At 61.6% G+C, this 109331-nt stretch carries 123 protein-coding genes and 1 pseudogene (1 of these 124 running past the window's edge); 46 read left to right on the forward strand and 78 right to left on the reverse strand.

The features are described from left to right. Positions 1-136 precede the first annotated feature (136 nt). A complete protein-coding gene (locus C5J26_RS14475) occupies positions 137-970 on the reverse strand; it encodes a tetratricopeptide repeat protein (protein ID WP_105402371.1) in 834 nt (277 codons plus the stop codon). Between the two features lie 139 nt (positions 971-1109). Here C5J26_RS14475 and C5J26_RS14480 point away from each other — a divergent pair, with 139 nt between their 5' ends. From C5J26_RS14480 to C5J26_RS14520, 9 genes are all read left to right on the forward strand, one after another. Further along, on the forward strand, positions 1110-2504 hold the full coding sequence (locus C5J26_RS14480) for a M17 family metallopeptidase (protein WP_105402372.1): 1395 nt from the start codon (positions 1110-1112) through the stop codon (positions 2502-2504). A gap of 86 nt (positions 2505-2590) precedes the next feature. Then, positions 2591-2932: a helix-turn-helix domain-containing protein gene (locus tag C5J26_RS14485; RefSeq protein WP_037079769.1), complete on the forward strand. Its 342-nt coding sequence runs from the start codon at positions 2591-2593 to the stop codon at positions 2930-2932. A 36-nt stretch (positions 2933-2968) separates the two neighbouring features. Beyond that, positions 2969-3829 carry an NlpC/P60 family protein gene (locus tag C5J26_RS14490; protein WP_105402373.1) on the forward strand — a complete coding sequence of 287 codons (861 nt, stop codon included), beginning with the start codon at positions 2969-2971 and terminating at the stop codon, positions 3827-3829. 92 nt (positions 3830-3921) lie between these two features. Further along, positions 3922-4284, forward strand: a complete 363-nt coding sequence (locus C5J26_RS14495) for a hypothetical protein (protein ID WP_105402374.1) — start codon at positions 3922-3924, stop codon at positions 4282-4284. Positions 4285-4441: 157 nt separating this feature from the next. Continuing rightward, positions 4442-5590 carry an isovaleryl-CoA dehydrogenase gene (locus C5J26_RS14500; RefSeq protein ID WP_305778803.1) on the forward strand — a complete coding sequence of 383 codons (1149 nt, stop codon included), beginning with the start codon at positions 4442-4444 and terminating at the stop codon, positions 5588-5590. After that, positions 5590-7197: a carboxyl transferase domain-containing protein gene (locus C5J26_RS14505; protein WP_105402376.1), complete on the forward strand. Its 1608-nt coding sequence runs from the start codon at positions 5590-5592 to the stop codon at positions 7195-7197. The genes C5J26_RS14500 and C5J26_RS14505 overlap by 1 nt, the downstream gene beginning before the upstream one ends. Positions 7198-7207: 10 nt before the next feature. Next, the gene (locus C5J26_RS14510) at positions 7208-9214 is read left to right on the forward strand and encodes an acetyl/propionyl/methylcrotonyl-CoA carboxylase subunit alpha (RefSeq protein WP_105402377.1); all 2007 of its coding nucleotides are present in this window, start codon (positions 7208-7210) and stop codon (positions 9212-9214) included. Further along, complete coding sequence (locus C5J26_RS14515; RefSeq protein WP_105402378.1) at positions 9207-10064, forward strand: hydroxymethylglutaryl-CoA lyase; 858 nt, start codon at positions 9207-9209, stop codon at positions 10062-10064. The genes C5J26_RS14510 and C5J26_RS14515 overlap by 8 nt, the downstream gene beginning before the upstream one ends. Next, on the forward strand, positions 10064-10870 hold the full coding sequence (locus tag C5J26_RS14520) for a crotonase/enoyl-CoA hydratase family protein (RefSeq protein WP_105402379.1): 807 nt from the start codon (positions 10064-10066) through the stop codon (positions 10868-10870). The genes C5J26_RS14515 and C5J26_RS14520 overlap by 1 nt, the downstream gene beginning before the upstream one ends. A 30-nt stretch (positions 10871-10900) precedes the next feature. Here the strand turns inward: C5J26_RS14520 and C5J26_RS14525 are convergent, their stop codons facing one another. The 4 genes from C5J26_RS14525 to C5J26_RS14540 all read right to left on the reverse strand — a co-directional run bounded on the left by C5J26_RS14525 (position 10901) and on the right by C5J26_RS14540 (position 15557). Further along, complete coding sequence (locus tag C5J26_RS14525) at positions 10901-11914, reverse strand: tripartite tricarboxylate transporter substrate binding protein (RefSeq protein ID WP_105402380.1); 1014 nt, start codon at positions 11912-11914, stop codon at positions 10901-10903. A 24-nt stretch (positions 11915-11938) separates the two neighbouring features. Next, positions 11939-12811: an amidohydrolase gene (locus tag C5J26_RS14530; RefSeq protein WP_206051188.1), complete on the reverse strand. Its 873-nt coding sequence runs from the start codon at positions 12809-12811 to the stop codon at positions 11939-11941. Beyond that, positions 12808-13485: a TetR/AcrR family transcriptional regulator gene (locus C5J26_RS14535; protein ID WP_105402381.1), complete on the reverse strand. Its 678-nt coding sequence runs from the start codon at positions 13483-13485 to the stop codon at positions 12808-12810. The genes C5J26_RS14530 and C5J26_RS14535 overlap by 4 nt, the downstream gene beginning before the upstream one ends. A 137-nt stretch (positions 13486-13622) precedes the next feature. Further along, complete coding sequence (locus C5J26_RS14540; protein ID WP_105402382.1) at positions 13623-15557, reverse strand: FAD-binding monooxygenase; 1935 nt, start codon at positions 15555-15557, stop codon at positions 13623-13625. Positions 15558-15680: 123 nt separating this feature from the next. On the opposite strand from C5J26_RS14540, the gene C5J26_RS14545 reads away from it, so the two are divergent. Together C5J26_RS14545 and C5J26_RS14550 are read left to right on the forward strand one after the other, a co-directional pair. Continuing rightward, positions 15681-16169: a MarR family winged helix-turn-helix transcriptional regulator gene (locus C5J26_RS14545; protein ID WP_105402491.1), complete on the forward strand. Its 489-nt coding sequence runs from the start codon at positions 15681-15683 to the stop codon at positions 16167-16169. Positions 16170-16321: 152 nt separating this feature from the next. Continuing rightward, entirely contained in the window at positions 16322-16573 is a 252-nt protein-coding gene (locus C5J26_RS14550; RefSeq protein WP_046667282.1) for a hypothetical protein, read from the forward strand. A 70-nt stretch (positions 16574-16643) separates the two neighbouring features. On the opposite strand, the gene C5J26_RS14555 is transcribed toward C5J26_RS14550, so the two are convergent. The 4 genes from C5J26_RS14555 to C5J26_RS14570 form a co-directional block, all read right to left on the reverse strand. Beyond that, on the reverse strand, positions 16644-17591 hold the full coding sequence (locus C5J26_RS14555) for a flagellin (protein ID WP_105402383.1): 948 nt from the start codon (positions 17589-17591) through the stop codon (positions 16644-16646). Positions 17592-17801: 210 nt separating this feature from the next. Next, a complete protein-coding gene (locus tag C5J26_RS14560) occupies positions 17802-18032 on the reverse strand; it encodes a type II toxin-antitoxin system CcdA family antitoxin (RefSeq protein WP_105402384.1) in 231 nt (76 codons plus the stop codon). A gap of 56 nt (positions 18033-18088) precedes the next feature. Further along, positions 18089-19915, reverse strand: coding sequence for a translation elongation factor 4 (lepA, locus tag C5J26_RS14565; RefSeq protein WP_046630233.1), 1827 nt, complete (start codon positions 19913-19915; stop codon positions 18089-18091). 81 nt (positions 19916-19996) lie between these two features. After that, positions 19997-21250: an MFS transporter gene (locus tag C5J26_RS14570; RefSeq protein ID WP_105402385.1), complete on the reverse strand. Its 1254-nt coding sequence runs from the start codon at positions 21248-21250 to the stop codon at positions 19997-19999. A 176-nt stretch (positions 21251-21426) separates the two neighbouring features. Here C5J26_RS14570 and C5J26_RS14575 point away from each other — a divergent pair, with 176 nt between their 5' ends. The 4 genes from C5J26_RS14575 (at position 21427) to C5J26_RS14590 (ending at position 23667) form a co-directional block, all read left to right on the forward strand. Then, positions 21427-22002 (forward strand): helix-turn-helix transcriptional regulator, encoded by a 576-nt coding sequence (locus tag C5J26_RS14575; RefSeq protein WP_206051189.1) that lies wholly within the window; start codon positions 21427-21429, stop codon positions 22000-22002. A gap of 51 nt (positions 22003-22053) precedes the next feature. Continuing rightward, complete coding sequence (locus tag C5J26_RS14580) at positions 22054-22575, forward strand: GNAT family N-acetyltransferase (protein ID WP_105402386.1); 522 nt, start codon at positions 22054-22056, stop codon at positions 22573-22575. A gap of 73 nt (positions 22576-22648) precedes the next feature. Continuing rightward, positions 22649-23170 carry a DUF1772 domain-containing protein gene (locus C5J26_RS14585; RefSeq protein WP_105402387.1) on the forward strand — a complete coding sequence of 174 codons (522 nt, stop codon included), beginning with the start codon at positions 22649-22651 and terminating at the stop codon, positions 23168-23170. A gap of 107 nt (positions 23171-23277) precedes the next feature. Then, entirely contained in the window at positions 23278-23667 is a 390-nt protein-coding gene (locus tag C5J26_RS14590; RefSeq protein ID WP_105402388.1) for a hypothetical protein, read from the forward strand. 48 nt (positions 23668-23715) lie between these two features. On the opposite strand, the gene C5J26_RS14595 is transcribed toward C5J26_RS14590, so the two are convergent. The 4 genes from C5J26_RS14595 to C5J26_RS14610 form a co-directional block, all read right to left on the reverse strand. Beyond that, positions 23716-24345: an HAD family hydrolase gene (locus C5J26_RS14595; protein WP_105402389.1), complete on the reverse strand. Its 630-nt coding sequence runs from the start codon at positions 24343-24345 to the stop codon at positions 23716-23718. A 137-nt stretch (positions 24346-24482) separates the two neighbouring features. Next, positions 24483-25556 carry a serine aminopeptidase domain-containing protein gene (locus C5J26_RS14600; protein ID WP_105402390.1) on the reverse strand — a complete coding sequence of 358 codons (1074 nt, stop codon included), beginning with the start codon at positions 25554-25556 and terminating at the stop codon, positions 24483-24485. Positions 25557-25665: 109 nt separating this feature from the next. Beyond that, positions 25666-26859 carry an MFS transporter gene (locus tag C5J26_RS14605; RefSeq protein ID WP_105402493.1) on the reverse strand — a complete coding sequence of 398 codons (1194 nt, stop codon included), beginning with the start codon at positions 26857-26859 and terminating at the stop codon, positions 25666-25668. A gap of 55 nt (positions 26860-26914) precedes the next feature. Further along, positions 26915-27523 (reverse strand): TetR/AcrR family transcriptional regulator, encoded by a 609-nt coding sequence (locus tag C5J26_RS14610; RefSeq protein ID WP_105402391.1) that lies wholly within the window; start codon positions 27521-27523, stop codon positions 26915-26917. Between the two features lie 185 nt (positions 27524-27708). Between C5J26_RS14610 and C5J26_RS32720 the strand changes: the two genes are divergently transcribed. Both C5J26_RS32720 and C5J26_RS14615 read left to right on the forward strand, forming a co-directional pair. Beyond that, entirely contained in the window at positions 27709-27879 is a 171-nt protein-coding gene (locus C5J26_RS32720) for a hypothetical protein (protein ID WP_172723891.1), read from the forward strand. Between the two features lie 200 nt (positions 27880-28079). Beyond that, complete coding sequence (locus tag C5J26_RS14615; protein WP_105402494.1) at positions 28080-29294, forward strand: MFS transporter; 1215 nt, start codon at positions 28080-28082, stop codon at positions 29292-29294. A gap of 61 nt (positions 29295-29355) precedes the next feature. Here C5J26_RS14615 and C5J26_RS14620 read toward each other — a convergent pair whose 3' ends face one another. The 6 genes from C5J26_RS14620 to C5J26_RS14645 form a co-directional block, all read right to left on the reverse strand. Next, on the reverse strand, positions 29356-29577 hold the full coding sequence (locus C5J26_RS14620) for a hypothetical protein (RefSeq protein WP_046603001.1): 222 nt from the start codon (positions 29575-29577) through the stop codon (positions 29356-29358). A 41-nt stretch (positions 29578-29618) separates the two neighbouring features. After that, positions 29619-29861 carry a 30S ribosomal protein S21 gene (gene rpsU / locus C5J26_RS14625; RefSeq protein WP_038548258.1) on the reverse strand — a complete coding sequence of 81 codons (243 nt, stop codon included), beginning with the start codon at positions 29859-29861 and terminating at the stop codon, positions 29619-29621. Positions 29862-29912: 51 nt separating this feature from the next. Beyond that, a complete protein-coding gene (locus C5J26_RS14630; RefSeq protein ID WP_046630247.1) occupies positions 29913-30200 on the reverse strand; it encodes a hypothetical protein in 288 nt (95 codons plus the stop codon). A 126-nt stretch (positions 30201-30326) separates the two neighbouring features. Then, complete coding sequence (locus C5J26_RS14635; RefSeq protein WP_007770461.1) at positions 30327-30536, reverse strand: cold-shock protein; 210 nt, start codon at positions 30534-30536, stop codon at positions 30327-30329. 358 nt (positions 30537-30894) lie between these two features. Beyond that, on the reverse strand, positions 30895-32001 hold the full coding sequence (locus C5J26_RS14640; RefSeq protein ID WP_105402392.1) for a TRAP transporter substrate-binding protein: 1107 nt from the start codon (positions 31999-32001) through the stop codon (positions 30895-30897). 155 nt (positions 32002-32156) lie between these two features. Beyond that, complete coding sequence (locus tag C5J26_RS14645; RefSeq protein WP_206051190.1) at positions 32157-32885, reverse strand: SDR family oxidoreductase; 729 nt, start codon at positions 32883-32885, stop codon at positions 32157-32159. A gap of 34 nt (positions 32886-32919) precedes the next feature. Between C5J26_RS14645 and C5J26_RS14650 the strand changes: the two are divergent. Continuing rightward, positions 32920-33147, forward strand: a pseudogene (locus C5J26_RS14650) (helix-turn-helix domain-containing protein); the annotation flags it as partial. 56 nt (positions 33148-33203) lie between these two features. Here the strand turns inward: C5J26_RS14650 and C5J26_RS14655 are convergent. After that, entirely contained in the window at positions 33204-34310 is a 1107-nt protein-coding gene (locus tag C5J26_RS14655; RefSeq protein WP_105402495.1) for a TRAP transporter substrate-binding protein, read from the reverse strand. A gap of 240 nt (positions 34311-34550) precedes the next feature. Between C5J26_RS14655 and mbfA the strand changes: the two genes are divergently transcribed. Next, positions 34551-35534, forward strand: coding sequence for an iron exporter MbfA (gene mbfA / locus C5J26_RS14660; protein ID WP_105402394.1), 984 nt, complete (start codon positions 34551-34553; stop codon positions 35532-35534). 143 nt (positions 35535-35677) lie between these two features. Here mbfA and C5J26_RS14665 read toward each other — a convergent pair whose 3' ends face one another. The 3 genes from C5J26_RS14665 to C5J26_RS14675 form a co-directional block, all read right to left on the reverse strand. Beyond that, positions 35678-37258: a sensor histidine kinase gene (locus C5J26_RS14665; protein ID WP_172745862.1), complete on the reverse strand. Its 1581-nt coding sequence runs from the start codon at positions 37256-37258 to the stop codon at positions 35678-35680. 139 nt (positions 37259-37397) lie between these two features. Continuing rightward, on the reverse strand, positions 37398-38012 hold the full coding sequence (locus C5J26_RS14670) for a transglutaminase-like cysteine peptidase (protein WP_046667300.1): 615 nt from the start codon (positions 38010-38012) through the stop codon (positions 37398-37400). Between the two features lie 130 nt (positions 38013-38142). Further along, on the reverse strand, positions 38143-38946 hold the full coding sequence (locus C5J26_RS14675) for a carboxylesterase (RefSeq protein WP_105402396.1): 804 nt from the start codon (positions 38944-38946) through the stop codon (positions 38143-38145). A gap of 182 nt (positions 38947-39128) precedes the next feature. Between C5J26_RS14675 and infC the strand changes: the two genes are divergently transcribed. The 6 genes from infC to C5J26_RS14705 all read left to right on the forward strand — a co-directional run bounded on the left by infC (position 39129) and on the right by C5J26_RS14705 (position 44882). Further along, the gene (gene infC, locus C5J26_RS14680; RefSeq protein ID WP_046603008.1) at positions 39129-39665 is read left to right on the forward strand and encodes a translation initiation factor IF-3; all 537 of its coding nucleotides are present in this window, start codon (positions 39129-39131) and stop codon (positions 39663-39665) included. Between the two features lie 196 nt (positions 39666-39861). Next, positions 39862-40065: a 50S ribosomal protein L35 gene (rpmI, locus tag C5J26_RS14685; RefSeq protein WP_007751830.1), complete on the forward strand. Its 204-nt coding sequence runs from the start codon at positions 39862-39864 to the stop codon at positions 40063-40065. Positions 40066-40104: 39 nt separating this feature from the next. Continuing rightward, entirely contained in the window at positions 40105-40509 is a 405-nt protein-coding gene (gene rplT / locus C5J26_RS14690) for a 50S ribosomal protein L20 (RefSeq protein ID WP_046627769.1), read from the forward strand. Between the two features lie 157 nt (positions 40510-40666). Continuing rightward, on the forward strand, positions 40667-41749 hold the full coding sequence (pheS, locus tag C5J26_RS14695) for a phenylalanine--tRNA ligase subunit alpha (RefSeq protein WP_105402397.1): 1083 nt from the start codon (positions 40667-40669) through the stop codon (positions 41747-41749). 13 nt (positions 41750-41762) lie between these two features. Beyond that, a complete protein-coding gene (gene pheT, locus C5J26_RS14700) occupies positions 41763-44186 on the forward strand; it encodes a phenylalanine--tRNA ligase subunit beta (protein WP_105402398.1) in 2424 nt (807 codons plus the stop codon). A gap of 78 nt (positions 44187-44264) precedes the next feature. After that, the gene (locus C5J26_RS14705) at positions 44265-44882 is read left to right on the forward strand and encodes a hypothetical protein (protein WP_105402399.1); all 618 of its coding nucleotides are present in this window, start codon (positions 44265-44267) and stop codon (positions 44880-44882) included. Positions 44883-44896: 14 nt separating this feature from the next. Here C5J26_RS14705 and C5J26_RS14710 read toward each other — a convergent pair whose 3' ends face one another. From C5J26_RS14710 to C5J26_RS14720, 3 genes are all read right to left on the reverse strand, one after another. Beyond that, entirely contained in the window at positions 44897-45256 is a 360-nt protein-coding gene (locus C5J26_RS14710; protein ID WP_046630269.1) for a nuclear transport factor 2 family protein, read from the reverse strand. A gap of 76 nt (positions 45257-45332) precedes the next feature. Then, positions 45333-46328 carry an aldo/keto reductase gene (locus tag C5J26_RS14715; RefSeq protein WP_105402400.1) on the reverse strand — a complete coding sequence of 332 codons (996 nt, stop codon included), beginning with the start codon at positions 46326-46328 and terminating at the stop codon, positions 45333-45335. Positions 46329-46388: 60 nt separating this feature from the next. Continuing rightward, on the reverse strand, positions 46389-47339 hold the full coding sequence (locus C5J26_RS14720) for an aldo/keto reductase (protein ID WP_105402401.1): 951 nt from the start codon (positions 47337-47339) through the stop codon (positions 46389-46391). Between the two features lie 192 nt (positions 47340-47531). Between C5J26_RS14720 and C5J26_RS14725 the strand changes: the two genes are divergently transcribed. After that, entirely contained in the window at positions 47532-48518 is a 987-nt protein-coding gene (locus C5J26_RS14725; RefSeq protein ID WP_105402402.1) for a Gfo/Idh/MocA family protein, read from the forward strand. Positions 48519-48524: 6 nt separating this feature from the next. On the opposite strand, the gene C5J26_RS14730 is transcribed toward C5J26_RS14725, so the two are convergent. Together C5J26_RS14730 and C5J26_RS14735 are read right to left on the reverse strand one after the other, a co-directional pair. Further along, positions 48525-48899 (reverse strand): GtrA family protein, encoded by a 375-nt coding sequence (locus tag C5J26_RS14730; RefSeq protein WP_105402403.1) that lies wholly within the window; start codon positions 48897-48899, stop codon positions 48525-48527. Beyond that, the gene (locus C5J26_RS14735) at positions 48896-49894 is read right to left on the reverse strand and encodes a glycosyltransferase (RefSeq protein WP_105402496.1); all 999 of its coding nucleotides are present in this window, start codon (positions 49892-49894) and stop codon (positions 48896-48898) included. The genes C5J26_RS14730 and C5J26_RS14735 overlap by 4 nt, the downstream gene beginning before the upstream one ends. Before the next feature lie 137 nt (positions 49895-50031). On the opposite strand from C5J26_RS14735, the gene C5J26_RS14740 reads away from it, so the two are divergent. Then, entirely contained in the window at positions 50032-51873 is a 1842-nt protein-coding gene (locus C5J26_RS14740; RefSeq protein ID WP_245441168.1) for a hypothetical protein, read from the forward strand. 19 nt (positions 51874-51892) lie between these two features. Here the strand turns inward: C5J26_RS14740 and C5J26_RS14745 are convergent, their stop codons facing one another. From C5J26_RS14745 to C5J26_RS14755, 3 genes are all read right to left on the reverse strand, one after another. Continuing rightward, a complete protein-coding gene (locus C5J26_RS14745; protein WP_105402405.1) occupies positions 51893-52123 on the reverse strand; it encodes a hypothetical protein in 231 nt (76 codons plus the stop codon). Between the two features lie 140 nt (positions 52124-52263). Beyond that, a complete protein-coding gene (locus C5J26_RS14750) occupies positions 52264-52536 on the reverse strand; it encodes a hypothetical protein (RefSeq protein ID WP_105402406.1) in 273 nt (90 codons plus the stop codon). Positions 52537-52554: 18 nt separating this feature from the next. After that, positions 52555-52818: a hypothetical protein gene (locus C5J26_RS14755; protein WP_046603024.1), complete on the reverse strand. Its 264-nt coding sequence runs from the start codon at positions 52816-52818 to the stop codon at positions 52555-52557. A gap of 301 nt (positions 52819-53119) precedes the next feature. On the opposite strand from C5J26_RS14755, the gene xseA reads away from it, so the two are divergent. Beyond that, positions 53120-54727: an exodeoxyribonuclease VII large subunit gene (gene xseA, locus C5J26_RS14760; protein ID WP_105402407.1), complete on the forward strand. Its 1608-nt coding sequence runs from the start codon at positions 53120-53122 to the stop codon at positions 54725-54727. Continuing rightward, positions 54727-55320 carry an NAD(P)H-dependent oxidoreductase gene (locus C5J26_RS14765; RefSeq protein ID WP_105402408.1) on the forward strand — a complete coding sequence of 198 codons (594 nt, stop codon included), beginning with the start codon at positions 54727-54729 and terminating at the stop codon, positions 55318-55320. Before xseA ends, C5J26_RS14765 begins: the two co-directional genes overlap by 1 nt. On the opposite strand, the gene C5J26_RS14770 is transcribed toward C5J26_RS14765, so the two are convergent. The 4 genes from C5J26_RS14770 to C5J26_RS14785 all read right to left on the reverse strand — a co-directional run bounded on the left by C5J26_RS14770 (position 55321) and on the right by C5J26_RS14785 (position 58260). Next, positions 55321-56262 carry a cyclase family protein gene (locus C5J26_RS14770; protein ID WP_172745863.1) on the reverse strand — a complete coding sequence of 314 codons (942 nt, stop codon included), beginning with the start codon at positions 56260-56262 and terminating at the stop codon, positions 55321-55323. 110 nt (positions 56263-56372) lie between these two features. Then, a complete protein-coding gene (locus C5J26_RS14775; RefSeq protein ID WP_105402410.1) occupies positions 56373-56660 on the reverse strand; it encodes an addiction module antidote protein in 288 nt (95 codons plus the stop codon). Continuing rightward, complete coding sequence (locus tag C5J26_RS14780) at positions 56660-56956, reverse strand: type II toxin-antitoxin system RelE/ParE family toxin (protein WP_105402497.1); 297 nt, start codon at positions 56954-56956, stop codon at positions 56660-56662. Before C5J26_RS14780 ends, C5J26_RS14775 begins: the two co-directional genes overlap by 1 nt. A 50-nt stretch (positions 56957-57006) precedes the next feature. Next, on the reverse strand, positions 57007-58260 hold the full coding sequence (locus tag C5J26_RS14785; RefSeq protein ID WP_105402411.1) for an aminopeptidase: 1254 nt from the start codon (positions 58258-58260) through the stop codon (positions 57007-57009). A 79-nt stretch (positions 58261-58339) separates the two neighbouring features. On the opposite strand from C5J26_RS14785, the gene C5J26_RS14790 reads away from it, so the two are divergent. After that, a complete protein-coding gene (locus tag C5J26_RS14790) occupies positions 58340-59149 on the forward strand; it encodes a hypothetical protein (protein WP_105402412.1) in 810 nt (269 codons plus the stop codon). A gap of 18 nt (positions 59150-59167) precedes the next feature. Here the strand turns inward: C5J26_RS14790 and C5J26_RS14795 are convergent, their stop codons facing one another. Genes C5J26_RS14795 through C5J26_RS14815 form a run of 5 tightly spaced genes read right to left on the reverse strand, consistent with a single transcriptional unit; the run spans position 59168 to position 61587 of the window. Further along, positions 59168-60055 carry an MBL fold metallo-hydrolase gene (locus C5J26_RS14795; RefSeq protein ID WP_105402498.1) on the reverse strand — a complete coding sequence of 296 codons (888 nt, stop codon included), beginning with the start codon at positions 60053-60055 and terminating at the stop codon, positions 59168-59170. An 8-nt stretch (positions 60056-60063) separates the two neighbouring features. Next, positions 60064-60537 (reverse strand): Cys-tRNA(Pro) deacylase, encoded by a 474-nt coding sequence (gene ybaK / locus C5J26_RS14800; protein ID WP_105402413.1) that lies wholly within the window; start codon positions 60535-60537, stop codon positions 60064-60066. Between the two features lie 6 nt (positions 60538-60543). Then, the gene (locus C5J26_RS14805; protein ID WP_105402414.1) at positions 60544-60774 is read right to left on the reverse strand and encodes a ribbon-helix-helix protein, CopG family; all 231 of its coding nucleotides are present in this window, start codon (positions 60772-60774) and stop codon (positions 60544-60546) included. Further along, positions 60771-61199: a putative toxin-antitoxin system toxin component, PIN family gene (locus tag C5J26_RS14810; protein ID WP_105402415.1), complete on the reverse strand. Its 429-nt coding sequence runs from the start codon at positions 61197-61199 to the stop codon at positions 60771-60773. The genes C5J26_RS14805 and C5J26_RS14810 overlap by 4 nt, the downstream gene beginning before the upstream one ends. 40 nt (positions 61200-61239) lie before the next feature. Further along, positions 61240-61587: an ArsC family reductase gene (locus tag C5J26_RS14815; protein ID WP_105402416.1), complete on the reverse strand. Its 348-nt coding sequence runs from the start codon at positions 61585-61587 to the stop codon at positions 61240-61242. Positions 61588-61761: 174 nt separating this feature from the next. Between C5J26_RS14815 and C5J26_RS32725 the strand changes: the two genes are divergently transcribed. After that, the gene (locus C5J26_RS32725) at positions 61762-61926 is read left to right on the forward strand and encodes a hypothetical protein (protein WP_167336294.1); all 165 of its coding nucleotides are present in this window, start codon (positions 61762-61764) and stop codon (positions 61924-61926) included. Between the two features lie 132 nt (positions 61927-62058). Next, complete coding sequence (locus C5J26_RS14820) at positions 62059-63501, forward strand: methyl-accepting chemotaxis protein (RefSeq protein ID WP_105402417.1); 1443 nt, start codon at positions 62059-62061, stop codon at positions 63499-63501. A gap of 18 nt (positions 63502-63519) precedes the next feature. Here the strand turns inward: C5J26_RS14820 and C5J26_RS14825 are convergent, their stop codons facing one another. From C5J26_RS14825 to C5J26_RS14850, 5 genes are all read right to left on the reverse strand, one after another. Continuing rightward, entirely contained in the window at positions 63520-64002 is a 483-nt protein-coding gene (locus C5J26_RS14825; protein WP_105402418.1) for a VOC family protein, read from the reverse strand. 76 nt (positions 64003-64078) lie between these two features. Beyond that, positions 64079-64738, reverse strand: a complete 660-nt coding sequence (locus C5J26_RS14830; protein ID WP_172745864.1) for a 2'-5' RNA ligase family protein — start codon at positions 64736-64738, stop codon at positions 64079-64081. Positions 64739-64838: 100 nt separating this feature from the next. Beyond that, the gene (locus C5J26_RS14835) at positions 64839-65333 is read right to left on the reverse strand and encodes a nuclear transport factor 2 family protein (RefSeq protein WP_245441170.1); all 495 of its coding nucleotides are present in this window, start codon (positions 65331-65333) and stop codon (positions 64839-64841) included. A 17-nt stretch (positions 65334-65350) separates the two neighbouring features. Further along, the gene (locus tag C5J26_RS14845) at positions 65351-66769 is read right to left on the reverse strand and encodes a nuclear transport factor 2 family protein (protein ID WP_245441171.1); all 1419 of its coding nucleotides are present in this window, start codon (positions 66767-66769) and stop codon (positions 65351-65353) included. Between the two features lie 95 nt (positions 66770-66864). Further along, positions 66865-67644: a helix-turn-helix domain-containing protein gene (locus tag C5J26_RS14850; RefSeq protein WP_245441172.1), complete on the reverse strand. Its 780-nt coding sequence runs from the start codon at positions 67642-67644 to the stop codon at positions 66865-66867. 136 nt (positions 67645-67780) lie between these two features. Here C5J26_RS14850 and C5J26_RS14855 point away from each other — a divergent pair, with 136 nt between their 5' ends. Continuing rightward, positions 67781-68338, forward strand: coding sequence for a methylated-DNA--[protein]-cysteine S-methyltransferase (locus C5J26_RS14855; protein WP_105402420.1), 558 nt, complete (start codon positions 67781-67783; stop codon positions 68336-68338). 53 nt (positions 68339-68391) lie between these two features. On the opposite strand, the gene C5J26_RS14860 is transcribed toward C5J26_RS14855, so the two are convergent. Continuing rightward, positions 68392-69003 (reverse strand): TetR/AcrR family transcriptional regulator, encoded by a 612-nt coding sequence (locus tag C5J26_RS14860; RefSeq protein WP_105402421.1) that lies wholly within the window; start codon positions 69001-69003, stop codon positions 68392-68394. Positions 69004-69099: 96 nt separating this feature from the next. Here C5J26_RS14860 and C5J26_RS14865 point away from each other — a divergent pair, with 96 nt between their 5' ends. Further along, on the forward strand, positions 69100-70527 hold the full coding sequence (locus tag C5J26_RS14865; protein ID WP_105402422.1) for a coniferyl aldehyde dehydrogenase: 1428 nt from the start codon (positions 69100-69102) through the stop codon (positions 70525-70527). 41 nt (positions 70528-70568) lie between these two features. Further along, entirely contained in the window at positions 70569-71030 is a 462-nt protein-coding gene (locus C5J26_RS14870) for a GFA family protein (RefSeq protein ID WP_105402423.1), read from the forward strand. Positions 71031-71055: 25 nt separating this feature from the next. Here C5J26_RS14870 and C5J26_RS14875 read toward each other — a convergent pair whose 3' ends face one another. After that, positions 71056-71952 (reverse strand): LysR family transcriptional regulator, encoded by an 897-nt coding sequence (locus C5J26_RS14875; protein WP_105402424.1) that lies wholly within the window; start codon positions 71950-71952, stop codon positions 71056-71058. A gap of 264 nt (positions 71953-72216) precedes the next feature. Between C5J26_RS14875 and C5J26_RS14880 the strand changes: the two genes are divergently transcribed. Together C5J26_RS14880 and C5J26_RS14885 are read left to right on the forward strand one after the other, a co-directional pair. Next, a complete protein-coding gene (locus C5J26_RS14880) occupies positions 72217-72951 on the forward strand; it encodes an SDR family NAD(P)-dependent oxidoreductase (protein WP_105402425.1) in 735 nt (244 codons plus the stop codon). Between the two features lie 118 nt (positions 72952-73069). Beyond that, on the forward strand, positions 73070-73672 hold the full coding sequence (locus C5J26_RS14885; protein WP_105402426.1) for an NADPH-dependent F420 reductase: 603 nt from the start codon (positions 73070-73072) through the stop codon (positions 73670-73672). A 191-nt stretch (positions 73673-73863) separates the two neighbouring features. Here C5J26_RS14885 and C5J26_RS14890 read toward each other — a convergent pair whose 3' ends face one another. The 11 genes from C5J26_RS14890 to C5J26_RS14935 form a co-directional block, all read right to left on the reverse strand. Next, entirely contained in the window at positions 73864-74499 is a 636-nt protein-coding gene (locus C5J26_RS14890) for an NrsF family protein (RefSeq protein ID WP_105402427.1), read from the reverse strand. A gap of 85 nt (positions 74500-74584) precedes the next feature. Beyond that, complete coding sequence (locus C5J26_RS14895; protein WP_245441173.1) at positions 74585-75142, reverse strand: chlorite dismutase family protein; 558 nt, start codon at positions 75140-75142, stop codon at positions 74585-74587. A gap of 6 nt (positions 75143-75148) precedes the next feature. Further along, entirely contained in the window at positions 75149-75784 is a 636-nt protein-coding gene (locus tag C5J26_RS14900; protein WP_105402429.1) for an NrsF family protein, read from the reverse strand. Beyond that, positions 75781-76335, reverse strand: coding sequence for a sigma-70 family RNA polymerase sigma factor (locus tag C5J26_RS14905; protein ID WP_105402430.1), 555 nt, complete (start codon positions 76333-76335; stop codon positions 75781-75783). The genes C5J26_RS14900 and C5J26_RS14905 overlap by 4 nt, the downstream gene beginning before the upstream one ends. Before the next feature lie 115 nt (positions 76336-76450). Beyond that, positions 76451-77059: a TetR/AcrR family transcriptional regulator gene (locus C5J26_RS14910; protein WP_105402431.1), complete on the reverse strand. Its 609-nt coding sequence runs from the start codon at positions 77057-77059 to the stop codon at positions 76451-76453. A gap of 118 nt (positions 77060-77177) precedes the next feature. Beyond that, a complete protein-coding gene (locus C5J26_RS14915) occupies positions 77178-77387 on the reverse strand; it encodes a hypothetical protein (protein ID WP_105402432.1) in 210 nt (69 codons plus the stop codon). Beyond that, positions 77384-78154 (reverse strand): hypothetical protein, encoded by a 771-nt coding sequence (locus tag C5J26_RS14920; RefSeq protein ID WP_105402433.1) that lies wholly within the window; start codon positions 78152-78154, stop codon positions 77384-77386. The genes C5J26_RS14915 and C5J26_RS14920 overlap by 4 nt, the downstream gene beginning before the upstream one ends. Next, complete coding sequence (locus tag C5J26_RS14925) at positions 78154-79251, reverse strand: Rieske 2Fe-2S domain-containing protein (RefSeq protein ID WP_105402434.1); 1098 nt, start codon at positions 79249-79251, stop codon at positions 78154-78156. Before C5J26_RS14925 ends, C5J26_RS14920 begins: the two co-directional genes overlap by 1 nt. Next, a complete protein-coding gene (locus tag C5J26_RS32730) occupies positions 79248-79412 on the reverse strand; it encodes a hypothetical protein (RefSeq protein ID WP_172745865.1) in 165 nt (54 codons plus the stop codon). The genes C5J26_RS14925 and C5J26_RS32730 overlap by 4 nt, the downstream gene beginning before the upstream one ends. Position 79413: 1 nt before the next feature. After that, entirely contained in the window at positions 79414-79629 is a 216-nt protein-coding gene (locus tag C5J26_RS14930; RefSeq protein WP_105402435.1) for a hypothetical protein, read from the reverse strand. 9 nt (positions 79630-79638) lie between these two features. Continuing rightward, positions 79639-80358 carry an SDR family NAD(P)-dependent oxidoreductase gene (locus C5J26_RS14935; RefSeq protein ID WP_172745866.1) on the reverse strand — a complete coding sequence of 240 codons (720 nt, stop codon included), beginning with the start codon at positions 80356-80358 and terminating at the stop codon, positions 79639-79641. A gap of 255 nt (positions 80359-80613) precedes the next feature. Here C5J26_RS14935 and C5J26_RS14940 point away from each other — a divergent pair, with 255 nt between their 5' ends. From C5J26_RS14940 to C5J26_RS14960, 5 genes are all read left to right on the forward strand, one after another. After that, the gene (locus tag C5J26_RS14940; protein ID WP_105402437.1) at positions 80614-81942 is read left to right on the forward strand and encodes a tetratricopeptide repeat protein; all 1329 of its coding nucleotides are present in this window, start codon (positions 80614-80616) and stop codon (positions 81940-81942) included. Between the two features lie 27 nt (positions 81943-81969). Continuing rightward, positions 81970-82452 carry a hypothetical protein gene (locus tag C5J26_RS14945; RefSeq protein WP_105402438.1) on the forward strand — a complete coding sequence of 161 codons (483 nt, stop codon included), beginning with the start codon at positions 81970-81972 and terminating at the stop codon, positions 82450-82452. Positions 82453-82574: 122 nt separating this feature from the next. Continuing rightward, entirely contained in the window at positions 82575-84206 is a 1632-nt protein-coding gene (locus C5J26_RS14950) for a thiamine pyrophosphate-binding protein (protein WP_105402439.1), read from the forward strand. Next, positions 84127-85335 (forward strand): OpgC family protein, encoded by a 1209-nt coding sequence (locus C5J26_RS14955; protein ID WP_256386081.1) that lies wholly within the window; start codon positions 84127-84129, stop codon positions 85333-85335. Before C5J26_RS14950 ends, C5J26_RS14955 begins: the two co-directional genes overlap by 80 nt. Before the next feature lie 9 nt (positions 85336-85344). Further along, positions 85345-86556, forward strand: coding sequence for a CaiB/BaiF CoA-transferase family protein (locus C5J26_RS14960; protein WP_105402441.1), 1212 nt, complete (start codon positions 85345-85347; stop codon positions 86554-86556). A gap of 157 nt (positions 86557-86713) precedes the next feature. On the opposite strand, the gene C5J26_RS14965 is transcribed toward C5J26_RS14960, so the two are convergent. The 5 genes from C5J26_RS14965 to C5J26_RS14985 form a co-directional block, all read right to left on the reverse strand. Continuing rightward, the gene (locus C5J26_RS14965) at positions 86714-87172 is read right to left on the reverse strand and encodes a YHS domain-containing (seleno)protein (RefSeq protein ID WP_105402442.1); all 459 of its coding nucleotides are present in this window, start codon (positions 87170-87172) and stop codon (positions 86714-86716) included. Positions 87173-87341: 169 nt separating this feature from the next. Further along, complete coding sequence (locus C5J26_RS14970; RefSeq protein WP_105402443.1) at positions 87342-87764, reverse strand: DoxX family protein; 423 nt, start codon at positions 87762-87764, stop codon at positions 87342-87344. A gap of 62 nt (positions 87765-87826) precedes the next feature. Continuing rightward, the gene (locus C5J26_RS14975; RefSeq protein ID WP_105402502.1) at positions 87827-88381 is read right to left on the reverse strand and encodes a hypothetical protein; all 555 of its coding nucleotides are present in this window, start codon (positions 88379-88381) and stop codon (positions 87827-87829) included. A 133-nt stretch (positions 88382-88514) separates the two neighbouring features. Beyond that, positions 88515-89324: a PHB depolymerase family esterase gene (locus C5J26_RS14980; protein ID WP_105402444.1), complete on the reverse strand. Its 810-nt coding sequence runs from the start codon at positions 89322-89324 to the stop codon at positions 88515-88517. A 526-nt stretch (positions 89325-89850) separates the two neighbouring features. After that, positions 89851-91083 carry a TetR/AcrR family transcriptional regulator gene (locus tag C5J26_RS14985; RefSeq protein WP_105402445.1) on the reverse strand — a complete coding sequence of 411 codons (1233 nt, stop codon included), beginning with the start codon at positions 91081-91083 and terminating at the stop codon, positions 89851-89853. A gap of 136 nt (positions 91084-91219) precedes the next feature. Here C5J26_RS14985 and C5J26_RS14990 point away from each other — a divergent pair, with 136 nt between their 5' ends. The 3 genes from C5J26_RS14990 (at position 91220) to C5J26_RS15000 (ending at position 93868) form a co-directional block, all read left to right on the forward strand. Beyond that, a complete protein-coding gene (locus C5J26_RS14990; protein WP_105402446.1) occupies positions 91220-92008 on the forward strand; it encodes an enoyl-CoA hydratase/isomerase family protein in 789 nt (262 codons plus the stop codon). A gap of 207 nt (positions 92009-92215) precedes the next feature. Then, a complete protein-coding gene (locus C5J26_RS14995; RefSeq protein ID WP_105402447.1) occupies positions 92216-93187 on the forward strand; it encodes an alpha/beta fold hydrolase in 972 nt (323 codons plus the stop codon). Positions 93188-93190: 3 nt separating this feature from the next. Then, positions 93191-93868, forward strand: coding sequence for an FMN-dependent NADH-azoreductase (locus tag C5J26_RS15000; protein WP_105402448.1), 678 nt, complete (start codon positions 93191-93193; stop codon positions 93866-93868). A 316-nt stretch (positions 93869-94184) separates the two neighbouring features. Here C5J26_RS15000 and guaA read toward each other — a convergent pair whose 3' ends face one another. The 13 genes from guaA to C5J26_RS15065 form a co-directional block, all read right to left on the reverse strand. Then, positions 94185-95762, reverse strand: coding sequence for a glutamine-hydrolyzing GMP synthase (gene guaA, locus C5J26_RS15005; RefSeq protein WP_105402449.1), 1578 nt, complete (start codon positions 95760-95762; stop codon positions 94185-94187). 61 nt (positions 95763-95823) lie between these two features. Continuing rightward, a complete protein-coding gene (locus C5J26_RS15010; protein WP_105402450.1) occupies positions 95824-96477 on the reverse strand; it encodes a 5'-methylthioadenosine/S-adenosylhomocysteine nucleosidase in 654 nt (217 codons plus the stop codon). Continuing rightward, positions 96474-96923: a PaaI family thioesterase gene (locus C5J26_RS15015; protein WP_105402451.1), complete on the reverse strand. Its 450-nt coding sequence runs from the start codon at positions 96921-96923 to the stop codon at positions 96474-96476. The genes C5J26_RS15010 and C5J26_RS15015 overlap by 4 nt, the downstream gene beginning before the upstream one ends. Positions 96924-96994: 71 nt before the next feature. Next, positions 96995-97447: a TspO/MBR family protein gene (locus tag C5J26_RS15020; protein ID WP_105402452.1), complete on the reverse strand. Its 453-nt coding sequence runs from the start codon at positions 97445-97447 to the stop codon at positions 96995-96997. 37 nt (positions 97448-97484) lie between these two features. Continuing rightward, on the reverse strand, positions 97485-98567 hold the full coding sequence (locus C5J26_RS15025) for a DUF1513 domain-containing protein (protein WP_105402453.1): 1083 nt from the start codon (positions 98565-98567) through the stop codon (positions 97485-97487). A gap of 4 nt (positions 98568-98571) precedes the next feature. Next, the gene (locus tag C5J26_RS15030) at positions 98572-99675 is read right to left on the reverse strand and encodes an imelysin family protein (protein WP_105402454.1); all 1104 of its coding nucleotides are present in this window, start codon (positions 99673-99675) and stop codon (positions 98572-98574) included. Then, positions 99675-101213: a di-heme oxidoredictase family protein gene (locus C5J26_RS15035; RefSeq protein WP_105402455.1), complete on the reverse strand. Its 1539-nt coding sequence runs from the start codon at positions 101211-101213 to the stop codon at positions 99675-99677. The genes C5J26_RS15030 and C5J26_RS15035 overlap by 1 nt, the downstream gene beginning before the upstream one ends. 52 nt (positions 101214-101265) lie before the next feature. After that, a complete protein-coding gene (locus tag C5J26_RS15040) occupies positions 101266-102543 on the reverse strand; it encodes an imelysin family protein (RefSeq protein WP_105402456.1) in 1278 nt (425 codons plus the stop codon). Between the two features lie 134 nt (positions 102544-102677). Further along, positions 102678-103967: an RsmB/NOP family class I SAM-dependent RNA methyltransferase gene (locus C5J26_RS15045; protein WP_105402457.1), complete on the reverse strand. Its 1290-nt coding sequence runs from the start codon at positions 103965-103967 to the stop codon at positions 102678-102680. Between the two features lie 97 nt (positions 103968-104064). Continuing rightward, complete coding sequence (locus C5J26_RS15050; RefSeq protein ID WP_046630324.1) at positions 104065-104475, reverse strand: septal ring lytic transglycosylase RlpA family protein; 411 nt, start codon at positions 104473-104475, stop codon at positions 104065-104067. Positions 104476-104857: 382 nt separating this feature from the next. Further along, positions 104858-105730 (reverse strand): SDR family oxidoreductase, encoded by an 873-nt coding sequence (locus C5J26_RS15055; RefSeq protein WP_105402503.1) that lies wholly within the window; start codon positions 105728-105730, stop codon positions 104858-104860. Continuing rightward, the gene (queG, locus tag C5J26_RS15060) at positions 105730-106905 is read right to left on the reverse strand and encodes a tRNA epoxyqueuosine(34) reductase QueG (RefSeq protein WP_105402458.1); all 1176 of its coding nucleotides are present in this window, start codon (positions 106903-106905) and stop codon (positions 105730-105732) included. The genes C5J26_RS15055 and queG overlap by 1 nt, the downstream gene beginning before the upstream one ends. Beyond that, positions 106886-107578 (reverse strand): glutathione S-transferase family protein, encoded by a 693-nt coding sequence (locus tag C5J26_RS15065; RefSeq protein ID WP_046667341.1) that lies wholly within the window; start codon positions 107576-107578, stop codon positions 106886-106888. The genes queG and C5J26_RS15065 overlap by 20 nt, the downstream gene beginning before the upstream one ends. 156 nt (positions 107579-107734) lie before the next feature. Here C5J26_RS15065 and C5J26_RS15070 point away from each other — a divergent pair, with 156 nt between their 5' ends. After that, a complete protein-coding gene (locus C5J26_RS15070; RefSeq protein ID WP_105402459.1) occupies positions 107735-108541 on the forward strand; it encodes an undecaprenyl-diphosphate phosphatase in 807 nt (268 codons plus the stop codon). Positions 108542-108581: 40 nt separating this feature from the next. Here C5J26_RS15070 and C5J26_RS15075 read toward each other — a convergent pair whose 3' ends face one another. Together C5J26_RS15075 and C5J26_RS15080 are read right to left on the reverse strand one after the other, a co-directional pair. Continuing rightward, a complete protein-coding gene (locus C5J26_RS15075) occupies positions 108582-108734 on the reverse strand; it encodes a hypothetical protein (protein ID WP_007763306.1) in 153 nt (50 codons plus the stop codon). Positions 108735-108994: 260 nt separating this feature from the next. Further along, a protein-coding gene (locus C5J26_RS15080) for a complex I NDUFA9 subunit family protein (RefSeq protein WP_105402460.1) crosses the window boundary here: on the reverse strand, positions 108995-109331 show its 3' portion. It continues 644 nt past the right edge of the window; only the last 337 of its 981 coding nucleotides appear in the window; its start codon lies beyond the right edge, outside the window — the gene reads right to left on this strand; it ends in the stop codon at positions 108995-108997.

The raw sequence follows: 109331 nt of genomic DNA on the forward strand, positions 1-109331 counted from the left end.
GCGTGAACCTCGTCCTGATCGGCGGAATCATCACGGTGATTTCGCGCCTCATCTGAAGGCGTACCGATGGAGGACCATCCTGAAAACAGGAAAACCGGCGCAAGGCCGGTTTTTTGTTGGGATGATGGTAGCCCGGTCAATTCGTATTGGGCTTGCTCTTGCCATCCTTGTCGGCGAGCTTTGCCCAGGCATTCTGCTGGGATAACATCGAACGCAGATAGGTGACGTTGGCGTCCGCCTGCTGCTGCGAGAGTTCCCGGCGGGCGATCTGTTCGGCTTCCGCGAAACGGCCCTGCAGGCCGACCACCAGCGCCAGGTTCTGGCGGACGCGGCTGTCGGCGGCGGGCTGGCCGGCGGCATTGCGCATGTAGGTTTCCGCCGTCTTCAGGTCGCCGGAAAGCACGTAGGACATTCCCAGATTGGACATCACGCTCGGCTCGTTCGGCTGGGCGTCGAGCGCCATGCGGTATTTCTGGCGAGCCTCCGCCGAGCGACCGAGCTGATCGAGCACGGCGCCTTCGGCCGAATAGAGCCGCCAGTCCGGATGATCGGGGGTCTGGGCGCGGTTGATAGTCGCGAGCGCCTGTTCGAGCTGGCCGGCACCAGCCTGCGCCTTGCCATAGGCCGCCAGCACGTCCCGATCGGCCGGGTGGGCGATAGCCACCTGCTGCATCACGGCAAGCGCCTGCGCATTCTTGCCGGTCATTCCGAGCACTGTCGCGTATTGCAGCCCGATCTGCTTGTTCTTGGGATCGCGGGCATAGCTCGCACCGACAGACTTCTCGGTGCTGGCAAGATCGTTCGCGTTCATGCCGTCCATGGAGGCGGCCGAGGCCCTAGGGATCGAGCCCGTCGTTTCAACATCCCGCTTCGTCGCGCAGCCGGTGACCGAGAGAACGGCGAGAATTGCGAGGGCGGCGGTCTGGGCGAGGCGGGTCTTGCGAAGCGTCACGGCTGCGGAAGCGGTCATGGGGTGCGGTCTCGTTCGGTCCGGTGCCACGTCTTCCGAATAGGGAGCGGGCATATGGCGCATTTCCACTACAGCAATAAACTGTTAACCCTAACAGATCGTTAAGACGAGCGATTCCAGCAGCTTCCGAAGGCTCCCCATGACTCCTTATCAGTATATCGAACGCCCCTCTCCCTTCAGCGCGAAAGGGGCGGCGACCAGGCCTGTCCACGCCGTGACGCCTTCTGACCTGGAGGCTGGGAAGCTCGATGCGGCGGCGCTCGCCTGGGCGAAGGCGGCGGGTTTCAAGGCGGAAGCAGGGGCAGTGCTTCTGTTGCCAACGGCCGGCGGTGAGGTGGGCAGCGCCCTGTTCGGCCTTGGCAGCGATCCCGCCGAGGCGCCGTTCATTACCGGAAAGCTCTCGAAGCTCCTGCCGGCGGGTGACTGGCATGTCGAGACCTCGACGCTTGGCGATGCACATCTTGCCCTCGGTTATGGCCTCGGCACCTACGGCTTCAGCCGCTACAGGTCCGACAAGCCGAAGGACGTGCGGCTTGCGATCCCGGCCACGGCCGATGCCGCCGATGTCGAGCGCCAGCTGGCCGGTGTGTTCCTGACCCGTGACCTCATCAATATTCCGACCAACGAGATGGGGCCGATCGAGCTGGAAGCTGCCTTCCGGGCGCTTGGCGAACATTACGGCGCAACCGTCACCTCCATTGTCGGTGAGGATCTGCTCGCTCGGAATTTCCCGCTCGTTCACACGGTCGGCCGCGCCAGCGTCTCACCTCCGCGCCTGCTCGAAATGCGTTGGGGGCAGAAGGGCCATCCGCGCATCACTCTGGTCGGCAAGGGCGTCTGCTTCGATACCGGCGGGCTCGACATCAAGGGCGCCGCCAACATGGCGCTGATGAAGAAGGACATGGGCGGTGCCGCGAACGTCATGGGACTTGCCCTGATGATTATGGATGCCGGCCTCAAGGTCGACCTGCAGGTTCTGGTGCCGGCGGTAGAGAACTCCATTTCCGGCAATGCCTTCCGCCCCGGCGATATCTACAGGAGCCGCAAGGGCATCACCGTGCAGATCGACAATACCGATGCGGAAGGTCGGCTGGTCCTTGCCGACGCGCTTGCCTATGCGGACGAAAACCCGCCGGACCTGATGGTCGACATGTCGACGCTGACCGGAGCCGCCCGCGTCGCGCTGGGCACCGAGCTTGCGCCCTATTTCACCGACGACGAAGCACTTGCCGGCAAGCTGATGGATGCGGGCCGTGCTGAAGCCGATCCGATGTGGCGCCTGCCGCTGTGGATGGGCTACGACAAGGATATCCGCTCCCGCGCCGCCGATATCACCAATTCGCCTTCGGGCGGCATGGCCGGCGCGATTACCGCAGCGCTTTTTCTCAAGCGCTTTGTCACCGCCACTAGGAGCTGGGTGCATTTCGACATTTACGGCTGGGTGGCCGCCGAAAAGCCGCAGGCACCGGTCGGCGGCGAGGCGTTTGCGATCCGCGCGCTCTACCGCACGATCCGCGACATGGCGGCGAAATAAACCGGCTCCGAAACAAACCGGTAAGAACTTCGGCCTAAAATCCGTCGGATTGTGACGCGAGGCCGGATTTTTGAACCGAGGTGGTGATGCCGGTTGAACTGACCGCCACGGAAGCGTTGGGCCTCTGGCACCGGGTATCGCTGGAGCAGGTGCGCCACGACGGCCGCGATCTGACATTGCGCCAGATGTCCATTCTGCTGCATATTTATCTCGTGCCGCCGCCGCACACGGTGCGCGGGCTGGCGGCGACGCTCGGCGTCACCAAGCCGGTCATCACCCGCGCGCTCGACACGATGGGCGAGATGGGCCTGGTGGACCGACAGCGCGACGAGCGGGATCGCCGCAACGTGGTGATCAAGCGCACGGTGGCGGGTGCGCTCTATCTGGAAAAGCTGGGCGACCTGATCATCCGGGAAGGCCGCCAGTGATGGGTTTGCCGCGAAGCGCCCGAAGGGAATTTTGAGATGACCAAGCTGCTCGACAGACGCCTGCATGCCTTCCGCCCCGACCTCGCGGACGAGACACTGAAGGGCAGCGTCGAGGCAGGCCAGTTCGTCCGCGGCGAACCGGCACGCATCGCCGTGCCGGTGGCCCAGCTCCGCCCGGCACCGGACCTTGCCCGCGGCATCGATACCGAACTTTTGTGGGGCGAAACCGTCCGCGTCTTCGACCGTGCCGATGGTTTTGCCTGGGTGAAGGCCGATCAGGACGGTTATGTCGGCTACCTGCCGGAGGCTATGCTCGGAAGCCCGGACGAACCCACCCACCGCATCGCCGTGCCCCGCACCTTCCTGTATCCGGAACCGGAGCTCCGCAAGCCGCCGGTCGGCGCCCTGTCCATGGGTAGCCGCGTCACCGTCGTCGGCGAGGCGGAAACCCGCGGCACCCGTTATTTCGTCCTGGCGAGCGGCGAGGCGGTGATCGCCCGCCATTGCCTCCCCATCGCCGAGACCTTGGGTGACGATTACGTCGCCGTCGCCGAAAAATTCATCGAGACGCCCTATCTCTGGGGTGGCCGTTCCGGTTTCGGTCTTGATTGCTCGTCGCTCGTGCAGCTTGCCCTGATGATGACCGGCCAATTTGCCCCGCGCGACTCCGATATGCAGGCCTCGATCGGCAAAGAGATCGGTCAAGGGGAACTTCGCCGCGGCGACCTCGTTTTATGGAAGGGTCATGTCGGCATCATGGAGAATGCCGAGACGCTTCTCCACGCCAACGGCCACACGATGAGCGTCGCCCGCGAGAATTTCGAGGCGGCCGTTCAGCGGATCGGCTGGCTTTACCAGCAGCCCAGCGGCTATCGCCGCCTGGATAACCGCCGATGATCACGCAAACGTGGTCCCCGGCCCATGGATTGGACCTCCTGCCGTCCATATCTGTGAATCATCCGCCGTTTACGTGGATGAGGAGTCGATTGATGCTCAAAGGTGCATGGATACTGCCGGTCGTGATGCTCGTGGCGCTGCTTGTCGCCGCGGTGGTTCCGGCTGAGGTATTCGCGGCCGAGCCCCGGGCCTTCCCGAAGGATGTGCAGACCTACTTCCGTAACCTGCCCGGCGTCGTGCCGGAGGAGGAACACGCGAAGAAACAGGCCTATGAATGCACTAGCGATATCGAGAACGTCTATCGTAGCCGTGGCAGTTTCGACATTCTCTATGGCGACGTGATGCCGACCCGGATCTATCGCTGCAAGACGCCGAGCGGCGTAACCTATACCGGCACGCGCATGCCCAACACCCAGTGGGTCCCCGGTCTCCATCCGCACCATCTTCCCGAGTAAGGCAATCTTTGTTCAAAGGCGGCATGGCGGAAGACCGTATGTTGCGATGTCGGGCATGGGCGCTCTTGGCCCATTGACGACCTGCCGCCGCTGCCCCACTACTTTCTGACATACTGAACTTGGTACACCGGGAGGATGCAGGGTGTTCCACGCAAGCATGAATTTTGCGCTCGGCGAGGAGGTCGACGCTGTTCGTGAAACGGTCCACCGTTTCGCGCAGGAAAAACTCAAACCTCGCGCCGACGAAATCGACCGCAGCAACGAATTTGCCCGCGACCTCTGGCCGGAACTCGGCGCGCTCGGCCTGCTCGGAATTACCGCCGACCCGGATTTCGGCGGCTCGGGGCTCGGTTATCTCGCCCACGTCGTGGCCGTCGAGGAACTGGCTCGTGCCTCGGCCTCCACGTCGCTCAGCTATGGCGCCCATTCCAATCTTTGCGTCAACCAGATCAACCGCAACGGCAATGCCGATCAGAAGGCGCGTTACCTGCCGAAACTCTGCTCGGGAGAGCATGTCGGCGCGCTCGCCATGTCGGAACCCGGCGCCGGCTCCGACGTCGTCTCGATGAAGCTCCGCGCCGAGAGGCAGGGCGATCGTTACGTCTTGAACGGAACCAAGATGTGGATCACCAACGGTCCGGACGCCGACGTGCTGGTGGTCTATGCCAAGACCGATCCGGCCGCCTCCTCCAAGGGCATCACCGCCTTCCTCGTCGAAAAAGGGTTCAAAGGGTTCACGACCGCGCAGAAGCTCGACAAGCTCGGCATGCGCGGCTCCAACACCTGCGAGCTGGTCTTCGAGGATTGCGAAGTGCCGGCCGAAAACGTCATGGGTTCCGAAGGCGGCGGCGTGCGTGTGTTGATGTCCGGGCTCGACTACGAGCGCGTCGTGCTTTCGGCGATCGGCATCGGCATCATGCATGCCTGCCTCGATGTGGTCATGCCCTATGTCCACGAGCGCAAGCAGTTCGGCCAGCCGATCGGCGAGTTCCAGTTGATCCAGGCCAAGGTCGCCGACATGTACACGGCGATGAATTCCGCCCGTGCCTATGTCTATGCCGTCGCCGCTGCCTGCGATCGCGGCGCCGTGACACGCCAGGATGCCGCCGCCTGCTGCCTCTATGCCTCCGAGCAGGCGACCCAGCAGGCCCTGCAGGCAATCCAGATCCTCGGCGGCAACGGTTATATCAACGACAATCCGACCGGCCGGCTGCTGCGCGACGCCAAGCTGATGGAGATCGGTGCCGGCACGTCCGAAATCCGCCGTATGCTGATCGGCCGCGAGCTCTTCAAGGAAACCGCCTGATGGCTGTCATCCGGTCTGCGGTCAACCTGAGGAGCGAAGCCGCCGAAGCGAACCGCGCTGCGATGCAGGCAAAGCTTGCCGAGGTCGAGGCGGCGGTAGCGCTCGCCGAAGCCGGCGGTGGCGAGGAAGCGCGGGCGCGGCATGTGAAGCGCGGCAAACTGCTTCCCCGCGAACGCATTGCGCGTCTGCTGGATCACGGTTCACCCTTTCTCGAAATCGGAGCGACCGCCGCGCAGGGGCTTTACGGCGGGGCGAGCCCATCGGCCGGCATCGTTACCGGCATCGGCCGCGTCGAGGGCTGCGAGGTGATGATCGTCGCCAATGACGCCACCGTGAAGGGCGGCACTTACTACCCGATGACCGTCAAGAAACACCTCCGTGCCCAGGAGATCGCCGAGGAGAACCGTCTCCCGTGCGTCTATCTGGTCGATTCCGGCGGCGCCAACCTGCCGAACCAGGACGAGGTATTTCCCGACCGTGATCACTTCGGCCGCATCTTCTTCAACCAGGCCCGAATGTCGGCGAAGGGCATCGCCCAGATCGCCGCCGTCATGGGTTCCTGCACCGCCGGCGGCGCTTATGTGCCGGCGATGTCCGACGAGGCGATCATCGTCAAGGACCAGGGCACGATCTTCCTCGCCGGCCCGCCGCTGGTAAAGGCTGCCACGGGCGAGGAAGTCTCGGCCGAAGATCTCGGCGGCGGCGATGTCCACACAAGGCTGTCCGGCGTCGCCGATCATCTCGCCCGTGACGACGCCCATGCGCTCGCGCTGGTCCGGCGCGCCGTCGCAGGGCTGAACACCCGCAAGCCGGATACCGTGGTGCTGGCGACGCCCGAGGAACCGCTTTACGATCCGGAGGAAATCGCCGCGATCGTTCCGTCGTCGCTCAGCACCCCCTACGACATCCGCGAAGTGATCGCGCGGGTGGTGGATGGCTCCCGTTTCGACGAGTTCAAGGCGCGTTTCGGCATAACGCTGGTCTGCGGCTTCGCGCATGTCTTCGGCATGCCCGTTGGAATCATCGCCAACAATGGCGTGCTGTTTTCCGAAAGCGCCCAGAAGGGCGCGCATTTCATCGAGCTCTGCTCGCAGCGAAAGATCCCGCTGGTCTTCCTGCAGAACATTACCGGCTTCATGGTCGGCCGCAGATACGAGGCGGAGGGCATCGCCAAGCACGGGGCCAAGCTGGTGACGGCGGTTGCGACCACGTCCGTGCCCAAGGTCACGATCCTGCTTGGCGGTTCCTTCGGCGCCGGCAACTACGGCATGGCCGGCCGAGCCTATTCGCCGCGTTTCCTCTGGACCTGGCCGAACAGCCGGATTTCTGTGATGGGCGGCCCGCAGGCAGCCGGCGTGCTGGCCACTGTCCGGCGCGAGGCGATCGAGCGCGGCGGCAAGACCTGGGGCGCGCAAGAGGAGGCGGCCTTCAAACAGCCGGTGCTCGACCAGTTCGAGGAACAGAGCCACCCGCTTTATGCCTCCGCGAGGCTTTGGGACGACGGCATCATCCATCCGGCCAAGACCCGCCAGGTCCTGGGCCTGAGCCTCTCCGCCGCCCTCAATGCTCCAATCGAGGATACACGCTTCGGCGTGTTCCGGATGTGAGGAGGGCGTCATGATCCGCAAGGTCCTCATAGCCAATCGCGGCGAGATCGCCTGCCGCATCATCCGCACCTGCCACAGGCTGGGTGTCGCGACCGTCGCCGTCTATTCCGATGCCGACCATGACGCGCTGCATGTGTCGCTTGCCGGTGAGGCTGTGCATATCGGCCCGTCCCCCGCCGCCGAAAGTTATCTGCGCGGCGAGACGATCATCCAGGCGGCGCTGCGCACCGGCGCCGATGCCATCCACCCCGGTTACGGCTTCCTCTCGGAGAACCCGGATTTCGCCGATGCGGTGACATCCGCCGGCATCCGGTTCATTGGCCCATCGTCCGATGCCATTCGCGCCATGGGCCTCAAGGACGCCGCCAAGGCGCTGATGGAAAAGGCGGGCGTGCCTGTCGTCCCGGGCTATCACGGCGCCGAACAGGATCCCGACTTCCTCTTCAGGGAAGCGGAGCGCATCGGCTTCCCGGTGCTGATCAAGGCGCGCGCCGGTGGTGGCGGCAAGGGCATGCGGCGGGTCGAAAGCGCGGACGGCTTTGGGGAAGCACTCGCCTCGGCGCAGCGGGAGGCTTTGGCCGCCTTCGGCGATCCCGCCTGCCTGATCGAGAAATACATCGCCCATCCACGCCATATCGAAATCCAGGTTTTTGGCGACGACCACGGCAATGTCGTACACCTCTTCGAACGCGACTGCTCGCTGCAGCGCCGCCACCAGAAAGTCATCGAGGAAGCACCGGCCCCCAGCATGCCGGAGGAGATGCGCCACGCCATGGGCGAGGCGGCTGTCAAGGCGGCGCTGGCGATCTCCTATTCCGGTGCCGGCACGATCGAGTTTATCGCCGACGCCTCCGACGGGCTGAAGGCCGACCGTTTCTGGTTCATGGAAATGAACACCCGGCTGCAGGTGGAGCATCCGGTGACCGAGGCGATCACCGGCGTCGATCTCGTCGAATGGCAGCTTCGCGTCGCGTCCAGCGAACCTCTTCCGCGCAGCCAAGACGAGCTTTTCATCAGCGGCTGGGCCTTCGAGGCGCGGCTTTATGCGGAAGATGCCGAGCGGAGTTTTCTGCCCGCCACCGGCAGGCTTGCCCATCTCGACCTGCCGGAGGAACTGGCGCGGGTGGACAGCGGCGTTCGCGCCGGCGACCGCATCTCGCCCTTTTACGACCCGATGATCGCGAAAATCATCACCCGAGGCCCGGATCGCCAGACCGCGCTCTCGCTGCTGTCGGCCGCCCTTGCCGAAGTTCGCGCCACCGGCGTGACCACCAATGCTGCGTTTCTTCGCCGGCTAACGATCCAGCCGGATTTCGTCGAGGGCTTGCCCGATACCGGCCTGATCGACAGGCATCTGGCGGAATTGACGATCGGTCAGTCCCCATCTCGCGAGGCCATGGCCTTGGCCGCCTTGAAACTTTCCGGTGCCCTCGAACCGAAGAACGGAAGCGATCCCTGGGACCGCTTATCCGGATTTCGGTTATGGGCCGAAGCCTCCGATTTCGTCGAGCTGGACTACCGCGGCCAGCACGTGCCGGTGTCGTTCGGGTCGATCGGAGAGGGCGTCTATGCGGCAACGGTCGATGGCAAGCCGGTCGATTTCCGCCTCTCTCGCCTAGACGCCGAGGCTTGTCTTCTGGAGGCCGCCGGCCGGAAACATCGCGTCCATCTGGTCTCCGGCGAACGTGACGTGACGATTTTCGGCGATGGCGAGAACTGGCATTTCGGCCTTATCGATCCCCTTACCGGCGAGGATGAGATTGCCGCCGGCAGCGATCGCATCGTCGCGCCCATGCCGGGTCTTGTCAAACTCCTTCGTGCCACGCCGGGAGCCTCGGTCACAAAGGGCGAGGCCCTTGTCGTGATGGAAGCGATGAAGATGGAATTGACGCTTGCCGCCCCCCGCGACGGGACGCTTGCCGATGTCCTGGTGTCGCAGGGCGAACAGGTGATCGAAGGCGCAGTGCTGCTGACCCTTGAGCCGGAGCCCGAAGCCGGGGAGCCGAAGGATGGCTGACTTCGTCCGTATCCACGAGATGGGGCCGCGCGACGGGCTTCAGAACGAGAAGGGGCTCATTTCCACCGCCGATAAGATCCGGCTGGTCGACCTGCTTTCGGCGTGCGGTTTTGAAAAAATCGAGGTGACGAGCTTCGTGCGCGCCGACTGGGTACCGCAGATGGCCGACGCCGCCGAGGTCATGGCCGGCATTACCCGCCGTCCGGGGACGCTGTACACCGTGCTGACGCCGAACGTGCGGGGATATGCGGCGGCCGTCTCGGCCAAAGCGGATGAAGTCGCCGTCTTCGCCTCGGCGTCCGAGGGCTTCAGCCACCGCAACATCAATTGCAGCATCGCCGAGAGTTTTCAGCGGTTCGCGCCGCTGATCGACAGTGCCCGCCGCGACGGCATCCCGGTCCGCGCCTATGTCTCCTGCGCCGTCGATTGCCCCTTCGACGGTCCGACGCCGCCGGCGCAGGTGGCGCGGGTGGCAACGGAGCTTCATGCGCTGGGCTGCGGTGAGGTGGCGCTGGCCGATACGATCGGCACAGGCACCCCGGATCGGGTCGCAGCCATGCTCGATGCGGTCTTGAAGCACCTGCCGGCGGCGCATCTCGCCGGGCATTTTCACGATACAAACGGCCGGGCGCTCGACAATATCACCGTCTCGCTCGAAAAAGGTCTGCGCGTTTTCGACGCCGCGGCAGGCGGCCTTGGCGGCTGCCCTTATGCGCCGGGAGCGGAGGGCAATGTCGCAACGGGCAAGACGGTCGATCATCTGCATGCGTTGGGGTTCGAAACTCGCATCGACCGCGACAGGCTGACCGAGGCAGAGGCTTTTGCCCGCAGCCTGAGGGGAGCACGCTGATGGGCGCTTACGACACGCTGACGCTGGAACGGGATCTCCGCGGGGTGGTGACACTGACGCTCGCCCGGCCCGAGAAGCACAATGCCATGAACGCACGGATGATCGCCGATCTGGCCGACGCGGCCGGCAAGCTCGCAGCCGACGATGCGGTGCGCGTCGTGGTTCTCGCATCCGCCGGCTCCACATTCTGCGCCGGAGGCGATCTGCAATGGATGCGCGACCAGGCGGCGAGGGATCGTGCCGGCAAGATCGAGGGGGCGACAGAACTTGCTCTCATGCTGAAGGCGCTCGACGACCTGCCGAAACCGCTGATCGGGCGGGTGCAGGGCAATGCCTTCGGTGGCGGTATCGGTCTGATGGCCGTCTGCGACATCGTGGTCGCGGCTGACAGCGCCTGGTTTGCGCTCACCGAAACGCGGCTCGGCCTGATCCCAGCCACCATCGGACCCTATGTCGTGCGCCGGATCGGTGAAGGCCATGCCCGCCGCCTGTTCCCCAACGCCCGCCGCTTCGATGCGGTGACGGCCCGTGAGATCGGTCTCGTTTCAATCGTTCGCACCGCCGACGAACTCGATACGGCAGTGGAAGAGGAGGTCTCGGCTTTCCTCGATTGCGCTCCCGGCGCTGTCGCCAGCGCCAAGAGCCTTGTGCAAAGTCTCGCCCGCCAGGCGATCGAAGATCCGGTCGGCTACAGCACCGGCTTGCTTGCCGACCGTTGGGAAAGCGCCGAAGGCCGCGCCGGCATCGACGCCTTCCTCAATCGTCGGCCGATGCCCTGGGTGGCTCCCAAGGCAGGCGGGGATTAGTCCCGGATCGGCTCCGGGACCAATCGAGCGTTATTGCTTGGGGATCCCGGCCTTCTGGATCACGTCCGACCATTTCTGGATGTCGGCCTTCAGGCGGTTGCCGATTTCCTCCGGCGTGCTGGATCGGGCTTCGACGCCGAGATCCGCGAACCGCTTCTTGAGGGCAGGGTCGGCCAGGACCTCAACCAGCGTGGCGTTCAGCTTCTTCACCGCTTCCGGCGGCGTGCCCTTCGGCGCAAAGATGGCGTTCCAGGAGGTCACGTCGAAGCCCTTGACGCCTTCTTCCGCGGCGGTCGGGACGTTCGGCGAGAGGCTGGAGCGCGACGGGCCGGATGAGGCGATAGCGGTCGCCTGGTTCTGCTGCAGGGCAGCCTTCAGCGCCGTCTGGCTGTCGACGATCACGTCGAGCTCGCCGCCGAGCAGGGCGACCTGAAGATCCGGCGTGGCCTTGTAGGGGACAATCGTGAAATCGATCCCGGATGTCGACTTGAAGAGCTCAGCCGCAAGATTCTGGCTGCTGCCGACGTTGATCGTCCCGACATTGAGCGCGCCCGGCTTAGCCTTCGCGGCTTCCAGCACATCCTTGAGGGTTTTGAACTTGCCGTCCGATTTGGTGACGAACACGAAATCGAAATAGGCAAGGCTCGATACCGGCACGAAATCGGTGACCGGATCGAATTGCAGGTTCTTGAAGAGCGGAACGCTGATCGCGGTGCCGTTCGAAAGCAGGGCGAGCGTGTAGCCGTCTGCCGGCGCGTTCAGCGCCGCCCGTGCCGCAACCGAGCCGCCCGCACCCGGCTGGTTCATGATGACGATCTGTTTGCCAAGTTTCTTGCCGAGCGACTCGGCAACAAGGCGTGCCGTAATGTCGGCAATCCCACCGGGGCCGAAGGGCAGAACCAGGGTGATGTCCCTCGACGGATAGGCGTCCTGCGCCATGGCGCCGGCCGGCAGCATCAGGGTCAGGGCGACAGCCAGAGGTTTCATCCATCGCGCTGGCTGTCGGAACCGGCCCGTCGATCTCCCCGTAATTTTGTAATCCATTCTCTCCTCCTCCTCTAAGGCCGCTCAGGCGGCGAAACCGTATAAACGTGCGGGATTGTCGACGAGCAGCCGCCGCTGGTCCTCTTCCGTCAGTGCGAACTTCGGCACGAGATCCACGAGGTCGGCCTCGTCGACGGGCTCCTTGAGGTTCGGATGCGGGAAGTCCGTGCCCCACAGGGTCCGGTCGGGGCTTGCCGCCATCAGCGCCTTCGCAAAAGGCACCGCCGTATCGAACGGAAAGCGGGAGATTCGCTCCGACCCGCAGACCTTGATCCAGCAGTTTTCCCGCCGCACCAGTTCCAGCAGCGTCTGAAACGCCGGCTGGTCGGTGCCGAGGCTGGTGTCGACGCGACCCATGTGGTCGATGACGAAGGGCACCGGCAGTCGGGCGATCATGTCCGAAAGCGGTACGATGTCGGCGGCGTCGAGATGCAGCACCACATGCCAGCCTCGGCCCTTGATACGGTCGATCGCCCGGTTGAAGACGTCCATATCCGGCGCACCGCCAAGGTGGCGGACGAAATTGAACCGCACGCCGCGCACGCCGCCATCGTCGAGCGTCTGGTAGGCGCGGTCGTCAAAGCTGTCGTCGACAATGGCGACGCCGCGGTAACGATCCGGCCGCCAGGCGATCGCGTCGAGCATGGCGCGGTTGTCGGTCCCGTGGCAGCTCGCCTGAACGATGACGGCGCGGTCGATGCCAAGCCGGTCGTGGAGCCTTGCCAGCGCCTCTTTCGGCGCATCCTCCGGCGTATAACTGCGGTTCGGCGCATAGGGAAAAACGGCGCTGGGGCCGAACACGTGGCAGTGGGCGTCGCAGCTGCCGTCGGGCAGCCTGAAATCCGGCTTGCGCCGGGCAATGTCGGCCCCGTGGCTCTCCTGCAGATTCCGGATCATTTTTCCCCCGTCGCGTATTTCAAGGCCGCCGCGGATTGTCCGGCTCCGGCCCCAAGACTTCTAAAGCTCGCATAGCTCGCCTCGACGATCTGGCTGACGGCGACTTCCCGGTCGTTTCCATCGACCGTTCCACCCGAAAGACGGGTGACGCGGTCGGGATTGATGAGGGCGTAATAGAGGGAGCCGAGCAGGAACTGGCTGCGCCAGACGAGCCCCTCCAATGGCGCGCCCGGCACGCAGTCGGCGAGAGCCTTGATGAAGGCGCGGCTGGTCTCGTCGAACGCGTCTGCGATGATCGTCTGCGCGTCGGGATTTCCTTCTGCCGACAGAACCGCCCGCATGCGGGTGAATTCGGCACCGCCGCCATCGCCCTCCGAGGAGGAAACGAAGGCCGGCAGGACATAGGCGCGCAGGATCGCCATCAGCCGCTGGTCCGCATCGCTGATCCGCAGGGCCTCGCCCAGCAGCTCGCGGCGGCGGGCGTTCATCGGCACCGTGTGGCGCTCGTAGACCTCACGCAGCAATTTTGCCTTCGAGCCGAAATGATAGGTCAGGCTGCCGACATTGGCTCCGGACGCCTTGGCGATGTCCCGCAGCGAGACGGCATTGTAGCCGCTGCGGGAAAACAGGGTGACGGCGTTTCTGAGCAAGGCTTCCCTCAGGTTCGGTCGCATCGAGCATCCATTATCAACTGTACGTCCAATTTGTACAGTTGTACAAATTGGACGTCAATCGAAATTGCGCGCCGAGACGGCCGAGACCATTTTGCGGCGGCGCCGGCTCCGGGACCCGAACCTTCCGAGGAAGCGAGCTAGCGTTGTGGAAGCATGAAGCCGTCGAAAAAGGCGGCGAGCTCCGTGTGGGCATCGAGCGGCAGGATATGCGCGACATACTGGTCCGGCCGCACCACCACCATGCAGCCCTGTTCCCGGTCGATGCCGCGCATGTCGAAAATGTCCTGGCCGCTCTTGAGGTCCGGGCAGAACATCTTTTCGTAGTCGCAAAGCCCGTAGCGGCCCTTCCGGGGCAGCAGGAAAGTCGGCATGGTTTCGACCGCAAGCGTGCGGTGGGCCTGCTGGAAGACGGCCCGGAAATCGATCTCCGAGTCGATGTCGGCACCGGAAGGTGTATGTCTCTTCACCGGCGAGGAGGGGGAATCCGCCAGGAAATCGCAAAGCGCCCGCAGGCGCGAGGAGGGTGCCGCACGATCCTCCGCTCCGGCGAAGGCATAGATGCGCCAGCAACCGTCCGCCTTCGCGACGTGACCAAGCTGCATCGGCTTGGCATCGACCAGCCGGATCACCGGCGCCGAATGAAACCGCGCGCCGATCGTCAGCCCCTTGGCGAGATGCTGATGGGTCGATTGGCCGGTCAGCAGCGACGGCGTGTAGCGGGTCGCCGTGCCTGCCGTATAGCGTCCCGATCGAACGAAATATTTTTGCACTTCCGCCGGCTCGACGCCCTCGCCATCCGGATCGTTTGGGGATTTCAGCGGCGCGCTCAGCATGGCTGACCATTCGCGGTCGAAATCGATCAGTTCCTTGGCGATGGTCTGGCGTTCGGCGGAATAGCTGTGCAGCAGTTCCGGCCTGCTCCGTCCCTGCAGCACGGCGGCCAGTTTCCAGCCGAGGTTGAACCCGTCCTGCATCGAGACGTTCATGCCCTGGCCGGCTTTCGGGCTATGTGTATGGCAGGCATCGCCGGCGATGAATACGTGAGGCAACCGGTCGCCACTCCCGTCCTCCGGCACGTCGTCGAACTTGTCGGTCAGCCGTTGCCCGATCTCGTACACCGACCACCAGGCAACCTCCTTCACCTCGAATGTGTAGGGATGCAGGATGCGCTGCACGGCCGCGATCAGCTTGTCGACGGTGATGTTCCGGCTCGCTACCCGCTCGTTTTTGTTGAGCTTGTCCAACTCGACATAGATGCGGACCATATAGCCGCCTTCGCGCGGGATCAGCACGATGCTGCCTTCGCCCGCGGATTGGATCAGCGCCTTCAGACGAATGTCGGGAAAATCGGTAACGGCCAGCACGTCCATGACGCCCCAGGCGTGATTGGCGGAATCGCCATGCAGCGCCCGCCCGATCGACTTGCGCACCGTGCTGCGCGCGCCGTCGCAGCCGACGACGTAGCGTGCCTTGACGGTTTCGATCTGACCTTCATGGGAGGGATCGAGACGCTCCAGCCTCGCGGTCACCGGATAGTCCGCAGCGGCCGGGTCTGTTTCGAGGTCGATCAGGCGCCGAGAATAATGCGGCTCGAGCCTGGAGGGCGATTTGCGCATGACGTCGAGGAAGAAATCCTGCACCCGCGCCTGGTTGAGGATCACATGCGGGAATTCGGAAAGCCCATCCTCGGTATCGTCGATCCTGCCGCTGCGGATGATGTTTTCGCGTTTTGCGTCGTCGGGCTTCCAGAACGAGGTCTCGTTGACCCAGTAGGATTCCTTCAGCACCCGCTCGGCAAAACCGAAGGCCTGGAACATTTCCATCGTGCGGCAGGCGATACCGTCCGCCTGGCCGCGCAGCAAGGGGCCGGATCTCTGGTCGACGATGCAGGTCCTGATATTGGGAAAGGCAGACAGTTGCGCCGCGAGTGTTAGGCCCGCCGGACCACAGCCGACGATCAGGACATCGACTTCGGCGGGAAGCGGTCCTTTGTCGGCTGGCGTGCTCTGTCGATCCTCCGGGTGAAAGATTTCCGGGTCGCCGGGCTCGAACCCATTCAGATGGAATTGCATGGAACCAGTTTCCTCCGCATGTTTCGCTGGGCGCCCGCGGAAACGGATTCGGCGGGTTTTATATTGATCAGTATGCTGATCATCAGTATACGTGTCAAGCTTGCGGCGATTTTGGAGAATCTGGTGAAAGACAATGATGACATGCCGGGCCATCTCGCCCGCCGGTTTCAGCAGATCGCGGTGGCGGTCTTCCATGCCGAGGTCGAGCAAGCCGGGTACGACCTGACACCCGTCCAGTACGCGGCGCTCGCGGCGATCAGCACCAATCCCGGGATCGATCAGGTGACGCTCGCCGGGCTGATCGCCTACGACCGCACGACCATTACCGGGGTCATCGACCGGCTGGTGCAGAAAGGCCTGCTGGTGCGCAATGCCAGCACCAGGGACAGGCGCGCCCGCGAATTGCAGATCACCGACGGGGGTCGCAAGACCTTGAGCCGCGTCGCGCCGGTGGTCGAGGCGGCGCAGGAACTCATGCTGCGCGGGCTGACGGCAGAGGAGGGCGACGAACTGCTGCGGCTTTTGCGCAAGGCGATTGCCGCCGGCAACGAGTTGAGCCGCGCACCGCTGCGCGAGGTTTCGGACGCCGCCAAGACCAAGCCGGCCACATGACCCGCTACAGACGCTGCTTCGAGCAAGGCGCTCCTCGGCTGCCGGGCAAGCCGCGTACTCGATCCTGCGCGGTTAACCTTTTGTTGACCATATTGGTCGAGCCTCCTCTGTCGGCACGCCAGCCGTAACTTGGATACAGCAGGGAGAAGAGCATGACGCTCGTGACATTGCCCAACAAGATCGTGCGAAACAGCCACCACACCGTTCTGGTGATGCGCGACGGCAGCACATGCCAGGCCGTCTGCGTCGTCAACGACGGCAGGATCGGCGACGTCTGCTCCAAGCTAGGCCTTATCGAAAGCATCGCCAGCAGCAAGCTCGATCATGGCGAAGTGGCGTTCGACGGCCGCGTCTGGATCACCCATTCCGACATGCCGCGTCCACTGCATGCGAGCCGCCACTAGGTCTTATCCCGTAGGCGAACGAAACATCCGGCCCCCGAGCATAACCCAAGGGCCGGATATCGGGGAGGTATCAGCGGAAGAGGTCGAGAATACGTTTCGACTGTTCGTTGACGATGCTGAGGCCGATCGTCTGGAGCTGCTGCTGCACCTTCGTGGCGGCAAGCTTGACGGCGCTCTCTTCCATGTTGGCGTCGACGAGGCGCCCGACGCCGCGGTCGATCGCATTCTGCAGCTTGGAGAGAAATTCCGTATTGGCGCTGATGCGGCTCGACGTGGAGCCGAGCTTGGCGCCGGCGGAGGTGAGGCTCGAAAGCATGCTATCGGTGGCCGAGATCATGCCGTCCAGTTCGTCTTCGGTCGTCGAATTCGAGATCTTGATTTCGCTGGCGGTTGCCGAGCCCTGCGATCCCGTATCGAGGAGGTAATATTCGTAGGCGGTGCCGTTATCTGTCGTGCCCGAATAGGCCTTGGTCAGAAGGCCGTCGGCAGCGTCGCCGCTGCTTGCCAGCGTCGTCGAGGCGGTATCGAAATCGATCGTGTTGAGGGCCGTGGTACCGTCCGGGTTGGTCGATGCGGACGCGAGCAGCGACTTGACGCCCGGCGTCCCGGCGGAACGCAGCCAGTTCTCGCCGTTGAAGGAGGACGATTCGGCGACCGTGCCCAGTTGCTCCTTGAGCTGGCTGATCTCCGCATTGATGGCGTCGCGATCCACGCCCGGCGAGCGTGCCAGGATGAGTTTCGCCTTGATTTCGGAAACGAGGCCGGTTGCGGCCTCCATGCCGAGCGATGCGGTATCGGTCAGCGCGGCGGCAAGGCCCGATGCGTCCTCGACCGCCGAGAGGGACATGCCCGTCGAACGCATCGACGTGGCAATCGACCAATAGGCGGCGTTGTCGGATGCCGTATTGACGTTGCGCCCGGTTGCCACCTGGATCGTGTTGCGCTCCAGCGCCTTGGCGGAACCGGTCAGCAATAACAGCGCAGAAGCCGCCGACTGATTGTAAGAAATGCTGCTCATGAAGCGTCTCGCAGGTGGGAAGGACACGTTACGGGCTCAGGCAGTGAAGATCGGCGTCATGCCCTTGAGCTGTCGCCGCGTCGGCGCACGAACCCATCACCTGCAATCACCTTGCACGAGCGAGATTTCAAAGCATTTGCAGGATTTATTAAGGTTTTAATGATTGGCGGGTTTTTTGAGATGCGGCCGCGATAGGATCAAACCGCGTCGTCAGAACTGGCGATACTTTGCCAGCGACAGGCCGTGCTTCTCGACATACTCATTGTGAAACCGGATTGCCTCGGCACTTTCCAGTCGCCAAAGGCGCTCCCGCTCGGCTTTGAGGGCCTTGGCGATGCCTTCCTCGGCGGCCTGCGAGAGGTCGATCTTCAGCGCGCGAGCCTCGGCAACAAGGTTGCCGTCTAACAAAAGCCTAGTCGATTTGCGGGCGGGCTGGGACATTCCAACCTCCAAGTTTATGCGCAAAAATATATGCGCGTGAACTCTGGATAGAAAGATCAGTCGTCCTTCATCTTCAACGCCGCAATGAAGGCTTCCTGCGGGATGTCGACCTTGCCGAACTGGCGCATGCGCTTCTTGCCTTCCTTCTGCTTGTCGAGCAGCTTGCGCTTGCGGGTGGCGTCACCGCCGTAGCATTTTGCGGTCACGTCCTTGCGCATCGCCGAGATCGTTTCGCGGGCGATCACGTTGCCGCCGATCGCCGCCTGGATCGGGATCTTGAACATGTGCCGCGGGATCAGGTCCTTGAGCTTCTCGCACATGTCGCGGCCGCGCTTTTCGGCAGCGGAGCGGTGAACCAGCATCGAGAGCGCATCGACCGGCTCGCCATTGACCATGATCGACATCTTCACGAGATTGCCCTCGCGATAGCCGTGCAGATGGTAGTCGAACGAGGCATAGCCCTTGGAGATCGACTTCAGGCGGTCGTAGAAATCGAACACCACTTCGTTGAGCGGCAGCTCGTAGGTGAGCATGGCGCGCTTGCCGACATAGGTGAGTTCGGTCTGGATGCCGCGGCGGTCCTGGCAGAGTTTCAGGATGCCGCCGAGATAGTCGTCGGGGGTGAGGATCGTCGCCTTGATCCAGGGCTCCTGGATTTCCGAAATCTTGACCACGTCCGGCATGTCGGCCGGATTGTGCAGCTCGCGCTCGGAACCATCGGTCATCGTCAGCTTGTAGACAACCGAGGGTGCGGTGGCGATGAGGTCGAGGTCGAACTCGCGCTCCAGGCGTTCCTGAATGATTTCCAGATGCAGCAGGCCGAGGAAACCGCAGCGGAAACCGAAGCCGAGCGCTGCCGAGCTTTCCATTTCGAAGGAGAACGAGGCGTCGTTGAGGCGCAGCTTGCCCATCGCGGCGCGCAGGTCCTCGAAATCGGCGGCATCGACCGGGAAGAGGCCGCAGAACACCACCGGCTGGGCCGGCTTGAAGCCCGGCAGCGCATGCGCCGTCGGCTTCTTGTCCTCGGTGATCGTATCGCCGACACGGGTATCGGCCACTTCCTTGATCGAGCCGGTAAAGAAACCGATCTCGCCCGGGCCGAGACTGTCGACGGCGAGCATCTTCGGGGTCAGAACGCCGACGCGCTCCACCTGGTATTTGGCGTCGGTGCCCATCATGCGGATGGTCTGGCCCTTGGTCAGCACGCCGTCGAGAATGCGCACCAGAACCATGACGCCGAGATAAGTGTCGTACCAGCTGTCGACCAGCAGCGCCTTCAGCGGGCCCTTTTCGCCGAGCTCGCTCTTCGGTGGCGGCAACTGGTGGACGATCGCCTCCAGCACGTCCGGAATGCCGAGGCCCGTCTTTGCCGAGATCAGCACGGCCTGCGACGCATCGATGCCGATCACTTCCTCGATCTGTTCGCGGATGCGGTCCGGTTCGGCCGCCGGCAGGTCGATCTTGTTGAGGACGGTGACGATCTCGTGGTTGTTGTCGATCGCCTGGTAGACGTTGGCGAGCGTCTGTGCCTCGACGCCCTGGGATGCGTCGACGACGAGAAGCGAACCTTCGCAGGCCGACAGCGAACGCGAGACTTCATAGGCGAAGTCGACGTGACCGGGCGTGTCGATCAGGTTCAGGATATAGGTCTCGCCGTTATTCGCCTTGTAATGCAGGCGCACGGTCTGGGCCTTGATGGTGATGCCGCGTTCGCGCTCGATATCCATCGAGTCCAGCACCTGTTCCGACATGTCGCGCTCGGCAAGGCCACCGGTCGTCTGGATCAGCCGGTCGGCCAGCGTCGACTTGCCGTGGTCGATATGCGCCACGATCGAGAAGTTGCGGATATGGTCAAGCGGGGTGCGGGCGGAATTGGTGCTCATGGTCGCGCATATAGCAGCGCGAATCCCTGCCGCAAAGCGGAAAGATAACCTTTCGTTGAGGATAAAGCCCGGCAGCGCGGGCTATTTGGCAGGCTTTTCGGTCTCCGGACCGGTCATGACGGAGGCGTTCGGAAGCTGGGCGCTTCTGAGCCCGACGTTCTCCCGCTCGTCGGCGGGCACGCCCACGCGTTCCTTGAGGCGCCAGATCACGTAAGTGCCGTAGGCGATAGCCACCAGGATCACGGCGTAGATGAAGGTGTGCTGGCCGAAAGCGGGGGTGAGTAGCGTCACCCCGAGCGGCACGATGGTCGCTGCCGTCGACCAGGCGACCAGCAGCGTCGAGGAGAGCGGCACGAAATCGCCGGGATCGGCGCGGTCGTTGGCATGCGCGTTGGCGACCGAATAGACGGTCTCGACCGCGCCGCCGAAGACGAGGAAGACGAGCATCAGGACGATCATCATTGAGAAGGAGACGAACAGCGCCGCAGTGCCCGCCGCGACGATCAGCGCGCAGGTGATCAAGAGCACAAAACGGCGGTCGATGCGGTCCGACAGCATGCCGAGCGGATATTGCACGAACAGCAGGCCGGTCTGCATCACCAGCATCAAAAGCGCGACATCGGTCTGCGCCACGTGGCTGGTGGTGGCGTAGATCGGCACGAAGCCCTGGATCACCATCGAGAGCCCGCCGGACGCGAGCACGCCGATCAGCCCGACCGGCGAGATGCGCCAGGCCATTTTGATGTCGACATTGACATTGGCCGGCGCCGGCGGGTTGGGCAGGCGGGTCAACCCGATCGGCAGGATGGCGAGCGCGGTGACGAAGACGACGGCGAGCGGCGCCAGATTGCCATCCGTCGGAATGCGGCCGAACAACCAGGCGCCGGCGCCGAGCCCTAGCACGAAGGCCATGTAGAAGAACGACATCGCCCGGCCGCGCCACTCGTTGGAGGCGGCGTGGTTGAGCCAGCTCTGGGCGATGATGAAATTGACGTTGGAGGCCGCCCCGTAAACGCCGCGTGCCAAAACCCAGTAGATCGGCGGCGGGTTGGTGGCGATCAGCACGGCGGCGATGATCACCATCGCCATCGAGCAGGAGAACAGCCGCGCATGGCCGACCCGGCGGATCAGCGGCCCGCCGACGAGGCAGCCGATCAGGCCGCCGAAGGCGAGCGTCGGGACGGCGGCACTGGCGGCCCAGGAGGAGCCTGTGTCCGTCAATACGAAAGGAACATAGGCGGACATGATGCCGCTGCCGATAGCGGCGATCGTCATCGAAACGACGATGCTGGCGATCGACAGAGGCGACGCCGTCTCGGATGTCTGGCCGTTCATTTCGTCCCCCCGCAAAGCGCCGGCCTTGGCGGTTTCCGCCGACTTGAAGCCCGATACTGCTCCATAGCCGATCGACCATGACAGGAGCTATCGCGGAAGCGCCATCGCTTGTAAAATTTGATGGTTCCACCATCTTCACGCTTGATTCCATCATAAGAGAATGCAATTCTCAAATCATGGAAGAGACGGATCATGACATAGAGACTGCCATCAGCGAGCGGCTAAAGAGCCTGCGCGCTCGCGCCGGATTGACGCTGGACGAACTGGCGAACCGCTCGGGCGTCAGCCGCGCGATGATTTCGCGGATCGAGCGGGCGGAGGCGAGCCCGACCGCGGCGCTGCTGGCAAGGCTGTCGGAGGCGCTTGGCCTCTCCCTCTCGGCCTTCTTCGCCGATGACGACCCACAGGGTTCGCCGCTCAGCCGCAGGGCGGAGCAGAAGCTCTGGCGCGATCCGCATACGGGCTATATGCGCCGCTCGGTCTCGCCATCGGGCACACCGTCGCGCGTCGATATCGTCGAGGTGGATTTTCCAGCCCATGCGCGGGTCAGCTTCCCGCCGCGGGAGGAAAGCCGGGTGATGACCCAGCACGTCTGGCTCTTCGAGGGCGTGCTGGAGATGATCATCGGCGCGACCGTCCATACGCTTCACCCCGGCGATTGCCTCTTCATGGATATCGGCGACGCCTTCGACTTCCACAATCCGTCCGACAAGCCGGCCCGCTACGCCGTCATCCTCGACCGCGGCCGCTAAACCTTTTTAAGACGTCAGGAGCCTTTTCAAGATGCCAGGAGCCTTCATAAGATGAACCTCACCATTCGCATCCTCAATGCCGGCGAAACCCGCGCCACAATAGCCGATCTCTCCGAGACCCTGTCCGACTGCGTCAACGGCGGGGCTTCGCTCGGCTTCATGCTGCCTTTCGAGCCGAAGGATGCGGTCGGCTATTGGCAGGAGATTGCCGATGCGGTCGAAAAAGGCGGCGTCATCCTTGCGGTGGCAGAAGTGGAGGGCAGGGTCGTCGGCACGGTGCAGGTGGGCCTTGCCTCGAAGCCGAACCAGCCGCATCGCGGCGACCTGATGAAGCTCCTCGTGCATCGCTCCGCCCGCGGGCTCGGCCTGTCGCGCAGGCTGATGGAGGCGGTGGAAGCGGAAGCCGCACGGCGCGGCCGCACGCTTCTGGTGCTCGACACCGCGACCGGCAGCGACGCGGAAAAGATCTATCCGCGCTTCGGCTGGGAGCGGGTCGGCGTCATCCCGGATTATGCCATGTGGCCGGAAGGCGGTTTCTGCGCCACCACGCTGTTTTACAAGCGGGTTGCTTGAAGTCATTGATCTTTCACTTGGATGGATCAGCATTTTATGCGAGCTATCGTCCAAATGTTGCGGGAGGTGTCGCATGCGGTCGCTCGTATATGTCCTAGCCGGCCTGTCGCTGCTCCTGAGCGGCGCGATCTTCGGTTTCTTTTATGCCTGGGTATGCTCGACTATGTGGGGGCTTGATGCGGCCGATCCGGTGGTCGCCATCGAGGCGATGAAGGCGATGAATTCATCGGTGCGCAACATGGTGTTCGCGCCGGCCTTTTTCGGCACCAGCCCGCTCCTGCTCATCACAGGTCTTCTGGCGTTCTTTTTGGGGTTGCGAGGCCCGGCTGCGGCTTTCGCGCTGGCGGCTGTTGTTTATTTGATAGGCGGTCAAGTGCTCACCATGACCATCAATGTACCGATGAACGAGGCGCTGGCGGCAATCGCGATCCCGGCCGATGCCGACGGCGCGCGGCGCGTGTGGCAGGACTACTCGCAACCCTGGCAGTATTGGAACGTCGTCCGCACCATCGCCAGCGGCGTCTGCCTCCTGCTTGCGGGGCTCGGGATTGCGTTACTTGGACGGGAAGAATCCAGGCGCCGCCGGTTTGGTTGAGTCCAAGAAAAACCGCCGAAACTCTTCTACCCCACCTCGCTTTCTTCTTGCAAATCACGTCATATGCACTGGCGCCGATTGATCCGGCGCTTCTGAAGAGGGGCTTTATGTTTATACTCAATTCTGTGTCGGCCGTGCGCCGTGCAGCCGTGCTGACGCTTGTCCTGGCCACTTGCTCGGGAGCCGGCCAGGCCGTGTCTGCCGACGTGAGCTTCGTGATGCGCAACGAGCATCCGAACGCCGTCGAGGTCGAGCTTTACAGCCAAGACCGCAAACATGTCTGGCCGGGCGGCAACCAAGTCTACTATCTGGATGATGGCGAATCCAAGCAGATCCATCTCTCCTGCAAGCAGGGCGAGAACATCTGCTACGGTGCCTGGGTCTCCGGCGACAAGCAGACCTATTGGGGCACCGGTCCGGGCAACAAGGAGAGCTGCGAAGACTGCTGCTATGTCTGCGAAGGCGGCGAGACCGAGGAAATCAACCTGGTCGAGTAGGCAAGGGCCGAAACATGATCGGCCGCGCTGTCGGCCGATCCATTCCTTTCAGCGGGATTTTTCAGTGACCGCAGCGGCTGCAAACGGGGCGATGGCGGTTTTCAGCGCCATTCCGGCTGTCCAGTGAACAGCATGCCAGCCGAACATGCGTGCAGCTTCCACATTTTCCAGCGTGTCGTCGAGGAAGACGATGTCCTCGGGCGGGGCGCCTGCTTTTTCGGTGGCGAGACGGAAGAAGTCCTGCGCCGGCTTGCGATGGCCGAATCGGGCGGAATAGAAAATCCCGTCGAAATAGCGGCGGAGGCCCAACTCCTCCATCAGATAAGCAGCGCGCCGATGTTCCTGATTGGTGGCGAGGTAAAGCGCGATGCCGGTTTTCCGAACCACGGCAAGCTCGTCGAGCAGTGTCTGATCCAGCCGGGAATCGTTTTCGAACCAGTAGCGGAGCAGCGTTTCCGCTTCGAGATGCGGGGCGATTTCCCGAAGCATTGCGGTCAGGCGAGGCTCGATCGGCTCCCGGCCGGTGACGATGTCGGGCCAATAAGGCTTGAAGAATTCCCGCTGCCACACGTCCAGCGGCAGGCCGAGATCACGTTCGAGATCGGTTGCAAATGGCATGCCGTCATCTGGCCGCCCATGGACGAGCACTCCGTCGACATCGACCATCAAAATTTTCATTGCTTATTTCCAGATCTGAAAACGGCATAGTTTTGGACGCCGCTTCCTACCGGTGGATGATATCCGGATGATGACGTTCAGCGGGTGGCATTGCCCGATCCGCTGAACAACGAAAACCCGAAGAGCACGCTTTTCGCTCAGCGGCGGGCTTTGAGGCTTCGCTCGAAAGCCGAAACGATGATGCCGGTCAGTTCCCGGTGAATATCGGCTCGCGTCCGGCTGGAGTTCTCATCGCAGATCGGATCGGGCTCTTCGACGGATTTCAGGAACTCGGCCGCACCCGGTTTGCAGACGGGCAGGAAGCTGAAATGGTTGGCGCCGTTCACCTGCGCATAGCGGGCATTCGGGGCCTGTTTCGCCAACGCGTCCGAAAGCACCGCGACCGGGATTTGTCCGGCGCTGCCGAGATTGATGAAGGTCACCGGAATATCGATGGCGTTCACGCTGCCGGCCGTGAAAGCCATTGCAAGACCGGGGTCGACCATGACGGCCGCAGTGATGCGCGTGTCGCGGTTCGATCGTTCGAAGCGTGTCCTGTCGATGCTTTCGAGATCCAATTTTTTGACCGTGACCTGTTCGCCATCGGCAAAACCGCGCTCGCCTCGGAACCAGATGCAATCCATCATCGCCGGGTAGTCATCGCAATACCGTTTGTAGGCATCGAGATCGGCATGTGCGCCGGCAAGCTCCATCGCCGTACTGCCGCCGAGCGAGAAGCCGAGAACGCCGATATGCTCCGTGTCGATTGCCGCCTTCCAGGGAGCTTCGCCAGTCAATGCGGTGATGATGTCGGAAAGGTCCTGAGTGCGTTCCCAGATCTTCGGCGTCGCGGCCGGCGTGGAATCGCCGCTCGTGGTGCCGGGATGGTTGGGACCGGCGACGATGAAGCCCGCCTCGGCGAGCCTGGTGGCAATCCAGGTCATGCCTTCGGCGCGGGAGCCGGAGCCATGGGACAGCAGCACGAGCGGAAAGCGACCGCTTTTAAGGGACGCGTTCTTCGATGCAGGCGATCCCTCGAAAATCCGGTTGTCGCCGATGGACGTCGTTTCGCCGTCGCCCTTTGACGGATACCAGACGGTTACCGCAAGTGCCCGGTCGTGTTCAGGCGAAACCACGCTGATCTTCCGGACGCCGACGGGATCGGCGGCAAGAGTGGGGGAACTGCTGATACCCGCCAGCAGAAGAGCAAAAAGGCGAAGGGTGGGTCGCATGGGAGCCTCGTTCGATCTGAGAAAGAAGGCTGACCTGGCAGGAGGATGGCATATTGACGACCTCGATCACGTTCGAGGTCGTCCTCGAACGTGATCCTGTCCTGTCGCCTCAAACCTTGGCACGCTTTTCCGTCAGGAAATAGAGGAAGGCGATGACCGGCAGGGCAAGTCCGAGCGAGGAGGCGAGCAGCCAGCCGCCTTCGGCAAAGGCCCAGGCGCCGACGGCAGAGCCGATCGCGCCGCCGCAGAAGAAGGTCGCCATGTAGAGGCCGTTGAGCCGGCTTCTCAGGTCCGCGCCGAGATTGTAGATCGAGCGCTGGCCGATCACGAGCGTCATCGTCACCCCGAAATCGAGCAGGATGGCGGCAAGCGTCAGGAGTGCGAGCGCTACGGTGGAGCCTTCCGGTGCGATATGGGTGATGAGGAATGCAACGGCGACGGCGGCGATACCGAATATCGTCGCAGGCTTCCCGAGATCCCGGTCGGCAAGGCGTCCGGCGATCGGCGAGGCGATGGCGCCTGCGACGCCAGCCAACGCAAAGAGTGCGATGCCGGCCTGGCTGAGGTGGAAGGCGGGGCCGGCGAGAACCAACGGCGTCACCGTCCAGAACAGACTGAAGGTGGCGAACTGGCAGGCCTGGTAGAATGCCCGGCGGCGCAGGACCGGCTGGGTTGCGTAGAGGCGGCCCATCGATGCGAGCAGGGCGAAATAGGAGAGTTTCGTCTGCGGCATCCGCTTCGGCAGGCGGGCGGCAAGCACGAAGCCGAGCCCGATCATGACAGCTGCCGACAGGAAGAACACGACGTGCCAGGACGAGAACTCGGCAATGAAGCTCGATACCGGCCGGGCCATCATGATGCCGATCATCAGCCCGCTCATGACATTGCCGACCACCCGGCCGCGATTGGCGTCGTTCGCCAGGCTGGCGGCGAACGGCACGATCATCTGTACGGCGGTCGAGCCGACGCCGATCGCCAGCGACGCGGCAAGGAACGGAATGGATGCGCTCGACAGGCCGGCGCCGAGCAATGCCACGGTGGCCACGCCGATCATGGTGAGGATCAGCCGGCGGTTTTCGAGAAGGTCGCCGAGCGGCACCACCAGCAGCAGGCCGAGGCCGTAGCCGATCTGCGTCAGCGTCACGATAAGGCCTGTCGCATGCGCCGGAAGGCCGATCGAGGCAGCGATCGGGCCCGCCAGCGGTTGGGAATAATAGAGATTGGCGGCGATGAGCCCGCAAGCCGCGGCCATCACGAAGGTCATCGCGGCGGATAGTCCCGATGCAGCCGCCGGAGTGGCCATCGTCGCGGAATTGGTGGTCATTATATGCTCCTTGGGAGGAAGGATCGGATAGCAATCAGTCGAGAAGTTTCATGGCCGTATCGACCACGGAAAAGGCGCGGTCGCGGTTCGGGCCAGTCTTGCCCAGCACCCTCAAGCCTTGGGTGACGGAGAGCAGAAGGCGGGCAGTGGCGGATGGATCGATCGCTGCCGGGATCGATCCATCTGCCTGGCCTTCGCGGATCAGGGTATCGAACAGGGCTTCGCTGCGGGCCATGGATCGGCCGACCCGTTCGGCGGCCTCGGTGTCGTAGACCGCAAGTTCGATCGCGGTTCCGACGACCAGGCAGCCGCGCCGCCCGCTTACGCCATGCGAGGCTTCGGCATAGAAGCGCAGCATGCGGGAAACCTTGTCGCGGCCGTTTGCGCCTTCGGCCAGCTCCTGATCGAGAAGCGCGTTGCGGACCTGCTTGTAGCGGTCGAAGCTCGCCAGAAAGATCGCCTTCTTGTCCTTGAACGCCTTGTAGAGACTGCCGGCGGCAAGCCCCATGGCGTCCTTCAGTTCCGAAATCGAGGCGGCGTGATAGCCTCTCGCGGAAAAGACGACGATTGCCTTGTCGAGCGCTTCTTCGATCTCGAATTCGCGGGGGCGACCCGGCGGGCGCGTCGCGGTGTTGATATCCATGATGTCGGTTTAATTAGGAAACGATCGTTCCCCAATAGGGCCACGTTTGCTCTTCGTCAAGAGCAAAGCCCTGTTCGTAGCGGGTCGCTGTCGGACTTTAGGAGCGGTCCGGCAAACTAAAAGGGGAACACCTGGCACACCGGACGGTTACCTTTCTGTCACCAACCCCAAAGCTGGAGGCAGACATGAGCAAGAGTGACGTGAAGGAGGCCGTAAAACGCGCCGAGCGCCAGGTGGAGAACACCAGTGCCGGTGGGCACCTCGGCGGCACCTATTACGGCCAGAATCCGGACGGCAAAACGGCATCGACGAATACCAATGTCGGCAAGAACCGTCCCAACACCGGCAGCAGCTAGGCCGTCACCACGATCAACAGATTTGGAAAGCCCCGCCGCGTGCGGGGCTTTTTGTTGTAGGCTCCAAAATCCGGTTGCGAAAAAAAATCGGTTGGGTCTGTCGGGGAGGAGGGGAGCCGAACGTCCTCGGTTCAAGGATGGACATCGCGATGCCGCGTAATCCGTCCGGATCTCGGAACCTGTGACTTAGGGGAATGGACATGAGTAGCAATTATCGTTGGGTGATCGTCGCTGCCGGCGCCTTGATGGGCTGCGTCGCCGTCGGCACGATGTTCTCGCTGGCCATCTTTATTGAGCCGATCGCCAAGGCGACCGGCTGGTCGCGTGCCGGCATTTCGAGCGCCATGACGCTCAATTTCGTCGTCATGGGCCTCGGCGGCTTCATGTGGGGCACGTTGAGCGACCGATTTGGCGCCCGCATCGTCGTGCTGATCGGGGCCGCACTTCTCGGTCTGGCGCTGGTGCTCGCCAGCCAGACGCAAAGCCTCATCGCCTTCCAGCTGATCTATGGTTGCCTGATCGGGCTTTCCGCCAGCGCCTTCTTCGCTCCGATGATCGCCGTCACCATGTCCTGGTTCGACGAGCATCGCAGCTTGGCGGTCTCGCTGGTATCGGCCGGCATGGGCATGGCGCCGATGACCATTTCGCCCTTTGCCCGCTGGCTGATCACCGCCTATGACGACTGGCGCCTGGCGATGCTCTTCATCGGCATCGGCGCCTGGATACTGCTCCTGCCGACCGCTTTCCTGGTCCGCAACCCGCCGGCCGTGGCAGCCCCTGGCGGCGCCGCCTCCGAGCCTCAGGCCGAAGGTGCAGGCATGCCGCTGTCGCGGGTGTTCCGTTCGCCGCAGTTCCTGGTGCTCGGCTTTACCTTCTTCGCCTGCTGTGCGGCCCATTCCGGGCCGATCTTCCACATGGTGAGCTATGCGATGTTCTGCGGCGTGGCGCCGATGGCGGCGGTCAGCATCTACAGCGTCGAAGGCGCGGCTGGCCTCGGCGGCCGCATTCTGTTCGGCGTGCTTGCCGACCGGCTGGGCGTCAAACCGGTGCTGATCGGCGGGCTGATGATCCAGGCGGCGGTCATCGCAGCCTACACGATGGTGACCGATCTCGGCCAGTTCTACACCCTGGCGGTGATCTTCGGCGGCACCTATGGCGGCGTGATGCCGCTCTATGCGGTGCTGGCGCGAGAGTATTTCGGGCCGAAGATCATGGGCACCGTGTTCGGCGCGGCGACCATGCTGTCGAGCCTCGGCATGGCCTTCGGACCTCTTGCCGGCGGCTGGGCCTTCGATCATTTCGCAAACTATGACTGGCTGTTCTTCGGCTCGGCACTGGTCGGTCTCGGGGCAGTGGCGATCGCTCTCGCCTTTCCGCCGCTGCCGCGCCATCCGGCGCAGCTCCAGGCGGCCTGAGCAACTCCCGGACTGTGAGCCGCACAGCAAAAAGCCCGGAAAATTCCGGGCTTTTTGAAGTTCAGTGATCGGCTGGGGCCTTGCGGCCCTTGGCTCGAGCCGGGGCCGGAGCAGGCTCCGCGGCTTCGCGTTCGAGACGAAGCTGCCTCAATTTTTCGGTTTTCTTTTCCCGCTGGGTCGCTTCCGCACTAATGATAGAGCGCGCGGTGTGATCTGTCGCAGCGGCTTTGTCACGCGCGGAAAGCTTGGTGGGATTGAAGAATTCGTCCTTGGTGGCGGCCATAATATCCTCCTTCCTGATCGGATGTCCGTGCGGCTGACAAATTATCCGCGCGCCGGACGGACCACTTTCTTGGGAGCCGGCAGGAGGCCTTCGCGCTGCATCTTCTTGCGCGCCAGCTTGCGGTAGCGGCGAACGGCTTCGGCCTTTTCGCGTACCCGCTTTTCGGAGGGCTTCTCGTAGGCGCTGCGCGCCTTCATCTCGCGGAAGACGCCTTCGCGCTGCATCTTCTTCTTCAGCACCCGGAGTGCCTGCTCGACGTTGTTGTCTCTGACTAGAACCTGCAAACTAAATCCTTTCCATTGCGGGCAGATCCCGCGTTCGATCAAAGTGTTGAATCACTTGCCAATGCGAATGCTCGACGGCTTCAGCCACGGTCCGCTCGGAGCGTCGGCGCAAGCCTCGTCCTTCTTGGCGGACGATGCGGTCTCGGAAGTGTCGATATCACTTTCAACGATCCGGCGCTCGAAATTCTCGCTGCCGAAACGTACCCGATATTGGTTTTCACCGCGATCGGCTGCCGGCAAAAGGCCCACGACGCGGCATGTCCGGTCGCCAGTGGCGGTCCGGGTAAGGCCTGCCTTGAGGACGATGTTATCGCCTATGGCATAGACATTTGCGCTCATCGTGTTCTCCTTGGACCGGCCGAAAGCCGGGGCAAAACAAAAAGGCCGGGCGTTACCCCGACCTCTTCCCGTCATTCAAGCCGTCGCTGCCAGTACATCCGTGGTCAGCCGAGGCGAATGACATCCTTATGCGGCCCGGAGGTTGTCGGCGGAGCTCTTGCCGGACTTGCGGTCGCGAACGATCTCGTAGGAGATCTTCTGACCTTCCGTCAGGGAAGACATGCCGGCACGTTCAACAGCAGAAACGTGAACGAAAACGTCCGTCGCGCCGTCATCAGGCTGAATGAAGCCGAAACCCTTGGTGCTATTGAACCACTTTACGGTGCCAGTATTCATAACGATTTCCTTTCAATCGTTAGAGATTGCGGACAGTATTCCGTCCGCTTTGATCGATATTTGAGAGGAAATCTGACTGAGCACCAGGCCCGTGAACAAAGGTCGCAAGCAATTTTCGATAGCGTCAATATAAGCTTTATCCGTTGATAATCAATGCTGCCACGGAGATTTAATTTTCCGGGCGCTCAACGGCAATGCCGATCTGCTCAATCAACGACATGATTTTACAACGCAATATTGAAAATAGCAACCGCTTTGGCCGGTTTGGAAGCCGATGCTGACGCATTGGCGACCGTTTTTCAAACGCCAAGCCCGGAGGGTCGCTCCGGGCTTGGGGCATGTCATTGCGATGGGACGGTCAGAGCGCGCCGGCGCGCTGCTGCGTCATCATGTAGGTATCGTAGGAATATTCGGCGATCTGGGCCCAGAGATAGGCATCCTTCTTGAATGCCTGCTGGCTGTCGTAGATCTTCTTGAAAGCCGGGCTCTTGGCCGAGAGTTCGGCATAGGTCTCCATTGCCGCCTTGAAGCAGACATCCATGATCTCGCGGCTGAAGGGCTTCAGGATCGCGCCTTCGGCGACGAGCTTCTTCAGCGCCGTGGCGTTGTGGGCATCGTAATTGGCGAGCATGCTCATGTTGGCTGCGGCGCAGGCGTCGGTGACGATCTGCTGGTAGCTTTTCGGCAGGCCCTTGAACTTTTCGAGATTGAAGAAGGCATGCATGGCCGGGCCGCCTTCCCACCATGCCGGGTAATAGTAATATTTGGCGACCTTCACGAAACCGAGTTTCTGGTCGTCATAGGGACCGACGAACTCGGTGGCGTCGATCGTGCCCTTCTCGAGCGCGGCATAGACGTCGCCGCCGGCGATCTGCTGCGGGGTGACGCCAACCTTCTGCATCACCTGGCCCGCCAGGCCGGCAATGCGCATCTTCAGGCCCTTGAGGTCATCGATCGTGTTGATTTCCTTGCGGAACCAGCCGCCCATCTGGGTGCCGCTATTGCCGGCGGGCAGGGCATAGAGATTGCGCGGGGCCAGGAACTCGTTGATCAGGTCGTTGCCGCCGCCTGCCGTGAACCAGGCATTGGTCATGCGGGCGTTGAGGCCGAAGGGAATGGCGGTCCCGAGCGCAAAAGCCGGATCCTGGCCGATGTAATAATAGGAACAGGTATGGGCCATCTCGACGGTACCGTTGGCAACCGCGTCTGCCGCCTGCAGCGGCGGCACGATTTCGCCGGCCCCGAATGTCTGGATGGTGAACTTGCCGTCAGTGGCGTTTTTGACGCTGTCGGCGATCTGGTTGGCGGCGTTGAAGATGATGTCGAGGCTCTTTGGGAAAGAAGAAGTCAGTCGCCAGTTGACCCTGGGGCTCTCCTGGGCAATCGCCGGGGCGGCAAGCGCGGTTGCGGCAGCGGCGCCGACCCCGGCCGTGGCGGCCTGCTTGAAGAAATGTCTGCGATCCATGAAATCCTCCTCGAAGCGAAGTGCGCGCGGCCTGTCCGGGCTCTCGGTTCGCTCATAATCCTTTCATTTCGGGAACGGCAAGGAAATTCCAAAAAGTCGCACTGATGCCCGGTCGATCTTGGGGCCGACCGGGCAACTGCGCTCACAAATCCAAGTTACCAGGGAAGAGTTTGGTCGTCGAAGAAATAGCCGGCCGTCGGGCCGTCCGGACCCAGCATGGCAAGTCGCACCGGCGCGTCCGCTGCCTGTTCGACGGTGCGATAACCCGAATGGCCGTTCATGTCGGTCTTGGTGTAACCCGGATCGGCCGCGTTGACCTTGATACCGAAGGGCGCCGCCGCCTTGGCGAACGCCACGGTAACCGCATTGAGCGCCGTCTTGGACGAATTGTAGCCGAGCGCATTGATGGCGTAGAACTGATTTTGCGGGTCGAGCAGAGCCTGGAGCGAGCCGAGTTCGCTGCTGAGCATGACGACACGTCCTGCGCCGGATGCCTTGAGCAGGGGCAGCGCCGCCTGGGTGATGCGGATCGGCCCGAACGTGTTTACCTCGTAAACCGCTTTCACGACCTCGATCGGCTCGTCGAAGGGCTGGTGCGTAAAACTGTCGGCGATGCCGGCATTGTTGACGAGCGCGTCGAGATGGTCGGTCTGGCGGCTGAGTTCCGCGATGGCCGAGGTGACGCTTTCGTCACTGGTGACGTCGAGCTGCAGGACATGCGCGTCGAGCCCCTGGTCGCGCAGGTTCTGCGCGGCTTCTTCGCCGCGGCCGACATCGCGGCTGCCGAGCCAGACGCGATATCCCTCGGTGGCGAGCCGTCTTGCGATCTCGAAACCGATGCTTCTGTTGGCGCCGGTGACGAGTGCTGTCTTCTGTTTGGTCATGGGCAATGCTCCTGTGGTTGCAGGCCAGGACGTGACTGCCATGAGCCCGATCCAGTACCAGAAAAGCATCCGCCTGCACGAAGCCCGTCGCCGGTTGCTGGCCGAAGCGGGCGATACGGCGCGGGTCGCCTTTTCAGTGGGATACGAGAGCGTCACCCAGTTCAGCCGCGAATATGCCCGCCAGTTCGGCGCCTCGCCGGCCCGCGATGTCGGCCGCCTGCGGGACAGGATGGTTGGCGATGCCGAACTGGTTGAAGGCTGATAAGTGAAAAGCCCGGAGGTTCGCTCCGGGCTTTGATGCTCAACCTCAATCGATGATTACAGCGTGCCCTTGCGCTGCTGCACCATCATGAAGGTGTCATAGCTGTATTCGGCGATCTGGTTCCAGAGATAGCCTTCCTTCTTGAAGGCCTGCTGGCTGTCATAGATCTTCTTGAAGGCGGCGTTCTTGGCGTTGAGTTCGGCATAGACTTCGAGCGCAGCCTTGTAGCTGGCTTCGAGGATTTCCGGGCTGAACGGCTTCAGGACGGCGCCTTCCGAAACGAGCTGGCGCAACGCTTTGGCGTTGCTGGTGTCGTAGCGCGAAAGCATGTTCTGGTTGGCATTGGCGCATGCATCCTTGATCATGCGCTGGTAGCTCTTCGGAAGGGCGTTGAACTTGTCCTTGTTCATGAAGGCGTGGACGGCCGGGCCGCCTTCCCACCAGGCCGGGTAATAATAGTACTTGGCGACCTTTACGAAACCGAGCTTCTGGTCGTCATAAGGGCCGACAAATTCGGTGGCGTCGATCGTGCCCTTTTCAAGCGCGGCGTAGACGTCGCCGCCGGCGATCTGCTGCGGCGTAACGCCGAGCTTCTGCATCACCTGGCCTGCGAGGCCTGCAATACGCATCTTCAGCCCTTTGAGGTCCTCGATCGTGTTGATTTCCTTGCGATACCAACCGCCCATCTGGGCACCGGTATTGCCGGCCGGCAGCGCGAAGAGATTGTAGCCGCCAAGGAAGTCGTTGAGCAGCTCGTTGCCCCCGCCGACCGAGAACCATGCATTGGTCTGGCGGGCGTTGAGACCGAACGGAACGGCGGTGCCGAGCGCAAACGTCGGGTCCTTGCCGATATAATAATAGGCGCAGGTATGCGCCATTTCGACTGTGCCGTTGGAAACGGCATCGGCGGCCTGCAGAGCCGGCACGATTTCGCCGGCGGCGAAGGTGTGGATCGTAAAGTTGCCGTCCGAGGCTTCCTTGACGCTTTCGGCGATGTCGGTGGCGGCGGACCAGAGGATGTCGGTGTTCTTGGTGAACGACGAGGTCATGCGCCAGGTGATCTTCGGAGATTCCCGGGCAATGGCAGGCGCTGCGAGCGCGGTCGCTGCAGCGGCGCCCACGCCGGCGGTCGCGGCCTGCCGGAAGAAGTTTCTGCGGTTCATCGGATTTGTGCCTTCTAAACTTTGGGAGGTGCCCGGATTTTGGCCCGCGCGGCGCAGCTCATAGTCCTTTTGTTTCGGGAACAGCAAGAAAAAAATCCAGAAGATTACGCTGCGGCGCAGCAAATCTTTCCGGATATTGCGTCAGCCGTTCCCACCCGCCTTTAGATCGCAGGGAGAGCATAAATCCCTTGAAGTTTTCAGACGACGCTTTAGTTTAGAATTATTCTAATAGAGGTTTTCATGCTCGCCCGTCTCCTTACCAATTCCAAGCGCCCATTCGCCTCCCTCGACGAGAAGGAAATCCTGGCGCTCGCCATCGCTTCGGAAGAGGAGGATGCGCGGATCTATCTCGCTTATGCGGACAATCTCAAGGATCAGTTTCCCGCATCCGCCAAGGTGTTCGAAGACATGGCGGAGGTCGAGCAGACCCATAAGAACATGCTGATCGAGATGTTTCGCTCACGCTTCGGCGAACGCATCCCGCTGATCCGCCGCGAACATGTGCGCGGTTTCTACGAACGCAAACCGGATTGGCTGACCCGCAACCTGTCGCTCGACACTATCCGGGAACAGGCGGAAGCCATGGAGCGACAGGCTTTCCGGTTTTATACCGAAGCGGTAAAGCAGGTTTCTGACGCCTCGACGCGGCAATTGCTCGGCGACCTGGCGATTGCCGAACAGGGGCATGAGGATATCGCCCGTATGCTCGGCGACAAACACGTGACCGACGACGTGAAGACGGAGGAAGACGAGACCGCCCGCCGCCAGTTCATCCTCACCTATGTGCAACCGGGTCTCGCCGGGCTGATGGACGGTTCGGTCTCGACGCTGGCGCCGATCTTCGCGGCGGCCTTCGCAACGGGCGACACCTGGTCGACTTTCCTGATCGGCCTGTCGGCCTCGGTCGGTGCGGGCATTTCCATGGGCTTCACCGAAGCCGCGCACGACGACGGCAAGATTTCCGGACGCGGTTCGCCGATCAAACGCGGCTTTGCCTCCGGTATCATGACGGCGCTCGGCGGCCTCGGCCATACGCTGCCTTACCTCATCCCGCATTTCTGGACCGCGACCATCGTTGCCGCGATCATCGTCTTCTTCGAGCTCTGGGCGATCGCCTTTATCCAGAACCGCTACATGGAAACACCATTCCTGAGGGCAGTCATCCAGGTGGTGTTCGGCGGGTCGCTGGTGCTCGCTGCAGGCATCCTGATCGGGAATGGGTGAAGCGCGACGGCTGCAAGCCGTCAAAACGCTCCAGTGAAGCGTTTTGAGCGCTGAACGCCCTGAGCCCAAAGCGAAGGGCCGGGATCCGGTGCGGCATACTCCCTGAGCTCAAATGCGCGCTCGGGAACCTGTTGGCGAGAGCACTATGCCGCCGCTTGGGGCGCCCTGACCCGCGGCACCTCGAGCGAAAACACCGCACCGCCGTCGTTGTGGGTAGTGAAATGCCCGCCGAGTTGCTTGACAAAATTGGCGATCAGCTTGCTGCCCATTCCGCCGGCCCGATTGAAGGCCTCGATGCCCGGCCCGTCGTCGCGAATGACAAGGCTCAGATTATCGCCGTCTTCGCGGAGTTCGACGGAAAGCCTACCGCCCTGACGACCGGCAAACGCGTATTTGAACGAGTTGGAAACCACCTCGTTGATGATCATCCCGAGCGGCAAGGCCTGCTCGCGATCGACGGTCAGCGGCTGCAGCCTGAGGTCGAGCACGACGGGCGTCTCGTAGCCCGAGGCGATGTCGGTGATCAGCTTGGTAGCGTAGGGCGCCACCTCGACCTGTTCGAACTGATCGTTCTGGTAGATCTGCTCATGCACGGCGATCATCGCCGCGATGCGTCTCGTCATGTCGTCGCGCGCGTCGACCGGCAAGGCCTGCAGCCGCACGAGCGCCAGCACCGCCTGGAGATTGTTCTTCACCCGGTGATGAATTTCTCGCAGCAGGAAGCGGTTGCGCTCCACCGCCTGCTCCAGTTCTTCGTTGCGGGCCGAAGTGCGATAGAGAAGGCGGTTGATCCAGAGGGCGCCGAGGACCAGCAGCGCCATCAACGGCAGCATGACCAGCGTGTCCGAAAGGAGATTGCGCCAGAACTGGTCGAGAATTTCCTGCCGTGCGATGGCCGCAAGGGCGATGAGCGGCCAGCCGGAGACCTTCCAGAAGGCGACGATGCGGGCATGGCCGTCGATCGGCGAGACCGGACTGTGGTAGAAGCCGGTGGGCATTTGGCGCGTCATCGGGTACCACGCGGTCGTACTGAGATCGATCGGGCGCGTTGTCGCCGGCCGTCGGGCCATCAGCCACCCGTCATCCCTGATGATCAAAATCGTAGAGTTCGGCCCGAGCCCCATCGACGCCCAGAAACCGTCCAGGCTCTCGTTCGGGATGGTAATGCTGGCAATGCCCCGGAAAATACCGTCTTGCTCGATCCGCCGCGCGACGGTGAAGGATGGCTTGCCGGCAGTTTCGTTTTCGAGCAGTCGGGTGAAAGTCAGCTCCTGGCCATCCCTCAGCCTGCTGAAATATGCACGCGCGCTGTGATCGTCGGATGCATTTCCAGGTGCATTCCCGCCGACACTGGAAAAGCGGACCACGCCGGTGTCATCCAGAAGCGAATATTGAAAACCCGCCGGCAGTTGTCCGACAGCCCGCGACAGGTCGGCTGCAAGCCCGGGCGAACCATCGATCGGTCGATCTCCCACCTCGGTTCCGATACGCCGCAGGGCCTGGTCGCTTGCTTCGATCATCCACTCCAGGTGAGCCGCGACCACATGCGCGGACGAGAGCGCGCGAGCTTCGCCTTCCTTCAGGGCCGTCCGGTAGTTTTCGAGGATAATAAGGCCGGCGACCGCCAGCAGGGCGAGGGCGAACAAGCCGGTCAGCAGGATCGGGAGGGTGGGCCTCGTTGCACGGGCCGCGTGTGGCAAGCCTGGTTTCACATCGTCACGCACAACCCGCTCCGGTTTCAGAGATTCCCTCCTAGCAGGTTGGATGCATCGGGGAAATGTCTTCCGACAAGGCGACACCAAAAACATTCGCCCGCAACCTGGATGATGCGGGCGAATGTCAATCTGTACTCAAGGGTGCAGGTTATTTCAATGCACCGACCAGCAGGTCGCGGCCGTTTTCGATGGTGACCCAGCGTCCCGTGTTGAACGAGGCCTGACGCTTCAAGAAGGTGTAGGGCGTCGCAAACCAGGGCTTCACCTCGTTATCGAGGTTGTCGAGGATGAAATCCCCGTCCGACGTGCGCAACGTCAGGACCGCATGGCCTTCGCCGTCCGGCTTGCGGACAACGGTCATCAGGAGATCGGAAAGGGCGAAGCCCTGCGCCGCGAGTTCCTTGCGCTTCTCGAGCGCAAAGTCCTCGCAATCGGCGAAATTGCTCGGATAGCTCCAGACCTCTTCGCGGCCGTAGACTTCCTTGTCGGTCTTGGCGATGTAACGGGCGTTGACGGCCCGGTTGATCTGGCGGACGGCAGCCCAGCCTTTGGCGCTGACCTTGGGGGAGGGAGCGGAGCGGCTCTTGATAGAGCATTCCGTCGCATATTTATGACAGAATTCGTAATGGCCGATTGGCTGGGAGGTAACGGCACCGGTGACCATCGCGGCCATTGGCCTTGGAGCCGGAACTGCAGCACTCACTGGTACAAGTACGCTAACTAGGATCACGGCTATACGCCGCGCCTGCAAGGCTATCATCATGGACCCGTCCCTTCAAATCCTAATGAAACGTTAAGGGCGGACGGGAGAGAGAGTCAATCGGTGAGTTTTGTTAACGGCTCATCGCTCGCATTATGGTTAAGGCTGCAACATTTTTGTATCAGCCCAAAATTTAATCATTAAATATTAGGGCCGAGACCGCGGCCCGCAATTTTTCGATGTCCTGGGGCCTGGAGAGCCGGTGATCTCCGTCGCGGATCAGCGTCAGGACGACGTCGTCGGCCGGCAGGAACTCGACGAGCTTCAATGCGTGGGCGTAAGGCACGTCCGGGTCCTTCATGCCCTGCAGGATGTGGACCGGGCAGCCCGTCTCTATAATGCCGGTCATGACCCGATTGCTGCGGCCGTCCTCTATGAGGGCGCGTGTATAGATATTGGGCTCCGGGCTGTATTCGGACCGCTCCTCGAGATAACCGCGCTCCGCAAGCGACTGCCGTTCGGCTTCGGTGAGATTCGGCTCGATGAGTTCCGCCGTGAAATCCGGCGCCGGCGCGATCAGCACGATGCCGTCGACCTTCGCAGCCTTCTTGCGCTTCTTCAATTCCTGCACGAGGCGCAGCGCGATCCAGCCGCCCATCGACGAGCCGACCAGGATGACCCGTTTCGGCTTGATATCGTCAAGGACGGCGATTGCCTCTTCCAGCCAGCGCGAGATCGTGCCCTCGCGGAAGGCGCCGCCGGAAACGCCATGCCCCGAATAGTCGAACCGGATCGCCGCGAGCCCGAGTTCGCCGGCAAGCGCGTCGAGTTCGACGGCCTTGGTGCCTGTCATGTCCGACCGGTAGCCGCCGAGCCAGACGAAGGCAGGCCCCGGCTTCCTCTTGCTTGAGCCACGGTGGAGGATTGCGATCTCCCGCGCAAATGTTCCGGAGCCGACGGTGATCGTTTTGCGGGTGAGATTGGCTGCTTCGGTCATGGTGGAATCCTGAGGTTTTGCCGCGCTTATAAAACAGATTCTTAGGCATAGGACAGCAGGTGATTTTTTCGCGCGGCTATGCTATTGACTTCGCCGTAGCGATCACGACATTGCCGTCGGCCGCAAGCCGGACGCTCTCGATGTGTCGCTGCGGTGCCGAAACAATCTAGGAGAATACGACCATCCGCAGACCATTCAAAACCGATGCCCCTGTTAAGGACGGGCCGCGCTCCAACCGGGAAATTCGCATTCCCAAGGTCCAGCTTATCGATGCCGAAGGCTTGAACCTTGGTATCGTTCCGACCGAGCAGGCTCTCAAGATGGCTGAGGACGCCGGCCTCGATCTCGTCGAGATCTCGCCGAACACCGAGCCGCCGGTGTGCAAGATCCTCGACTTGGGCAAGCTGAAATATGCGAACCAGAAGAAAGCGGCAGAAGCCCGCAAGAAGCAGAAGATCGTCGAAATCAAAGAAATCAAGATGCGTCCCAACATCGACACGCATGACTATGACGTGAAGATGAAGGCGATGAACCGCTTCTTTGAAGAGGGCGACAAGGTCAAGGTGACGCTGAAGTTCCGCGGCCGCGAAATGGCCCACCAGGAACTCGGCATGAAGCTCCTGCTTCAGGTGAAGGACGACACCACGGAAATCGCCAAGGTGGAAGCCGAGCCGAAGCTTGAAGGCCGCCAGATGATGATGGTGCTGGCGCCGAAATAAGCGCCCACCATTTGCCTTTAGCGGATTTGCCGGCATTTCGGCCGGGCTTTTGCCGCGTTTTTCTTTCCCATTGCGCTTTTGACCGACTGCGGTTATAAGCGCGCGTTCCGAACGGTCCGGCAGGGCATGCCGTGGCTGTTCTAAATGCTTGAAACCAGCATCGTCTGTGGTTTCGATACAAAACTGGAGTAGCAAAATGCCCAAGATGAAGACGAAATCGGCTGCCAAGAAGCGGTTCAAGATCACCGCCACCGGCAAAGTCGTTGCAGCCGCCGCTGGTAAGCGCCACGGCATGATCAAGCGGTCCAACAAGTTCATCCGCGATGCGCGCGGAACGATGATCCTTGCCGAACCCGATGGCAAGAAGGTTATCAAGAACTACCTGCCGAACGGTCTCTGAGACCCTCGTCACTTTTGGATCAGTTAAGGAGATCATGACATGGCACGCGTAAAACGGGGCGTCACTTCCCGCGCCAAGCACACCAAGACTTTGAAGGCAGCCAAGGGCTTCTACGGCCGCCGCAAGAATACGATCCGGGCCGCCAAGGCTGCCGTCGATCGTTCGCGTCAGTTCGCTACGCGCGACCGTCGCGTCAAGAAGCGCAATTTCCGCGCCCTGTGGATCCAGCGTATCAACGCTGCCGTTCGCGAATCCGGCCTGACCTACGGCCGCTTCATCGACGGTCTCAACAAGGCCGGTATCGAAGTCGACCGCAAGGTTCTCTCCGACATGGCAATCCATGAGCCGGAAGCATTCGGTGCTCTGGTTGCCGCTTCGAAGAAGGCTCTTGAGTACCTCAAGGACGCCGGCACCACCAACGAGTTTGAAAGCGCGGTTCGTTAACCAGCGCTTCCCAAGCTTAATTAGCTTTACTGATTTTGGGAAACCCGCGCTGGTTACGGCTGGCGCGGGTTTTTCTTTTGGCATCCCCGCACGTCATTCCCCAAACAGCCGTCACGACCTCGCCATGCATCTCGCCGAGCATCAAACGGAAGAAACCATGTCCGATCTGGAAAACCTGAAAACTTCGCTCCTGGCGGAAATCGCCGGCACCAGTGACGAGGCGGCGATCGAGGCCGTGCGCGTCGGTGCTCTCGGCAAGAAGGGCTCCGTCTCCGAGCTCCTGAAGACGCTGGGCTCGATGTCGGCGGAAGAACGCCAGACCCGCGGCGCGGCGATCAACGCGCTGAAGAACGAGATCACCGACGCCATCACCGAGCGCAAGGCGGTGCTGAGGGACGCGGCGATCGAAGCGCGTCTCAAGGCCGAGACGGTCGACATCTCGCTGCCGGTGCGCTCCTCGCCGGCCGAGCGCGGCCGCATTCATCCGATCAGCCAGATCGTCGACGAGATCACAGCCATTTTCGGCGACATGGGTTTCTCTATCGCCGAGGGCCCGGATGTCGAGACCGACTACTACAATTTCACGGCGCTCAACTTCCCCGAAGGCCATCCGGCTCGCGAGATGCACGACACCTTCTTCTTCCAGCCCGACGAGAATGGCGAGCGCAAGGTCCTGCGCACCCATACCTCCCCGGTGCAGATCCGCACGATGGAATCGCAGAAGCCGCCGATCCGCATCATTATCCCCGGCAAGACCTATCGCCAGGACAGTGACGCCACCCACTCGCCGATGTTCCATCAGGTAGAAGGCCTGGTGGTCGACCGCAAGTCGCATGTCGGCAACATGCGCTGGATCCTCGAAGAGTTCTGCAAGGCCTTCTTCGAGGTCGAAAGCGTCACCATGCGCTTCCGTCCGTCCTTCTTTCCGTTCACCGAACCGAGCTTCGAAGTGGACATCCAGTGCGACCGCTCCGGCCCGATCGTCAAGTTCGGCGAGGGCACCGACTGGATGGAAATCCTCGGCTGCGGCATGGTGCACCCGAACGTGCTACGCGCCGGCGGGCTCGATCCGGACGAGTTCCAGGGTTTTGCCTGGGGCATGGGCCTCGACCGCATTGCCATGCTGAAATACGGCATGCCGGACCTGCGCGACTTCTTCAACGCCGACGTCCGCTGGATGAACCACTACGGTTTCCGCCCGCTCGACATGCCGACCTTGTTCGGCGGCCTGAGCGCGTAAGGGAGAAACGACGATGAAATTCACGCTCTCCTGGCTGAAGGATCATCTGGAAACGGATGCGACCCTCAATGAAATTTGCGAGCGCCTGACCGCGATTGGCCTCGAAGTCGAGGATGTCGACGACAAGGCGGCCTACAAGCCATTCGTCATCGCCAAGGTTCTCTCGGCCGAAAAACATCCGTCCGCCGACCGGCTCAAGGTTTTGATGGTGGATGCCGGCGACGGCAAGCCGGTGCAGGTCGTCTGCGGCGCCCCCAACGCACGCGCCGGCATGATCGGAGCCTTCGCGAAACCTGGAACTTACGTTCCGGGGATTGATGTCACGCTCGCCGTCGGCAACATCCGCGGCGTCGAAAGCCACGGCATGATGTGCTCGGAAAAAGAGCTCGACATGTCCGACAATCACGACGGCATCATCGATTTGGCCGAGGATGCACCGGTCGGCACGCCTTTTGCCTCCTATGCCGGCCTCGACGATCCGGTCATCGAGATCAACCTGACGCCGAACCGTCCGGACTGCACCTCGATCCACGGCATCGCCCGCGATCTGGCCGCCTCCGGCCTCGGCACGCTGAAGCCGCACGCAAAGCCCGACTTCAAGACCGAAGGCCAGACCTCCGTCGGCCTCAAGATCATCCTCGACGACGAGCGGCTCTGCCCCGGTTTCGGCCTTCGCCTCGTGCGCGGCGTCAAGAACGGCCCGAGCCCGCTGTGGATGCAGCAGCGGCTGAAGGCGATCGGCCTTCGCCCGATCAATGCGCTGGTCGATATCACCAACTTCATGACCTTCGACCACGGCCGGCCGATGCACGTCTTCGATGCCGCCAAGGTGAAGGGCGACCTGACCGTTCGGCGCGCGTTGGAAGGCGAGACGGTGCTGGCGCTCGATACGCGCGAATACAAGCTCAACCCCAGCAACGTCGTTATATCAGATGACAACGGCGTGGAATCGATCGGCGGCATCATGGGCGGCGAACATTCCGGCTGCGATGAGAACACCGTCGACGTGCTGATCGAATCCGCGCTCTGGGACCCGATCAACATCGCCAAGTCCGGCCGTTCGCTCGGCATCATCACTGACGCGCGCTACCGGTTCGAGCGCGGCGTCGATCCGGAATACATGGTTCCCGGCCTCGACCGCACCACCCAGCTGGTACTGGAACTCTGCGGCGGCGTGGCCGCGGAAGCGAAAGTCGTCGGTTACAAGGGCCATCAGCCGAAGATCGTCGATTTCCCGTATTCGGAAGTGAAGCGCCTGACGGGCCTTGAAGTCTCGACCGAGGAAAGCCGTCATATCCTGACGCGGCTTGGTTTCGTGGTCGAAGGTTCCGGAGAACGCGTTTCCGTCACCGTGCCGTCCTGGCGTCCGGATGTCGACGGCAAGGCCGACCTCGTCGAAGAAGTCATGCGCATTCATGGCGTCGACCAGATCAAGCCGGAGCCGATCGAGAAACTCTCGAGCGTCAATGCCAAGATCCTGACAACCCTGCAGATCCGCACCCGCACCGCCAAGCGGGCGCTTGCCTCGCGCGGCATGCTGGAAGCCGTCACATGGTCGTTCATTCCGGAAGATCAAGCAAAGCTCTTCGGCGGAGGCGCCCGGGCGCTGAAGCTGGCGAACCCGATTGCAGCCGACATGTCCGACATGCGGCCGTCGCTGCTGCCGGGCCTGTTGTCTGCGGCACAGCGCAATGCCGACAAGGGCTTTGGTGACGTGGCGATCTTCGAGGTATCCGGCACGTACGAAAGCGACAGGCCGGAAGGCCAGCGCCGCGTAGCCGGCGGCATTCGTCGCGGCACGGCCTCGATCAACGGCACCGGCCGTCTCTGGTCGAACACTGCCAAGGGCGGCGGCAAGCCGGTCGACGTCTTCGACGCCAAGGCCGATGCGCTGGCGGTACTCGAAGCCTGCGGCCTGCCGATGGGCAACGTCCAGATCGAAAAGGGCGCGCCGGAATGGTATCATCCAGGTCGCTCCGGCACCATCAAGATGGGTCCGAAAGTCGTGCTCGGTTATTTCGGCGAATTCCACCCGAAGACGCTCGGCGCTCTTGACGTCTCGGGCGCTCTCTGCGGCTTCGAGGTTTTCCTTGATGCCATGCCGGAGCCGAAGAAGAAGGCGACGCGCACCAAGCCGCCGCTCGAGCTTTCGCCCTTCCAGGTGGTCAAGCGCGACTTCGCGTTCGTGGTTTCTAGCGATGTCGAGGCTGGCGCGATCGTCAAGGCGGCGTCGACCGCCGACCGCAAGCTGATCACCGGAGTCAACGTCTTCGACGTGTTCGAAGGAGCGTCGCTTGGCGAGGGCCGGAAGTCGATTGCAGTCGAAGTGCTGATCCAGCCGGTCGAGCGCACGCTGACCGACGAGGATTTCGATACGTTGACGGCCAAGATCGTCGCCAATGTCGAAAAGACCACCGGCGGTACCCTGCGCGCCTGAAACGGGTGGCCTCAATCACCGCTGAAAGATAGCCTGCCTCGCGGATGATGTGGGGCAGGCTTTTTTGTTGGAGGAACGATGCGCACACCGGGATCGATGAAAGGGCTTGAGGAACTCGGCCGGGTGCGGCTGTCGAAGAACTTCTTCTTCCGCGATTTCCTGTTTTCGGAGATCGCCAATTTCTACGCCATTCCGAACATTCCCGAGGACCCGGATCTGGCGATCGAGGCGGGCCGGCGCCTTTGCGAGGAACTGCTGGAGCCGCTGCAGGCGACGTTCGGGCGATTGCACCTGCGCTCCGGTTATCGCTCACCGAAGGTCAACGAATTCGGCAACCGGAACAACCTCAACTGCTCGTCGAACGCCAATACCGCCGCCGACCATATCTGGGATCGGCGCGATGCCAAGGGCTTCATGGGCGCCACCGCCTGTGTCGTTTTCCCCTGGCTGGTCGACAACTATCACGACGACGGCGACTGGCAGAAGATGGCTTGGTGGATCCACGACCACCTGCCTTATTCGTCGATCATGGTCTTTCCGAAACTCTGGGCGATGAACATCCAGTGGCACGAAAAGCCCGCCCGGCGCATCCGCAGCTTCGCCGAACCGCGGGGTGTACTCACCAAGATCGGGATGCCCAATAACGAAGGCGATCATTCCGAGCATTACATCGGGTTTCCGGCGCTTAAACGGTAAGCGACGGCGGACGGTTAGGAATGCAGGTGATAGAGCTTGTTGACGATCACCCAGCGGCCGTCGATCTTCAGAAGCGAGAGATAGTCCGAGAACCGCATGCCGGCGAACTGGTCAACGACCTTCACCGTCGCGGCGTCGCCGGTGACGTCGAGCGCCTCGATCTGGATCAGCGGCTGGGTATCGGCGGGTGCTGCACCTTCCGATGTGACCGCCCCGATGAAGTCGTCGAGCGACAGCCATTCGACCGCCCCGTCGTAATTGCCGATGATACACGCCTTGGGATGGAACGCCTTTCGAAGCGCCGCCTCATGCGCAAACGTCATTCCGTCCACATAGAGATGGATCACCGCCTGAACGGCGCGCTCCTCGGACATCGATCTTCTCCCATGTTAGCGCCAGCATACTAACACAAAAAGATGGAAGTCCGAGCTTGCGTTAGCAAGTGCAAATTTAGCGATTGGTCCAGGCCATCGCCTGTGCCGCATAGCGGGTCCCGGAGAATTTTTCCGGGGCCAGCAGATCACCGAGCGTCTTCAGCTCGTCCGCCGAGAGGGAAATTTCCGTCGCGGCAACATTCTGTTCCAGATGCGGGATTTTTCTGGCACCGGGGATGGGCACGATGAAATCGCCCTGCGCCAGAACCCAGGCCAGCGCCAGCTGCGCGGCGGTGACGCCTTTCTGGATTGCCATGTCCTCCAGCATCTTTACCAGAGCGGCATTGGCGGCCATGTTTTCGGCGCTGAAGCGCGGCAGCGTGTTGCGGAAGTCGTCCGGACCGAAATCCTCCGGCTTCTGGATCTTGCCGGTGAGGAAACCGCGGCCGAGCGGGCTGAACGGCACGAAACCGATATCGAGCTCGCGGCAGGTGTCCAGGATCTCGCCTTCCGGCTCGCGGGTCCAAAGCGAATATTCGCTCTGTAGCGCGGTGATCGGATGGACCGCATGGGCGCGGCGGATGGCGGCGGCACCCGCTTCGGAAAGGCCGAGCGCACGCACCTTGCCTTCCTTGACCAGATCGGCCATCGCGCCCACGGTATCCTCGATCGGCACGTTCGGGTCGACGCGGTGCTGGTAGAAAAGGTCGATCACCTCGATCCCGAGGCGCTTCAGCGAGGCTTCCGCCACCTCGCGCACATGTTCCGGCCGGCTGTCGAGGCCGGACATGGCCCGGGCGTCAGAGGCATTCGGGTCGATCCTGAAGCCGAATTTGGTGGCGATGACGACCTTGTCGCGGAAGGGCTTCAGCCCCTTGCCGAGCAGTTCCTCGTTCTTGAAGGGACCGTAGACCTCTGCCGTGTCGAAGAAATTGACGCCGAGATCGACGGCTCGGTGCAGCGTCCTGATCGCTTCCTGCTCGTCCTGGCCGCCGTAGCCGTGGCTCATGCCCATGCACCCTAGGCCGACGGCGGACACAGTCAGTTCTTTTCCAAGCTTCCTCATTTTCATGAGAGCCTCCTTTTTTAATCGCAGAAACTGACGGGCGTCTCGTGGCGCCCGTTGGATTGATCAGGCGCCAGCCTCGTTGAGCAGCTTCATCTGGTCGGTCGAGAGCGTCAGGTTGCCGGCGGCGATGATCGCGTCGAGCTGGCCGACGCTGGTGGCGCTGGCAATCGGCGCGGTGACGCCGCGGGTTTGAATCAGCCAGGCAAGCGCGATCGAGGCGGGCTCGGCATTGGTCTCGACCGAGATTTCGTCGAGGGCTGCGAGGATGCGCAGGCCCTTATCGTTGAGATAACCGAGCGCCCGCCCGCCGCGTGCCTTGCCTTCGGTATCGGCCTTGTCGCGGTATTTGCCGGTGAGGAAGCCGGAGGCGAGGCCGTAATAGTTGATGACGCCGATCTCTTGGCTGACGCAGAGATCCGCAAGCGGGCCTTCGAACGTGTCGCGGTCATAGAGATTGTATTGCGGCTGCAGCACGTCGTAGCGCGGCAGGCCGGCTTTCTTGGCGGCGTCGAAACTATCCTGCAGCATCTGGGCGTCGAGGTTGGAGCAGCCGATCGCGCGGATCTTGCCTTGTTCCTTCAGCTTGGCGAAGGCGCCGAGCGTTTCCTCGTAAGGCACGGTCTCGTCCGGCCAGTGGGCGAGATAGAGGTCGATATAGTCGCTCTGCAGGCGGCGCAGGGAGTTTTCCACCTCTTCGAGGATCCATTTGGCCGACAGGTCCTTCCTGCCCTGGCCCATGTCGGAGCCGACCTTGGTGACGATGACCGCCTTGTCGCGGGAAATGCCGCCGCTCTTCATCCATTTGCCGATGATCGCCTCGGACTCGCCGCCCACATGGCCGGGCACCCAGCGATTGTAGCTGTCGGCCGTATCGATCGTGTTGAAGCCGGCGTCGAAGAACCGGTCGAGGATATCGAACGACGTCCTCTCGTCGGCGGTCCAGCCGAACACGTTGCCGCCGAGAACGACCGGGGAAATGGAAAGGCCGGTCCGGCCGAGTGCGCGCAGCTCCATGATATTCCTCCAAAATTTTTTAAGTGAGTGGATAAGCTTGGGAAAGGAGCCTGAGATTAGCCGATGTTCCGCCGCCGACCAGTCCCTATTTTGGGCGGACGATCACTTTTTCAAGCGCCGCATCCGGCCTGCCGTTGCGTGGGTGTCGGCAGGCCAATAAGGTGCGGCAACAATACCATAGGGAGGCTCAACATGCTGCGTTTCGGAATCTTGTCGACTGCCAGGATCGGCCACGAACAGGTGGTGCCGGCGATTCAGGACGCGGAAAATTGCGTCGTCACCGCGTTTGCCAGCCGCGATCTCGCCAAGGCCCGGGCGCTCGCCGACCGTTTCGGCGCCCCGCATGCCTTCGGTTCCTACGACGAGATGCTGGCTTCCGACGTCATCGACGCGGTCTATATTCCGCTTCCGTCCAGCCAGCATGTCGAGTGGTCGATCAAGGCCGCCGAAGCCGGCAAGCACGTCCTCTCCGAAAAGCCGATTGCGATCAAGGCGAGCGAGATCGAGGACCTGATCAAGATGCGGGACCGCACCGGCAAGCTGATCTGCGAAGCGTTCATGGTGACTTACGCGCCGGTCTGGCTGAAGGTGCGCGAGCTCCTCAACCAAAAGGCGATCGGCGAGCTGAAGCACGTCCAGGGCTCGTTCAGCTATTTCAACCGCGACCCGTCCAACATGCGCAACATCCCGGAACTCGGCGGCGGAGCGCTGCCGGATATCGGTGTCTATCCGACGATCACGACGCGTTTCGTCACCGGCCAGGAACCGCAGCGGGTGCAGGCGCGGGTGGAACGCGATCCGGGCTTCGGCACGGATATCTATTCCAGCGTCAAGGCGGATTTCGGTTCGTTCGAAATGACCTTCTACATCGCCACCCAGATGGCGGCCCGGCAGCTGATGGTCTTCCACGGCACCGAGGGTTACATCGAGGTCAAGTCGCCGTTCAATGCCGGCCGCTGGGGTGCGGAGGAAATCGAACTCACCAATCAGAACCACGCGGTATCGCAGATCTTCCGCTTCCCGGACAGCCGGCAATACAAGCGCCAGGCGGAAGCCTTCGCAAAGGCCGCCTGGGGCGAGCCGGTCGAAGTCGTGACGCTCGAGAATTCGCTGAAGAATCAGAGGTTCATCGACGCCATCTATCGCGCCGGCGGGCACGACGGTTGGGAAGCGGTCTGAACGACATTATTGCCGGAAGACAAAGCGCGAATAGCCGAAGAAGCTGTAGGCCATCGCGGTGAGCGAAGCGAAGATAACCGCAATAACCGGCTGCAGGAGTGGCGCGCGGTACATGAGTGCCGAATAGATAGCGTAGTTGACGACCGCCGACGTGGTGCCGACCGCCCAATAACGGACGCCTTCGACGGCAAGCGAATGTCCGGAGGAGCCAAAGGTAAGTCGCCTATTGACGAGCCAAGTAAAGGCCATGGCGGTCATGATCGCCGGAATGCGGGCGAGAAACGGGCCGAAGCCCCAGATCCCGATCAGGACATGAGTAAGCCCTGCATCGAGGAGAAACCCGCCGCCACCTGCTATCAGGAACCAGAAGAGACGTTTCATGCGGCGGTCTTGCCGGCTTTGTTACGCCGGATGGGTAGGATTTCAGGCGGGGTCGCTTCGGCCTGCTGAGGCAGGCCCATATAATGGATGCGCAATTGCTCGGCCCGGCCCCGCGAGACGGAGTCGAGGATCAGTCCAGCGGTGAAGATCAAGAGCGACACCAGCATCAGCGCCAGCGAGAAGACCCATGTGGGCATGCGCTCTACAAGCCCGGTCTGGAAATAGGCGACCAGCACCGGCGCCATGAAGACAAGGCTTGCCGTCATGAAGGCGCCGCTGATCAGGCCGAAAAACGCGAAGGGCCGCGTCTCCTTCATCAGCATGGCGAACATCCAGAGGATCTTGGCGCCGTCCTTGAAGGTCGAGAGCTTGGAATGCGAGCCTTCCGGGCGCCTTCCGTAGTCGAGTTCGATTTCGCAGACCGGCAGCTTGAGCAGCGAGGCATGCACCGACATTTCGGTCTCAATCTCGAAGCCGCCTGACACCGCCGGAAAGCTTTTCACGAAGCGGCGTGAGAAGGCCCGGTAGCCGGAGAAGATATCGGTAAAGTCGGGCGCGAACATCGTCCGGTAGAGGAAGTTGAACAGCCGGTTGCCGGCGGCGTGGCCCTGCCGCCCGGCATCCGCATGTACGCCGCGCCGGGTGCCGACCACCATGTCGGCGCGCTCGGTCAAAAGCGTGCGGACCAGTTCTTCCGCATCCTGCGGCGCATAGGTGCCGTCTCCGTCGGCCATGATATAGATGTCCGCATCGATATCGGCGAACATCCGGCGCACCACATGGCCCTTGCCCTGCCGGCGCTCGCGCATCACCAGGGCGCCTGCGAGCATGGCCTGGAGCGCTGTGCCGTCCGTGGAGTTGTTGTCGTAGACAAAGATCCGGGCGCCCGGAAGCGCCTCGCGGAAACCGCGCACCACGCCGGCGATGGTCATGGCTTCGTTATAACAGGGCAGCAGGATTGCGATGTCGAAATGGCCGGTCAGGGCGTCGGTCATGTTGTTCACTCGATACACTGAAAACCGAACGCGGGAGTTTCCCGTGCCGCGGACTTTACTATTTCTTGGGAAGGTTAAGGCTAGGTTTCCTCGACCCTCGAAACAGGCGAAAAGTCCGCACCAAGATGACGGAAAACATGGCAGACAGATCCTTATCGAGGGCGGCGGGCCAGCCCGCTGCTCCGCTATTGTCGCGGCTCCTGCCTGCGGTGGCTCTTTATGCGGTCATCACCGCCGCGATAGCCCTCGCGTTTTTCCTCTCCGACGCCAAGGATTACGTCGGAGCCGACAATGACGACGTCATGCGGCTCGTCGAGATCCGGGATTTTCTCGGCGGCCAGAACTGGTTCGATCTGACCCAGTACCGGCTCGGTCTCGAGGGCGGCACGCTGATGCACTGGTCGCGGCTGATCGATCTGCCGATGGCGCTGCTGATCCGGCTGTTTTCGCTCTTCCTCACCCCGGATAAGGCCGAAGCCGTCGTTGTCACGATCTGGCCTCTTCTTCTGGTACCGCTTATGTTTCTGCCGCTCGGCTTGGCTGTCCGCCGGCTGGCGGGCGTCGCGGCCATGCATATCGCGCTAGGCCTCGGTGCGCTCTTCGCCCTCGGCTGCGTCCGCTTCAAGCCCGGTTCCATCGACCATCACAATGTCCAGCTCATGCTCGTCATGTGGATGGCCGCCATGCTGGTCGATCCGCAGAGGCGGGCATCGAGCTATATCGTCGCGGCCGTTGCCTGTGCGCTGGCACTGGCGATCGGCGCCGAAACGACGCCTTTTGTTGCCGTCGTCTGTGTCTGCGTTGCGCTTCAGTGGGTTTGGCACGGCCAGGCATTTTCCCAACCGGCCCGTTTTTTCGGCCTGTCGCTTGCGCTGTCCGTCTCGGCGGCCTTCTTCCTGACGATCCCGCCGCGCGCCTATGCGATCGTCACCTGCGACAACTTCTCACTTGGCTTCTATGCCCTTTCCGCCTTGGGAGGAGCGGCGCTGTTTCTCCTCGCGAGCCTGCCGAGACAGCCAGGTCGCATCGTCCGCATCGCCCTGGCCGGCGTCACCGGCGGTCTCCTTCTTCTGACCACCCGCATCATCGCGCCGCAATGCCTCTCCGATCCGTTGAGCACGCTCGACCCGCTATTGGTCGAGCTTTGGTTGAACGGCGTGACGGAGGCGCGTTCGTTTCTGGCCGAGGCCCGGACCGAGCCGGAAATGGTGGGCGGATTCTACGCGGTCGGGCTCTTTGCGATCGTGGTCTGCCTTGTCCGCAGCCTGAGGCGGGAGAAGACGGAACTCCATCTCGTGCTTCTGGCGCTGATCGGGGTGTCATGGGGGATCGCGCTGCTGCAGGTGCGTGGCGCTTTCTTTTCCAACATGCTGGCCATCCTGCCGTTATCGCTGCTGATCGCCGACCTACGGCGCACCTCCGCGGCCGATCCTAAAAATCCCAGTGCCGCCTTTGCCTATATCAGCGCGGTGCTGATGTCCGTTCCGGTCGTCTGGGCCCTGGGTGGCGTCCTTGCTGTGCATGGCTGGAAACAGGCGGCCGACATGCGGGCGCTTTCGAGTGCCGGCATGTTCGCTGGCGAAAGCGGCGAATGCGGCGATGCGGCGGATATGGCTGTGCTGAACACATTGCCTGCGGGCGTCATAGCCGCGCCCTCGAACAGCGGGGCGGATATCCTGCGCTGGACTCCTCACAGGGTCCTGACCGCCCCCTACCACCGCAACCAGAAAGGCATGCTGACCGAACTCTATATCGGTCTCGCCCAGCCCGGCGAGGCGAAGGCCTTCATGAGAGGGGCGGGCGTGACGGCGCTCGCCTTCTGCAAGACCGATCCGCAGACTGATGGCCTGATCAGGCGCAAGCCGGACGGGCTCTACGCCAACCTCGCCCGTGGTCAGGTGCCCGATTATCTGCAGCCCTTGGGACAACCGAGCAAAAGCGGTTTCCGTCTCTACAGGGTGCTGCCGGACAAGAATTGATTGCGGGGATGAAATGCGCTCACGCCGTGCGGCGGGTATCCAAGGCGAAAAGGCCGGTGAGGAACCCGATCAGGCCGGCATTGTAGCCGAGGATGGCAATCAGCAGATTGAAATAGGACGCCGGGCCGGGTGACACAGCGGTCGCAAGCGCGAATGTCGCGGTGATCATGACAGCGATAAAAGCAATCGAGAACGCGGACCGCATCATGCCGACGCAAATGCCAATCGATGCAGCGGTCAGGAAAAGCACTCGGATATCTCCTCATCGGCCTCAAGGGAAACGAACGTATTAGTAATCTGCTAATAAATGCTTTCGCCCCAATGCGTGGCGTGGTCAATGCACCCGACGACGATTTCGATACGATCTGATTCGTTGCAGCCAAGCCATGTTCAGTGGCTCTGGTCTTTGCCCGAAGCGCCGCGGTCCACAAGATATGGCGTCAATGAACTTGGCAGTTCTCCTCGCCAGACAAGCCGGACGTGGTAACCGGAGACCGGAGAGGTGAGCACGACGACCTCGCCCTCGAATTCGGCTGTTTCTCCGGTCGGCTTTCGGATGATGCCGTCACCCGAGACGGGATCGAACGCGATGCCGATCTCGCCGAGCACGGACATTGCCTGCGGCCTGTCCTCGAAGCGGAGCAGCAGGATTTCACACCGCATTGCCGCCCGCCGCTTTTCTCAAACGAGACCGGCGATCGCCACCGCCGTCGTGCCGGTCGCAAATACGCGGGTCACCCGTAACGGAAGCAGGCCGCCGGCCGGTACGTTCGAGAGTGTCAGTGTCTCGCCGGACAGCATGCGGACGGACAGATGGCCGCCGGTCCCCACATAGAGCGCGCGCGTTGTCTCCGGCAGGTCGGCGCTGTCGCTGGGCGTGATCGCAAATCCGGAAGCGGCGGGGCCGGAGAGCGAGGCTTGAGTATTGGCGAAACGGTCTGGCATGGGCGAAATCTCCTTGAATATCGTTCGCCTTCATTGTCGCTCTCCTCTCTCCAGCGGGGAAAATGCGAGGCTTAAAAAGCGCTGTACCGGAGTTTTTCTGCTTCTCACAGAAAAGGAAATGTGGCGTACCCGGCAAAAGAAAAGGTGCAGCGTCAAATGCTTGCCTGCCAAGGAACGAACGGCCAGGCTCCAACGCATTGTCGGGCGGGCCTTTCGAAGCGGCCGTTTGCCGGCCGCATCCTCCCCGTTTCTGCCGTCCGGGAATGGTGAAATCGCCGCGCTCTTCCTTTAGAAGAAAAGGATGACCAGTTTGCTCGACAACGATTCGCCCACGAACCTCACCGAGTTTTCGGTGTCGGAACTGTCCGGCTCGATCAAGCGCACGGTAGAGAACGCGTTCGACCATGTGCGGGTGCGCGGCGAGATCTCCGGTTATCGCGGCCAGCATTCGTCGGGCCACGCTTATTTTTCGCTGAAGGACGATCGCGCCCGGATCGACGCCGTGATCTGGAAGGGCACCTTCCCACGGATCAAGTTCCGCCCCGAAGAAGGGATGGAAGTGATTGCGACGGGCAAGATCACCACCTTCCCGGGCTCCTCGAAATACCAGATCGTCATCGAGAACCTGGAGCCGGCGGGTGCCGGCGCGCTGATGGCGCTGCTCGAAGAACGTCGGCGCAGGCTTGGCGCGGAGGGCCTGTTCGACCAGGCGCGCAAGCGGCAGCTGCCCTTCCTGCCGCGGGTCATCGGCGTCGTGACCTCGCCGACCGGCGCGGTCATCCGTGATATCCTGCACCGCATCGCAGACCGGTTTCCGGTGCATGTCATCGTCTGGCCGGTCAAGGTGCAGGGCGAAGGGTCTGGCGACGAGGTGGCGGCCGCGATCCGCGGTTTCAACGCGATCGTGCCTGGCGGACCGATCAGGCGGCCGGACGTATTGATCGTCGCGCGCGGCGGCGGCAGTCTCGAAGACCTCTGGAGTTTCAACGACGAGGCGGTCGTGCGCGCTGCGGCGGACAGCCAAATCCCGCTGATATCGGCCGTCGGCCACGAGACCGATTGGACGCTGATCGACCACGCCGCCGACGTCCGTGCGCCGACGCCGACAGGTGCCGCCGAAATGGCGGTGCCGGTCAAGGCGGACATGGAAGCGCAGCTCGCCAATCTGACGGCCCGCCTGCGGGGTGCCGCCAGCCGGCAGATGGACCTGCGCCGCCAATCGGTGCGGGCGCTGGTCCGCGCGCTGCCGTCCATTGACCAGCTGCTGGCTTTGCCGCGCCGTCGTTTCGACGAGGCGGCGGCTGGTCTCGGCCGCGGGCTGGAGCGCACGACGGTGGTCAAGCGCCGCAGTTTCGAGCGGGCATCGTCGGGATTGCGTCTTGAACTTTTGACCAACCGTCTTGTCCAGCAGCGGCAATTGCTGGCCGACCGGCTGACGCGCAGCGACCGTTGCCTGGAGCGGCAATTGCTGAAGGAGAACAACCGCGTCGCCAAGGCCGGTGCTTCGCTTTCGGCGCTTCCCGCAAGGCTGCTGGGTCATCTGCAGCGCGAGCGCCAACACCTCACGTCGATGGCCCGTCATGCGGATACGGCGATCTCGCACACGCTGATACGCAGCCGCGCGGCAATCACCGCACAGGATCGCGTTCTGCAATCGCTCTCCTACAAGAACGTGCTGAAGCGCGGCTTTGCCGTCGTGCGGGGTGAGGACGACCGGCCGCTGACGCGCGCCGCGGGCATCGGCGAGGGGCAGGGTATCTCCGTGGAATTCGCCGATGGGCGGATTACGGCGGTGACGGGCGAGGGTGGCGATCCTGCGGTACCGTCCGTCGCGCCGCCTCAGCTCAAAAAGCGGCCGTCGAAATTGGAGCCGGGCGGAAACGCGCCGAAACAGGGCACGCTCTTCTGATGCATGTCCTCCTGGTGCTTGCCCATCCGCTGCCGGAAAGTTTTGCGCATTCGGTTGCCCGTCTGGCGCGCGAGACCCTGGAGGCCGGCGGCCACACGGTCGATCTGCTCGATCTTTATGCGGAAAGCTTCGATCCGCGGCTGACGGAACGCGAACGGCGCGGTTATTTCGATGTGCCCTACGACACATCGGAGGTGGCGGACCTGGTGGCGCGGCTGCAGAAGGCCGAGGCGCTGATATTGGTCTTTCCGCAATGGTGGTTCAACCTGCCGGCGGTGCTGAAGGGTTTCTTCGACCGGGTCTTTGCACCAGGCGTCGCCTTCCGCCACGACAAGGCCGGCGGAAGGATCGTCCCGTTGCTCACCAACATCCGCCATTTCTGGGTCTTCACGACCACAGGTTCGCCCTGGTGGGTGGTGAAGTTCTACATGGGCGATCCGGTGCGCCGCCAACTCAAGCGCGGCATCGCTGTCTTCTGCAACAGAAAAGCCGAGTTCCGGATGCTGGCGCTGCACGACATGGACCGCGCCACGGCAGAAAAGCGCGGGCGGCATCTGGAGCGCGTCAAGGCCGCGCTCCAATCCTTGCGATAGTCAGCGCACCCGCATGCCGGCCTTCTCGTCGAAATGCAGCGGCTTGTCGAATTTCTGAAGCGGCGCCTCCGGCACCGAGCCGATCGTCACGCCGAATTGCCAGTCCGGCGGGCATATGGCGATATAACGGGCATACCCGCCGACACCACCGCCGAATTTCGGATAGCCGATTGCTACCAGCGCACCCGTTTCCGGCACCTTGTCGAGGTTCGCCACGCCTTCCGCCTGCGCGAACCCGTTGTGCATCAGCCAGTATTCGCCTTCGAGGTTCGGTGTCGTATCGGTATCGAGCGGCTCGTGGCCGTGAAACAGGATCTTTCGCTCCAGATGCAGGAATTTCAACGCATTGAGGCTGACACCGGGAAACGGCTTCGTCGTGGAAAGCGAGGGATCCGGCCATTTCTTGTACCAGCCGGAGCGGACGAACACGACGGAGCCTTCCGGGATCCTGCCGTTCTTCTTCTCGAAATCGGCGATGTCGGAGACCTGCAGATGATAGCCGGCATCGGTCTTCACCTTGTCCTCGATATTGATGACGACGAGCGGCCGCACGGCATAGGTGGCGGGAAGTTCGTCGATCGCCGCATACTCGGGCGCCCAATGGGCCGGCGGATCGAGCTGCGTACCGAGCTGGTCGGTGGCGAGATTGTAGGTGGATGCGGCGAAACCATGCTTCTCATAGGTGAAGGTGTCGCCCTTCTTGGCATAACTATCCAGATCGACGCCGGCCGCGGCCTGACCGAAGGCTGATTTGCCGAAGCCCGCCCATACCGGGATATTCGGCGTGATCGTGTGGGTGAGGTCCACATATTTGGCGCCCTTCAGGGTCTCGTTATAGACCTTCCAGAGACCGGGCTCCTGGGCGGAGACGCTGGTGACGGGCGCAATGGCGAGAAGTGCCGCGCCGAGCGGTGCAGCCAGACGCATAAGAGAAATGGGCATGCTGTTTCCCTCTTTTCGGATTGTCCTGATCAGCGTGAGCCGACACATCGAGCGTGCCGGCGCGTTCAGTTTCCTGTCGTAAAAGAGGGAAAGTCAACTCTGCCGGGAAATCAGGAATGGACCTTGGCGGTCAACTCGATCCCCAACGACTTCATTACCGCAATCGTCGTTTTGAGCGTCGGGTTGCCGGTTGCGCTGAAGGAACGGTAGAGCTGCTCTCGGGAAAGGCCGGTGTCCTTGGCAATCTGCATCATCCCCTTGGCGCGGGCGACCACCCCCAAGGCATGCGCAATGTAGGCCGCGTCCTCCGTTTCGAAAGCTTCGGCCATAAATGCCGCAATCGCCTGATCGGAGCCCAAGTCTTCGGCTGGATCATAAGCGGTTAGTTTTTCAGCCATCACTCACTCCATTCCATCGCGAGTCGCTTTGCAGCCTTGATGTCCTTTGCCTGGCTGCTTTTGTCGCCGCCACAGAGGAGAACGATCAGGACATTGCCACGCTGCTGAAAGTAGATGCGGTAGCCCGGGCCGTGGTGAATGCGCAGTTCACTGACACCTTCACCAACGGGAGCCGCATCACCAGCATGCCCGAAAGCGAGCCGGTCCAGACGCGAGGCTATCAGTGCGCGAGCCCGCTCGTCCTTCAGACGCGTGCGCCATTTCAGAAACGTTTCCGTCTGCTTGAGCTCGAACACGGACCACATGTAGTTTAAAAACTACATGTGGTCAACGGATCATGAGCTTATCAGGCCCACTCGCCCTTGCGCATTACCGGCACCTTTGAGCCGTCGGCGCGCAGGCCGTCGATGTCGACCTTGTCGGAGCCGATCATCCAGTCGATGTGGATCAGGCTCGAATTGCCGCCCTGGGCCTTGATCTGGTCCTGGCTGAGCGACGCACCGTCGAGGAAGCACTTCGAGTAGCACTGGCCGAGCGCGATGTGGCAGGAGGCGTTTTCGTCGAACAGGGTGTTGTAGAACAGGATGCCGCTTTTGGAGATCGGCGAGGAATGCGGCACCAGCGCCACTTCGCCCAGCCGGCGGGCGCCTTCGTCGGTATCGAGCACCTTGTTCAGCACTTCCTCGCCCTTCGAAGCCTTCGCCTCGACGATCCGGCCGCCTTCGAACTTCACCTGGATGTTGTCGATCAGCGTGCCCTGGTGGGAGAGCGGCTTGGTGCTGGAAACATGGCCTTCGACCTTCAGCGCATGCGGCGTGGTGAAGACCTCTTCGGTCGGGATGTTCGGGTTGCAGGTAATGCCGTTCTTGGCTGTCGAGGCGCCGCCATGCCATTCGTGGCCGTCGGCAAGCCCGACCGTCAGGTCGGTGCCCGGACCGGTAAAGTGGAGTGCGGAAAAGCGCTCGCCATTGAGCCATGTCGAGCGCTTCTTGAGATTGCCGTTGTGTTCGGCCCAGGCCGCGATCGGATCGACGAGATCGACGCGCGAGGCGGCGAAGATCGCGTCCGCCAGCTTGCCGACTGCGACGTCTTCCGGAACGTCCGGGAATACCTGGCGTGCCCAGGAGGGGTTGGGATAGGAAACGATGTTCCAGTTGATGTCGAAATTGGCGATCTTTTCGAGCGCTGGCTTGTAGGCAATGGAATTGGCCTTGTTGGCGCGCGCCACTTTGGCGGGGTCCTGGCCGGAGAGCATCATCGGGTTGTCGCCGGAGATGGCAAGCCGCGCGGCGCCGTTGGCATAAGCCTTGGCCATGCCGTCGTAGAGCCAGTCGGACGCCTTGTCGAAGCTTGCATCGGACGCGTATTCGTAGCGCGCGAGCGTCGTTTCTTCGTCGGAATAGAAGGTCGAAACGATGCCGGCGCCGGCGATATACGCGTGTTTGGTGAGGAGCCGCACGAGCGGCAGGGCGGCGAGTGGTGCCGTGATCACCAGATCCTGGCCCTTCTCGAGGCGCAAGCCCACCTTGATGGCGACTTCCGCCAGCTTTTCGAGCTTTTGAGGATCGACGACTGTTTGAAAATTCGGCACGATTGTCATGTTAGACCTCACCTGATTTCTGTGATCGAAGAGACTTAAAGAGGTTTGGGGCAAAATTGAAGCTGAGGGAACCACGTTCATGAAAACCGCCTTGCTGTGTGCCGTCCTCTTCGGCGCTTCGGCTTTTCCCGGTCTCTCGGCCGACTTTGCGGCGACCATGTTCGATCATCAGGTGGCCATCGCATCCGATGACGATGAGGAGAAACTGACGATCGACGGCCGGCAGGTCCATTCCAACCGGTTCCTGCTGATCGAGAATGTCGGTCTGGTCGCGGGTGTACCGTTCGTCGTGGTGGTGAGTTCGGACGGCGGCAACGCCTGCCCGGGTTCGCCCCTGGTCGTCTCGTTCCCGCAGGATGAGGAGCCGCGTGTCGATGAGCCGATAGACGATTGCCGCGGCGCTGCCTCGATCACCATGGAGGACGATCACCTTCTGCTTGCGACGCCGGCGGTTGCCGGCCAGCCGAGCCTGCGCTGGACCTGGACGCCCGAAAAAGGTTTCGCCGAGGCCGGCAAGGTCGCCTTCCAGCCGAGCGCGACGATGGGGTGGGATGACATGAAAAAGGCGGAGCACCCGTCCGACCTCCTCGGCATCGGGCCGATTGCCGAGGCGGCAGATGCAATGCTCGGCGAGCATAAGCAGGAATTCGAGAGTTCCATCACCGGGCCGGGCAGCGGCGCCTACAAGAACGGTTTTTATATCGGCGAGGCCTGTATGCCGCATATGTGCACCGAGGCCGAGGCATTGATCGCGGCGGATATTTCCGCCAGAAAGCTCTATCTCGCCTGGAAGCCCGAGGGGAAGAAGATCATCCTGCGTCCAGCGGTGCGCAGATGGCCGGCCCCGGCGCTCGCCGCTCTCAAGGAGTGGTCGGCAAAGTGGCCGTGACAGCGGGGCGATGCTTTTTCAACGCGACAGCGCGGCTCTGACCGCGGCGATGTTGCTGGCATGAACCTCCTCGTAGGGCGCGAAATAGAGCACGGCGCCCGAGGCGATTTCCTCCTCGACGAAGGATTTCAAGGAGGGAGCGATATCCTGACCTGCGGCGATGGCGCCTGCCATATGGCGCAGATAGGCGCGGTTGGCATCGATGAGGTCCGGCCCATAACCGCCCGACGCAATCCGCTCCGCATCGCCGTGCGCCGGCAGGATTTTTGCGATCGGCCAGGAGGCCATCCGGGCGAGCTCCGCGATATGCGTGCCGATCTCGGCGGCTTCCGAAATATAGGTGACGGTGTCTTCCAGGGTGTCGCCGGCGAGCAGAAGCCGTTCGTCCGGCATCCAGACCACGTTGCCGTCGGCGCTGTGGATGGCGAAATGGTGCAGTTCGATCCGGCGGGTGCCGACCGTCAGGTCCAGCCGGCCATCGAACAGGGTGGTCGGCATGACGAGGGGTGAGATCGGCGGGTTGGCGCTCTCGATCTTTTCGCGGTTTTCTTTCAGCTTCTCGGCCGTCAGCGTCAGCGCGATGATTTCGCAATCCGAAAAGATCGCGTTCCCGGCAATATGATCCTTGTGCCAGTGACTGAGCACGACGCGGATCTTCGTGACGCCGAGCCCCTCCAGATGGGTGCGGATCGCCTTGGCGTGGTCGAGCGAGATATGCGTGTCATAGACGAGCGCCTCGCCCTGATCGACGATCGCGTAGGAGGCGATGCCGAGCGAATAGGCGCCGTCGTCCAGCCAGTTCGCGGTTTTCGCATGCAGCCGTTTGCCGGGCACCCGCCCGTCGTAATAGGCAAAGATCCCCGGATAGGGCTCGAGAATTCGAAGGGTCGAGGTCATTTCACTCATGATCGCATTCACGCCACCAGCGGCGCAGCGACCGCCTTCAGTGCATCGCAGGCCGCCTTCGGATCCAGCCGCACCTGCAATCCGCGCTGGCCGCCATTGATGAAGACACGCGGCTCGTCGAGCGCGGTGATCTCGATCGCGGTCGGCACGAGCTTCTTCTGGCCGAAGGGGCTGATGCCGCCGACATGATAGCCGGTTGCCCGTTCCGCATCGGCGGGCTTCATCATGCTCGCAGATTTGCCACCGAATGCGGCCGCGAGTTTCTTCATCGAAACTTCGTGGTCCGACTGCACCACGACGCAGACCGCCTTGCCGTCCACCTCCGCCATCAGCGTCTTCAAGACACGGCGCGGCTCCTCGCCGATCGCCTCCGCCGCCTGCATCCCGATCCGGTCTGCAGTGGGATCGTATTCATAGGTGACGGTGGCAAAGGCGACGCCTGCCTTTTCGAGCATCTGCGTAGCGCGGGTTGTCTTGGACATGGCTGGTTACCGATCGGGCTTCGAATGGGCACGGTCGAGCTTGTCCAGAAGGGCGAGTCCGCGTTTCTTGTCCCCTTTCGCAGCACGCAGGCGAAAACGGGTCTCAATATCGAATTCAGCAAGCGCCCTCGAGGAGAATTCCTCGAAAAGCTTATTGATGCTGGTCCCCCGTGCTGCGGCCAGTGCTTTGAGGCGTTCATGCTGATCGGAAGGAAGCCGGATAGTCAAAGTGCTCATGTTTTCTTTCTCCAAGCCAGGAACTCACCAGCGGTGAAGATCTTCAGTTTCGGAAACGCGAGCTCTGCCTGGGCGAAGTCCCGCTTGTTCGCTGTTATGATGACCTCCGCACCGCCGCCGACCGCCAGTTCCATGACATGGTTGTCCGCCTCATCACGAAGGTTGGGCCGCCAGAGAAAATAGATAGGCACCCATTGGCAGCATGACAAAAAGGCATCCAACAGTTCGGTTCTCTCCTCAGCGGAAAGTGGTGCACGGCCGAAAAGGTGGTCGCGATGACAGACATCTTCATATTCGGAAAAAAGCGCATTCGCCATCAACGGAGTAATCTGTTCAAGCAAGCAAAGCTTGACGACCTGACGGGGGCTGCCCTCCGCATTCATGATGGCAGATACGAATATGTTCGTGTCGATGACGACCTTCATGGAATGATAGCATATATGCTATCATCTCTCTGTCAACGGATCAGCCGATTTCCTCTTCATAAACCTCCGGCTTGAAACCGACGATCAGCTTTCCGTCCGCTTCCAGCACCGGCCGCTTGATCATCGAAGGCTGGGCAAGCATCAGGGTGATCGCCTTCTCGCGATCGAGGCCCACTTTGTCTGCTTCATCGATTTTCTTGAACGTGGTGCCGGCTCGGTTGAGCACGATCTCCCAGCCGGCGCGGTCCGTCCAGGTATCGAGATGAGCACGGTCTATGCCCTCGGCCTTGTAATCGTGAAAAGTATAGGTGACGCCCTTGCGGTCGAGCCAGTCGCGCGCCTTCTTCATCGTGTCGCAGTTCTTGATGCCGTAGATCGTGATTGCCATCGAAGCCTCTTCATATCGGCCCGACCGATACCAAGGGCACCCCTTGCCGTGCAAGCCTTTCGCCGTGGTTAACGGTTGTTATGTGACAGTTGCATGGCTCCCCTGTTCCGTTGTGCATTGCACAAAAACAGCACAGGCATCATATTTTAGCAGAACGAAAAAGGAGAGTTTCACATGTCCGTACAGAAAAAAATCCGTGGCAGCGCCATTGGCCGCGCCTTCGCAGTTATGAGCGCCGCAATCTCGGTTTCGGCTGCCGTGGAAAACCATCGCCGCCCGAGCAACCGCGACCTGACCACCCTCGGTATCGATCCGAAGGCTTTCGATCGTCTCGGCTGATCCGTCTTTCTCGGCCTTGCTTGGCTGGGAAGGGGCTTTGCATCTCAGCCTTAAGTATAAGGCTTTGCCGAGTACCCGCGGAAACTGTCCGTTAACCATGCCATCCTATATTCTCCTAATATTCCGGGAGATGTGGATTTGGTCGGGCAGGTTGTCAGGGAAGAAGCGCCGTCGGGGCCTGTGCCTGTCGACGGCGATGTGTTGAAGCGGTCCGTCGCCAAGCTGGCGAACGAGGCTTCCGCGCTCGGCCTTCATCTGGTCGATATTGCCGGTGCTATTCAGGATACGGCTGCGCAATCCTCCGCACATGCAACATTGCTTGGTCGCCTGACGCAGTCCGCTCAATCGATCGCGGACGCCAACGGCCACGTTGCCCGCTCCCTTCAGGAATCCGACAAGCTGACGGCGAACGCGCGCAAGGTGCTCGGCGAGCAGGCTGAACAGCTTTCCGGCTCGATCACCGCGATCGATCACATGGTCCATGCGTCCCAGGAAATCGGCGCCGAGATCAAGCTGTTTTCGACGGCCCTCGGAGACGTCGGACGGTTGGCAGATGCGATCGGCATGATCGCCAGGCAGACAAACCTTCTGGCGTTGAATGCCGCGATCGAGGCGGCGCGTGCGGGCGAAGCCGGCAAGGGTTTTGCCGTGGTCGCGGCGGAGGTACGCGCGCTGTCGCTGCAAACCTCCCAGACCACGAGTTCGATCCAGGCCACGCTCGATCAGTTGAACAGCCGCATCGACAAGCTGGTAACGGCCGGCGAAGGTGCTAGCCAGTCGGCTGAGGGCGTCAAGACGACCGCGATGAAGGTTCAAGGGTCATTCAAGGGCGTCGAAGGCGTCATGACCCAGATCCTCGACAATGCGTCTTCGCTTGCCGGAACCACCGAGACCGTCGACCGGCAATGCGGCGAGTTCGCCTCGTCGATTGCTTCCGCGGCAAGCGCGATCCTGAAATCCAATGACCAGTTGCAGCAGACCTCCTCCCGCGTCGGAGAGGTAGTGACGATTTCCGAGCGGATGATCCAGACGACGGCGAGCGCCGGCATCGAGACCCCGGACACTCCCCATATCCGCGCCGTCATGGCCTATGCCGCCGAGGTTTCCTCCGCCTTCGAGGCGGGTGTAAAATCCGGCCGCATCGATCTTGGCGCATTGTTCGACCGGCAATATGTTGCGATCCCCGGTAGCGATCCTGTCCAGTACATGACGCGCTTTACGGAGTTCACCGATGCCGTGCTGCCGCCTATCCAGGAACGGGCGGCCGAAGGCGATGCGCAGGTCGCATTCTGCGCGGCCATAGATGAAAACGGCTATTTGCCGACTCACAACCGAAAATTCTCGCAGCGTCAGCGTCCGGGCGACGCGACCTGGAATACCGCCAACTGCCGCAACCGGCGCATCTTCAACGACCGCGTGGGCTTGGCGGCCGGCCGCAACAAGGAACCTTTTCTGCTGCAGACCTACCGTCGCGACATGGGCGGCGGTGAGTTTGTGCTGATGAAGGACATTTCCGCGCCGATCACCGTCAACGGGCGCCATTGGGGCGGTCTGCGTCTCGCGATCAAGGTTTGATATCGGGAGGCGGGTCGGTCATCCCGCGTAGGCCGCGTCCAGCTCGGCGATATCGATCTTCTTCATCGAGAACATCGCCTGCATGACGCGATAGGCGCGGGCGCTATCGCTATCCGTCAGCATTTTCGGCATCCTGGTGTAAGTGACCTGCCAGACCAGCCCGAAACGATCCGTCAGCCAGCCGCAGGGCTGTTGCTGGCCACCCTCGACAAGCTTGTCGTAATAGTGGTCGATCTCGTTCTGCGTCTCGCAATGGACAAGGAAGGAAACCGCGCCGTTGAACTTCGCCCAAGGTCCGCCGTTGATCGCCGCGAAATTCTGACCCTCGAGCTCGAAGCCCATCGCCATCACCGAACCCTTGAGCCCGGGACCGGCATCCCCAAAACGCGAGACATCGGTGATCCTCGAGTTCTCGAATACCGAGACGTAGAAATTGACCGCTTCTTCCGCGTTGTTATCGAACCAGAGATGCGGAACGATCTTATGCTTCTGGATGGCCATTGTTCTCTCCTCAAAAGGGCGTCCGTCCATAGGACGCTCAGGCGCCCGCCGATCCGACTCGCCTGGCAGAATTCTTTCAGATCATCATGCGGAGCTGTTCCGGCCGCGTCGGATAGGCAGGAGCATTCGGATCGAAGCTCCATCTTCCGAATTCCTCGTGCCGCGTCTCGCCGTAATGGCTGTAGACCAGCATGAACTCACCGGCGATCCAGGCATAATTCCGCTCGATGGGCATGGGTTCTATGCGCCCGCAGCCATAGATCAGCGTTACATGCGGAGTAGTGTCCGCCATCCAGTCGTTCGGAAGGTTGTGACGGGCGAGAGCGCGGCGCAGCATCTGCGCGAACTGGACGACCACCGGATTGCCCCTGGCGCGATAGAGGGCGAGATGACGCTTGCCTCCGAACAGGGCGCTGCTGTCGAGGGTGATCGGGACAGGTCTCGCCTGGAGACTGGCTGCGACCATCTTGGTTGCTTCGATAAGCGGCATGGGCGGCTCTTCGAACTGTTCCATGCAGAGCAGGCTCATATGGAGAAGGTCGGCGGGATAGGCATCGCGGGTATTCTCGTTCGCGGCGTGGATCATTGCGTCGCCATGCATGATGAGACCGAGGGGAGCGGACGGCTTCAGCACGAACATGAGCTTGCTCTTGCGCCGGGCAGGCGGGGCCGGTTTCGAAAGCCAGCCTTCGCCAAAGGGGAGCGAAGGCTGGCCAGCGTGCTTGCGCAAGCTCATCTTGCTACCGTCATAGTAATGCGACCTCATGCCGTTGAACGAAATCTAGCGGGACTCCCTGGATGAGTAAAGAACAAATGCGGAACAATTGCAATCATGGTTAATTCGCGAGCCGGTCCGGCAACGGCTTTAGCTGATAGGCCTGCCAGAAGAAGCTGTCGGCGGCAGCCTGGTCGTAGGAGAAGTTGCGGGCTTCCTTGATCTTGCCGGCCTCGATGCGGAAGGCGAGAACCCAGACCGTATCGACATTGGCGCCGTCACGGTTCGACCAGCCCCGATGCATGTCGATCACCCAGTTTTCGTCGGCCATCAGTGCGATGAGCTCGGCGCGAAAGCCGGCCTTTCCGAGTTGCTGGAAAAACGCGGCGACTTCCGCCTTGCCGCGTTTCGTCCCCGCAAGCGGGTGGTGGCCCGGAATATGCCATTCGATGTCATCGGCGAAAAAGGATGCGACCCTTGTCATGTCGCCGCTGCCGTAGGCGGCATAATAGTCGGTGATGACCTTGCGGTTCTGTTCGGGGCTGGCGGCCATGGCGGGCACTCCTGAAAAGAGGGTGGCGGTGACGAGCAGCGCTCGGAAGCTGGTTTTGAACATGGGTTCCTCCTCAAGGCTCAGCGGATTTTCGGGGCGCGTTCGGCCGCACGTGCAACGAGCCCTCGGTCGCCGGTTTCGTCCGTCGCAGTCATGGTCAGCGCGGACACTTTCCAGGCGGCATTGACCTTGACCAGTTCGTACCGGTAATGGCCCGTCAGCACCCAGAGATCGGTCCCGATACGATGGGTGGCCTGGAAATCGGCCTCGGCGGTTGCTTTCGCGCCTTCAAGGCTCGTGATCGTGTGATTGGTCACGAGGTGTTGCGTCTCGTCGAAACCCGGCAGGAAACCGGACCATTGCCGGATTATGTCGTCGGCCGCCTGGGTCGTTGGCGTGCCTCCCCAAAGGCTCGTGTAATCGAGCGTCACCTCGTCAGCGAAGGCACGACGTACCCGGTCCCATTGATGCCGGTCGGCGCCGGTCGCGATGTCGGTGATCGTGTCCATGATCGCCGCACGGTCTTGGGGAGCGATCTGCTGAGACGCGTTGGCGCGGGTGAAATGAGCTGCCGCTGCGTCCGCAGCGATGGTCACCGGCTCCGGCCGGTCGTAGAAATCGAACTGGCTGATACCGTCGAGCCAGAGCTCCGATTTTTCACCCGGTAGCAGTGCGTAAAATGCATGCGCGCCCTGCGGCACGGCGGCTCCCTCCGAATGGACGATCAAGGTGGGCTTGTCGAGCTTCGCCCCGAGCGAGACGGAATCGTAGGTCAGCCACGGCTCCCAGGAGGCGAGATTGAAGCGGTTGTCATATTGCGGGATGAGGCCGCGATCCGCTTCTGTATAGTAAGGGATCTGGTACATGAGCGAAGCTTGGTCGGTCATGCTGGCGGCGGTGATGGTCCTCGGCTGGCCCCGACCCTCGGAGGTCTCCGCCTCGCGCGACGTAGCGATCAGCTTGGAAACACCCTCCCGTCCGCCATAGACCTGCTCGACGACCTGACGGTTGTGCAGCCACGGTGCGACCAGGGCGACGGCGGCGAAATTCGCATTGCCCGTCGCTGCCGCTGCCATGTATCCCGCCGACGCGCAGATGCCGAGCCCGTTGATGTTCACCGCGTCGACCTCCGGCAGTGTCGCCATGAACGCGGCGGCCGCAGCGATGTCGCGGGTCTTTTCGGCTGGATCCTCCTTGAAGCGGATTTCACCGCCGGACTGTCCCCAGCCGCGGTGATCGAAGGCGAGTGCGGCAAAACCGCGTTCCGCCATTTCGCGGGCATAGAGGCCGGACATCTGCTCCTTGATCGAGGTCCAGGCACCACTGACGACCACACCCGGACGTCTTTCTCCGGATCGGTAGTCCGGCGGCAGATAGAGCGTGCCGGCGAGCGTCGCGCCTCGGTTCTCGAAGGAAACACTACGGGTCTGGATATCCTCCGCGATGGCGGCAGAGCCCATCATCGCGATGCAGAAGGTGGAAACAGCTGCGGCTTTCATGGCGTTTCTCCTGTCTCGTGTTGAATGACGGGAGGTTGGCAGCTTTGCCGCCGCGGCACAGGCGCGGTTGTTGGCGTTCGTTATGCGATTATTGCTCAATTGGCTCTGAAGGCAGCGGGCGTCGTGCCCGTCTGGCGACGGAAATGCTGGCCGAACCGCGAGACGTCTTCATAACCGACGCGGGCGGCCACGGAGGAGATCGGCAGGCGGGTGGCCTTCAGGAACAGTTTCGCCAGCTCCATCCGTTCGTGAATGACATATTGAAGCGGCGACCGGCCGAGCGCCTTGGTAAATGCCCGCACGAAATGAAAACGGCTCATTGCCGCTTCGGCTGCCATGTCTTCCAGTGACAGATTGGCGGTGAGGTTGTCGTGAATGTAGTCGAGCGCGCGGTGCAGGCGCTTGTCATCGATGCCGACAAGCCCCGGCCGGGCCGGAGCCAGGATCTGGGCGAGGTGTGCCGCGAGCGCCAATTGCATCGTCTCGCGATAGAGCGCCGACGCATGGTCGGCGACCGAGACCGTCTGATGCGCAAGTTGCGCCAGCAACGGGTCGAAGGCGCCGACGACCGGCCGGAAGTCCGAATGATGTTCGAAGCCCACTTCGGTGAGCAGGTTTTCCGGCACTTCGAGCCTCAGGAAAGACAGCGCCTCGTCGTATTCGCAGATACCCGTCGCACCGGCCGGCAGGAGCCAGCCTTCGCCGGCTTTCAGCGGCACATGTAGCCGTTTGTCAGAGCCGATGGCGATCCGGTGGCGCTCCTGATCGACGAGAAAAAGCCCGAGCGCCAGGCGCGATATCGCAAAGCGTCCGCCGCCGGGAGGCGTATGCAGCCTCTCCGCCGTCAGTCGCGCCAATGCTTGCGATCCGCTCATGGGGAAAATTTAAGGCGCGGTCAGGGAACTTCAACCAACCGTTCTGTGAGAACTTCGCCCTTGCAGGCAAGAAACGGGTTGAATCCTTGGGCCTAAGGCACGATTTTAAGGTCAATCGCAATGCGGAGGTTTCCTCATGACAACGCATCAATACCTGATTTTGCAAACCGCAGCCGGCTTCTGCGGCATCGCCTGGAATGAGATCGGTATCACTCGTTTCCAACTGCCCACCAAAAGCGCGGATTCGACCGAGAAGCTGCTGCAGCGTCGGCTGCCTGAAGCCGAGCCGGGCACGCCGCCGGCCGAGGTTCTGGAAGCCGTCGACGCCGTGAAGCGTTATTTTGCGGGCGAGGAAGTCGATTTCTCGAAGGTCAAACTCGATCTCGAAGGCCAGGACGATTTCTTCAAGCAGATCTATGCCGCCGCCCGCCGGATCGGCTGGGGGCATACGACGACCTATGGCGCGATCGCCAAGGAACTCGGCGCCGGTCCTGAGGCCGCTCGCGATGTCGGCCAGGCGATGGCGAAAAACCCCGTGGCGCTGATCATCCCATGCCACCGCGTGCTTGCCGCCGGCGGCAAGATCGGCGGGTTCTCGGCTCCGGGTGGCTCGACGTCGAAGACCCGCATGCTGGAACTCGAAGGCGTGCGCCTGGCGCCGCCGGAGCCGGCACAGCAATCCCTGGGGTTCTGAAACCCTAAACGACAAGACAACAGGCACCTCTCCGCGACGGCGCCCAACTCGTGTCATGTTGCCGGGCTCCCCAGCCCCTCCACCAGCGCGCTCAAGGCCGCATCCAAGGGGGCCAATCCCACCTTCTCTGGCACCAGCAGCCCATCGATTGCCAGCATGGTCAAGCCGTGGATGAGCCCCCAGCCGGCTGCCGCCTGACCTTCTATAGGCCGTTTGCGAATGCTGCCCGCGGCTTGGCCGAGCCGGAGGATTTCGCGGAGAATATCGAATACCGCCAGCGCCCGCTCATTGAGATGCATTCCCACCGCTTTTCCCTCCTCCGCGCTAAACATCAGGCGGTAGAGAGCCGGGTTCTCCGTTCCGAACGCGAGGTAGGCCCGAGCTATCGGAGTGATCTCGTCGCGCAGAGTTTCGGGCGCCTCAGGCTTCGCAGCCGACAGGGCATCGCGTAGTCGGTCGAACCCGATCATTGCGAGTTCTGCAAGCAGCGCGGCCTTGTCGGGGAAGTGCTTGTAAGGCGCCGCGTGGCTTACGCCAGCCCGGCGGGCGACTTCCCGCAGCGTGAACTGCCAGCCCTTCTCCTCGGCAAGCATATCCAACGCCGTCTCGATAACCGCACGACGGAGATCACCGTGGTGATAGGGGCGGCTGGGTGTGTCCTGCATGGCACCTCGAAGTTCCTTGTGACTACATTGTTGACAGTGACTACTTAAGCGCCTATGTCAATGCATAAGTTTCCCCTGTCTACATTGGAGTGGGCCATGAACGCAATCGCAAATACCACCGACGCTGATCGGCTAGGCACTCTCCTGGCCGCCCAGCGTACTGCGTTCCTGCGTGACGGAGCGCCCTCGCTGGCGCAGCGACGAGCTGATCTGGTTAGGTTCAGGGCCACCTTAATTGGGCACCGCAAGCCGATCGAAGATGCCATCAATGCCGATTTCGGGCATCGCTCGAGGTATGAGACGGCGATCATGGAGGTTGGAGGGGTCGCCGAGGGCACGAAATATCTGATCCGCAACCTTCGCAAATTCATGGCGCCGACCCGCCGCCACGTTGCTCTGCACATGCGGATGGGCAAGGCCCGGATCGAATATCAGCCGCTTGGCGTCGTCGGCGTAATGTCGCCGTGGAACTATCCGGTGAACCTCGCGCTGATGCCGGTCGCAACCGCGATCGCGGCCGGAAACCGGGTGATACTGAAACCCTCGGAGTTCACGCCCGCTACTAACACGCTACTCGCAAAAATATTCGGCGAGATATTCTCCGAGGACCAGTTCGCGATCGTCACCGGTGATGCGACTGTCGGGGCTGCATTCACGGCCCTGCCGTTCGATCATCTCGTCTTCACCGGCAGCACCGTAGTGGGGCGCGCAGTGATGAAGGCTGCCAGCGACAACCTTGTTCCGGTCACCCTCGAACTGGGAGGCAAATCGCCGGTCATCGTCGCCAAAGGCCATTCCCTCGACCAGGCGGCGGCGTCCATTGCTTTCGGCAAGCTGCTCAACGCCGGCCAGACGTGCATCGCTCCCGATTATGCACTCGTCCACGAAGACGACGTCGACCCGTTCGTCGGCGCGTATGACCGGAAAGTGGCATCCTTCTATGCGGACGGGCCGACGAGTGAACACTATACTTCCATCATCAACGAGCGGCACCATGCCCGACTCCGGAGCCTTCTGGAGGATGCGAGCGCCGAGGGAGCGCGGATCGTCGAAGTCGGCAACCGGCCCGGCGATGCATCCCGTCGCCCCAACACGCTGGCGCCAACCGTCGTGCTCGGCGTCACGGACACCATGCGCATCGCTCATGAGGAGATCTTCGGCCCGGTCCTGCCGATCTTTCCCTACCGCGACATCGGCGATGCGATTGCCTATGTGAATGCCCGGCCCCGGCCGCTCGCGCTCTACTATTTCGGTGCCGACGATCAAGACCGACGCAGGGTGCTGAGCCGAACAACCTCAGGCAACGTCACTATCAACGGGACGATCATGCACATTGCCCAGGATGACTTGCCCTTCGGCGGTGTCGGCCCCAGCGGCATGGGCGCTTACCATGGCGTCGAGGGCTTCCGCACGCTCAGCCATGCCAAGGGGATTTACGAGCAGGGTCGCTGGAACCTCTCAAACCTGCTCCACGCCCCGTTCAGGCAGCCGATCGATATCATCCTCAACATGATGCTTCGGTGACCAGCATGCCGTCATCCAATCAATCCCGGGAGCATCAGCACATGACCACCCACACGTCGTTGTCGCTACGCGGCTCATGCGAATGCGGCGCCTGCTCGTTCGAGCTGCGCACGTCGCCGAAAGCCAGGTTCCGGTGCCACTGCCTGATCTGCCAGGGGTTCAACGATAAGCCCTTCGCGGATGTGGTCGCTGTTCGTGCCAGTAACGTAGTGCTGAAAAACGCCGCCAATATCTCATTCAGGAAATACCGTCCGCCGCCCAACTTCAATCGCGGGGTCTGCCGGACGTGCGGCAAGCCCGTTGTCGAGGTTGCGGGCGCCGGGCCGTTCAAGGTGATGTTCATCCCGGCCAGCAATTTCAAGTCCGAGGTCCAGCTGCCGCCGGTTCGGATGGATATATTCTATCACCGTCGCGTGCTGGACATGCCCGATAGCTTGCCCAAGTACAGTGGCTATTTCGCGAGCGAGCTCGCAGTCGGGAAAATGATCATGAGTGGCTTGTAGCGGGCCGCCGGCGACCTGCCCGGCGTCAGTCGCGCGATATGGACAGCCCTGCGAGAAGCGGAGCGTACGCCGCGAGCCTGCGGGATACGAACTCCATGAAGAGTCGCACGCGCTTCGTCTTGCGTGTCTCACCCTGTGTGAGAAGCCAGAGCGTTCCGTACATGTGCAGGTCGGTGCCCGGCACCCTCACCAGGTGGGGGTCGGCATCTCCGACGAAGCACGGCAGCGTCGTGATCCCGAGCCCCTGCCGTACAGCAACGACCTGCGCCTCTGCGTCCGTGGTCCTGAATGGAACCCCTGTGGTTCGAACCTCACCCTCGCTCGCCCAATCCGGAATTCCGTGAATGCTGATGACGATCCACCGGATGGGATCAGGCGCGCCCGCACGCCATGCGGCCAGTCGATCGCGGGACATGTAGACGCCGCCGAACACCTCCGGTCCCTTCAGGCCGTGAAGATTGAGTGGCAGGGTCTTGCGGTCGTAGACGACGCGGATCGCCACGTCGGCCTCTCGGTTGGTCAGATTCGCGAGATCGCCGGACGACAGGATTTCCATCTCGATGTCCGGATGCAGACGCGCGAAATCGGCGAAGTCCGGCATGAGCAGGTGTGTCGCAAGCGGCGGAGCCAGCGTCACCCGTAGAAGCCCGCGTACGCTCTGGTCGCGCCCGAAGATGCGCGTCTCCAGTTGGTGCGACGACGCTTCCATCTGGTTCGCGAGCTCGAGGACCTCCTCTCCCGCAGCCGTCATGCGGTAGCCCGAAGGCAGCTTTTCGAACATCTGCGCCCCGAGGCGTTCCTCGAACTGTGCGATGCGTCGCAGCACGGTCGAGTGATTGACCCCGAGGCCTTCGGCGGCAGCCCGCACTGAGCCTCCGCGCGCCACGGCAAGAAAGTACCGAATGTCATCCCAGTCGATCATGGTGCAATCCGGCACCGCGCGGTGCGTCTTCCCAAAGTCCCTATCCGACGCTTCGTACAGCAATGCGGGCGGCTATCATAGCTATTGTCGATCAGCACGGCTCAGTTCCGAACGGCGGACATTGATCGTCGCGGCTGGCGTCAGTCTTCCAGCCGGATCGATTTTGCACCACCGATGTGCGCGTTTCCACACTCAGAAACTGATGCTGGCAAACCTATTTCGAGGGTCTCGGGGGCGTCCCCGAACGACCAAAGGATGCATGACATGAACAGACTGAATGGAAAAACCGCCGTGATCACCGGCGGCGCTACCGGCATCGGCCTCGCCGCAGCGAAGCGCTTCATCGAGGAGGGCGCCTTCGTCTTCATTTTCGGCCGTCGGCAGGAAGCGCTCGACGCCGCTGTGGCCGACCTCGGGCCAAACGCCCGCGCGGTCAAGGGCTCGGTCTTCGATCAGGCCGACCTCGACCGGCTCTACGCCGCGGTGAAGGCCGAGCGAGGAAGCCTCGATATCGTCTTCGCCAATGCCGGGGCGGGAAGCCTCCTCGCGCTCGGCAAGATCACCGCCGAGCACATTGACGAAATCTTCGACACCAATGTGAAGGGTACGATCTTCACGGTCCAGAAGGCGCTGCCGCTGATGAGCGAAGGCGGTTCGATCATCCTGACCGGATCGAGCGCCGGCACCACGGGCGCCCCGGCATTCAGCGCCTACAGCGCCAGCAAGGCGGCAGTGCGCAACCTCGCGCGGAGCTGGGCGGAGGACCTGAAGGGCACCGGCATCCGGGTAAATGTATTGTCGCCTGGGCCGACGGCGACCGAACTCGCGAAGGAAGCGGTAGGCGAGGAGGGCATGAAGGCCTTCGCCTCGATGGCTCCGCTCCAGCGCATGGCCGATCCGGCGGAGATCGGAGCGGCGGCCGCCTTTCTCGCGTCGCCGGACAGCAGCTTCATGACCGCCAGCGAGGTCGCCGTTGACGGCGGCATTGCGCAACTCTGACGCACCTACGCTCTGCGGGGCTCCATTCGATTATAGGGAGCGCCGCATGGCTCGGCAAATAGCCCGGCGCCGTTGAGGGCCGGGGAATCAATGTCAACACAACGTCGGAGAAAACACTATGAGCTATGCGATTGTAGGCTTCGGCAAGGTGGGCCAGGCTCTCGCCCACGCCTTCGCCCGTAAAAACATCGAGGTGGCCGTCGCGAGCCGCCGGCCGCCCGAGGCGTTAGCGCCGCAGGCTCGGGCGATTGGAGCCACGGTCGTCGCCAAGTCGCTGCGGGATGCGCTCGAGGCCGACACGATCATCCTGGTGGTCCCGTTCGGGGAGCATCGCGAAGTTGCGAAGGCCCTGCCGAGCTGGAAAGGCAAGACAGTCATCGACGCGACGAACACGTTTGGAGTTCCCCCTGAAGAGCTGGACGGCCTGCCGTCTTCCGCCTTCGTCGCGAAGTCGTTCACCGGCGCCAAGTTCGTGAAAGGCTTCAATCACCTGATCGCAGCCACCCTGGCTACCGATCCGGTCGTCGAGGGCGGCCACCGGGTCGTCTTTCTGTCCGGTGACGACGAGAACGCGATCGCTCCCGTGGCGGATTTGGCCAAACAGCTCGGGTTTGCACCCGTCAAGCTCGGAAAGCTCAACGAGGGTGGCGCGCTGGTGCACGCACGCGACCGCATCTGGGGCCAGCTCATCTTCCAGGATTTGTTCAAGAAGGAGCAGTGATCGATCTACGACCGTGTGATCGACGTCGAAAATCGGTCGCGCGCGGCTGAAAAGTTGTAGACGGCTTCTCGCGAATGGCTTCATAAACAGGAGCGGCTAAAGCTGTCAGCTCGCAATCAGCGATCCTGATCCAGTCGATTGTGCACTACAAACGCCAATAGAGCCCGGCATTGCGAACTGCTTCGTCGCAGCTACCATCTTAGAAAGCGTCGGCCTGCAAAATACCCCGCGACAGCCACAATGAGTATGGCGATTGGATACCAGGTTGCGACGAACAACGGACTGTCGTCGGGGCAATTGGAGGCATAAAGCGTGGCGGCAATACCGGCAGATGCCAACGCCGCGATTGCCCCAGCTTGACCGGGGTGATCCGGCGCGCCATGGCGCATCACCAGAAAGAGGAACATGGTCGGCGCTAACGAGAGGATCGGGATGACCGTCAGGCAATGCAACGCATTGTGGCCCAACAGTCTGGTTCCCCAAAGGTCGGCCGGGGTGACGACCATTTCGATGGTAGCGGCGGCGATCAACAGCGCTGGTGCCAGCAGAAGCAACCAGCGCCGCGCCGTTGCGCTCTCCCCTGGACGGATAAGGCTCTCCATCAGCGATGCCGCCACAAAAAACAGCGCCAAGGTGGCAATGAACTTGAATGCGAAGCGCGCAGTCAGGATGGCTTGAGCAAAATCAGGTCGAACACCCAGGACCGAAAAGAACACCAATCCCGCCACCAATGCGCCAGCTGCTATCGCCAGCGCAAGCGCCCTCGAGAGGTTGACGGGCCGCCGTGTGTCCTCCGATATCAGATTGATCAGGTCTTCCGTGTTCACTTAAATACTCCGTCTGCGGCTGGCCTGACGAGGACGGTCCCGTTTTGTCAAGCGACCTTGCGCAGGATTGGCAATCCTAGCATGATCAACGATGGTGCCATATCCGCAAGCGGATTTCGACCTCACGTTCGACATAACGCCATTCTTCGGTCGCCCGCAATCGAAGGAGCATGGCATCAAATTGAGGGGCACTTTCCTCCGCGAATTCAAACCAGGTGAGAAAATCGAAAGGCTCGCCAAGATCTCGACTGTGATAGAGGCGTCGAGCGACCGCAGGCAAATAGTCCATCCCGATCTGAAAATGCGCCGACCTCTCCTGAATGATGGCCCGGCGCTCGTCCTGCGCAAGAGACCACCAAAGATCCGACTTGCGGATCGGGATCAAGACCGCGAGGCACGCCGTTGCGCGGCCCACCGGTGGTTGGCGTTCTGCAAGCCGATCGAGCTCGACACGGGTCGTGTATCGCGCGCTGCCAGCTGTTCCGCGCAGAACCCAGGCCACTGGATCGGCTAATATGACCTGATTGGTGTCCATGACACTAAGACGAGGCGCAACATCCAGACCCTTGCCAGCAATGGCGCGCGTTGCCTCTACCTGCCATTGACCATCTTCACCAGCCACGAAGTATGTCGGTTTTACCATCGTGACCTACCAGCGCAACAGTCGGTGGCCAAGCAAAGCACCGGTCCCGGCAACTATCGAAATGGCAATCGGATACCAGAGCATTACAAAGAGCGGGCTGTCATCATCGCAATTGGCTGCGTAGAATGTCGCCGCGATCCCTGCCGCTACGAGCCCGGCAACAGCTCCCGCGACCGCCGGTCGGGTGGGGGCAGCGTATCGAAGCGCGTAGAGAAAACAGGCAAGAGGACCCACCGATAAGAAGGGGATAATCGTCAGGCAGAGGCTGGAATTATGCCCGATCATGCGCGTCACCCATGTCTCAGACGGCATGACCAACAGTTCAAGGATCGCCGCTGCAATCATCGCCAGAGCGGGAACCAATAGACCGAATGCCGTCAACTGAACCGGGACCCCCGGTTTTCCAATCCGGAACATGACCATCCCACCGGTCAGGGTGAGAGATCCCGTGATCAGGAATTTGAACAGGAAGCGGCCCGTCTCGATGGCCGTACCGAAGTCCGCACGCAAGCCGATGACCGCGAAGAATGAAATGGCGGCGATCAAAGTGGCGGCAGTGGCAGCATGCATCAGGGCATGATCAAGATTCAGTCGAACCGGCGTATCCTGCACGAGCAGTTCGATCAACTCCTCAGTCTTCATGTCGCCCGCCCCGAATAGAGAGCAGCCAACCCCTTCAATGCCCTATGTAGGGAAACACGTACCGCCACCTCTGTCATTTCCAGGCGATCGGCGGTTTCCCGAACACTCGATCCTTCAATCGATATCGATTGAACGATCGTTCGTTGCGGATCCTTGAGCTTGCCCAGAATCTGTTCGATATCGATGCGATCGGAGGCTGCGATGCGTTCGTCTGTTTTGAGTGTAGCAATGACGTCCTCAAGCGGTACTGACTGCCTGCCACGGCGGCGCAGGCTATCGACCACCTTGTTGCGAACGATTGCCGATAGCCATGGCCCCAATGGCCGTGACGGATCCCATGTCCCGCGCTTGAGGTGGATAGTAAGCAGTACTTCCTGAACCACGTCCTCAGCCTCGCTGGCCGGCGCACCGAACTGGTCACAACGCTTCCGCGCCATCACCCGTAAATGTGGTGTGAAGGCCGTCAGGAATTTGTGATAGGCGTGGCTGTCGCCCGCAATCGCTAAACGCAGCCAGGATGCCCATTCCTTTTCACGCGCCAGATCTGTCATCCGACATATCCTTCTTCGGTGGTTCTCGTGCAATTGTTACAGAGACCAGCCAGATTTTTTTGCGTGTGGGATATCGGGCCAAAGCGTGCAAGGGTTTGAACGTTCATGTCATCGATCATGAGATAAGATTGTCTGACTGTGATTGGGGTTCCAGCAGTGCAAAAATGGGCCGGATAAGACCTTCCAGAAGGTCTCTTTCAGGACGCGTGCGCGCAAGCACACGAATACCAAGCAGTGTGCCGAGGAGCGTGCCGGCCATGTCCGATGCTTTTTGGCAACGATTGATCGATCCGTCTTCCTGGCCCCTTTCGACGCAGCGCCTGAAGAAAGCCTCAACCTGCACCAGGACTTGAGCCACCACACGCTGAAACTCATCATCATGTGGCGCGACCTCAAGCGCGGAATTGACCAACATGCAGCCTTTCCGCTTGGTATCGCTCAACGACCGCTCAATAATTTCGTTGAAAAATGCGCTGATCGCCTCGCGCGGCGGCTTCGTTTCGAACCGGCCGACACGGTCGCCAAAGCTCCGTTCGACATAAAAATCGAGGGCTTTGCGATAAAATGCGTGCTTGTCGCCAAAGGTATTGTAGATGCTCGCGGTGGTCAGCCCGATTGCCTGGGCCAGATCACGGATCGACGTTGCCTCGTAGCCGTGTTCCCAAAAACGCTCGACAGCCAGCAGTAACACATTTTCTTCATCAAACTCTCTGGGTCTGGCCATATATCCTGTCTCCCAGAGCATTGATCGGAACAGGCGACACGCCCAAGGTTATTGCCAAATCATTCTAGAACATACGATCTAAAACTCAACCCTATGTGATTCAGCCTTCGGCGACTTTCTAGTTAAAAAATCTCGACGTCAGCCTGTTAAGGCCGGAGAGCAGCCCGACAACGGCAACCCCGAAGATCACGTATCGCAGCTCCTCGAACGGGGTGCCGCTCAGATAATCCAGACCATACAGCCATGCGAGGATGATCAGGATGGTAGCAATCAGCGCCAGCAATAGGCCGGACAGATGGCGCCAGGCTCCTTTCACGCCCGAGGTCATACACCAGGCTCCTCGCGAAAACTGTCGACCTTGAAAATCAGCAGATTATCGCGGCGTTCGATATTGCCTTCAAGCACCACCGGTAAACCGGTCTTGTCGAGCAAGGCGGCTGGCATCGGTCCTCCGTCCTTTGAAGCGAGAAGAAAGAAGATGTGGCTGTCCACAGGTGCAGTGGAAACGAAGACCGGTGGAACGCCTCCAGAAATACACAGATTGGCGCAGGCCTTGTGCGCGAGGCCCGTTCCCGGCTTCATGGCGCCAGCACTGCATTTTCCGTCGCAGATCTCGCCCGTCAAACGCCACCGACCGAGATTCTCCACCGCGGACGTGACCGGCAGGGCCGGCATTTGCGGTTTGGCTGCTTTCAGGTCGTCTTCGCCGCCGATCAGCAGCATGACCAGGTCTCCGCGCTTAACGAAGATGCCACCTGCCTGGGCGGCTTTGCCCGCAAGCGGCAGCGCCCTGTCGTCCACCCCGAACTTGCCCGCGCCCGCCAGCATGATAGCGCGCGCGGGTTTTGTGCCGTCGGCGGGAATGCGCAGTATCGGATAGGGCCTTACCTCCATTGTGCCGATCAGATGCTCTCCGGAGAGCTCATCCGCATAACTGCCCGCGCCTGGACTTTCGGTATTAAGGGACAGCAACGCCGAAGTCGTCGCCATGGCGGCAATGAAGAACACGATGAACCCGATCATCAGCCCCCTGACATCGGCTGGGACTTTCTTGAAGTAACCGACAAAAAATCCACGTTCTAAAGGTTTCAGCATCAAACCGTCCCTTCCTTTTTCGGCGCGGCAGCCGCGGGAAGCAACTCCGCGGGGATGGCCAACGGTTCCACCCTTGTGCCAAGAGGCAAGGGTTCCGGATCGACCAGAATGCCTGAGCCCTCCAGGCGAAGGCGATATTTGCGGATCCGCTCGCGGAACGGCGGTGGCGAACAACCGTCCTCGGGCCGATACTGATAGCCATGCCATGGGCAGGTGATAAAGCCGATGACGACCTTGCCTTCGCCGATGGGGCCGTTCTGGTGCGAGCAGATATTGGATACGGCTGAAAGACCACCCTTCGAACGGAAGACGGCAATGCGTTCGCCGCCCGGTGCCATCCCGATGATCGCCCTGCCTTCGGCAATCTCGCTGACATCGCCGACGATCACCCAAGGTGCCTTGGGGGCCTTTTTCGACGCAGCCGCGTCAGCCGATGTCTCTCGCCGACCTGCGATGAGGTGCAGGACGCACAGCGTAGCCAATCCGCCGAGCGACAAAAATGCCAAAGCAAGATCCCGGCGATCGATCAGAGCGCCGAGCGCCACATGCAGGATGACCGCAGCATAGGCGAAGTAGACGCTCATGTGGATCGCCTTCCACACCGGCGGCGTCAGGAAGGAGAGCCAGAAATCGTGGCTGGTTACCGCAAGGATCGCCAGAATGACGAGCGCGAAGACGCCGAAGAGTTCGAAAGGAAAGCCGGCGATGCTCGTAAAGCTGGTATTGCTGGTGAAGAGCGCCGTGAGCTGTGGTGTTGGACTAAAGGAGAAATACCATCCGAGCACATAGTAGGCGTGCGTGGCTGCGATGATCGCGGTTATCACGCCAAAATGGCGGCGATTGTAGAGGAGCGGAACGAAACGCGCATCGATCCGCGCCAGTGGCCCGATTGCGAGGACGATGGTCAGCATCAGCAAGGCCAGAGACCCGAAGGCACGCATCCGCTGGATCGGCAGGTCGGTATCCCGGAGTGCGGAGGATATGACTGGTCCCAGCCGCAGGAAAATAAGGATGTAGATGAAGATCCCGGCCAGCATGACCGCGTCATAGATGAGCTTGGTCTTGTTCCAGATGACTGGCTTGTAGGATAGGCTCACGGTTGCTTATCCCCCTGTGTTGCGGTGGCATCCAGGCGCACAGCCGGCGCATCGGCCGGCAGTTTCGGAACGCTAACAAAGATAACAATAAGCATGATCGGGATAACGACCGCGATGCCTGTCCAGATCACTGTGTGCGCGCGACGGTGACGGCGTTGCATGCTAGCGTTCTCCCCTGGAAAGTCTGGTCCACCGCCAGACGACCAGCGGCCAGAGGAGAACGAGCCCGGGGATAAGGAGCGGCCGGACCGCATAGGCGTCACGCGCTCCCGGATCGACCTTGTCGAATCCGAACAGCAGAAAGGCGGCGGCGACGGCAAGACCGATGCCGGCCCAAAGCATCAATCCTGCGGAGAGGGGATCGGAAATCGAAACCATGGGACCCTCTCAGGTGCGGCCGGTCGCCGGTATGGCCGCACCGGTGACGATGCCTGCTGCAGGCGAAATGAGGAACCCGATGAGCTTGGCGATATCCGTTGGTTGAACCCAACTGTCCCTCTTCGCATTCGGCATCGCCGACCGGTTTTGCGGCGTGTCGATCGTGCCCGGCAAAATACAGTTGGCGGTAATGCGCTTGTCGCGGTTTTCCGCGGCGATCGCTTCCGTAAGCCGGATCACCGCCCCTTTCGATGCGGCATAGGCAGCTTGATTGGCGCCGGCCTTTAGTCCCGGGGCTGCCGCGACATGGACGATGCGGCCGTAGCCTGCCCGCTGCATCGGTTTAAGGACCGCCGCACTAATTGCATAAGCCGTTCTGGCATTCATGTGAAACAACTGGTCCCACTGGTGCATGCCCGTCTCGTCGACCGGTCCTGTCTGGAAGCCGCCGACGGTATTGGCGAGCGCGTCGAGCCGGCCAAATCGCGCGAGCGTTTTTTCGACCGCTTCCTGGCATGACGTCAAATCGGCGAGATCCGTGCCGCCGATCAGTAGGATTTCGCTGCTGTCGGGCAGGCTATCTGCCAATTTTTCCAAGGCTTCCGAACTGTGCTCAACGCAGACGAGCCGCGTACCGTTCGCCGCAAGCTCCCTGACGACGGCGCTTCCAAGGTTTCCTGCAGCACCCGTAACCATGACAACGGGGCTTGTTCCTGTTGCTTCACTCATGATGGTCCCGCCCTTTCGAGTTGAGGCCGCCTGCAAAGGTCAGCCCCCGTAATTCGCGGCAGCACATGGTTTTGTTACATGTGTTTTTAAAAAAATTCCCGCCCGCTATGCGACGCGAAGAAATTTTGATGCGGCTGCGAAAAATTCAGGACCGGCTGTAACGAACAACCTGACTCGACCGTAAAGGTCTCTGTCGGACGAAGGGTAATGGGATCTTGAGGGTTCTGATCGGCGTCCTCCTGAAGGAGCAAACGAATGAAGCGCGATGCCTACGGTCTCATGACCAGCACTGACAGCAACGAGGCACAACGGGCATTCGAGAATGCCGTCTTTGGTCTGGCGGCGCATCGGCCAAGTACTGGCGTGGCCATCCAGTCCACATTGGCAGCCGACCCCCATCATGTTGCCGGCCATGCGCTGAAGGGCTTTGCAAATCTGATATTGGCGCGCTCGGAGCTCGACGAACCGGCTGCCAAGGCACTCGTTGATGCGCAGGCGGCGTTGGTGGTCCGAGGCGGAGGGACCGGTGACGAGCGCACCCTTGTGAAAGCACTGGAGGCCGCCGTCGAAGGCTCGTTTTCGCGTGCGACGGACATTCTCGACGACGGTTTCGAGGATCGGTCGGTGACGTTCTTGCCCTTTAAGATTTCGCAGGCTCTGCGTTTCATGCTTGGAGATGCCCGCGGCATGCTACGGGCCAGCACGCGTGCAGTTGCCCGCCTTGACACCAGCACGACGGCGAGGGGCTTTATACTCGGTTGCCACGCGTTTTCGCTTGAAGAGCATGGTCGGTATGCCGAGGCGCTTGCCGCGGGGCAGCTCGCGGTTGCCCTGCAGCCCGATGATTCCTGGGGCCTTCACGCCGTCTCGCATGTCTTCGAGATGCGGGGCGATACGGCAGAAGGCATTGACTGGCTCGAGGCGAACCGCAAGGCCTGGTCGCGCTGCAACAATTTCTCCTTTCATATGGCCTGGCATCTCGGCCTGCTACACCTGGAACGCGGCGATCATGATCGGGTGCTGCAGATCTACGACGACGACGTTCGCCCACAGCAAACCGACGATTTCCGAGACATGGCCAATGCTGTCTCGCTCCTGTGGCGGATGGAGCAATCGGGAGCTCATGTCGGTGATCGCTGGACCGATCTGGCAGAAATAGCCCATCGCCGAAAGGCGGACACGACCTTGATTTTTGCAGCTCTGCATAATCTTGCCGCCATGGTTGCTGTTGGCGACCGCGATGGAGCTGTGGAGCTTGTATCGCATATGGAAGCCAAGGCGCTTGGCACGGATGAGCAGGGCCGCGTCGCCGCCGAGATCGGTGTACCGATGGCGCGCGTTCTCACGGGTCTCGATGCTCCGGCGGACCGCCACATGCTCGAACGCATGGTGGCGAACCTGCCGAAGATCGGTGGCAGCAACGCACAGCGCGACTTCTTCGTCCTCGCGCTCGCCAGGGCGATGGCGACCGATGGCAATAATGTCGGTGTTTCGCGTATCGGCCAGATTCGCCAGCGGCTGAAGGCCGACGACCGATTGTTCAAATCCATCGAACATTCGGTTGGCATGAGTTTGTCTGCCTGATCTCACCTCAAAGAAAGGAAAACCACGATGTCCATGATGGAAATGCAAAAGACAAGCGTCTTCCCTGAAATTCAACCGAGCCTTGGCAGGACGATTATTCTTTCCGGACTTGCCGCCAATATTACCTGGGAAATCTGGGCACGGCTGATCACGCCGCTATGGGTTGGCGGACCACTAGAGCCGGCTGCACTCGTTCAATCGGTGTTCGGGTTCAACAATCTGTTGCTGGCCGAAGCGATCCACGCGATCGTCGGTATCGTTTTTTATCCGATCGGCTACCTGTTCATCGCCCGGCCGTTGCAGCGGCTGATCGTCCCCAAACTGCCATTACTATTGACAGGTATCGGCTTCGGCATCGGTCTTTGGATCTTCGCTCTTTACGTCATGGCACACTTGTTTGGCGGCCAACCTGCATTTCTCGGTTTTGTCACTCTCACCTGGGCGTCGCTGATCGGCCACATGCTGTTTGGTACGGTTGTCGCGTTCGTCGTCCGCCGCATGGAGCGCTAGACCTGTCGGGACTAGGCCTGCCCGGTTCCGTGAGCCACTGGGCAGGTTTTCCAAGCGTCCAAGGTTTTAATTACCCGTGAGCGTTGAGCATTGCCCACTACATCAGATTCGAGAGATTTATAGTGACCGCGGAAAGCTTCGTAACGCCGAGAGTTGCCGACATCGTCGCCAGGACGCTTCATGCCCATGGCGTCCGTCATGCCTTTGGCATGCCGGGCGGAGAAGTGGTCACGCTGATCGACGGCCTGGAGGCCTCCGGCATCACCTTTCACCTTGCGCGCCATGAAACCGCGGCGGCGATCATGGCGGCGGGCGCGAGCGCGATGACGCAAAATCCGGAACTTCTCGTGACGACCGTGGGCCCGGGCCTTGCCAATGCGGTCAACGGCATCGCCGACGCTGCCCAGGAGCGCGTCCCCTTGATCGTCCTATCAGGCATTGTCGACCGTCCGACCCGCGCGCGTTACACCCATCAGGTGATCGACCATGCGCAGTTGCTGCGACCGCTGGTCAAGGCTTCTTTCGAAATCGAGCCCGAGAGCGCTGCTTCCACGGTCGCTCGTGCACTCGCGCTTGCCATGACAGAGCCGATGGGTCCCGTCCATCTCGACCTGTCTCCGGCGACGGCTGCCACGGTCTCGCCAACCTTGAATGTCATTTCGCCTCCGAAGCTTCTGAAGCCCTCGGTAACAATGACGGATCCGACCGTTCACACACTTTCCGAGAGGATTGGCCGGGCGCAACGACCGCTTTTTATCGCTGGTCTTGACGCCGTGCGAGATCATGCCGGTCCGGCACTCCAGCATCTGGTCGAAAAAATTGGCGCGCCGGTCATCACAACATATAAGGCCAAGGGCATCATCCCCGAGAACCACCCGCTGTCGCTTGGCGCCGCCGGATTGTCACCGCTGGCGGATCAAATTCTTCTGAACCTGGTCCGGGATTCGGATCTGGTCCTGTTGATTGGGTACGACCCAATCGAAATGCGGCTCGGCTGGCTGGATTTCGTCGGAGATCCAGCAAAGCTTGTGGAGATTTCCGACACTGCCCCGGACCACGGCATGCATCATGCCGGCACCAGAATCCAGGCTGCACCTCGCTCTTTTCTACAGGCGCTGGCCGATATTCACGCGGGGCACAAGACCTGGACGGCTGGCGAACCCGCCGCCGTGAAAAACGAACTTGCCCGTTTATTCGCAAGCAATGGCAGTTGGGGACCGCACGCAATTATCGAGGCCCTCAATGCCGTCGCCGGTCAGGAAGCAATCGTCACCGTCGACAGCGGAGCGCATCGCATTCTCCTGTCGCAAAAATGGGTTGCTCAGCGGGCGATGTCATTGCTGCAATCAGCGGGCTTTTGCACCATGAACGCGGCCTTGCCGCTTGCGATCGGTGCCAAGGTCGCCGATCCATTACGTCCGGTTTTCGCCGTGATGGGCGACGGAGGTCTTGAGATGGGAATCGGCGAGCTAGCTACGCTACGCGATCTTAATCTGCCCATCACCATCGTGCTTTTTCAGGATCGCAGCCTAGCGCTGATTGCGCTGAAGCAGGCATCCGCCGGTCTGAAATCGGCCGGCGTCACGCTCGGCGAAACTGACTTTGCAGCCGTCGCACGAGGGTTCGGCGGCTATGGCGTCAATGTGGAGAATTGTGATGACTTCCGCAACGAGCTTGAGGCAGCCGGTAAACGCCCAGCCTTCAGTCTCATCGCCTGCAGGTTCGACGCAAGCGCCTACAACGGCGCCTTCTGATCACGCCCAGGCGGCACCGCCGGCCGGTCACAGGACAAAGCGTCCGCGGGATCCGCGCCTCGATTTCTTTCGCGGCGTCGGCATGCTTATCATCCTGCTCGCTCATATCCCTAACAATAATTGGGCGCTCTGGATCCCGGCCCGCTTCGGCTTTTCAGACGCGACCGAGATGTTCGTCTTCCAATCAGGGATGGCTTCTGCCGTCGCTTTCGGATCGACTTTCGACCGCAACGGTCCGGTCGCCCTCATAGCGCGCGTGGCGCAACGCATCTGGCAGATCTTCTGGGCTCACATCGCCGTCTTCATTACCGTCACAGCCATCATGGTCGTCGCGGGGACACGATACGATGGCGTCACCTACGTCGAAAGCCTGAACCTCGTGCCGTTCATGCAGAACCCGGGCCAGCTGCTGGTCGGTCTGCTGACCCTGACCTACGTGCCGAACTATTTCGACATTCTGCCGATGTATATCGTCATTCTGGCATTGATGCCGGCGATGATCCTTGCGTCAAAAATCCACCGCTTCCTGCCGTTTGCCGCCATGATCACCCTGTGGCTCGCCACGCAATTCGAGCTGACACAGCTCCCGGCCGAGCCATGGTCGGATCGCCCCTGGTTCTTCGATCCGTTCGGCTGGCAGCTCCTGTTCTTCACCGGGTTTTTCCTGATGCGCGGCACCCTGCCAGCGCCCCGTTTCGATCGCCGCCTGATGGGGCTGGCCGCCATCACCTTGATAGCAACAATTCCTTTTGCCTGGGTACGGTTTCAGGAGATGCATCCGTTTCTCCAGATGACCGCTGCGCGGATCGCTCCGCTGACCGACAAGACCGATTTCGGCCTGCTGCGCTTCGTTCATTTCATGGCGCTCTGCTACATCGCCGTACATCTCGTCGGCAAGAAAGGCTCCCGGCTGCGCGGCTCTGCCGTGCGCGTTCTGACGGTCGTTGGACAGCAATCGCTCGCCGTCTTCATCACCGGTATTGTGATCGCCCAGCCGATCGGTATTGCGCTTGATCATGCCGGTCGCACCGTTTCTGCCGAGGTAATTGGAAACCTGACTGGCTTCGGCGTGCTTATAGGAACCGCCTATCTCCTACGCTGGTTCAAGAGTTCCCCCTGGAAATCGTGAGAATCCCGAATGTCTGACCATCAAAAACCCGCCAGCCTCGAAGGTCTGCGCATTCTCGACCTGTCGCGGATTCTCGCTGGACCAACCTGCACGCAGCTGCTCGCCGATCTCGGTGCCGATGTCATCAAGGCCGAGCGGCCTGATATTGGCGACGACACCCGTAGTTGGGGGCCGCCCTTCGTGCCGGATGCCGACGGCGGCGACAGCGATCTCAGCGCCTATTTCCTGTCCGCCAACCGCAACAAGCGGTCGATAGCCATCGATCTCGCCAGCGATGAAGGTGTTGCGCTTGTCGAGCGGCTGGCGGCTGTCTCGGACGTGGTGATCGAAAACTACAAGCCGGGCGATCTCGACCGCCGCGGACTCGGCTATGAGGATATTCGCAAGATCAAGCCGGATATCGTCTGGTGTGCGATATCCGGTTTCGGCCAGACCGGACCCTATGCCGAGAGAACCGGCTATGATTTTCTCGTCCAGGCGATGGGCGGCATCATGAGCATCACCGGCGAAAGCGATGCGGCCGGTGGCCGGCCCCTCAAGGTCGGCCTTGGCATCGCCGACGTGATGTGCGGCATGTATGCGACCGTCGGCATCCTCGCCGCTCTCCGCCATCGCGACCGCACGGGCGAAGGCCAGTATATCGATCTGGCGCTTTATGACAGCCAAGTTGCCTGGCTTATCAATGCCGCGACGAACCATCTGGTTTCGGGAAAGGTGCCAGGGCGGATCGGCAACCGGCATCCCAACATCGCTCCCTACCAGACCTTTACAACGGCTGCTGGCGAAATCGCCATCGCGGTCGGAAACGATCAGCAGTTCGCCCGCTTCTGTACGGCGATCGGCTGTCCCGGTCTGGCGGGCGACGAGCGGTTTCGCCGCAACCGTGATCGCGTTGCTCATGTTGATGCACTGGACCGGCTTGTGACGGAGGCTCTACAAGCCGACACCGCAGAAAGCTGGGAGCAGCGCCTTGTCCATGCCGAAATCCCTGCAGGCCGGGTCGCCACGATCGATCAGGTCGTGGCCAATCCGCATACCTTGGCGCGTGAAATGATCATGCCCATGGAAACAGTGGACGGACAAATCGTCCGCCTGCTCGGCAACCCGCTCAAAATGTCCGCAACCCCGGTTCGTTTCGATCGGGCGCCGCCGCATGTCGATCAGGATAAGGACGCCATCCTTCGCGACCTCACGATGCTCGAAGCTGCTCGCCGGACTTAAACTGTCGCTTGATCGCGTCGCGCAAATTGTCTTGCCGATGACGAAGAGCGACGTGCCGACAAAGTTGAGGGCAAGCGCCGGCGGGCGTCGCCGTCATCAACCTGAAAGGTCCCTATCCGCAATGGGTCGGATAGGTGATTCATGTCGGCATCGGGACTTACGGATCAGGTTGCACCCTGACCGTACCCCAGTTTGCGTCGGCCTTTTTGATATACCCGCTGACATCCCCTCTCCACGTCTTGAGGACGCTGTCATTGTAGTTGAGGTAGAGCTTGTTATCGACCACGGTAAAGGCTTGGGGTTCGGTCGACGCCTTGTAGCCCTGCGCCGTCCCAAAAGCGCAATAGCCGCCATACTGCGGAGCAAAATACCCGGGGTTGGCGGTGAATGCATCGCGATGTGCGGCGGATGCAAAGTGGAATGTCGCCTCTTGGTAGGTTGCCTTATATTTATCCGACCCTTTCACCGGCTTATGGTCTGTGAAATAGGCGACGGGATCATAGCCGTTGATGGCCACACCATTCGTCGTAAAAACCTCCGCGGAATAGCCGACAGAGACGAAGGAAAGTGTGAGAGCCGCTGCAAGCGGCAGAATGGGGCGTAATGAGATCGTCATGATGTTATCCTCCTGTTGAACGAAAGCGGCCTGTCTTGCTCGTCACGGGATGCGTAGACGTTACATTAGCGCTTCCGCCATAACCAGAAATGGCCCACCCCCAGGCAGCTTGCGCCACGTCGCGACGCATGCTTTGCCGCCCGTGAGGGCGTTGACGACTTCCGTGTCCTCAGTCGCGGTCGACGAGGATCTTGCTGGCCAGCGCCGGGTTCTGGTCGCGATGCGCCCAGGCTACCATCACGCTCAGCGCGAAAAGCACGATCGCGGGGACGGGCGAGCCCGGCAGCACGAAGAGATGGGTCAAGGTGGCGCCGACCATGATCGCGGCGAGCAAAAGCGCACCGAGCGAGGCCACAGCCGGGACGAGTAGCGCGGCCGCGCCGATCAACTCGAGTGTTCCGGTGAAATACCGAAACCACTGCCCGAGCCCGATCTGCTCGAAGTTCTGAACCAATATCGGCAGGCCGTAGAGGTTGGCACTGCCGGCTGCGATGAAGGCCGCAGCAAGGAGAAGCTTGACGCTCCACAGTCCGATTTGACGCCAGCGCGGCGCCGCTTCATTCTTTATCGCCGGGCTGTCTGAACTCTGCATGGTAACTCCTCGTATGGAACAATCAATTCTACGGCTGCGCATGCGTCTGTCTGAACATGAGTTCATTGCGAACACATCGAGAGCGCCAGCTTCAATTCCAGCTCCCGGATTTTGCGGTCCTTCTCGGACACTTGCCTGATCATCTGCTCCATGCGGGCGTTCGGCGCACGCGATATCTCCCAGAATGTCACGGTGAAAATCACAGGTACGGTGGCGGCAGTTTTATCCTCGATAGCTGCCAGTTGATCTGACTGCTGCGATGGGCTTTCCGTCGCGACACGGCCCCAAATATTGAGAGTGCAACCGGCGCCTGTATCGCAGCGAACGAAGGCCTCCACCGCCGCTTCGCGTCGGACAATGGTGCGGCGAAACGCCGTGCTTTCGACGTGTATGCGAAACGTGGATCCATCGATGACATGGGGAAGCATCGCAACACTCGAGACGGTCTCGAACACGATACCGTGGCGTATCCGGGAAAAATCGATCGCTAACGCCCGCTGCGTCTGAACCAGATGAGCAATGCTCGGAGTGATAGCCTGCCCCCAGATAGCCGCACCTTCTCCGAAATGATGAACGATGGCATGGCCGATATTTGGACATGTAATTGACTGCAGCATGAGGGGTTCCTTTGTCATCCTCGAACGATCCGTCAACATCGCGTCGGATCAGGTTTGCGACCTTGCTGCCTGCTAATTCGTGGGAATGCAGGCAGTTGTTACAAAGGATCTTCGTTTTTTTGCAGCCCAGTGTTTATTTGGGAAAGCCCACCGCTGTCAGGCCAGCATCAAGCATATCGGCCCGTGCCTCATGGCCACCGTTATGGATGCACATGACACTGTCGCCCCGAATGCAGTCCGGGACATCGTCGCACTCGATGCTATCCAGCGTGACTTTCTTCGCAGCCTTCATGTCGCATTTGGCGCGCTCACGCAGAATGGCCAAGCTTTTGAGCGCATCACCCTGGTGGAATTTGGTGCCAATCGCCCGACCGGCGAGCGGAAATGTCTGATCAGCGGTCCCATGAAAATGTACCATTGGAGGAAGATCGGCGACGCAGTCATCCGGTTTTGGAAGAGGATTCCAGAACACGCCGGAGAAAGTCACCATCGCCGCGGCTTTCTCCCCCTGCTGGCAGGCGGTGTACCAAGCCATCGATGCGCCGATGGAAAAACCCCCGATCACCGTCTTGTCCGGGGTAAAACCGTAGCGTTGCCGCAGGTCATCAAAGACATTCGCGATGAACGCTTTCTCATCGCGACCCTGGCGGGGGGCGTGAGGAAACGCCCAACTTCCGTCGATGCCATCGACGGCTACATAGGCCAGATGATGCGCGAGCGTCATTTCGACCAGGGAGCGTTGCTGCATCTGCAACCCGGCGGAGCTTTTGAAACCATGGAAATAGACAAAGACGCCGCGAATGTCGCCATCGTGCGGCAACGCGATCCGATAGTTTCCCTCCTTGACCGGACAAGCAGTCTGCGCTTCGCAAGGCATTGCGGAAGAAACAGTAAGAGGCATGACGGCGATGAGGAGGAGAGCAGCGAGCAGGCATGTGCGCATGAAGATATCACCGGTGCTTATAATGATAAGTCTGTCAGAGACCTGATGAGTGGCGAGCAGTTTGCAAGGCTATGATTTCACCTGGCCCATACGTCCGCCAGCTTTCTTCGAGCCATGCAGTGAATTTTCCTTCGACGACTACCATCGTTTCCCGGTTGCTGTGGCGACACCACGTCCTCCGCGGCAGATTCATAACACCACTGGGAGCAAGTCATCTCTCACGTTTGGAGCGCACATCGGAGGTCAATTCGAATTGGACCGGTCGGCCGTCTTCTGCTGCACTACAGCCAAGGTGGAAGCCCTCACGACGACCAATCGGGAATTAGCGGGCTATGGCGTACACATAGGACGGTTACATTGTCGTTGAACCAATCGCCGCGCGTGCTTGGTTCACGGAAATCGTGAGCGTAGCGAGTGGTCGTCTTCGGGAATTGTGGCGTCCGCGATGGCTGCTCCCACCCCGGCAGGCCCCAGACAGCAAAGGGCAATCTACCGATCGGTAAAGATATCGACAGATTAGCTATACCTAATCTTTACCGATCGGTAATTGGGCGGATGCGGTCCACATAGCCAAGCTGCTCTCAACCAACGCCTCAAGCTCACGTTGGCTTGCGCCGGCCCCTCCCTGCGTGAGGATGCCGTGCATCAGGGATTGGACAAAGCGCACGAGACCTTCGACATTGATGGTCGGCAACAGGTCGCCGTCGCGCTTGGCCCGCTCAAACCGGGCCGCGAGCAAGTCGCGCCCGATGGCCTGGCGCCTGAGAACTTCGTTGCGAATGGGCTGCGCCTCATCACCGCCTTGCATTGCGTTAAGAACCATGAGGCAGCCGCGCGGTTGCCCCTCTGCCTGTTGATCGCGTAGCGCTCCCCTGAGCAGCGCTTCGAAAACGCCTCGCGCCGTCGGAGCCTGGAGCGCTTCAGTTAGGTAGTCTTTACGAAGTGACTGATAGAGATCGAGGGCCTTGAAAAACAAGGCTTCTTTGTTGCCGAATGCGGCGTAGAGACTGGGTCGAGTGATTCCCATCGCCTCAGTGAGATCATTCAACGATGCGCCCGCGAAACCCTTGGTCCAAAAGACCTTCATGGCTGCATCGAGCGCTGTGTCGGCGCTGAACCTTCGCGGGTCGCGGCCTAACTCGCCTGCCGGCGCCGCCCCCCTCGTTGAAGCGCTCGCGGCGGCCGCAACGTCGCTGATCGCCCGCCAGGCCGCCATCGCCTGTTCGGCACCCTCTCGCAAGTCGTCGTGCGGCGCGCCGCCGGCGGCTTTCACGGCGAGACCTCCGAGAACTGACGTCACATAGCTCGCCAGCCCTGAGGCATCAGCGTCCACAGGGAGTTCGCCACTCCGTTTGGCTTCTTCGAACCGGTCTCGCAGTTTCAGTTCTGCCAATTGGCGGCGATGAAGCAGGGCAGCGGGAATGTCGGCATTCTCACTGCCCATTGCCAAGCCCGCATGAACGAGTATGCGGCTGGACTCCTGCGCTGGCGAGGTCGTGAGCAAGCGCTTGACAACTTCTTCGGCCGTGGGGGCTGTGAGCGCCCACTCCCAGTGCTCGTCCTCGCGCGCACTACAGCGGCCGAGAACAGCGTCGAAAAGCCCGCGCTTGCTTCCGAAAGCCGCGTAGATGCTGGGAGAGTTCAAACCCATTGCTGCCGTCAGTTCCGCCATGGTTGAGCCGTCGTAGCCCCGGCGACCGAATACGTCCGCCGCGCGATCTAGCACTTCGCTTTCTTCGAACGCGCGGGGGCGGGCCATTGACAGCACTCCATTCTGTAACGTACATAACATAACAGGCTTTGGTCATCCGCCAATCGTGACGTGAGACGCGGGCCATTTTGTAGCAGGTGTTAGGCCTGCCTGGCTAGATAGTCAGCAAACCAGGAGGTAAAACATGAGTTCGTTCCGCTTCGAGCAACACGGTGCGGTGGGCAAACTGATCTTGCTCGGTGATGCAGACAGCGAGCCAGGGTCCGACTTTCCCTCGTCGCTGCGGGCCGCCGTTCGCCAGGCATATGTAAGCGACATCCGCGTCCTTCACTTGACGTCCGCGTCCGGCAACATCGCCGTGGCAGACGATCTGGGCGCCATCGGTGACAAGGGCTCGAAATTTCTCGAAGCGTTTGCGGCCGACATCCTGGCTTCGATCCGCCTCATCGAGGAACTGCCCGTCCCCACGGTTGCTTCGGTAGCAGGGATGGCCTTGGGCGGCGGTTTCGAACTGCTCCTGGCGTTCGATTTTCTGGTCGTCGCAGAGTCGGCGATGCTCGTCCTCCCGGAAGTGTCGGTCGGCGGCATTCCAATGGCAGGCGGGGTGCAGCGGCTCGCCGACCGCGTCGGCAAAACACTCGCTACTCGCTTCGTCCTGCTTTCGGAGCCAATTTTCGGAAAGATCGCAGTCGATCTGGGTATCGCAACCCATTCAGCGCCTGACGGCAAGTTGGAGGAGGTCTCCGACGAACTCGTGCGGCATCTCGCGACAGGGCCGACCCTCGCGTACGGCAAGGCGCGCACACTCATCCGCACCTGGGCCACCGGCGGCGTTGCGGCTGCCGACATAATCTCCACCCAGCTCGGCGCTGGCGTCCTCGACACCAAGGATGGCGCAGAGGGAATGGCCATTGCGGTCGCGGCTGTGCGCAAACATGAGCCGATTCCGAAGATCCAATTCGCAGGGAAGTAACTCGATCCGGCGCTGACATCAATTCTCGGAGTCAGGCAGCGGCTAGTCTGCGACCTGACTCAGAGACGGATGATAGAGAGTTCAAAGTAAAGCCGAACCCCATCTCGATCGCACGCGAACTATTATCGAACTGTGTACTTCACAGATCGATCTCAGCGGTCGCCGCATCGCGTGGGTCAATTTCACAATTCAAATGGAGCATGAAAGATGACTTTCGTGGATCGGAATAAATCGCTGAAGCAGACCTTTGTAGAAGCCAATGGCGTCAAGCTGAACGTTGTCGAGCAAGGCGAGGGCCCGGCTGTGCTGTTCGTCCACGGCTTTCCTGACGGATGGCGGGGCTGGCGCCGGCAGATGGCGGCAGTCGCGGCCGCGGGTTACCGCGCGATATCGTTCGATACGCGTGGCTACGGCGATAGCTCCAAACCTGAAGACGCCGCGCTTTACACGGTTCTCTACCATGTAGGGGACCTTGTCGGCATCCTCGCAAAACTCGGGATCGAGCGCGCTACCCTGGTCGGCCACGACTTCGGTGCGACGGTGAGCTGGAACGCGGCGGTGATGCGTCCGGATCTGTTTGACGCGGTCTTCGGCCTCAGTGTCCCTCCGGTGCTACCGGGTGCGGGGCCCAGCATGCTCGAAATGCTGAAGGCCGCCGGCAAGGAGGGCGCCTTTTATATGTTCCGCCACATGAAGCCGGAGGCCGACCAGGAGTGGGCGGATGCGGCCACGACTTTTCCGGGTGCTCTCTATTGGATGTCGGGGTTGCCCGATGCCTCCGAAGCATGGGGTCCGATGGATCCAAGCAAAGATATGCACCGGCCATCCCCGATCGGCATCCCGCCCTTCGCTGACCGCGAGGACGCCGAGACGATGATCGCAGGCTTCCAGCGTGATGGCTTCCACGGCCCACTGAATATCTATCGCGGCATGCAGCCCTATTTCGACCAAGCAAAAGCATTTGCCGGGGCGAAGATCCAACAGCCAGCCTTCTTTGCGTATGGCACAGCAGACAGCATGGTTAAGATGCGAGCTCTGAACGAGGAAGATCTCAAGCCAGCCGTGCCAAACCTCCAGGGGTTCCTACCACTTGAGGGCGTCGGGCACTGGCCACAGCTCGAGGCGTCTGAGGCAGTGAATGAGGCGCTGGTCGCCTTTCTCAACACGAGGAAGGCTTGAGCCGTGACGACGATTTTTCGTTTGGATGCAAGCATTCGTGCCGTCGGCTCTCAAAGCCGCGCGCTAGCTTCAACGCTCGAGGACTCTATCCGAACGCAACTGGCGGAGCTGGATGTCGTGAGGCGGGACGTTGGCCTTTCACCCCTGCCTGCAACAGCTTGGGGCCGTGCCGTGCAGGCTGGTCCAAAGGCCCTCAGCGAACGCACGACGGAGGAGGTGGAGGCGGCAGCGCTGGCAACCAAATTGGCCGATGAGATGCTGGCAGCAGATGCCTTCATTTTTTCGGTTCCGCTCTACAATTACGCTGTTTCGCAACACGCTAAGGCGTGGATTGACCTTCTGGTCACCGAACCGCGTTTCACCGTTAAGGTGCCGTCGCCGATCTCGAAGCGTCCCGCCTTTCTGATCTCAGCGCGTGGAGGCGCGTACGGCCCTGGCATGCCTAAGGAAGGCTGGGACCACGCGACGCCCTGGCTTAGGCGCATCTTCGAAGACAGCTGGGGATTGGACCTCCAACTCATCGATGTCGAGCTGACCCTCGCTGATGTTAATCCCGCTATGGCCTCTCTGCGGGACCTCGCGGCATCCAATCTTAAGCAGGCGCACGCCGCCGCCAAGCAAGCGGGAGAACAGCTGGCGGCGCGCCTTACAAAATCGCTGGTGGCTGAGCCGGGGCGGTGATCGCTGCGAACTGCAGGTAGGTCCTCAAGTCAGAGCTTCCAGACGCAGCGCTGACCAAGATGAATGAACGGCAAGTTTCGGGATTATCAACCAAAGCGCCCAACGGCCGAATTGAGGGCGCAAGCCCTTCTGCACGCCAAACTGCACTCCGGCCCTCTAGATCCACTTTACGTCATCCTGGAAGTACGCGCAGATCGGACGTGCGAAGCAGAATGGAGAACGCCAGCTCAATGGCAGTGAAATACGGACGAAGGACAATTACGCGACAGCGAAAACCACCGACGAAACTACGCTATTGCCGCCGTTTGTATCCCCTTCACTCCCACTCGATCGTGCCGGGCGGCTTGCTGGTCACGTCATAAACGACGCGGTTGATGCCGCGGACTTCGTTGATGATGCGGGTGGCTGTGCGGCCGAGGAAGTTCATGTCGTAGGGATAGAAGTCCGCAGTCATGCCGTCGACCGAGGTGACGGCGCGTAGCGCGCAGACGAAGTCGTAGGTGCGGTAGTCACCCATGACGCCGACCGTCTGCACCGGCAGAAGTACGGCGAAGGCCTGCCAGATCGTGTCATAGAGGCCAGCCTTGCGGATTTCGTCGAGGTAGATCGCATCGGCCTTGCGCAGGATATCGAGCTTTTCGCGGGTGACGCCGCCTGGGCAGCGGATCGCAAGGCCCGGACCCGGGAAGGGATGGCGGCCGATGAAGCTCTCCGGCAGGCCAAGTTCGCGGCCGAGTGCGCGCACTTCGTCCTTGAAGAGCTCGCGCAGCGGCTCGACCAGCTTCATGTTCATGCGTTCGGGAAGGCCGCCGACATTGTGGTGGCTCTTGATCGTTACCGAAGGCCCGCCCGAGAAGGAGACGCTTTCGATCACGTCCGGATAGAGCGTGCCCTGGGCCAGAAATGCCGGGGAACCCTTGCCGTCGGCGGCGATCTTTGCGGCTTCCGCCTCGAAGACTTCGATGAACAGGCGGCCGATCGTCTTGCGCTTCACTTCCGGATCGGAAACGCCAGCAAGCTGGGTCAGGAACAGGTCGGACGCATCCACATGCACGAGCGGGATATTGTAGTTGTCGCGGAACATGCCGACGACCTGCTCGGTCTCGCCCTGGCGCATCAGGCCGTGGTCGACATAGATGCAGGTCAGCTGGTCGCCGACCGCCTCGTGGATCAGCACCGCCGCAACCGAGGAATCGACGCCGCCGGAGAGGCCGCAGATGACCCGTTCCTTGCCGACCTGTTCGCGGATCTTGCGGATCATCTCGGCGCGATAGGCAGACATCGTCCAGTCAGACTTCAGCCCGACGATCTTGTGCACGAAATTGGAGAGCAGCTTGGCGCCGTCGGGCGTATGCACCACTTCCGGGTGGAACATGGTGGTGTAGTAGTGCCGGCTTTCGTTGGCCGCGATGGCGAAAGGCGCATTCTCCGAAGTCGCGATGACTTCGAAACCGTCCGGAAGCTGCGTGACGCGGTCGCCATGGCTCATCCAGACGGGATAGCGGCCGCCGACTTCCCAGAAACCTTCGAACAGCGGGCTCTTCGCCTTGATCTCCACGTCGGCGCGGCCGAATTCAGCTGCATGCCCGCCTTCGACGACACCGCCGAGCTGGGTTGCGAGCGTCTGTTGGCCGTAACAGATGCCGAGGATCGGAACCCCGCTGTCGAACACCGCCTGCGGTGCGCGGGGGCTGCCTTCGGTGGTGACCGATGCCGGGCCACCGGAGAAGATCACACCCTTGGGCTGAAGTTTCTCGAATGCTGCGCCTGCATGCTGGAAAGGGTGGATTTCGCAGTAGACGCCCGCTTCACGGATGCGACGCGCGATGAGCTGCGTCACCTGGCTGCCGAAATCGATGATGAGGATGCTGTCGGGATGAGCTATCTGGGTCATGGCGAGCCTTTAAAGAAACTTCGCCTTTCTGGCAACGGGGAACGCGGCGAAAATCGCGCCTTCAGAGGACGATAGCGCCATCCTCCAATCCCTCGAACAGGCTGTCGACCGCATCCGCCAACTTTTTGTCGATCACATGCAGGTATTCGGTCCAGTCGCCGACATGCTTCAGCTCTTCCTTGCCGTCCGAAATGCCGCGCAGGCCGATCAGCGGCAGGCCGAAAAGTTGGCAACAGCGCAGCACCGCGAACGTTTCCATGTCGACCATGTCGGCGCCGACGAGATCGTAGGCGGCACCGGAGACGATATTGCCCCCGGTCGATAGCGAGGCTTCCCTGACGCCGGGAATACGCAAGGGGAGCGGCATGATCGCCGGATGGTCGAGGAAGGGCGTGCGGCCCTTCTCGAACCCGAGCGGCGAGGCGTCCATGTCGCGATAGGCAACCGACGAGGCCTGATAGATTTCGGTCTGCTCAAGATTGCGGGAACCGGCCGAGCCGAGCGAAACGACGAGATCGGGCAGGTCGTCCGTCGCCTCCAGGCGTGTCAGCGCATGGGACAGCAGGACGGCTGCCTCGACCGGGCCGACGCCGGTCATCAGCGGCTTGATGCGGGATTTCAGCGCCGGGCCGTACTCGGCATCGACCGCCATCACGAAGAGAATGGATTTACCGCCGGCAAGGCTCGGCTCGCCGAGGGGAAGGGGAGAAGTCATCCAGTTACGTCCTCTCGGCCCCGTATCACCATCATGGTGCCGGTCATGGAAGCGATGAGTTTGGCGGGGCCGTCGCCGATCGCATAGGCGCGGCCGTCGGCGACTATTATCGTCGAGCCCGGCTTGGTGATTTCGCCACGGAACAGAAAACGATCGCCGCGGCCGGGCGACATCAGATTCACCTTGAACTCGATGGTGAGGATCGAGGCTTCCGGTTCGATGACGGTATAGGCGGCATAACCGCAGGCGGCATCAAGTGCCGCGGAAATCACGCCGGCATGCAGAAAACCGTGCTGTTGGGTAAGCTTGATGTCGAAAGGCAGCTCGATCTCGACTATAGCCTGTTCGACGCGTGTCAGCTCGGCACCCAGCATCGCCATCGCGCCCTGTCGACCAAAGCTCTGGCGCACCCGTTCGCGGAAATCGCCCGTGTCTCTCCCGTCCATGTCCCGCCCCTTTCGCAGATGCGAAATTGGCATGGCGGGCGATGTTCGGCAAGCCGTACGATGGAGCGTGCTTAATTCATGAGGACGATTGACAGGTTGAGGAGCGTGGCGAACGCGACCCAGAGCGCATAGGGCACGAAAAGCCATGCAGCCCTACGGTTTTCTCGCCAGCTGGCGACGATGAACAGCAGGATCGAGACCAGCAGCGGCACGATGACGACGAGGCCGAGAGCAGGGCTCTGGAGGCCGAAGAAGGCCGGCGACCACAGAAGGTTGAGCGCGGCCTGGACGGCAAAGAGAACGAGGCGGCGGCCGTTGTTCTGGTCATACCATGTCTCGGAAAGTGCGACGCCGATCAGGACGTAAAGGACCGTCCAGACGGGCGCAAAAATCCAGCCCGGCGGATTGAAGGACGGTTTGTCGAGCGACTGGTACCACTCGCCAGGTTGGTTGCTTGCGCCGCTCAAGGCGCCGAGTGCGACGCAGGCGACGATGAAGAGGATCATAACGACTGTTTTGTTCATGCGGCCGCAACTAGGGCGCTTCCGCAACGGGGAAAGGTCAGCCCAGCCTCACTATGTGCTGATCCCAGGCGACTTGGCTGCGTGTCTCGTTGAACTGCCCGTCATAGGAGGAAACCGCAATACCGTGGATGGCGGGGGCGACGCCGGCGGCCTCGCGGACGGTCTCTTCCTTCACCACGGCCCCGGTTTTCGCGTCGAGCGTGACCGCGGCCCCGCCGACCGGGGAGGTGAGGCCAACGACGTTGTCGCGACGGTTGACGGCGATGGCGCCGACGTAGTTGCCAAGGCGGACCGTTGTTTCCTCCGGCAGCGAGACGAAGGACAGGTCCTCGCCCTTGGCAAACCAGCCGGCGAGCGGCGGCAGCGCGTTGCGCGGGCCTTCCCATTGGCAGGCGAACCAGATCCGGCCGTTTTCCGCGATGTCGAGATGGCGGGTGGAGAGCTGTTTGAGCAAAGCGGGCAGGCGGTGCCGCTGGATGAGGGCGCCGGATGTGGCATCGAGCAGAACCAGCGACGGTTCCATGCGGTCGACATTGAGCTTGGTGCGCCCGAAATCCGGATGAGTCTCGATGCCGCCATTGGCGATGACCAGCAGCTTGCCATCGTCGGAGACGGTCATGTCGTGGGTGCCGATGCCGTGCGCGTCGAACTCTGCGATGCGGCGGAATTTGTCTCGCGCGTCGTAGACGCCGATCATGCCGCGATTGCCGTCGAAATCGTTCTCGCTGGCATAAAGCCGCGTCCCGTCCGGCGAGAAATGGCCGTGCCCGTAGAAATGCCGGCCTTCCGGGGAGGTGATCATCACCGGTTCCGTCTGCCGCGACGGATCGAACACCATGGCAAACGTGCCGGGACGGCGGGCGAAGGCGACGGTGCGGCCGGTGGCGGTGCTATAGGCCATGCCGTGGGCGCGGGCAGGAAGGGCGACGCGGTCGATGATCTCGCCGCGTTCCGAAACGGTGGCGACGCCGAACGAGCCGTCCGGCGCGCGAAAACCTGAGGCATAGACCGCATCGGTACGTTCGAGGGCCATCAGCGAGCGGGGCGCTAGCGCGGTGGTGAAGGTGATCCCCGCCGCCCTCAGGAAGCCCCGCCGGTCGATGGCCTCGCCGCGCCACATGGTCCTAGTCGCCGTCCGCAAACGAGAAGCCGGAACTGAGCCCGATCGCGCCGCCATAACCGTCGTTCAGCTTGGTGATCACGTCCTTTCCGTCCGCCAGCAGCGTATCGAGCTTCTTGCGCTCGGCGGCATTCTCGACCGCCTTTTCGAGATCCGGCGTGATCTTCGCCGAGAGCTCGATCATCGACTTCAGCTTCGCCTGCGTGGCGGCGACGATCGGCCGGTCCTTTTCCTTCAGCAGTTCCACCATACCGGATTTTTCGAGCAGGATCGAAAGACCTTCGAGATTGGCCTTGATGGCCGGCCAGGTGTTCTCCGAGCGCCAGAACAGGGCCTGTTTCGGGAATTTCGCCTTGTCGGCGCCCTTGTAGAAGGTTTCGATCCGCTGGTCGCGCACCGCTTCCGCGCCATGCACGAGAATGCCGAGCAGCGCCGTGATTGCCTCGCCGCCGGTGCGGAAATTGAGGTTGTCGGCTCCAGGCTGTTCCCACGTCTTCTGTATGCCGTCGGGCGCGTCCCAGATATCGGAAAGCTCCTTGGCGACATTGGTGATATTGCCGGCGATGGCCGCGCCGTAGCGGCAGCGATAACTGTCCTTCGCGTTCAGAAGCTCGTCGGAGCCCTTGCCCGCAAGCACGTATTCCAGCGCCCCGAAACCCTGCATGGCGACGCTCTTGGTGCCAAGCGTGGCGGGATCGGTGGCGGTCTCGTCGACCTTGGAGAGGACCGATTGGACCTGCTTCAACCCGGTGCTCTTGCGGTCGGGATAAAACAGGATGCGCTCGAAGCGGTTCTGCTCGATGACGGGACCGACACGCACCACCTCGATATGCGCCCAGCTGACCGCCGCATCGCGGAAGGCGCCTTTCGCGGCATCGTAGTTCGTCTTGGAGGGTGCCTCGCAGAGCGCCTTCATCGCCGTCGTCATCTTGCCCGCGGACTCGTGGAAGGCGTCGTATCCGGGTCGGATGAACCCGTCCACCGCCGCCGTCATCACCCTGGTGACGTCAGCCATCGGCAGATCCACCGAGGGAGCAGGTTCACCTTCCTGTGCGACAGCAGCGGCGGGAAGCAGCGAGACGAGTCCGGCAAAAAGGATCTTGCGCATCAGAGCGACTCCAGGAATTTGAGGAGGGCGGCACGGTCTTGTCTTCCGAGCGCGGCGAAGGCATCGCGGGCCTTCTGCGCCTCGCCGCCATGCCAGAGGACAGCCTCGGTCAGGTTTCTCGCCCGGCCGTCATGAAGGAAGAACGTGTGGGCATTGACGGTTTCAGTCAGGCCGATTCCCCAGAGCGGCTGGGTGCGCCACTCGCTGCCGGTGGCAACGCCCACCGGCTGGCTGTCGGCAAGGCCTTCACCCATGTCGTGCAGCAGGAAATCCGAATAGGGCCAGATCAGCTGGAAAGCCTGCGCCTTGTTGCCGGCATCGCGGCTGGTCACGAATTTTGGCGTGTGGCAGGCGGTGCAGCCGGTCTGGTAGAACAATTCCTTGCCCTTCAGAACCGCCTTGTCGCCGATATCGCGGCGGGCCGGTACCGCAAGGTTTTCGGAATAGAAGGTAACCAGTGGCAGGACAGGATCGGGTGCCTCGACCGGCCCGAGCCGTTGCTGCACACCGGTCGGCATGGCGAGGCACGCAGCCTCCGCCTTCGTGCAGTCGCCGTGGTCGAACGGATCGTCGGGGGTCGAGATGCCGAGGTCACCGGCAAAGGCGGACGAGCTCTGGTCGCGGACCGAGGCATTCTGCGCCTTGAAGCCGAAACGGCCGAGCTTCAGTTCGCCGGTCTTGTGGTCGCGCACCATGGCCGGCTTGCCGGAAATCCCGTCGCCGTCCTTGTCGTCCGGGTCCACCAGGCCGAGAATGTCAGCATCGTGGATAGCCTGGATCAGCCCCATGCCGATCATCGGCGGCGCGATCCGCGGCGAAAGCGTCACGTCGCCTTCCATCGCACCGTAGCCGAGGTCCGTGACCGAATAGGTCGGCTTGCGCAGGTTGATAACTTCGCCGTCGCCGAGCCTGACCGGGATTTCCTCGTAGGAAACCTGCATCCGGCCTTCGGAGGCGAGGCCGGACACGGCGAGGTCCTGCAACTGCTCGCCATAGATCGCGTCGGGGAAATTGAGCTTCCTGTAATCGGCGACCGCTTCGCGTTCCTCGTCGGTGCGCGCCGGACGAGCGAGCCGGAAGAACATCGAGGTCGCGTCGGCGCCGCCTTCCGGAGGATGGCCGCGGCCGTCCTTCAGATGGCAGCTCTGGCAGGCGCGCGCGTTGAACAGCGGCCCCAACCCGTCGGACGCCTGTGTCGAGGACGGCGCCGAGACCCAGAGTTTGGTGAACAGCGCATTGCCGAGCTTGAACGTCCCTTCTTCCTCGAAGGTGATGTTGGCGGAGAAATGCGAGAAGGCATCGCCATTGACATCGGCGCGGCTGGTCGCGGCCCCGCCCGACATGGTCTCGAACTGCTCGGGCTTGGAAAAATCCGTCGTCGGGCGCGTGACGCTCTCGACGCGTTTCTGGTCCTTCGGATTGAGATCCGTGCGGACGGTCGGAAAAAGCGCGTCGCCGCCGGTCGCGATCAGCGGCATGAGAAAGAGAGCGCCCGAAAGGATCGGCAGCAGGAAGACGAAAGGCTTGGGCGTTCTCATAGGGATACCGGGCCGCAGGCTGAAGGTCAGCCGCGGCCCGCCTTTTCATTGCTTATTTGAAGACGGCGTCAGGATTATCGAGGCTGTCGGAACCTTCAAGCTCTACTTTGCCTAGCTTCAGCGACGCAATGACGCGCTCGATGCTCTTGCTCTGGTCGATCAGGCCATCGATCGCCTTCTGGACGACCGCATTGCCCTCGACATTGCTTTCGCCGATCATCTGGTCGTAGGCCTCGACCTTCTTCGCCCGGTCGGCCATGGCGTTCATGGCCGCGAGCGTCGCGTCCAGCTTGCCAAGCATTTCGGTATCGAGCCCCTTGTCGGTTGCCGCAACCAGCTCGGAGAGCGACGGGCCGGTCATCTTGGTGCCGTCGACGCGGATATATTCGCCCGTATAGGCCGACTTGATGCCGATCGCATCGTAGAGATGCGAGTTGTAGGTGTTGTCGGAGAAGCAATCATGCTCTTCTTCCGGGTCGTGCAGCAGCAGGCCGAGCTTCATGCGCTCGCCGGCAAGCTCGCCGTAGGAGAGCGAGCCCATGCCCGTCAGGATGGCGGTCAGGCCCTTCTTGGAATTGGCCTCGACGTTCTTGGCCGCCTTGCCCTTCGGGGCCCAGGCGGTGACCATGTCCTTCAGGTCGGCGACGAGAAGGGCCGACGCTGCCTTCAGGTATTCGCCGCGCCGATCGCAATGTCCGTTGGTGCAATTGGCCTTGTCGTAGTCCGTATAGGGACGCTTGCCGGCACCCGGCCCGGTGCCGTTCAGATCCTGGCCCCAGAGCAGGAATTCGATGACATGGTAGCCGGTCGCGACGTTCGCCTCGATCTCGCCGGCCTCGTTCAGGCTGCGCAGCGTCTTGGCGTCGAACTTCGAAAGGTTGAGCGTCTTGCCGTTGACCTTGATCTTCGGGTTGGCAATGACGTTAGCGGTATAGAGTGCATTCTCGTCGCTTTCCTTGCCGTAGGAGGCGTCGACATAGTCGATCAGGCCTTCATCGAGCGGCCAGGCATTCACCTTGCCTTCCCAATCGTCGACGATCGAGTTGCCGAAACGATAGACTTCTGTCTGCTGGTAGGGAACGCGGGCGGCGATCCATGCGTCCTTGGCAGCCTTCAGCGTCTCTTCGCCGGGCTTGGCGAGGAATGCGTTGATTGCCTTGTCGAGGGCCTGCGCTGTTGTCAGCGAGTCCTCGTATTTCGCATGCGCCAGCTCGGCATAATGCTTGAGGACGGCAGCGGATGTGGTGGCGGCCTGCGCCTCTGTCACGACGAACGCCGCAGAGGCGGCGAAAAGCGCCAGGGCGGCGCCGAGAACGGTCTTGCGGATCATGTCCCTCTCCTTCACGGCCCGGATCTCTCCCCGGCCGTCAAAGGGTTCATCGCGCAATTGGAAACTGGTGTCAAACTATCTAGTTTAGAATAATTTGAAAGTAGAACTCGACTTTGACTTTGATCCTGTCCCACTCAAACTTTGCGTTGCATGCGGCAGAAAAAGAATCCGTCCGTATCGGTACTTGCGGGCGTCAAGGTTACGGTCAGTGCATCTTTCGAGCGAGGCCGCGGCGCGTCCTTTCCGAAAATGCCGTCCCAATGCACCGCTGCGGGCGCGATGGAAAACTCCGGGTTTTCGGCGCAGAAGCGCGAGACTTGGGCATCGTTCTCCTCCGGCAGGATGGAGCAGGTAACATAGAGAAGTGCACCGCCCGGCTTCACGAATACGGCGGCTTCGGAAAGCGCTTCCTGCTGCTGGGTAATGCGCTCGTCGAGGTTTTTGGGCGTGAGCCGCCATTTGGTGTCCGGGCGGCGGCGCCAGGTGCCGGTGCCGGTGCAGGGCGCATCGACCAGGACCGCATCGAGCTTGCCTTTCAGGGCGTTGAGCTGGCGCGCGTCGTCGTGCACCTGCACATTGCGGGTGCCCGCGCGCCGCAGCCGCTCGATGATCGGCGCCAGCCGCTTGCGGTCGGCGTCATAGGCGTGGATCTGGCCCTTGTTGTGCATGGCGGCCGCCATGGCGAGCGTCTTGCCGCCGCCGCCGGCGCAATAATCGAGAACCTGGTCGTGTTCGCCCGGCTGCACGAGCTCGGCGACGATCTGCGAGCCTTCGTCCTGAACCTCAAACCAGCCTTTCTGGAACGAAAGCTCGGCGGTGATGTTGGGCAGGCGGGACGCTCCTTCGCCGGCGGCAATCCGGATGCCGTTGCGGGCGATGCGCGAAGCCTTGGCGTTCGAGCGTTCCAACGCCTTGACGACCTTCTCGCGAGACGCCTTCAGCGTGTTGGCGCGCAGATCGAGGGTCGGGCGGTCGGCCAGTGCCTTGGCCTCAACGAGCCAGTCCTCGCCGAAATTGGCTTCGAAGGACGGCTGGATCCAGTCAGGTATGTCGCCCTGCACATGCAGGGGTGCATCCTCGAGATTGCGGGAGGCGAGCGACGAGAGGTTCGCCTCGGTCAGAGCCGGCGGCGCGAAGCGGTCGTCGGTAAACTCGGCCTGGAGTGCCTCGGGTGTGAAGCCCCATTGCCGGATCAGGACCGCGTAGGCGAGGGCCGCCGGGCTTTCGTCGTCCATGAGCCAGGCATGCGACAGCCGCATGCGCAATGCGTCGTAGACGATGTTGCCTATTGCGGCACGATCGCCGGAACCGGCGAAACGATGGGCGAGGCCCCAGTCCTTGAGAGCATCGGCGACAGGGCGCCTGCGCGTCTCGATATCGGCCAGCACCTCAATGGCTCCGGCAATTCGTCCGCCCAATCGCATGTCGCTCTCCGTATCGGTTGCACCCGTGTGGCACGGGTCGTAACCGTGATCGCGCGATAGGGCAATAGGCCGGTCTAAACCGTCTCTCCGGCCAGCCTCAGCCTTCGATCGCTTTCAGGCCCTTGCCCGGGACCTTCTGATCGCCGGCGTCGACGATCTGGTAACAGACCTGGGCGGTGCCGGAGCTGATCATGCCGATGTTCTTGGCGGCGGCCTTGGAAACGTCGATCACCCGGCCGCGGATGAATGGCCCGCGGTCGTTGATGCGAACGACAACACTTTTGCCGTTGCGCTTGTTCGTCACGACAACCTTGGTGCCGAATGGCAGCGTCCGATGGGCCGCTGTCATCAGAGAAGGGTTCATTCGCTCCCCGGATGCGGTCTTGGATCCGAGGGCATACCAGGATGCGTGACCGCATCCAGGCGCAGCATTGGCTTGCGCGGCGCCGAGAGTTGCAAAAGCAGCAATGGAGGCCGCGGCGAAAGTCGAGCGTCGAATTGTTGTCAAGTCGGTCGTCCCCGTTCGTTTTGTCCCTGCACGTTGCGTGCAAAATGGCTAAGCGGGGCGAAAAGTGGCGAAAAAGTGGGGCTATCGATCACGGAACATTACAGTATGTAACATTTGTGATTAGATTGCCGTCGATCTTTTTAAGAAGCCAGCTAAGCTTCTCCGGAAGAAAACCTTTAAAAACAGTCAGAAAGAGGAATATGGTTCCGGTAAGACTCGGAGAGAGTCTGCGATCACGTAAATCGCAGAAAAAAATTTGTTGTTTTGCGAGATTCCTTGCCTCATTTGGGCAAATTTTGTGACATCAAGCCTCAGGTATTAAGAAATTATAACCGGAAAGGCGCCAGAAGATGGAAATTTCAACCGTTTCAAAATGGGAATTTTATCCTCGCCAATGGCCCGAAGTCCACATTTCGGCGAGCGACATCCGGTAATTCGGGAAGCGGAATTGGAACCCTGCAGCGCGGATTTTGGCATTCGAAACCCGCTTGTTGGCGCCATAGAAGGAGCGCGCCATTGACGTCATGTCGGCAGTCTCGAAATCCTGTTCCGGCGGCGGTTTGACACCCATCAGCCGTGCCGCCTCGACGATGACATCCTGCGGCGGACCGGGTTCGTCGTCGGTGACATTATATAGGCCGCCCATATTGCCCTTGGCGAGGAAGAGCGCCGCGCGGCCGATGTCCTCGACGCGGATGCGATTGAAGACCTGCTCTTTCTTTATGATACGTCGCGCCGTACCCCGTGCGAGATTGACGAAGGCGTTGCGGCCTGGCCCGTAGATGCCAGCGAGGCGCAGGCTCGCCACAGGCAGGCCGGCGGCCCGCCCTTCGGCAGCCCAGGCATCTTCCGTATCGCCCCGTTCGATCGACCGGCCGTGGATCGGGCTGCCGGGGGTCTCCTCGGTGACCCAGCCGCCGCCATGATCGCCATAAACGCCGACGGTCGAGAGATAACCCACCCATTCGAGTTTCGGGCAAAGCGCGCGCAGCCGTCCGGACACGAGCTTCAGCAGCGGATCGCCCTCGGTGCCGGGCGGGATCGACTGTACCAGATGTGTCGTCTCCCGAAGCTCTGTCAGCAGTTCTTCGCTGAACGGGCTGCCGTCGAACACGAAGGCCTTGATGTCACGGGCAGCGAGTTCCAGTGCCTTGTGGGCCGTTCTGACCGTGCCGGAGACCCGATGGCCTTCGGATTTGAAAGCCTCGGCGATTGCTTGGCCCGAATAGCCGCATCCGAAGATCATCACATCCATCAGCCCGCTCCCGCCAATCGCCATTCTTCCAGCACTTCCGGATCCTCTTCGGCGCCGCGTGCCTCGGCAAACTGCGCGAAGTCCATATCCGTCATAAGGTGCTTCAGGGCCCATATAGCCATACCGCGCACCGTGGGCGAGGGGTCGCCTGCAAGTTCGAGACATTGTGCGATGAGGCTGGCATCGCCGGAATTGCCGGCGGCGATCAGCACGTTGCGAATGAACCGGTCGCGGCCGATGCGTTTGACCGGCGAACCGCTGAAGAAGGTCCGGAAGGCCGCATCGTCCAAGGTCAGCAGAAACGCGATCGACGGCTCCTTCAGGTCTTCGCGCGCCTGCAGCTTCATCTCCGAGGCGCTCGCCGCAAACTTGTTCCAGGGACAGGCGGCAAGACAGTCGTCGCAACCATAGATGCGGTTGCCGATCAGTGGCCGGAATTCCGGAACGATCGGACCTTTGTGTTCGATCGTGAGGTATGAAATACAGCGGCGCGCGTCGAGCCGATAGGGAGCCGGAAACGCCGCCGTAGGACAGGCGTCGAGACAGGCCCGGCAGGAGCCGCAATGGTCTGTCTCGGGCGCGTCCATAACAAGGTCTGCGGTGGTGAACAGGCTGCCGAGGAACAGCCAGGAGCCATGGGTGCGGCTGACGAGATTGGTATGCTTGCCCTGCCAGCCGAGCCCGGCCGCCTCCGCCAGCGGCTTTTCCATCACCGGTGCGGTATCGACGAAGACCTTAACGTCCTCGCCGGCCCGCGCCGCAAAGCGCGTGGCGATCTCCTTCAGCCGGCCCTTAATGACGTCGTGATAATCGCGGTTGCGCGCATAGACCGAGATCGCCGCCTTGTCGTGCTTTTCGAGAACGCCGCGCGGGTCTTCGTCCGGCCCGTAGTTCAGCCCGAACATCACGATCGAACGCACCTGATCCCATAGCACCTTCGGGTCGGCGCGGCGCAGCCTCGTCTCCGCCATCCAGTCCATGCTGCCGTGATGCCCGTCGGTCAGGAAAATCTCCAGCCGCTCCGGCGCCCGCGGGATGCCGTCCGGGCCTGTAATCCGGCAAAGATCGAAGCCATGCGCCGCCGCTTTCTCGCGGATGAAGGCGGTCAGCTTCTCCCGCCGCCGGAGCGCCTTTTCTTCCTCCCGCGAGGTCGCGTCAGAAATCAAGGTCCGCATAATGAGATACCGGGGTGAGGCCGCGGATGCGTTCGGCAAGCATCGGCCGGAAGGAGGGTCGCGATTTCAGCCGCTGATACCAGTCCTTGGCGACCGGCGTCTCCGACCAGTCGATCTCGCCAAGATAATCGAGGATCGAAATCGAAGCAGCGGCGGCAAGATCGGCATAGCTCAGGCGGTCGCCCGCAAGCCAGGGCCGTGATCCGGCAAGCCAGGAGAGATATTTCATATGCTGGCGGATGTTGGCGCGGGATGTGCGCAGCACCTTCGAGTCCGGCGCGCCACCACCCTGGGCGGTTGTCATCTGCAGCTTGTAGACCCGCTCCCGGGTCAGCGGCCGGGTGACATCCTGCTCCATCTTCTGCAGGAACCATTCCGTCAGGCGCCGGATCTCGGCGCGTTGCCACGGGTCTTCGGCAAGCAGCCGGCGGTCGCGCTTCAGCACGCCATGGGTTTCGTCGAGGAATTCCAGGAGCACGGAAGGGCCACAAAGCACTCTCATGCTGTCGTCGACATAGACCGGGAGCGTGCCCGCAGGATTGAGCGTCAGGAATTCCCGCCGCTTTTCCCACGGCTGCTCCTCGAGCAAGTCCGCCTGAAAGCCGTATTCGGCGAGAATCAGCCGGACGAACCGGGAGGCCGAAGACATGGAATGATGATAGAGCGTGGGCATGGATACTTGAACTTCACGAACTTCGTATAGGAGGGGCAGGGGCGCCTCGCGCGCCCGCCTGACATATGGCAGCTATATGGATTTGGTAGTCCCAAGACAAGCAACGGCTCATAAACTGCTTAAAACTGCCCTTATCTGCTCAATAAAGGATTAAGAATGGCGGATCAGTCCATCATCAGTGCGCTCATCCTCGGTTTGATCGAGGGGCTCACTGAATTTCTTCCCGTTTCCTCGACCGCCCACGTTCTTTTGGCTGGTCATTTCCTCGGTTTCCAATCCCCCGGCAACACTTTCGCGGTCCTGATTCAGCTCGGTGCGATCCTCGCCATCCTGCTCGTTTATGCCCGCAAGCTGCTGCAGATCGCGGCCGATCTGCCGACCAGTCCCAAGGCGCGCAGGTTCGTGGCAACGGTGCTGATCGCATTCCTGCCCGCGGCGGTGATCGGCGCTTTGGCCCACAGCTTCATTAAGGCCGTGCTGTTCGAAACACCCATGCTGATCTGTGTCATGCTGATCCTCGGCGGCTTCGTGCTGCTTGTGGTCGACAGGATCAAGTTCCAGCCCAAATACCACGACGTGATGGATTATCCGCCGTCGCTCGCGTTCAAGATCGGGCTGTTCCAATGCGTGGCGATGATCCCCGGCACGTCGCGATCCGGCGCGACGATCGTCGGCGCGCTGCTGCTCGGCGCTGACAAGCGCTCGGCGGCGGAATTTTCGTTCTTCCTCGCCATGCCGACCATGCTCGGCGCCTTCGTGCTCGATCTTTATAAAAACCGCAATGTGTTGAGTTTCGACGACGGCGCCCTGATCGCTGTCGGTTTCGTCGCTGCCTTCGTCACCGCCATCGTGGTGGTGCGATCGCTGCTCGATTTCGTATCGAGCCGGGGCTATGCGCCGTTCGCCTACTGGCGAATCGTCATCGGCGCCGCGGGCCTGATCGCCCTGCTGCTGGGAGCGTAAAAAGAAGGCGGCTCAAAAGGCCGCCGACTTCCCGATCATGTCAGTGATGGATGGATGCCGTGCTGCACGGGTCGACGCCGTATGCGGGCGTGCATTCGCTCTTGCCGGCTGCGCCCGTCGTCGGGGCCATGAAGGAGCCCGCGAGGATGATCAGCGCTGCGCATGCAAAAAAGAGGGCGATGGGCTTGCCCATGGAGGAATGCCTTTCGATGGAAGATTTTATCGTCACGGTTGCGCCGCTTGTTTGGTGAGGGAGGATCTATGGGTTGGATTAGAAGAATTCAATAAAGGATTTTGCTGAACCGGCCGTTAACGCGACTGCATCGGCCACTGCGACCTTTGTGCCACAATCCTTGCCCGAAACATGAGCGACAACAAAGGGGTGCCCGAATTTTCAGCGGGCACTACCGGCATGTCGGAGCGAAATCAATTGCCGGATATGGTTAACGAATGTCAGGCGGCGCGGCCGGAACCGGTGTACTGCCCCTGCGGGCGGTACTGCACAAGGTAGGATGGCAGGATGGAGGAGGCGAGCGTCGGGCGGATGCCTATCCCCTGCAGCGTGCGCCCTTCCGTGACGGCGGCATCGGAAACCACGTTGTCGATCTTCAGCAGCTTCACCTGGTCGCTGGTGATCGGCGGCTGGACGAAGGGGATCAGAGACGCGATGCTGCCGATCAGCGATGCGATGCCGAAGGGCAGCGAGACGAGCGCATTGCTGCGATTGGTGACGCGCAACATCGTCTCGAGACACTGGCGGAAGGTCATGACCTCGCCACCGCCCAGCTCA

Source organism: Neorhizobium sp. T7_12, from assembly GCF_002968535.1.
In the GTDB taxonomy this organism is placed as follows: Bacteria; Pseudomonadota; Alphaproteobacteria; order Rhizobiales; family Rhizobiaceae; genus Neorhizobium; species Neorhizobium tomejilense.

Coding starts and splice junctions, on each gene's coding strand:
- C5J26_RS14475 (WP_105402371.1), bottom strand. CDS start 970: ATGACCGCTTCCGCAGCCGTGACGCTTCGCAAGACCCGCCTCGCCCAG.
- C5J26_RS14480 (WP_105402372.1), top strand. CDS start 1,110: ATGACTCCTTATCAGTATATCGAACGCCCCTCTCCCTTCAGCGCGAAA.
- C5J26_RS14485 (WP_037079769.1), top strand. CDS start 2,591: ATGCCGGTTGAACTGACCGCCACGGAAGCGTTGGGCCTCTGGCACCGG.
- C5J26_RS14490 (WP_105402373.1), top strand. CDS start 2,969: ATGACCAAGCTGCTCGACAGACGCCTGCATGCCTTCCGCCCCGACCTC.
- C5J26_RS14495 (WP_105402374.1), top strand. CDS start 3,922: ATGCTCAAAGGTGCATGGATACTGCCGGTCGTGATGCTCGTGGCGCTG.
- C5J26_RS14500 (WP_305778803.1), top strand. CDS start 4,442: ATGAATTTTGCGCTCGGCGAGGAGGTCGACGCTGTTCGTGAAACGGTC.
- C5J26_RS14505 (WP_105402376.1), top strand. CDS start 5,590: ATGGCTGTCATCCGGTCTGCGGTCAACCTGAGGAGCGAAGCCGCCGAA.
- C5J26_RS14510 (WP_105402377.1), top strand. CDS start 7,208: ATGATCCGCAAGGTCCTCATAGCCAATCGCGGCGAGATCGCCTGCCGC.
- C5J26_RS14515 (WP_105402378.1), top strand. CDS start 9,207: ATGGCTGACTTCGTCCGTATCCACGAGATGGGGCCGCGCGACGGGCTT.
- C5J26_RS14520 (WP_105402379.1), top strand. CDS start 10,064: ATGGGCGCTTACGACACGCTGACGCTGGAACGGGATCTCCGCGGGGTG.
- C5J26_RS14525 (WP_105402380.1), bottom strand. CDS start 11,914: ATGGATTACAAAATTACGGGGAGATCGACGGGCCGGTTCCGACAGCCA.
- C5J26_RS14530 (WP_206051188.1), bottom strand. CDS start 12,811: ATGATCCGGAATCTGCAGGAGAGCCACGGGGCCGACATTGCCCGGCGC.
- C5J26_RS14535 (WP_105402381.1), bottom strand. CDS start 13,485: ATGCGACCGAACCTGAGGGAAGCCTTGCTCAGAAACGCCGTCACCCTG.
- C5J26_RS14540 (WP_105402382.1), bottom strand. CDS start 15,557: ATGCAATTCCATCTGAATGGGTTCGAGCCCGGCGACCCGGAAATCTTT.
- C5J26_RS14550 (WP_046667282.1), top strand. CDS start 16,322: ATGACGCTCGTGACATTGCCCAACAAGATCGTGCGAAACAGCCACCAC.
- C5J26_RS14555 (WP_105402383.1), bottom strand. CDS start 17,591: ATGAGCAGCATTTCTTACAATCAGTCGGCGGCTTCTGCGCTGTTATTG.
- C5J26_RS14560 (WP_105402384.1), bottom strand. CDS start 18,032: ATGTCCCAGCCCGCCCGCAAATCGACTAGGCTTTTGTTAGACGGCAAC.
- lepA (WP_046630233.1), bottom strand. CDS start 19,915: ATGAGCACCAATTCCGCCCGCACCCCGCTTGACCATATCCGCAACTTC.
- C5J26_RS14570 (WP_105402385.1), bottom strand. CDS start 21,250: ATGAACGGCCAGACATCCGAGACGGCGTCGCCTCTGTCGATCGCCAGC.
- C5J26_RS14575 (WP_206051189.1), top strand. CDS start 21,427: ATGGAAGAGACGGATCATGACATAGAGACTGCCATCAGCGAGCGGCTA.
- C5J26_RS14580 (WP_105402386.1), top strand. CDS start 22,054: ATGAACCTCACCATTCGCATCCTCAATGCCGGCGAAACCCGCGCCACA.
- C5J26_RS14585 (WP_105402387.1), top strand. CDS start 22,649: ATGCGGTCGCTCGTATATGTCCTAGCCGGCCTGTCGCTGCTCCTGAGC.
- C5J26_RS14590 (WP_105402388.1), top strand. CDS start 23,278: ATGTTTATACTCAATTCTGTGTCGGCCGTGCGCCGTGCAGCCGTGCTG.
- C5J26_RS14595 (WP_105402389.1), bottom strand. CDS start 24,345: ATGAAAATTTTGATGGTCGATGTCGACGGAGTGCTCGTCCATGGGCGG.
- C5J26_RS14600 (WP_105402390.1), bottom strand. CDS start 25,556: ATGCGACCCACCCTTCGCCTTTTTGCTCTTCTGCTGGCGGGTATCAGC.
- C5J26_RS14605 (WP_105402493.1), bottom strand. CDS start 26,859: ATGGCCACTCCGGCGGCTGCATCGGGACTATCCGCCGCGATGACCTTC.
- C5J26_RS14610 (WP_105402391.1), bottom strand. CDS start 27,523: ATGGATATCAACACCGCGACGCGCCCGCCGGGTCGCCCCCGCGAATTC.
- C5J26_RS32720 (WP_172723891.1), top strand. CDS start 27,709: ATGAGCAAGAGTGACGTGAAGGAGGCCGTAAAACGCGCCGAGCGCCAG.
- C5J26_RS14615 (WP_105402494.1), top strand. CDS start 28,080: ATGAGTAGCAATTATCGTTGGGTGATCGTCGCTGCCGGCGCCTTGATG.
- C5J26_RS14620 (WP_046603001.1), bottom strand. CDS start 29,577: ATGGCCGCCACCAAGGACGAATTCTTCAATCCCACCAAGCTTTCCGCG.
- C5J26_RS14630 (WP_046630247.1), bottom strand. CDS start 30,200: ATGAGCGCAAATGTCTATGCCATAGGCGATAACATCGTCCTCAAGGCA.
- C5J26_RS14635 (WP_007770461.1), bottom strand. CDS start 30,536: ATGAATACTGGCACCGTAAAGTGGTTCAATAGCACCAAGGGTTTCGGC.
- C5J26_RS14640 (WP_105402392.1), bottom strand. CDS start 32,001: ATGGATCGCAGACATTTCTTCAAGCAGGCCGCCACGGCCGGGGTCGGC.
- C5J26_RS14645 (WP_206051190.1), bottom strand. CDS start 32,885: ATGACCAAACAGAAGACAGCACTCGTCACCGGCGCCAACAGAAGCATC.
- C5J26_RS14655 (WP_105402495.1), bottom strand. CDS start 34,310: ATGAACCGCAGAAACTTCTTCCGGCAGGCCGCGACCGCCGGCGTGGGC.
- mbfA (WP_105402394.1), top strand. CDS start 34,551: ATGCTCGCCCGTCTCCTTACCAATTCCAAGCGCCCATTCGCCTCCCTC.
- C5J26_RS14670 (WP_046667300.1), bottom strand. CDS start 38,012: ATGATGATAGCCTTGCAGGCGCGGCGTATAGCCGTGATCCTAGTTAGC.
- C5J26_RS14675 (WP_105402396.1), bottom strand. CDS start 38,946: ATGACCGAAGCAGCCAATCTCACCCGCAAAACGATCACCGTCGGCTCC.
- rpmI (WP_007751830.1), top strand. CDS start 39,862: ATGCCCAAGATGAAGACGAAATCGGCTGCCAAGAAGCGGTTCAAGATC.
- rplT (WP_046627769.1), top strand. CDS start 40,105: ATGGCACGCGTAAAACGGGGCGTCACTTCCCGCGCCAAGCACACCAAG.
- pheS (WP_105402397.1), top strand. CDS start 40,667: ATGTCCGATCTGGAAAACCTGAAAACTTCGCTCCTGGCGGAAATCGCC.
- pheT (WP_105402398.1), top strand. CDS start 41,763: ATGAAATTCACGCTCTCCTGGCTGAAGGATCATCTGGAAACGGATGCG.
- C5J26_RS14705 (WP_105402399.1), top strand. CDS start 44,265: ATGCGCACACCGGGATCGATGAAAGGGCTTGAGGAACTCGGCCGGGTG.
- C5J26_RS14710 (WP_046630269.1), bottom strand. CDS start 45,256: ATGTCCGAGGAGCGCGCCGTTCAGGCGGTGATCCATCTCTATGTGGAC.
- C5J26_RS14715 (WP_105402400.1), bottom strand. CDS start 46,328: ATGAAAATGAGGAAGCTTGGAAAAGAACTGACTGTGTCCGCCGTCGGC.
- C5J26_RS14720 (WP_105402401.1), bottom strand. CDS start 47,339: ATGGAGCTGCGCGCACTCGGCCGGACCGGCCTTTCCATTTCCCCGGTC.
- C5J26_RS14725 (WP_105402402.1), top strand. CDS start 47,532: ATGCTGCGTTTCGGAATCTTGTCGACTGCCAGGATCGGCCACGAACAG.
- C5J26_RS14730 (WP_105402403.1), bottom strand. CDS start 48,899: ATGAAACGTCTCTTCTGGTTCCTGATAGCAGGTGGCGGCGGGTTTCTC.
- C5J26_RS14735 (WP_105402496.1), bottom strand. CDS start 49,894: ATGACCGACGCCCTGACCGGCCATTTCGACATCGCAATCCTGCTGCCC.
- C5J26_RS14740 (WP_245441168.1), top strand. CDS start 50,032: ATGGCAGACAGATCCTTATCGAGGGCGGCGGGCCAGCCCGCTGCTCCG.
- C5J26_RS14750 (WP_105402406.1), bottom strand. CDS start 52,536: ATGCGGTGTGAAATCCTGCTGCTCCGCTTCGAGGACAGGCCGCAGGCA.
- C5J26_RS14755 (WP_046603024.1), bottom strand. CDS start 52,818: ATGCCAGACCGTTTCGCCAATACTCAAGCCTCGCTCTCCGGCCCCGCC.
- xseA (WP_105402407.1), top strand. CDS start 53,120: ATGACCAGTTTGCTCGACAACGATTCGCCCACGAACCTCACCGAGTTT.
- C5J26_RS14765 (WP_105402408.1), top strand. CDS start 54,727: ATGCATGTCCTCCTGGTGCTTGCCCATCCGCTGCCGGAAAGTTTTGCG.
- C5J26_RS14770 (WP_172745863.1), bottom strand. CDS start 56,262: ATGCCCATTTCTCTTATGCGTCTGGCTGCACCGCTCGGCGCGGCACTT.
- C5J26_RS14775 (WP_105402410.1), bottom strand. CDS start 56,660: ATGGCTGAAAAACTAACCGCTTATGATCCAGCCGAAGACTTGGGCTCC.
- C5J26_RS14785 (WP_105402411.1), bottom strand. CDS start 58,260: ATGACAATCGTGCCGAATTTTCAAACAGTCGTCGATCCTCAAAAGCTC.
- C5J26_RS14790 (WP_105402412.1), top strand. CDS start 58,340: ATGAAAACCGCCTTGCTGTGTGCCGTCCTCTTCGGCGCTTCGGCTTTT.
- C5J26_RS14795 (WP_105402498.1), bottom strand. CDS start 60,055: ATGAGTGAAATGACCTCGACCCTTCGAATTCTCGAGCCCTATCCGGGG.
- ybaK (WP_105402413.1), bottom strand. CDS start 60,537: ATGTCCAAGACAACCCGCGCTACGCAGATGCTCGAAAAGGCAGGCGTC.
- C5J26_RS14805 (WP_105402414.1), bottom strand. CDS start 60,774: ATGAGCACTTTGACTATCCGGCTTCCTTCCGATCAGCATGAACGCCTC.
- C5J26_RS14810 (WP_105402415.1), bottom strand. CDS start 61,199: ATGAAGGTCGTCATCGACACGAACATATTCGTATCTGCCATCATGAAT.
- C5J26_RS14815 (WP_105402416.1), bottom strand. CDS start 61,587: ATGGCAATCACGATCTACGGCATCAAGAACTGCGACACGATGAAGAAG.
- C5J26_RS32725 (WP_167336294.1), top strand. CDS start 61,762: ATGTCCGTACAGAAAAAAATCCGTGGCAGCGCCATTGGCCGCGCCTTC.
- C5J26_RS14825 (WP_105402418.1), bottom strand. CDS start 64,002: ATGGCCATCCAGAAGCATAAGATCGTTCCGCATCTCTGGTTCGATAAC.
- C5J26_RS14830 (WP_172745864.1), bottom strand. CDS start 64,738: ATGAGCTTGCGCAAGCACGCTGGCCAGCCTTCGCTCCCCTTTGGCGAA.
- C5J26_RS14835 (WP_245441170.1), bottom strand. CDS start 65,333: ATGTTCAAAACCAGCTTCCGAGCGCTGCTCGTCACCGCCACCCTCTTT.
- C5J26_RS14845 (WP_245441171.1), bottom strand. CDS start 66,769: ATGAAAGCCGCAGCTGTTTCCACCTTCTGCATCGCGATGATGGGCTCT.
- C5J26_RS14850 (WP_245441172.1), bottom strand. CDS start 67,644: ATGAGCGGATCGCAAGCATTGGCGCGACTGACGGCGGAGAGGCTGCAT.
- C5J26_RS14855 (WP_105402420.1), top strand. CDS start 67,781: ATGACAACGCATCAATACCTGATTTTGCAAACCGCAGCCGGCTTCTGC.
- C5J26_RS14860 (WP_105402421.1), bottom strand. CDS start 69,003: ATGCAGGACACACCCAGCCGCCCCTATCACCACGGTGATCTCCGTCGT.
- C5J26_RS14865 (WP_105402422.1), top strand. CDS start 69,100: ATGAACGCAATCGCAAATACCACCGACGCTGATCGGCTAGGCACTCTC.
- C5J26_RS14870 (WP_105402423.1), top strand. CDS start 70,569: ATGACCACCCACACGTCGTTGTCGCTACGCGGCTCATGCGAATGCGGC.
- C5J26_RS14875 (WP_105402424.1), bottom strand. CDS start 71,952: ATGATCGACTGGGATGACATTCGGTACTTTCTTGCCGTGGCGCGCGGA.
- C5J26_RS14880 (WP_105402425.1), top strand. CDS start 72,217: ATGAACAGACTGAATGGAAAAACCGCCGTGATCACCGGCGGCGCTACC.
- C5J26_RS14885 (WP_105402426.1), top strand. CDS start 73,070: ATGAGCTATGCGATTGTAGGCTTCGGCAAGGTGGGCCAGGCTCTCGCC.
- C5J26_RS14895 (WP_245441173.1), bottom strand. CDS start 75,142: ATGGTAAAACCGACATACTTCGTGGCTGGTGAAGATGGTCAATGGCAG.
- C5J26_RS14900 (WP_105402429.1), bottom strand. CDS start 75,784: ATGAAGACTGAGGAGTTGATCGAACTGCTCGTGCAGGATACGCCGGTT.
- C5J26_RS14905 (WP_105402430.1), bottom strand. CDS start 76,335: ATGACAGATCTGGCGCGTGAAAAGGAATGGGCATCCTGGCTGCGTTTA.
- C5J26_RS14910 (WP_105402431.1), bottom strand. CDS start 77,059: ATGGCCAGACCCAGAGAGTTTGATGAAGAAAATGTGTTACTGCTGGCT.
- C5J26_RS14915 (WP_105402432.1), bottom strand. CDS start 77,387: ATGACCTCGGGCGTGAAAGGAGCCTGGCGCCATCTGTCCGGCCTATTG.
- C5J26_RS14920 (WP_105402433.1), bottom strand. CDS start 78,154: ATGCTGAAACCTTTAGAACGTGGATTTTTTGTCGGTTACTTCAAGAAA.
- C5J26_RS32730 (WP_172745865.1), bottom strand. CDS start 79,412: ATGCAACGCCGTCACCGTCGCGCGCACACAGTGATCTGGACAGGCATC.
- C5J26_RS14930 (WP_105402435.1), bottom strand. CDS start 79,629: ATGGTTTCGATTTCCGATCCCCTCTCCGCAGGATTGATGCTTTGGGCC.
- C5J26_RS14935 (WP_172745866.1), bottom strand. CDS start 80,358: ATGAGTGAAGCAACAGGAACAAGCCCCGTTGTCATGGTTACGGGTGCT.
- C5J26_RS14940 (WP_105402437.1), top strand. CDS start 80,614: ATGAAGCGCGATGCCTACGGTCTCATGACCAGCACTGACAGCAACGAG.
- C5J26_RS14945 (WP_105402438.1), top strand. CDS start 81,970: ATGTCCATGATGGAAATGCAAAAGACAAGCGTCTTCCCTGAAATTCAA.
- C5J26_RS14960 (WP_105402441.1), top strand. CDS start 85,345: ATGTCTGACCATCAAAAACCCGCCAGCCTCGAAGGTCTGCGCATTCTC.
- C5J26_RS14965 (WP_105402442.1), bottom strand. CDS start 87,172: ATGACGATCTCATTACGCCCCATTCTGCCGCTTGCAGCGGCTCTCACA.
- C5J26_RS14970 (WP_105402443.1), bottom strand. CDS start 87,764: ATGCAGAGTTCAGACAGCCCGGCGATAAAGAATGAAGCGGCGCCGCGC.
- C5J26_RS14975 (WP_105402502.1), bottom strand. CDS start 88,381: ATGCTGCAGTCAATTACATGTCCAAATATCGGCCATGCCATCGTTCAT.
- C5J26_RS14980 (WP_105402444.1), bottom strand. CDS start 89,324: ATGCGCACATGCCTGCTCGCTGCTCTCCTCCTCATCGCCGTCATGCCT.
- C5J26_RS14985 (WP_105402445.1), bottom strand. CDS start 91,083: ATGGCCCGCCCCCGCGCGTTCGAAGAAAGCGAAGTGCTAGATCGCGCG.
- C5J26_RS14990 (WP_105402446.1), top strand. CDS start 91,220: ATGAGTTCGTTCCGCTTCGAGCAACACGGTGCGGTGGGCAAACTGATC.
- C5J26_RS14995 (WP_105402447.1), top strand. CDS start 92,216: ATGACTTTCGTGGATCGGAATAAATCGCTGAAGCAGACCTTTGTAGAA.
- guaA (WP_105402449.1), bottom strand. CDS start 95,762: ATGACCCAGATAGCTCATCCCGACAGCATCCTCATCATCGATTTCGGC.
- C5J26_RS15010 (WP_105402450.1), bottom strand. CDS start 96,477: ATGACTTCTCCCCTTCCCCTCGGCGAGCCGAGCCTTGCCGGCGGTAAA.
- C5J26_RS15015 (WP_105402451.1), bottom strand. CDS start 96,923: ATGGACGGGAGAGACACGGGCGATTTCCGCGAACGGGTGCGCCAGAGC.
- C5J26_RS15020 (WP_105402452.1), bottom strand. CDS start 97,447: ATGAACAAAACAGTCGTTATGATCCTCTTCATCGTCGCCTGCGTCGCA.
- C5J26_RS15025 (WP_105402453.1), bottom strand. CDS start 98,567: ATGTGGCGCGGCGAGGCCATCGACCGGCGGGGCTTCCTGAGGGCGGCG.
- C5J26_RS15030 (WP_105402454.1), bottom strand. CDS start 99,675: ATGCGCAAGATCCTTTTTGCCGGACTCGTCTCGCTGCTTCCCGCCGCT.
- C5J26_RS15035 (WP_105402455.1), bottom strand. CDS start 101,213: ATGAGAACGCCCAAGCCTTTCGTCTTCCTGCTGCCGATCCTTTCGGGC.
- C5J26_RS15040 (WP_105402456.1), bottom strand. CDS start 102,543: ATGATCCGCAAGACCGTTCTCGGCGCCGCCCTGGCGCTTTTCGCCGCC.
- C5J26_RS15045 (WP_105402457.1), bottom strand. CDS start 103,967: ATGCGATTGGGCGGACGAATTGCCGGAGCCATTGAGGTGCTGGCCGAT.
- C5J26_RS15055 (WP_105402503.1), bottom strand. CDS start 105,730: ATGGATGTGATGATCTTCGGATGCGGCTATTCGGGCCAAGCAATCGCC.
- queG (WP_105402458.1), bottom strand. CDS start 106,905: ATGCGGACCTTGATTTCTGACGCGACCTCGCGGGAGGAAGAAAAGGCG.
- C5J26_RS15065 (WP_046667341.1), bottom strand. CDS start 107,578: ATGCCCACGCTCTATCATCATTCCATGTCTTCGGCCTCCCGGTTCGTC.
- C5J26_RS15070 (WP_105402459.1), top strand. CDS start 107,735: ATGGCGGATCAGTCCATCATCAGTGCGCTCATCCTCGGTTTGATCGAG.
- C5J26_RS15075 (WP_007763306.1), bottom strand. CDS start 108,734: ATGGGCAAGCCCATCGCCCTCTTTTTTGCATGCGCAGCGCTGATCATC.